The organism is Klebsiella sp. CN_Kp097 (genome assembly GCF_040064495.1).
GTDB classification, from domain to species: domain Bacteria; phylum Pseudomonadota; class Gammaproteobacteria; order Enterobacterales; family Enterobacteriaceae; genus Klebsiella; species Klebsiella aerogenes.
Map to the genome: position 1 here is coordinate 169443 of NZ_JBEAIL010000002.1, position 111682 is coordinate 281124.

Here is a 111682-nt window from a genome sequence, read left to right on the forward strand (position 1 = left end):
GATCACAAAATGAACCGCTTTGTGTCGGGTAGCGGCTTCGCCTTACCCGACCTACAGAATGGCGTTCCGGGCAGGACCGGTAGCCCGGCCAGGCGCAGCGCCGCCGGGGAACTGGATGCGGGTAGCGGCTTCGCCTTACCCGACCTACGGAATGGCGTTCCGGCCAGGACCGGTAGCCCGGCCAAGCGTAGCGCCGCCGGGATGGGGTTGGATCAACGGGTGGTGCCGCGCAGCTTCAACACGCTGGGAACAAAAACGTTAAGCGGCAGGGCGCGGCCATCGCGGGCCTTCTCGATTAGCAGGTTCACCCCCTGGCTGCCCATCATTTCGGAGTGGATCCGCACCGTCGACAGCGGCGGGAAGGTAAAGCGCGCGGTGGGGATATCGTTGACGCTAATCAGCGAAATATCTTCCGGGATCGCCAGCCCGTGTTCGTGGATGGCGCGCAGCACGCCGATGGCGATGGAGTCCGAGGCGACAAACAGCGCCCGCGGAAACTCCGCTTGCACCAGCATCTGCTTCGCCAGCTCATAACCGGACGAGCTGGAAAAACCGCCGCGCCAGATATCATCGGCTGAAACCACGCCCTTCAACTGACCGTACTCCACAAACGCCACTTCGCGAATATCGGCCTTGCCGGGCTGATCCTGGCCGCCGATAAATCCAATGCGCGACGCGCCCTGCTGGATAAAGAAGTCGACCACCTCTTTAGCGATTCGTACCAGGTCGATATCCACCGCATCGTACGGGCTGCCGGCTTCGTGAAAATCAATAAAGCAGATATTGTCGGTCAGCGCGCTGGCGGTCTCGCGCAGCTCGCGCGTCGGCTGGCCGATAATCAATACGCCGGTGACCTTTTTCAGCTCGGGCAGGGTGTTATTGAGATAGCAGTTGGTGAGCTCGATGGCGAGCTTTTCGCACTGGGTTTCAATACCGTGGCGAATGGCGAGATAGTAAGGGTCGTTAATTTCCAGCTCTTGCTGGTAGCTATACAGCGCCAGGATATGATGGTGGCCGACGGGTAGGACCTGCGTTTTACGCGCGCTGCTGCTTTTATACTCCAGCTTCTCCGCAATCTCGAGAATGCGATGCTTGGTCTCTTCTTTCACGTTCAGGGTGGGATCGTCGTTTAACACCCGGGAAACCGTCGCCAGCGAAACACCCGCTTCGGTCGCAATGTCTTTTAGCGTTGCCATCTTTTTCCTTTATCGGACGTTGCCCATGTTTGCTCATCCATTGTAAAGCAAGCGTCGCGTCCTGCACCTTATTTCAGTAAAAAACGCCTGCGCGCGAGGGCTGTTTTCCCCGGCGATAGCGTGACAGAAGTAGCATTATTATCAGCATTATGCAGACGAACGGCAAAAACTTGCTATCTTTTAGTAAAAATTTACTGGAGATGAGAGATGGATACCGTAGCTTACGCTGATTTTGCCAAACTGGAGATGCGCGTCGGCAAGATTGTCGAGGTGAAGCGCCATGACAATGCTGACAAACTGTACATCGCGCGAATTGATGTCGGCGACCGTACGCTGCAGACGGTCACTAGCCTGGTGCCCTACTACAGCGAAGAGGAGCTGCTGGGGAAAACGGTGGTGGTGCTGTGTAATCTGGCGAAAGCCAAAATGCGTGGCGAAACTTCTGAGTGCATGCTGTTATGCGCGGAAACCGAGGATGAAAGCGAAAGCGTGCTGTTGACGCCGGAACGCGTTATGCCGGCGGGCGTGCGGATTGTATAACGTGAAAAGACCCTCTCCCGACGGGAGAGGGTCGGGTGTGAATTATGTCTCTTCGACCGAAATGCGCAGTGCCGCCAGCGCTTTGCGCGCCGCCTTCAGCACCTGTTCGCACTGTTCGAGGGTGAGCGTCAGCGGCGGTTCAACGCGGATCGTCTTGGCGTTGTTTAACGTCCCGGCGACCAGCACCCGCTGTCTGAACATCTCGCTGGCAAAGTTGTAGCCAATCTCGTTATCGACAAACTCAATAGCCATCAACATGCCTTTCCCGCGGACTTCATTCACCAGATCCGGATATTCGCGCGCCAGTTGACGGAAGCCGTCCAGCAACAGATCGCCTTTCTGCTCAGCCTGCGCCGGCAGGTTCTGTGAGAGCAAGACGTTGATCGTCGCCAGCGCCGCCGCGCAGGCCAGCGGGTTGCCGCCGAAGGTGGTGGTGTGCAGGAATGGGTTATCGAACAGCACCGAGAAGACCTCTTCCGTCGCTACCGTTGCACCGATCGGCATTACGCCGCCGCCGAGCGCTTTAGCCAGACACAGAATATCCGGCTGCACGTTTTCATGCTCGCAGGCGAACATCTTGCCGGTGCGGCCCATGCCGGTCTGTACTTCGTCGAGGATCAGCAACGCGCCAAACTCGTCGCACAGTTTACGGACCGCCGGTAAGTAACCCGCCGGCGGCAGGATCACGCCGCCTTCGCCCTGGATAGGCTCAAGGATCACCGCCGCGACGTCATCGCCGGTTTTTTTGCACTCGCTCAGTATGGAACGCATGGCGTTGATATCACCGAACGGCACGTGGCGGAAGCCCGGCAGTAGCGGCATAAACGGTTTGCGGAAGGTCGATTTCGCGGTGGCCGACAGCGCGCCCAGCGATTTACCGTGAAACGCGCCGCTGGTGGCGACGAAGGTAAATTTGCCGCGCGGAGACTGATAGGCTTTTGCCAGCTTCAGCGCCGCTTCCACCGATTCCGTGCCGCTGTTGCAGAAGAAACTGTATTTGAGCTTGCCGGGCGTTAAGGCCGCCAGCGTTTTCGCCAGCATCGCCCGCAGCGGGTCCAGCAGCTCCTGGCTGTGAAGCGGTTGTTTCGCGAGTTGATTTTCGACGGCGGATACCACAACTGGATTACGGTGCCCTACATTGAAGATGCCAAACCCACCAAGGCAGTCGATAAACTCCTGTCCCTGGGTGTCGACAAGCGTATTTAACCCTCCCGCTTGCCACTCTACGGCTCCGTAATCCCCGCCGGCTGTGACCGATTTTCTATACTCCAGAAACCCCGGGTTCACATGTTCTTTAAAGTATTCTCTCACCTCCTGGTTCAGTGCTTTCATTTCGTCATGGGAGAGCGATTGCTTCTCAATGAGATTCAGTGCGTGCGCGCTGCAGGCCAGAGCCGATGCGCTGGAAGGTAACCTGTTCAAAATGTGCTCCTGGGGGGGCGTATCACATGATACTGAATTAAGTATTGCAGGGATTACGCCAGCCTGGCAGCGACGATGAAAATCGGGATAAACGCAAAGTTAAGGCGCAATTGTGCGAAATTTAATCTCATAACTTAAATATTGGCACGTTTTATTCCTGAGGCTGCAAGATAAACTGCCGTTGGGGTGTGAAGCGGTATGACGTGGCGTGGTGCAGGCCGCTGCGTGATGGAGCAGCCTGGGAACCATTGTGGTGCGAGAGGTTAATCGAGTTGGGAGATTTCCATCGCCGCGCGGTCAATCACGCCGATGATCTGTTTCAACTGCGCGTCGCTGATGCTCTGCTGGTTGACCTTCAGGTCCAGGACCGCTTTAAAGTTTTCCAGCGCGCGTTTCATCTGCGGATTTTTGCGCAATTCGCAGCCGATCATGCGTTCCTGCAGGCGCGTCTGAATTTGGCTTAACTGCTCGCCGCTTTCGGCGCACAGGCGGCGTCCCTCTTCAGTGATAGCGATTTTTTTACGCCCATTTTCCTCTTCTACGCTAATCAATCCCTGATCCTGCAGCAGGTCGAGCGTCGGGTAGATAACGCCTGGGCTGGGGCTGTAATTGCCTTGCGTCAGCGCCTCAATCTCTTTAATCAGCTCATAGCCGTGGCTGGCGTTGCGCGAAAGGATATCGAGGATCACCAGGCGCAATTCGCCGTGGCCAAAGAAACGCTGGCGGCGTCCGCCGCCGCGACGGCCCTGTTCGCCGTGGCCTTCTTCATGATGATGTCGCATCAGTTCTCCTGCATATTTTTTGATATATCTAATTTATATCTAAATAGTAAAAAAAGACAATGTGTAATTTATAATTGATTGATATTAATTGTTTTATTGTTGTTTTTAGCTTTGATGAAGCTTTCCTGTAATTTATATCAAAAAAAACTTGCCATTTTCATTAATGGCAATCATTATCATTTGCACTGAGTTTAGATATATCTATTTACCCTTCACCAAGGCGATGACGGATGACAATAATCAATCAAACTAAATACCCGCAGCGCGTGCGTAACGAACTACGTTTTCGCGAATTAACCGTGCTGCGCGTTGAGCGTATCGGCCAGGCGTTCCAGCGGATCGTGCTGGGGGGCGAGGCGCTGGATGGCTTTGTTTCACAAGGTTTTGACGACCACACCAAACTGTTTTTCCCGCAGGCGGGCAGCGTATTTACACCGCCGGAAGTGACCGACGAAGGCATTAACTGGGGCGAGGGCGTGCGCCCGGCGACCCGCGACTACACGCCGCTGTACGATGCCGAACGCCACGAGCTGGCTTACGATTTCTATATCCACGATGGCGGTATTGCCAGCCGCTGGGCGCTGGAAGCCAACGTCGGCGATAAGCTGGTGATCGGCGGGCCGCGCGGCTCGCTGGTGGTGCCGGAAGATTACGCCTGGCAGCTTTATGTCTGTGACGAGTCGGGAATGCCGGCGCTGCGCCGTCGCCTGCTGGGATTACGCCAGCTGCCGGTGACGCCGCAGGTGACGGCCATCGTCACCATCGCGGATGCTTCGTATAAAGATTATCTGGCGGATCTCGACGGCTTTAATATCGAATGGGTGGTAGGCCACAACCCGGCGTTCGTCGCCGAGCGGCTGGCGCAGGTTAAGGTACCGTCAGAAGATTATTTTATCTGGCTGACCGGAGAAGGCGGCGTGGTGAAATCGCTGCTGGCGCGCTTTGAGGAGCCGAGTATCGATCAGCAACTGGTGCGTTCGCAGGCGTACTGGCATAGCAAATAATCGGCAGTGTGGTAAACCCGGATGGCGGCGCGTTGCGCCTTCTCCGGGCTACCTTTCAATGGTGTTATGTCGCCCCGGTAAGCGCAGCGCCACCGGGTGAGGCTTAGCGTTCCGCCAGCGCCTTAAACACCATCGCCACCGCGTGGGCGCCGGGGTCCATATTGCCGAGCAGGCTCTCGCTATTGAGATAGGAGGCGCGTCCGGCGCCGGCTTTGCTCGACTGGCAGGTGCGATCCGCGCCGGCCTGCGCCGCGGCGAAAGCGGCCTGCAGATTATCCGGTTCGGCCAACAGCGCCGCCAGCGCCGGCTGTAGAGCATCAATCATCGTCCGGTCTCCCTCATCGGCGCCGCCGTAAAATTTCATCTGCCCCAGACCGGCGTTCAGCGCTTCCGCCATGCTGGCGCCTTGCTCCAGCTTCTGCCCGGCGGCGGTGAAGAAAATCGACATCAATACGCCGCTTGAGCCGCCCATCACCACCGTCAGGCGTTCGCCAATTAGCGCGAACAGCGTGGGTAAATCATTGAGCGGCAGTTGCTGGCGTTGCAATAGAGCGGCAATCTCACGCGCGCCGGCGGCGAAAGTGGAGCCGGTATCGCCGTCGCCCACTTTGGCGTCAAGCGCGTTGAGATGGGTTTCGAGGCCGGAGAGGGTGCTGGTCACCTGCGCCACGTAATCGCCCACCTGCGGGTTGGCCGATGGCGTAAAGGAGACGCGTGCGCTGGCGAGCGCGGACGGCATAATATTAACAGCCCGCGGCTGCACCGGCTTCTGCCAACTGGCGGTTTCGACATCCGACAGCAGCGCCTTTTCGATGCTCTCTTCCAGCACGATAGTGGTCAGCGAGAAGCCTTTCATATCCAGCGCCGTTACCAGCGAAGCCGGGCCAATCAACCAGTCAACGCGCGCATGGAGTGGGGTATTGGCCAGTTCGCGGGTCAGAATCGCCATCTCGGCCACCGACACGCCGCCGAGATTATTGAGCATCACCGCCAGGCGGCCGGTTTCGGGTAGGACGGCGGTCAGCTTCTCTACCATAATCTGCATGATTTCCGCGCTGTTATGGGTCGCGATCGTCGAAGCTCCCGGCTCGCCGTGGATGCCCATTCCCAGCTCGGCGTGGCCGGGCTGATGGCGCGGCGCGCTTTCCGCTTCCTGCGGCAGGTGACAGCTGGCCAGCGCCACCCCGATGCTGGCGGTATGGTTGGCGGCGTATTGCGCTTCACGCAGGACGGTGGCGAGGTTGAAGCCGCGCTCGGCGAAATAGCCCGCCACCTTATGCACCAGAATGGTCCCGGCGATGCCGCGCGGCTGTTTGTTATCCGGCAGCGAAATATCGTCGCCGACGATCAGCATCTCCACGTTGTAGCCAAGACGGCGCGCTTTCTCCGCCGCGAGGCCGAAGTTAAGCCGATCGCCGGTGTAGTTTTTAACGATCAGCAGACAGCCCGCCTCGCCGGTCACCGCCTGAATCGCGGTGAGTACCGCATCGACGCTCGGCGAGGCGAACAGATCGCCGCAGACCGCGGCGGTCAGCATGCCTTTACCAATAAAGCCGACGTGCGCCGGTTCATGGCCGGAGCCGCCGCCGGAAATCACCGCCACGTTGTTTTTATTCAGATCGCGGCGCACCACTACACGGATCGCCGGGTCGCTCTCCAGGCGGGCGAGGTTGTTCCACGGGCTGGCAATAATGGTACCCTCGATCACGTCGTTAACGAGGCTGGCGCGCTGGTTAAAAAAGAATTGAGACATAGTGGTTCCTGATCAGTAAGCGAAAACTCACCCTCCGGAGGCGGGCCTCCGGAGTGGTAACGGTCAAAGTGGATTTAGCGACGAATAAGGCGTTGCTGACGCATATCGAGCGTGATGGCTTCGCCAGGCTGAATATCATTCAGCGCTTCGCCCTGCTGGCATAGCCAGGCGATCCCCGCCGCACGGGCGATAATCGCGCCGTGGGCCTGTTCGCTGCCGTCGCGCAGGCACAGGCCGGTGACCTGGCTGGCATCCAGTTGGAGTACGGTCGAGGGATAAATATTGTCGGCGATAATAATCGTCGGCTCACTGGCGAATGGCAGCGTCTCCTTTATACCCTGCAGATGGCGCAGCGTGCGCTGCAGAATATCGTCGACATCGATATAACGGGCCTGCAGATAGGCGTCATCCAGCTGACGATACTGCTGGCTGAGCTCCATCAGCACCTGATGCCACGCCCATTCCGCCGAGCACTGTTCGGTGAGCAGGCGATCGTTGGCGGCATCAAACAGATCTTCATCGTCGAGCAAGGTGTGATGACCGGCGAAGATCGCCGCGATATCGGCGTTAAATTTGTTTTCCGCCAGCTCGGTGAGCGCATTGAGATCGGCCAGCGTCTGGTCGATCGCCTGGCGCAGGCGCTGCTGCTCGCGAGCAACGTCGGCGGCGGCGGGGAGCGCCGGTTGGATCGGCGCCAGCGGATAAAGCAGCGCCGCGCCTTCAACACGCGCAGGTATGGCGGGTTCCGCTGTCGGCTGCGCCTCCGGCGACTCGCCGAAGTTATCGGCGGCTAGCGCCTGAAACGCCGCCAGCGCGGCATCGGCGTCCGGACCGCGGGCCAGCAGGCGCAGCTTATCGTGGCGGCGCACCTGCAGCAGAGCGATTTGATTCAGACTGTCCGGGGTGACGCATTTGCCGTTTTTCTCCAGCACCAGGTCGGCGTTAAAACCCGCCAGCGCGGCGACCAGCTTTGATGCCGGACGCACGTGCAGGCCGTTGTGATTGTTAATAATGACTGAAACCGATTTAGCATCGCCGTCGTCAGCAAGCGTTGGGGCGGCGGCGTCAGGCGTGTGCGAAGGTAAACCCAGCTGAACCCGCTTGGCTTCCAGGGCGTTCATGGCATCGGCGATAACTTTGTCGATTCCGGCGCCGGAGGCGGCGCTGACGGTGGCCGCCAGCGTCCCTTCGACCAGCGGCGCGGCGCACAGCCGCACTTTTGCCGCCATCGCCGGATCGAGCAGATCGAGTGCGGTTTCGGCGCTGAGCAGGGCGCTGCCGATATCCATCATCACCAGTACATGGTCGGTATCGGCGACGGATTCGATCGCCTCCATGACTTTAATCGGATCGGTGCCGATCGGGTTGTCGGGATCGTCGATCCCGGCGGCGATCGCCAGCTTACAGCCATCGTTCATTAACATCTGCCGGGCCAGTTCTCCGACACCTTCGCCCAGCCGGGCGCTATGAGAAACAATAACCAGGTTTACCATCGCGATTTCCTTACTCTTTGGCGGCGGCAGCCAGCATCTGAACCATAAACAGCACCGAGGTCGCGCCGGGATCCTGATGCCCGATGCTGCGCTCGCCGAGATAGCTGGCGCGGCCTTTACGGGCCTGCATGGTGATGGTGGCGTGGGCGGCGCGCTCGGCCACTTCGCAGGCGGCATCCAGCGCGGCAGGGATAGACAGATGTTGCTCGCTGGAATGACGCAGGGATTCCACCACCGGCAGCCAGACGTCGCACATCGTCTTATCGCCCGGCTCCGCTTTACCACGGTTGACGACGCCGTCCGCGCCTTCGCGGATCATCTGATAAAGCTCGTCGAGGGTCAGGCTCTGATGCGCCTGGGTGACCTGGGCGGCGCGGATAAAGAAGGTGCCGAACAGCGGGCCGCTGGCGCCGCCGACGTTGGAAAGCAGCGTCATCCCGGTATTCTTGAGAATAAAACCGATGTCTTTATCGGCGATCGACGGCAGCTTTTCGACCACTTTGCTGAAGCCGCGATGCATATTGAGGCCGTGGTCGGCGTCACCGATCTCTTTATCAAGGCCGGTGAGAAAATCGCTCTGTTTGGTGAAAATATCGCCGCAGCGGTACAGCCAGTCGACGATTTGCGTTCTGTTCAGTGACATGTCGTGCTCCTTATTTTCCCCAGTTCAGCGCCGGGGTGTGGACCGGGGCGTCCCATAACGCCAGCGTGTCATCATCCGCTTTCAGCAGGGTGATGGAGAAACCCGCCATATCCAGCGAGGTGCAGTAGCTGCCGATGAGGTTGCGTTCAATCACAATGCCGGAGGCTTCGCAGCGCTGGGCGAGGCGGTTGTAAACGCCGTACAGTTCAGAAAGCGGCGTGGCGCCGAGGTTATTGACCAGCGCGATAACCCGATCGCCGTTTTGCAGCGCGGTTTTGCTCTGTTTCACTTCCTGCCACGCTCCCTTGACGTTATCCCACTGGCGCAGCGTGCGGCTGTATGCGCCGTTTTCCAGCAGGGTATCGAACATCTCATCGACGGTTTGGTCGAGCGAGCTGAAGCGGCGGCGGTCGATACCCGGCTCGCCATGGATGCCGACGCCGAACTCCATCTCATCATCTTTCAGGGTAAAGGAGGGCTGTCCGGCGGCCGGTACGGTGCAGGCGCCCAGCGCGATGCCAATCGAGTGACCAAGGTTATTTAAACGGCGGCCCAGTTCAGCGCAGGCTTCCAGCGAGTCGCCGCGTTCGGCGGCGGCGCCGACCAGTTTTTCAATCAGCACGGTATTGGCGACGCCGCGGCGTCCGGCGGTATAGAGGCTGTCTTTTACCGCCACGTCGTCATCCACCACGACGGTGGCGACCTTAACGCCGCTTTCGTGCAGCAGCTCGGTGGCGGTCTCAAAATTCAGGATGTCGCCGGTATAGTTTTTGATAATCAGCAGGACGCCTTCGCCGCCGTCAATCTGCATCGCGCATTCGAACATTTTGTCCGGCGTCGGCGAGGTGAAAATTTCCCCCGGACAGGCGCCGGAGAGCATGCCCTGGCCGATGTAGCCGCAGTGCATCGGTTCGTGTCCGCTGCCGCCGCCGGAGAGCAGCGCCACTTTGCCGGCGACCGGCGCATCAGCGCGGGTGACATAGACCGGGTCCTGGTGCAGCGTCAGTTCAGGATGCGCCTTCGCCAGGCCGATAAGCTGTTCACTCAGTACATCTTCCACACGGTTAATCAGTTTTTTCATTGTTTATGCTCCGTAGGGTAGGGGGAGGTCGCCTGTCTATAAGGGTAGCCCGGCGATGTAGTGATTCTGGCTGAGCGGGCGCAAAATAAAATGCCGTCAAAATTGGTTCCATAACGGAACGTAGAAAAGAGTTTTTGTTCCTTTATGGAACATTAATTGCCGATAAACAGGAGAAATGCGAGCCAGCGCTAATAATTTGTCCGTTTTTTTCTGCTATCAGAAATGGGGCAAGGATGATTTTTTTCGCCATTGTGCCGCATTGAGGCGATTTTCTGCGTTAAAGAGGGGAGACGATAGCGGCTTTTTTGCCAAAATGAGCCGATCGCGATCGCAATCCCATCGCTTTCTCAGTCACATTGTTTCAATGTGAAACGCATTATTTTTTTATCTGTTTCAGAACAGAACAAAAAAGGGAAAAATTTTTTTCGTCGCTGCTCGCCCTACAGTGGATGCATCGCTCCGGCAGCGTGGCTGTAAGCGCCATTGATATCAGGCGCCGCGGCATGACGGCCTGGGCTCACGTGTCAACATACGCACTTATTTGAGGGTGAAAGGAATGCTAAAAGTTATTCAATCTCCAGCCAAATATCTCCAGGGACCTGATGCCGCCATGCTGTTTGGCGAATACGCTAAAAACCTGGCCGACAGCTTTTTTGTTATCGCCGATGACTTCGTGATGAAGCTGGCGGGCGACAAAGTATTGAACGGCCTGCATAGCCACAATATTAGCTGCCATGCGGAACGGTTTAACGGCGAGTGCAGCCATGCGGAAATCAACCGCCTGATCGCCATTCTTAAGCAGCACGGCTGCCGCGGCGTGGTGGGTATCGGCGGCGGGAAAACCCTCGATACCGCGAAGGCGATCGGCTATTACCAGAAGCTGCCGGTGGTGGTGATCCCGACAATTGCTTCAACCGATGCGCCGACCAGCGCGCTGTCGGTTATCTACACCGAGGCAGGTGAGTTTGAAGAGTATCTGATCTACCCGAAAAACCCGGATATGGTGGTGATGGACACGGCGATTATCGCCAAAGCGCCGGTACGCTTGCTGGTGGCCGGGATGGGCGATGCGCTCTCCACCTGGTTTGAAGCCAAGGCCTGCTTCGATGCGCGAGCCACCAGCATGGCGGGCGGGCAGTCCACGGCGGCGGCCTTGAGCCTGGCGCGCCTGTGCTATGATACGCTGCTGGCGGAAGGCGAAAAAGCACGCCTGGCGGCTCAGGCTGGAGTGGTGACCGATGCGCTGGAGCGTATTGTCGAAGCCAACACCTATCTGAGCGGTATCGGTTTTGAGAGCAGCGGCCTGGCCGGCGCGCACGCGATTCACAACGGTTTCACCATCCTTGAAGAGTGCCACCATCTATATCACGGCGAAAAAGTCGCTTTCGGCACCCTGGCGCAGCTGGTACTGCAAAATAGCCCGCTGGAAGAGATCGAAACCGTGATGGGCTTCTGTGAAAAAGTCGGCCTGCCGATCACCCTTGCCCAGATGGGCGTGAAAGAGGGTATCGAAAGCAAAATCCACGCGGTGGCGAAAGCCACCTGCGCGGAAGGCGAAACCATCCACAATATGCCGTTCCCGGTCACCGCGGATAGCGTCTACGCCGCCATCCTTACCGCGGACCTGCTTGGGCAGCAGTGGCTGGCGCGTTAAGTCTTTCACAAGGTCCTATGCCGCGGCGCATTGCGGCATCAACTCCTCCCTCCGGCAGCCGCTGCCGGAGGGTTTTGTCGTTTTAACTGTGTTAACTCCAGCGGAAAAGGGATATGACAGCTCAGACTCAGGGTGCGGAAAATGAAGTTTCAGCCGTTATCAGCCAGTCGTGGCATCGCTGCAGCAAATTTATGCAGCGTGAAACCTGGCAGGCGCCGCATCAGGCGCAGGGGCTGACCTTTGAATCGATCTGCCGTCGCAAAACCGCGCTGCTGACCATCGGCCAGGCGGCGCTGGAAGATGCGTGGGAGTTTATGGCCAACCGTTCCTGCGCGCTGTTCATCCTTGATGAGTCGGCCTGTATTCTGAGCCGCTGTGGTAATCCGCAGACCCTGGAACAGCTGGCGGAACTGGGATTTCGCGACGGCAGCTACTGCGCGGAGAGCATTATCGGCACCTGCGCGCTGTCGCTGGCCTCGATGCTCGGGCAGCCGGTCAACACCGCGGGCGGCGAGCACTTTAAGCAGGCGCTGCGGCGCTGGTCGTTCAGTTCGACGCCGGTGTTCGATAACCATGGCCGCCTGTTTGGATCGATTTCGCTATGCTGCCTGCGCGAAGAGTGGGCTCCGGCGGATCTGTCGCTGACCTTGGCCATCGCCCGCGAAGTGGGTAACTCGCTGCTTACCGACAGCCTGCTGGCGGAATCTAACCGCCACCTTAATCAAATGTACGGCCTGCTGGAAAGTATGGATGACGGGGTGATGGCGTGGAACGAGCAGGGAGTGCTGCAGTTTCTCAACGTGCAGGCAGCCACGCTGCTGCATCTCGATACCCAGGCCAGCCAGGGGCGAAATATCAATGAGTTGCTGACCCTGCCGGCGTTGCTGCGCCGCGCGATTAAACAGGCCCGCGGCCTTAATCATGTGGAAGTGACCTTCGAGAGCCAGCATCAGTTTATCGACGCGGTGATCACCCTGAAGCCTATCGTGGAGGAGCAGGGCAATAGCTTTATTTTACTGCTCCACCCGGTGGAGCAGATGCGTCAATTAATGACCAGCCAATTGGGCAAAGTGAGCCATACCTTCGAACAGATGTCGGCGGATGACCCGGAAACCCGCAGGCTGATCCACTTTGGCCGCCAGGCGGCGCGCGGCGCTTTCCCGGTGCTGCTGTGCGGCGAGGAAGGGGTGGGTAAAGAATTACTGAGCCAGGCTATCCATAACGAAAGCGAGCGGGCGCCGGGCCCGTATATTTCGGTTAACTGCCAGCTGTACGCCGACAGCGTACTGGGACAGGATTTTATGGGCAGCGCGCCAACCGACGATGAAAATGGCCGCCTCAGCCGACTCGAACTGGCTAACGGCGGCACGCTGTTCCTGGAAAAAATAGAGTATCTTGCCCCCGAACTGCAGTCGGCGCTGCTGCAGGTGATAAAACAGGGCGTGCTGACGCGTCTTGATGCCCGACGGCTGATTCCGGTAGATGTGAAAGTGATCGCCACAACCACCGTCGACCTCGCCAACCTGGTGGAGCAGAACCGCTTTAGCCGCCAGCTGTACTATGCGCTGCATTCGTTTGAGATAGTCATTCCGCCGCTGCGGGCGCGGCGCGGCAGCATTCCTTCGCTGGTGCATAGCCGTCTGCGTCGGCTGGAGAAACGCTTTTCATCGCGGCTGAAGGTCGATGACGACGCGCTGGCCCAACTGACCGCCTACCCGTGGCCGGGCAACGATTTTGAGCTTAATAGCATTATTGAGAATATCGCGATGAGCAGCGATAACGGGCATATCCGCTTAAGCAATCTCCCCGAACATCTCTTCTCTACCCGGCCTGGTAGCGAAACGGCCTCATCGCTACTGCCGTCGAGCCTGTCTTTCAGCGCCATCGAGAAAGAGGCGATTATCCAGGCGGCGCGAGTGACCAACGGCCGGGTACAGGAGATGTCGCAGTTGCTGAATATTGGCCGTACCACGCTGTGGCGCAAGATGAAGCAGTACGATATCGACGCCGGGCAGTTTAAGCGCCGGGGGCAGGATAAGAGTTAAGCCAACGGCGTTAATATTTTTCCGGCAGCTCGTTGACAATATCGACGAGCTCGCCGTTTTTCATCGTGATATAGCCGCCGTTTTTCAGATCGGAAAGTACCTGAAACAGATAGCTACGCGACATTTTTGTGCGTCGCAGGATAAAGTTCGCCAGGCTCGGGTCGTGTAATACACCCTCATTTTTCTGCTTGAGATAGCGATAAATCATGGAGCGAATGACAAAATAGCGGGTGCCAATAGCTCTTTCGTCATGCGCATCGAGCAAAAACGCCAGCGTGATGGCCATCATGTTCATCAGGAAGGTGAATTTATCGGGCTGAGTAAAATGTTTCTCAAAGTATTCGAGATTACAGCTGAACACTTTGACATTTTTTTTGGCGGTATAGTGCAGCTGAATACCCGGGCCATAACTTTCGACAATACCAAAAAACATTCCTTTGATGCCTTTGCCGACCTGAAACAACTTTTTCGCCTGGGTTTTCGCTTTTCCTGGGGCGAGAATAAAGTTGTGCTCCTGCATCTCAACGGCAATAACGCCCTCAAGAACAATAATAATCTCGCCTGTACTCAGGGTGAAAGACGTATCATCGGCAATCTGGCGTATATTACTGCTATGACTTAATGAGTCTATCGCCTTTATATTCTTTGAAATCATCTTATTATATTCATCGATGATGTGGGAATAGGGCGTTTGAATACGACTCATCTTCTCTCCGGGCTTAACTCTACCGCTTTATTACTCTTTGCTATTTTGCAGTGGCGATACTTTATATTTTGATGGCGCGAAATTACGCCTGATACAAAATATCTAAATTTAAATGCTGGCGCCAGATAGCAGGCGACACTTTTAGAGTCCGTTAACGGACTGATCTATCGCTCTTTTTAAAACACTCACTTAGACTGTTTTAGTGGGTAGTTGGGCTTCTTTTTTTAGTAACTAAGAATCCACTTAAATATTGAATGATAATATTGCTTTTGCGGCGGGTTTCTTTAGCGAAACGGTGATAGTGATTCGCTTTGCATTAATTAAAAAATAAAACCAGAACCTGTGGATTTTTATTGCTTTCTCTACTTCACTTAAGCGGAATCGCCTCAGTAGCGACAACAACATTTGCCGATGTCGCTCATCTCATATTGAGACTTATCTAATCTGACAATGCCTGCCTGATATTAGCCAAATCGTAAGTTAAATCAGGCGCATGCTGAGCAATGAGGTTTGAAGATGAATAAAAAATACAAGGGTATCGGCGTGCTGGCTTTTGCCGCCGGTTCGTTATTACCCGGCGCGACGGCCAATGCCGCCGATCAAAATGCGGCTGGCCCCAGCGATGGTGCGGCAAAGAAGCCCAATATTATCCTGATCGTCTCTGACGATACCGGCTATGGCGACCTCGGCGTCTACGGCGGCGGCGAAGGCCGCGGTATGCCGACGCCAAACCTCGACAGAATGGCCGATGAGGGGATGACCTTTTTCGACTTCTACGGCCAGCCGAGCAGTACGCCGGGCCGCGCGGCGATGCAGACCGGGCGCATTCCCAACCGCAGCGGTATGACCACCGTGGCTTTCCAGGGGCAGGGCGGCGGTTTACCGAAAGAAGAGTGGACGCTGGCCTCGGTACTGAAAACCGGCGGCTATAAAACCTTCTTTACCGGTAAGTGGCACCTCGGCGAAGCCGATTACGCGTTACCTAATGCTCAGGGCTACGACGAAATGAAATACGTCGGCCTCTACCACCTGAACGCCTATACCTATGCCGACCCGACCTGGTTCCCGGATATGGATCCGCAACTGCGTGAAATGTTTACCCGTGTCACCCGCGGCGCGCTCTCCGGCAAGGCGGGCGAAGCGCCGAAGGAAGAGTTCAAAATTAACGGCCAGTATGTGAATACCCCGGTCGTTGATGGCAAAGAGGGCGTGGTCGGGATCCCATTCTTCGACCGCTACGTCGAGAAGGCCTCGCTGGACTATCTCGAAGCAAACGCAAAATCTTCCGAACCGTTCTTCATGAGCATCAACTTTATGAAGAACCACCAGCCGAACATGCCGGATCCGGATTACGTCGGCAAGTCGATGTCGAAGAGCAAATACGCCGACTCGATGGTGGAAATGGATGCCCGCGTTGGCCATATCATGGATAAGCTGCGCGAGTTGGGGATCGATAAAAACACCCTTGTGGTATGGACCACCGATAACGGCGCCTGGCAGGACGTCTATCCGGATGCCGGCTATACGCCATTCCGCGGCACCAAAGGCACCGACCGCGAGGGCGGCAGCCGCGTTCCGGCTATCGCCTGGTGGCCGGGCAAGATTAAAGAGCATAGCCGTAACCACGATATCGTTGGCGGCCTCGATCTAATGGCGACCTTTGCTTCGGTGGCCGGGATTAAATTACCCACCAAAGATCGTGCCGGGCAGCCGATTATCTTCGATAGCTACGATATTTCACCGGTACTGTTTGGCACCGGTAAAGATCCGCGTACCTCCTGGTTCTACTTCACTGAAAATGAGCTGACCCCGGGGGCGGCGCGCGTCGGTCACTATAAGGCGGTGTTTAACCTGCGCGGCGATAACGGCGCGAAAACCGGCGGCCTGGCGGTGGATTCCAACCTCGGCTGGAAAGGGCCGGAGTCGTATGTCGCAACGGTGCCGCAGATTTTCGACCTCTGGCAGGATCCGCAGGAACGCTACGATATCTTTATGAACAACTATACCGAGCATACCTGGACGCTGGTGACCTTCAATGAAGCCATCACTAAGTTGATGAAAACCTACGTCGAGTATCCGCCGCGTAAGCCGCAGAGCGAAGCCTACAGTGGGCCGATTACCCTGTCGCAGTATCAACGCTTTAGTAATATCCGCGAGCAGTTACAAAAAGAAGGGTTCCAGTTGGCGATGCCGACCGGTAATTAAAATGACGTTGGCCCGGGCGAGATGTCCGGGCCTTTTGCTGTTTTGAGCATTCTAGATATAGGTTCTGGTCGATGAAAAAAAGCACCACCATTCCATTAACGCCATTACAGAATCAGGGGCGCTATCTGCCCGCCTATAAACGCCGCTATCACATGATGGCGAAACCCAGCGGCTCCACCTGCAACCTGGACTGTCAATACTGTTTTTATCTGCATAAAGAGCAGCTTTTACATCAGCCGCACGACAAAGGAATGAGCGACGAGGTACTGGAGAATTTCATTCGTCAGTACATCCAAAGCCAGGACGGCGAAGAGATTATTTTCTCCTGGCAGGGCGGCGAGCCAACCCTGATGGGACTGGAGTTTTTCGAAAAGGTCGTTGAGCTGCAAAAGAAATATCAGCCGAAGCACCAGCGCATTGAGAACGATCTGCAGACCAATGGCGTGCTGATTAACGATAAGTGGGCCGCCTTCTTGAAGGCGCATAACTTCCTGGTCGGGGTATCGATCGATGGCCCGCGCGAGATCCACGATCGCTTCCGCGTGACGCGCAGCGGCAAGCCGACCTTCGATAAGGTTATGGAAGGGATCGCGGCGCTGAAGCGCCACGGCGTGCCGTTCAACGCGCTGGCAGTCGTTAACCGGGTGAATGCCCGTTTCCCGCGCGAGGTATATCGTTTTCTTACCCGTGAACTCGGTGCCACCTATATCCAGTTTACGCCCTGCGTAGAGGCCGCCGAGTTTAAAACCACCGCGCCGCAGTTCTGGCGCGAAGAGACGATCCCCATCACCGGCAGCCGCCGGGCGAAACCGGGCGATCTGGATTCTATCGTCACCGACTGGTCGGTGGATCCGGACGATTGGGGACATTTTCTGACCGAAGCTTTTGATGAGTGGGTGACCTGTGATCTGGGCCGCGTGCAGGTGAATTTGTTCGAAACCGCCGTGGTACAGACTATGGGGCTTCCATCCCAGTTATGCATCACCGCGCCGTTTTGCGGTAAGGCGCTGGCGATTGAGAAAAACGGCGACGTCTACTCCTGCGATCACTACGTCTACCCGGAATATAAGCTTGGCAATATTAAGGCGCATAAGCTGGCGCATATGGTCTTTTCCGAGCGGCAGAAAGTGTTTGGGATAGGCAAGAAAGAGACGCTGCCCGCCTACTGCAAAAGCTGCCCGCATCTGAATTTATGCTGGGGCGAATGCCCGAAAAACCGCATCGTGCGCGCCCCGGACGGCGAAGAAGGGCTCAATTATTTGTGTCCTGGCTTTCGCCATTTTTACGCGACGGTTAAACCGACGCTTGAGAAGATTGCCGCCATGCTGAAGTAGGTCTGGTTTTTGGCGGTGGAATAAGAAGGAAAAACAATGAAAAAAACAGTACTGCTCAGCATGCTGCTATTGAGCTTCACCAGCGCGGCAGCCACCGATATGCTGCCGGCATGGAAAGATACCCCTGCTAAACAGGCGATTGAGCAATGGGTGCAGGGGGCGACGCGTGAAGGCGGGGCGGACTTTATTCCGCTGGATAAGCGCTACGTGGTTTTTGATAATGACGGCACCCTGTGGCCGGAAGCGCCGCTGACTTTCCAACTACAGTTCGCGGTGGATGAAGTGAAACGGCTGGCGCCCGAACATCCGGAGTGGAAAAAGGATCCGCTGGTGGCGGCGGTACTGAACAACGATTTGAAAACGGTAGCGGCGGGCGGCGAAAAAGGGTTGCTCAAGCTGCTGGCGTTAACCCATAGCGGCATGACCACCGAAGAGTTTAGTCAGCGGGTCAGCGCATGGTTTGACAGCCATCAGGATAAACGTACCGGCTGCCGCTATGACCAGTTAGGATATCAGCCGATGCGCCAACTGCTGGATTATCTGCGCGCCAATGGCTTTAAAACGTGGATCGTTTCAGGCGGCGGGATTGATTTTATGCGGGTGGTATCGGAAAAAATGTACGGTATCCCGCCGGAGCAGGTTATCGGTTCGTTCGCGCTCAGTGAGTTTAGTCTGACGGACGATGGCACCGAGCTTCGCAAGACGATGAAAGGCGCATTTAATGATGATGCCGCGGCCAAGCCGGTGGCGATCCACCTGTTTATGGGGCAGCGCCCGGTTGCGGCTTTCGGCAACAGCGATGGCGATCTGGCGATGCTGCAGTACACCGCCGCCAACCCAAACTATAAAACCTTCGAGCTGCTGGTGCACCATACCGATGCGGCGCGGGAGTATGCCTACGACAGCCATCCTTCCGCCAGCGGCAAGCTGGTGAAAGGATTGACCGAGGCGAAACAGAAGGGCTGGACGGTTGTCGATATGCAGCAGGACTGGAAGACGGTATACGACCCGGCGCAGTGTCAGGCGAAATAAAAAACGCCGCCGGGCAATGGCGGTGAGTTCGGAACCGTATTTTTGCCGGATGGCGGCTGCGCCTTATCCGGCCTACGAATCGTATCCGGTCAACCGCCGGGAAGTGCTTTGTCTAAGGGGCCAGCGGTGGTAACGGCTGCGGCTGCCAGAAACGCCGCCAGCGTCGACTAATGCCGAGAAGCGTTCGATAACACCAGCGGCGGCCAAACCATCCGCCTCCGACCGCGGCAGCGGCAATCACTATCCACATCAGGCTCTGCCAGGTGACCATCCCCGTGGTACCGCGCAGCGCTTGCTCCGCGCCGCCCTGTCGCGCCGCGGCGACGTTCAACGTTTCTCCCGCCAGCTTCGCCGTTCGCCATTGATGATTAACGGTATCCCACCAGCGCAAGCTAATCGGTGGTAGCGTCAGCGTGCCGCTATGGCTGGGCAGATAACGCAGCCGCTCCACCCGATGAGCGCCTATGATATCGCCGCGCTCGCTTTTTAATGCCTCACTGACCGGCGCCAGACGCTGGCTTTCGCTACCGTTAATGGCGTACAGCAGCGGTGGAATTTGCCCCGGTAGCGCATCCCGCGCCTCGACGGTCACGATACGGTCAACGACATCACCAACCCGCAGCGTGGCGTCTTTCCCCGCGTGGTACTGTTGAATTTGCTGGCTGAGCGTCAGCTGGCTGGCCGGTAAAAAATGGTCCGCCTGAGTGGTATTGGCCGGCCAGTTTACCGGGCGTTCCAGCGCCGGAAGATGTACCGTGACCGGCGCCTGATTGGCGGAGGTCGCGGTAATGTCGATCGCCGGCAGGCGCAGCACGCCCTGCTGCCAGGCGCTGACCTGACGTTCAAGGCGAATGCCGCTCCAGACGATCCCGTTCTTTTTGCGCGTCACCAGCTGTGAAGGCAACGCGGTATTCAGAAGTTCGCCGTTTTTGACGGCAAACTCGGGCCACTGCGGCGGCGGGTTAAACCAGCTATCGGTCCACCAGGTGATCGCCACCCGAACCGGCTGGCCGGGGACGATCTGCGCCGGCGCTTCCAGTTCACGGGTGATATCCATCGCCGCATGCGCCGGAAGCGTGGCAACCAGCAGAAAAAGTAGCGCTTTGTTCATGGTGCGGTATCTCCTGAGCCGTTGCGATACAGGCTTTTCAGTAGCCCGGTAGGCGAAACATCCAGCGCATCAAACCATTGATTAACCTGCGGACTCTCCCCGGCAATAGCGCCGATTTGCTGCTGATCGATGCCCTGGTTTTTCTGCAGGTCGTGGACCAGCTTATCCGGGCCGTCGTCCATCGCATCGCCCTGCGCCTGTTGGCGCTCGCGCTCTTGCTGGCGAATGCCCATCACAATCTGCGAGATTTTATCGCGATTTTGCAGCGCCATGGACCAGTCAGGATGTAGGTAGAGGGCGCGATCGTAGCTGTCGAGCGCCTGCTGCCACTGCTTTTGCTGAGCATAGCTGTTGCCCAGCCACAGCAAGGTTTCCGCGGTTGGCGGCGCGGCGCGAAACGCGCTGGCGGCGGCAGGATAGTCGCCCGCCCGATACCAGGCGATACCTTGCCATAACGGATCGCGATAATGCCCGGCGGCAGCGGCGTAGTCGCCGCGGCGAAAGGCGTGCTGCCCCTGAATATCGGGGCGAACCCAGGCATCGAGCCAGGCGGCATCGCTGTGCGGCGACCACAGCAGCGCGGGAAATAGTAGCGCTACCATCAGTAACTGGCGTCGCCAGAACAGCAGCAGGAACAGCATCGGCGCGATCAGCAGGTAGCCGCTGTTTTTCCAGTGCAGATCCTCGCGGGCGTTATTTTGCTGAGTCACCGATTGTTGAATGTGGCTGGCGATGATCGGCAGATCGTCGCCATCATCGCTGGCCAGCGTCACCGGGATCCCGGCGTCGCGCAACTGGCGGAAACGATCGACGTTCAGCCGGGTATCGATGCCGAGGCTGGCATACTTATCCGGCAGCGTTCCACCCGCGGCGGTGCCGGGTACCCAAATTTGCAGCGGTAGATGTTGCCCTTTCAGCCAGGTGACATCGGCAGGCGACAGGGTATCGGCAACGAGGATTAGGCTACGCGGGCTGTCTTTGTCTGTAGGCAGATTTTTTAACGCCAGTGCGACGGCCTGCGGCAGGGCGGAACCGCTACCTTCCGGCAGCAAAGAGGGCGACTGGGCGTTGAGAAATAGCTGATAAAACTGCGGATCCTGGGTTAACGGCGTGGTGAGAAAGGCCTGGCTACTGTAGACCACCAGACCGAAATGCGAACCGGGCTGCTGTTGCATCAGCGCGGCGATTTTATGCTGCATGCGCTGATGACGCGAGGGGGGAAGATCCTGGGCATACATCGCCAGATCCTGCTGCAGAATCACCATCACGTTGCTTTGCGGCGTCAGCGCCGCCGGGAGTTCGCGCTGCCAGCTTGGGCCCGCCAGTGCGATGACACCGAGTGTGAGTAGCCACGGCAGCAGCCGGGTTAACCTGCGACGGCGTTGAATAATCAACGCGCGAAAAGGTTTATCCATTAGCGTTGACCAGGCGGAAGCGCCATAGCCAGGAAGCCAGGCCACCAGCACACACAGCAGCAGCGCAGTTAAGCGCCACGGATAGAGGAAATGAAAATCGCTCATGCCATTTTCTCCCTGAGGACACGGCCGCAGGCGGCCAGCAGTAGCAATAGCAGCGCGACGGCGAGCGGCCACGGATAGAGCGCCTGATGCCAGGACCAGCCGAGGCTTTTGACCTGCGCCGGAGTGAGGGCGTCGATTTGTTGCCAGACGCTATCCAGCGCGCTGCCGGAATGCGCGGCGGTCCAGCTCTGGCCGCCGGTGGTTTTCGCGATGCGCTGCAGTAGCGGCAAATCGACTTTGTCTTTGCTGGTATCGCTGCGGTCGCCGAAGGCGATGGTATGAACCCGGACATGGTGGTCGGCAGCAAGCTTTGCCGCCAGTTCAGGCGACAGCTGCGAAGCGGTATCATTGCCGTCGGTGAGTAAAATCGCCAGCTTATCGGCCTGCTTATCGGGGCCATTATCCAGCACCTTAACCGCCACGCCCAGCGCATCGCCGATAGCGGTTTGCTGGCCAATCATGCCCGGCGCCAGCTGATTGATGCGCGTTTGCAGCGCCTGTTTATCTTCGCTTATCGGGGCGAAGGGCCAGGCTTTGCTGGCGAAGATGACCATGCCGATGCGGTCGGATTGGCGGGCGGCGACAAACTTGCGCACCGATTGCTGTACCGCCTGCAGGCGTGTATTACCGCCCTGGACGTCATTTTTCGCCATTGACCCGGAGACATCGAGGATCAGCACGATATCGCGCATCGGCTTGCTGACGTACTGCGGCGGCGTCAGGTATTCCGGCTGCGCCAGCGCGCAGACCAGCAGCGACCAGATAAGCCAGAACAGCACGGCGCTGGCCCCACTTCCGCGTTTTGGCCGGGTATCGAGCTGTAGCGCGTCAATGAGCGAGGGTAAAAACGGTACCCGCACGCGCTCGTCGGTGGTTTTTGCCGGTAGCGGGAGAAAACGAGTGAGCAGCGGCAGCGCCAGCAGTAGCGCGGCCCAGGGCCAGGCGAAATCAATGTGGGCGAGCCATTCAGACATGTGGAAGCTCCTTTAGCCACTGCGCCAGCTGAGCGCGAAGCCGCGCCGTCTGCTGGTCGTTCAGGGCGTTGTCGGCCCGGCAGTAGCGGGCGATGAGCTGGTCGCGCAGGTCAGCATCCAGCGTCAACGACGCCAGCACGGCTTCCGGCGCCAGCGTTTGGCTAACCGTCTGGCGCGGCTGGTGGACCAGCTGCACCCGTTTAATCAACTGCATCCAGCTATCGACGGTATGCGGATGATTGAGCGCCAGCAGCGCTTCTCGTCGCCAGCGGTTGCGCCGCCAGCGGGCGTAGCGGATAAGCAGGAACAGCGCCGCCAGGCCTACGGCAATCGCGAGCAGAATCAGCCAGCCGATTGGTAGCGGAAACCAGCTGGGGGCGGGGGGCAGCGCGGGCGTTAGTAGCTCCGGCACCGCATAGCCTTTCTCAAACATTTAAAGCCCTTTTTGTAACTGGCGCAGCAGGTCCTGAGTTACCGTCAGATGATTAACCCGAATACCCAACTGGTTGAGTTGCTGCTGCTGACGCGCCAGCCGACCGATGATGTGTTGACGAATATCGGCGCTGAGCGCGGAGGTGAGGGTGACGCTGGCGCTGCGCCCGCCGTAGCAGGCGGCCAGCGTGCCGGAGCGCGGCAGGCGAAGGTGTAAGTCGTCGAACAGCACAAATGCGCTGACCTCGCAGCGACGGCGCAGATGCGCCAGCATGGCCTTCGCTTGGGCGTCGAGATCGTGAAAATCGCTGAGGATAGCGACCCAGGCGCCGCGTGGAATCGCGCTGGCGGCGCGTTGTAACGCCTGCGCTAGCGTCTGCGTGCGCTCAGGTTCGTGAGGATATTGCTGCGCCAGTAGCTGGTTGTAATGCGTCAGATTATCCAGCAGCGCTGGCAGCGTGCGCCGTGGCGCGCTGCATGGTTGCAGCGCCAGCGTGGTATCGTTAAACACCAGGCTGCCGAGACGATCGCCATCATGATGGCTACGCCAGGCCAGTAGCGCGGCGGTTTTGGCCGCGGCGCTCGCTTTAGTTTGCCCGCGGGTGGCGAAATGCATATCTAATCGTTGGTCGACCAGCAAAAAGACCGGGCGTTCGCGCTCTTCATTGTACTGGCGCACCCACGGCGTACGCAGACGGGCGGTCGTCTGCCAGTCGATCATGCGTACGTCGTCGCCGGGTTGATAACGACGCAGGCTGTCGAAGTTGAGCCCACGGCCCTGCTGGCGGGAGGCGCGTTCGCCGGACAGCGCGCCCGGCGGGATCTGCCCCGGCGGGTTAGCCATCAACCGCGCCTGCGGCCCGAGGTCGAGCAGCATCTGGCGATTCACGCAGAGTTCGTTCATTAGATCACCACGGCGTTCAGCAGCATGGTAATCACATCGTCGGCGCTGCAACCATCGGCGCTGGCCTGATAGCTCAGCATCAAGCGGTGGCGCATCACCGCCGGGGCGATAAAACGCACGTCTTCCGGGCGAACCGCGTCACGTCCCGCGAGCCAGGCCTGCGCGCGGGCGCAGCGCTCCAGCGCTAAGGTGCCTCGCGGGCTCAGGCCGTAAGCCAGATAGCTGGCTAACTGCTCGCTGATGTGCTGCGGCTGGCGGGTGGCGTTGACCAGTTCGACTATCCAGGTTTCGATAATCGGCGCGACGTGGATGGCGCTTATCTCCTGCCAGCAGGAGGCGATCTCCTGTTGGCTGAACCGCAGTGATTCCGCTTCCGGCGCGGGGGCGGTTTTTGCCGCTACGCCATATTTCGCCTGTTGCTCGGCGCGAACCAGCTGCATCACCTGCTGCTCATGCTCTTTTGATGGATAGTCGACCTGTACTTTCATCAGAAAGCGGTCGAGCTGGGCTTCCGGTAGCGGCCAGGTGCCTTCCTGGTCGACGGGGTTCTGCGTCGCCAGCACCATAAACACGCCCGGCAGCGGCCAGCTTTTGCCCGCCACGGTGACGTGGCGCTCTTCCATCGCCTCCAGCAGCGCCGACTGCACGCGGGCCGAGGCGCGGTTGATTTCGTCCGCCAGAATCATGTTGCCGAAAACCGGTCCCGGGCGAAAACGAAACTGCTCCTCTTCGCGGCTGGCATTTTGCTGATAAATCTCGCTGCCGGTGATATCTGATGGCAGCAGATCCGGAGTGAACTGGATACGGCGAAACTCGCCGGCGATATGTCGCGCCAGCTCGCGGACGGCGCGGGTCTTCGCCAGCCCCGGCAGCCCTTCGAGCAGGATATGCCCATCACAGAGCAGGGCGATAAGCAGCATGCGAACGACGTTTTCCTGGCCGAGCACCTGCGCATTCATGCGCTGCTCCAGCTGTAGCATTTTCTCGCGAAGATTCATCGGCTAACTCCTTTAAAATCGCGTTTCACCAGGGTGACGATGCCCGCCAGAATCGGCTCGGCATAGTTGAAAAAGGCTTTAATGCCCGGGCAGAGATAGTTCAAACCGGCTTCGCCGTCGGTGGTGAGCACCAGACGGTTTTTCGGGCACTCGCCGTGGCAAAGCTTCAGGTAAGGGCACTGCTTGCACTGCTGGGGCAGCGTGTCGCATTTACCCATACCGAAAGCCTGCTGACGTTCGGAGAAAGCCATTCGCGCCAGGCTGTTATCGGCGATATTGCCGATTTGATACTCCGGATAGACGTAGTGGTCGCAGGAGAAAACATCGCCGTTTTTCTCAACCGCGAGCCCTTTGCCGCAAAACTCCGCGGTGGTGCAAATTTGCGCCGGCATGCCCATCATCTGGGCGACGGCGGTTTCGAACAGATTGACCTGGACGCGGCCAAGGTCGTTGTTCACCCACTCTTCGAAGGTGGCGATCAGGAAGCGTCCCCAATCGTCCGGGTCGACCGACCAGTCGGTGACGATGGAGTCTAAATCGCCGGGGCGTGCGCGGCGGCTGCCGACGGTGGGGATACTGTCATCACGCCAGAAATGAGGCGCGGTCTGGGTAAAGTCCACTGGTTCGACGCAGGGGTTAAACTGCACGTAGGTCGCCCCCAGTTCGCGGGTAACAAAGCGGTAAACCTCTAACGGGAAACGGGCGTTGGTGCGGTTGACGGTGACCAGCGCATTGAATGGAACGCCGTGGCGCTTCAGGGCGTCGACGCCGGCCATCACTCTATCAAACGTTGGTTTGCCGCTGCGGGTGATGCGATAGCGGTCGTGCAACTCTCGCGGGCCGTCAATCGACAGGCCGACAAGGAATTGATTCGCTTTGAGGAATTCAGCCCAGGCATCGTTAATCAGGATACCGTTGGTTTGCAGATCGTTTTCGATCCGCTGGCCGGGCTTTTTATATTGCTGCTGGAATTTCACCACTTTGTGGAAAAACTCCAGTCCCATCAGGGTCGGTTCGCCGCCCTGCCAGGAGAAGACCACCTGTTCGCCATCCTGACCATCGATGTACTGGCGGATAAAGTTTTCCAGCGTTTCATCGCTCATATAGCTGCGCTTTTCCTGCTGGAGTAAGTGTTCTTTGTGCAGGTAAAAGCAGTAGCTACAATCGAGATTACAGGCGGAGCCGGTGGGTTTCGCCATCACATGAAAGCGACGTTGGTAGGCGGGGCCGTTACCCGCGTACTTTTCTGCCGAAGGTAATGCGTTAACAGGCACGGTGGTGCTGTGTTTCATAAATAACTCCCGGATTAGTCAGGTCGAGGGTAAGGCGAGAAGAAAACAGGGCGGCGAACCGCCCTGGAGTTGATAACAGGGTTATTTGTGCGCGCCCTGGTCAAGCATCGCGCTGACATCGGAGACGGTGAAGGAGCCCGGTTTCTGACGCGGCGGGAATTCTTTAAACGTCGCCAGCATTTCTTTTGCCGACTTCTGCGCGCCGCCCATCAGGAACATGCGATCGTAGAACCAGGATTGGTAGCCCATCCCCTGGTCGCCTTTCTCCAGTGGATCGACGGCAAGGTCAAAGATCATGGGCGCACGCAGTTTGGTGAACGGATAGCGCCACAGATCGAGACCGGTGTGTTCCTGGATCATAAAGTGGATCTTCCAGCGGCCCTGACGCATTGCCAGCAGATCGCCGTCATCGCTCCAGTAGAAGAATTCGTTACGCTGGTCTTTTCCTTTGCCCTGCAGGAAGTCGAGCTGGTTATAGCCATCAAGGTGAACCTTGTAGGTGATGGACGGCGTTTTATAACCTTTCAGCATTTCCTGTTTGATGTTGCTGTCGCCGGCAGCGGCAACCAGCGTCGGGAACCAGTCGTAGCTGGCGAACATGTCGCTCACCACGGTGCCCGGTTTGATGTGGCCCGGCCATTTGATCATTGCCGGAACTCGGAAGCCGCCCTCCCAGCCGGTGTTTTTCTCACCGCGGAACGGAGTTTCGCCTGCGTCCGGCCAGGTGGCGGTCATCGGGCCGTTATCGGTGGTGTAGATAACGATGGTGTTATCTTCGATGCCGAGATCTTTAATTTTCTGCAGCACCTGGCCGACGATTTTATCGTGCTCAACCATGCCATCGGCATAGGTTCCCAGCCCGGTGACGCCAACGCTGTCGTCTTTGAGGTGGGTTTTATTGTGCATACGGGTGGTGTTGAACCAGGTAAAGAATGGTTTACCGGCTTTCACCTGGCGCGCCATAAAGTCGTTGTTGGCGGCCAGTGTCTCTTCATCCACGGTGCCCATACGCTTCACGGTCAGCGGACCGGTATCTTCGATCTTGCCGTCAGCGGTACTCTTAATTACCCCGCGCGGGCCAAACTGTTTACGGAAGTTCGGATCTTTCGGGTAATCCGGGTTTTCCGGCTCTTCTTCAGCATTCAGGTGATACAGGTTGCCAAGGAATTCATCGAAACCGTGCGCGGTCGGCAGGAATTCATCACGATCGCCCAGGTGGTTTTTACCGAACTGGCCGGTGGCGTAACCCAACTGCTTGAGGACGTTGGCGATGGTCGGATCTTCTTTCTGCAGACCCTGCGGCGCCCCCGGCATACCGACTTTACTCATCCCGGTACGGAATGGCATCTGGCCGGTAATGAATGCGGAACGGCCGGCGGTGGAGCTCTGCTCGGCGTAGTAGGAGGTAAACTTCGCGCCCTGCGCGGCGATGCTGTCGATATTTGGCGTCTGGTAGCCCATCAGACCCTGATTGTAGGTGCTGAGGTTCAGGTAGCCGATATCATCGCCAAAGATAACTACGATGTTAGGCTTTTTAGCATCCTGCTTCGGCGCTGCGGCGTCGGCTGCGTGAGCAACGGTCACCGCGCCGGAAGCTAATGTCAGCATACTGGCCAACATTGTTCTCTTAAAGGGAATGTTTTTAAACATAGTTCGCTATCCTTTTATTTTTCCGGGTTTTTAAATGATCTGGAAAAATAGGTTGTTAACGAAGCGTCTAATTTATTTTTAAATTAGCAAGGGTGTTTTTTATTAAAAATAAATTAGACGCTTCAGTGGGCAAGAAAACGTTAAACGGTTCTCGTCGGTGTCGGCATTCTATTAAGCTGAAACTATCGATACGAGGGGGGAGTCTCTAAACGGACTGAAATAAATGGCAGGATGAACTAAAAATGCTACCTTTAATTGACAGGCTTAACTTTGGCAGACTATTTTTCGAGAGGCTTAAATAAATGATAATTAATGAGGCAACATGAAAACAACCTATTCCGACGTTATTGATCAATATAACCATGTTGTCGCCAGCGACCTTGAGTTGATTCAACCGCTGATCTCGGCAAATCAGCCACGAATCATCAAAGACAATGGCGTTTTCAGAATTGAGCCTGGCGAAGTCGTCATTGTAGTTGAAGGCATTATTGCGATAGAAGTGGAATACAATGTGGGTTTTGGCTCCGCGGGTAAACGCGGTGTCCTGAGCAAAACGCGAGATATGCTGCAGGTCGGCAAAGGGATCCGCGGTATGATTTTAGGTATTATTGAAAACTATGGCCCGGCGCTATCGCTAAAATATACGGCAAAGAAAAATGTCAAAATAGTGACCTGCGGTAAGGAAGCGTTTGAACACTATTTTATTCAACGCGATCGGTTTGCTTATCTGATGGAAATCATGGCATTTCAGCTATCGTTGATTATTGATGCACATCACGAAAAGAATTTACCTTCACGCTACGATACGATTAAATCAATGATTTACCGTTACAAAAAACAGCAGGATGCGGGAGTATTACATGATAGAAGCCTGGCTAGCTTTATTCTGAAAAGAACCAAAATGTCGCGCAGCTACCTTTTCAAAATTCTTGCTGAGCTTAAAGAAGGGGGATATATCAAAATGGAGAACGGTGAACTGATCGATATTGCGCACGAACTGCCGGAGAAATTTTAACCTCCTGTGACTGGGCGCGAACGTCATTTCAGTGGCGCAGAGGTCGTCTAACAGATCCTGGGATTACTTTACTCTTTATTACGCTTGCCCGCTGGGCGACGAATCATGTATGCCGAAGCCAGTTGCCGTGCGGAATCTAGCCCGTCGTGTTTCTCTTACCGCGATGAGAATGGGGAGATAGTTGCTCTACAATGACCGTTTGTAGGTTTGCTTTTATTTGTGGTTATATCTAGAATGCAGTTAATTATTCTGTCATAAATTCATCCTGCTAGTGAAATAAACCATTGTTTTTTCGTTTTAAGGGATACGATTTTGCTGAGAAGGGAGGCTTCTTTGTGTTCAATGGTGCAGTGCGCTCTGACGTAAACAATTTCGTTAATATAGAAAAGGGAAGGCGCGGTAGAAAGAGTCAGCCGTTTATCTCTTTCTCCAAAAATGGGGGGCATGTCAGGATCGCGGCTTTCATTGCTCGTCACGGAGAACATGTTGATATTCAAATAGATTATTCCACCAGAACCATCCGGGTTAAGAAGGTGGAACATCACGGCGTGCGTATTAACGTCGGCGGCGTCTTTACCCGTAAGGTACTGGTGAAGCAGTTTCTGTTTGGCGAGAAGAAGACCATCCGCGTCGATCTCACCCAACAGGACGATGGCTGGTTTTATGGCGACTTGCCGGTAGAGTTCACGGCCAATTGCGCATAGTGCGTTATTGCCTGAATTAGCCATTATCCAACTATGTTGATACGGAGATAGCGGATAATGGCTTTTTTATATCAATGAGATATAAATACGAGTCATTATAGTTTCGTATTAAAAATTTATTTTTAAGTAAATAAGTACCATTAAATCCTATTAAATAATAGTTATTTCCAATGATATCTTTGCAATAATTAAGGGAAAATAGAGACTCAAAAAAGGAAACGATAATTAATGGAACATTTACTCAGACATTGTGAACAGGTTGCCGTTGGCCCCTATAGCCGCGATGCCCGGGCGCTGGCGCATGAAGTGATCGATACCATTTCGGCGGGCGTTCCGCCGGAGCAGTTGATTCTCCCCTGGATGTCGGTTAAAGAGGGGCTGCCCGACGCCAATAGCGGGCGCTACGTGTGCGCTTATACACCCGCGAAATCTCAGGACCGCCGCTATCAGCTGGTCTCCGCTGCCATGTTCCGCACCGTTTGTCGGGACGCCACCCACTGGTTTTATATGTGGGAAGCGCTGTGATGGTGGGGGGGGGATTTGTAGTGGTTTATGCTTCAATGCATAGATTATTTTGCTAGTACAGTGAATCAAACTTTAACAACGTCAATATAAAAATATTTGGTAGTTAAATCATTCGCACCGCTAAATCCTTATATAATAAATATACTATTGAGATAGTCGTTAGGGAGCAGGATTGGACTGTGGTTTTTTTTATACAAGTTGTTGAGGGGAAGCATGATCGAAATAATAAGTGATAAGAAAATATTAAGAATCTCCGCATTTGAAAGAGAAAATACACCTAATGCACCTGCTTATGATTGGATAAAAACCTACGTCGAATATCACCTCCCTGAATTGAATGTACAATATCAAGCTTCTTTCAACGTTGGTGAACTTTCCGAACTGAAAGATAAACTTATCGCGTTACATACCCACTTAATAAATGAAAATGCCCATACCGATGTTATTTTTGAAAGCACCGAAAATCAGCTAAATCTGGTATTTACACCATCATCTTTTGGCCATGGAGCACTTATGTCGTTAACGTTGAGGCCAGAAAACCCGGCTGAAAGCGTAGTGATCAGTGATTGTTTGGGGCTTGATGAAAGCTATTTTCCCGCGCTCATTGCTGGTCTGGAAGAGATCATCAATTTACAAAGATGATGCATTAGAGTATTGATAAGTCAGATATTTAATTAGAAGCCGCCAGGATGCTACTCTATGAAATCTGCTCTTGCTAATCTATGCCAATCCATCGGGATTCAGTCCGCGAGTCTGCTGGAAGCTATCACAACCTGCCTTTGTTCTATCGCCGCGCTGGGTAGCCTTTTTGTGCTTGAAGGCTGGGGCATGAAGATGGCTGGTTTTGTCGGGTTTTTGGCGCTGGCTTACGTGGTTGCCTGGATAGTGGATATAGTAAAAGGCGAAAAGTAGAGCCAAACATTTTGATTCATTACTCAGATTCTTGAGATTTGGACGGATTGGACTTATCACTATCAGAGGATCTTTTTTGCCGGAGGGTGTGAGCACATGTAAGAGGGGCTGCCAGATAAAAAATCAGCCATTTGTGCATAGCTCACATTTGAACAATTAAATGGATAAACCTTTTGATACTTAAGCAAAATATAGTCCATATTATAGCCTTGTACCGAACGTGGATATTTTAAGGATAAAAATATGTCAGCAGTAATTGATAAAGCACTGGATTTTATTAATGGCATGAACACGTCATCTTCAGCACCGCACACCATGGATGAAAGTACGGCTAAAGGCATTTTCAAGTATCTTAACGAGTTAGGAGCTCCGGCCAGCGCAGCTGATGTATATGCCCGGGGCACTCAAGAGGGCTGGGATCCTGAATTTACTAAAACGTTAGCGGGATGGGCGGAACGAATTGAGTCCGGCGAGCGTATAGTTATTAAGAATCCTGAGTACTTTTCTTCATACATGCGCGAGGAGCTGCGGGCGCTGGTATAAGGCAGTTCTGCTCAATTTGAGCATCAGCTTTACAGGCGCGTTTGTACTCCGCAGTACTTGCATGCCGTTTCCTGTCGGTATCCTGGAAAAGACTAAGGGCTTACGAGTAATCGTAAGCCCTTGATATTTGGTGGCCCCTGTTGGGTTTGAACCAACGACCAAGCGATTATGAGTTCCTACTAGAACAACCGAAAATCAATATTTTGTGTTATTTATCATTGACATAGATTGCCACTGCTTGCCAATGATTACCCTTTATTCGCCATTTCTACCGCCACTTTATCGCCACTTTGCTGAGCGAATTCGTTTACTAATTCATTTTGTTCGACGAGATTCTTAAGTAATGTTGGAACTCGACTAAAACTTCCCCATGAAGGAATTAAGGGCTCTAACTCTTGTGATTTAAAACGATGCATATAGCATTCAAGCCAGAATCGTTCATCATTAGGTATGATTCCATAAAAAATGCTTTTTGCACGTTCTTTTAATTCTAATGTTTCACTTGAGTTGATTCTTAGTAAAATCTCCTCCATGATTTTTGATTCATTTTCGAAAAAGGGTAGTTCATCATTATTAAATTTTCTAATGCTTTCTTTCCAGATATCATACTCTTTTAATGAGTCATCATCTGCAATTCTTCTACGTATAATATCATTCAAAAAAACAAACTGATAATTTCTATTTTGAATAAGTGGGTTTTTATCTATTCTTTTATCTAAAATCTCACATAATGTAACTATTCCATTGATATGATTGCTATTTTTCGATTCTGTGATATTTATCTTATTTGACTGGTTGATTTCTACCACAGTTATTACTAGAACGATTACGCTGATGATTGTTACTAGCGGGCCGTATACACCGCCGATGTAAGAACCAAATCCGGCCCAAACATTTGGGTCCGTTGAGAGGGCGTAATGGAATGTTTTGAAATACAAGTGAAGAGGTATTAAAAAAATCACTGTCATGAAAATGATTATGATCGATGACACAAACTTATGTGATCTTATTGCTTCTATTATTCTTTCAAGTGAAGTCATATTCTATTCCAAGGTTAAACTGTAATTTATTCTATGGGTATAAAACGGTTACTTTGGGAAAGCTTAATGTGATTCTGATATTTCAAACTAAAAAGTTTGCTATAGGATTGAATCTTACCGCGTCATCAAGATGATCAGGTGAAAAGTGAGCATAACGCATTGTCATTTTGATATCTGTATGGCCTAAAATTCTCTGTAAAACAAGAATGTTACCTCCATTCATCATGAAATGGCTGGCGAAGGTGTGACGCAAAACGTGAGTAAGTTGTCCTGCCGGTAGTTCGATGCCTGTTCTTTCTAGAGCTGACCGGAACGCCCCATAGCAATCACTAAACAACCGGCCTTTTTTATCATCAGGCAAAGACTCATAGAGCTCTTTGCTGATTGGGACGGTGCGGTTTTTTCTGCCTTTCGTGTTGGTGTAAGTGATTTTGTATTTCGCGAGCTGGCTTTTTCTCAGACCCTCGGCCTCCGACCACCGTGCGCCAGTGGCGAGACAGATTCTTACCACGGTTTCTAAATCAGAGTGGTCATGCCGTTTACACTCTCCGAGCAGTTGCGCAATCTGGTCGTGAGTTAGCCAGGCCATTTCCATTTCTTCTGTGCGGAATGGACGCATATTTTTCAGTGGGTTTTCACCCTTCCATTCTCCGAGGCGGTTTAGCTCATTGAACACTGCCCGGAAGTAGGCCAGCTCAAGATTAAGCGTGCGAGGCGATACCTCTTTCACTCTGTTTGAACGGGCATACTCACCTTTTAACCGTTTTTCTCGGTAGCGGGAAAACATCTGCGCATCGAAATCGCGTGCGAGTGGTTCGCCCATACAATCAAAAGCATGGTACATAGCTAACTGGCGTTTCAAGCCGTCTTTCAGTGTAATGCCATGAGCGCTATACCATGAATCAACCAGCTCTTTTAACGTGCGCCTGTCTTCCTTTTCTTCCTGCCACGGGTTTTGAACGGTGTACTGCTCAAACGCCAGAGCCTCGCCCTTAGTAGCGAATTTCTTTCTGATACGTTTGCCTTTTGCACCGTTTGGGTAGAGCTCACAAATCCAACCGCCAGCCGGATTTTTACGGACAGTCATCAGTTAACCTCGCTGTATACACCCACTACACGGCCAATCGTTTTTATCTCATCTATCCCGCATTCAAACGGTACTTTGCCGCCCGCAACGTGTAACTTTTTACCGGGTAGGAGCGTCAATTCTCTGATGCTGGTAGCTCCCTCAATATCAACCAACCAAAGGCCATCAGAAAGTGAGGCATCTTGTTCTATGAAGTGCAGCTTTCCATCGGCGCGAACAGCAATACCTTTTGACATTTGCTTGCTAAAAAAACCGGCATCAATACTCAATGGTGAATTTTCTTCGAGCTTTCCATCACTCAGAGTGAAGGAGTCTATCGATTTCGGATCCGTTGGAGACGGTTTGCCGTCATATTGAGAGCCTTGCCCCGTAAGAAGCCATAGTAGGCTTGCTCCGGTTTCTAGTGCGCACTGTACGGCGAAATCATAAGAAACAGTGCCTCGCGTGTAGCGGTTTTGTAGGGAACTGGCGGCAATATTGAAGTGCCGGGCTAGCTGGATTTTTTGAGTAAAACCATACACTTGACAAATTCTATCCAGTAGCTCGTCGTTATTCACCTGAGTATCAAGTATCAAAATATACTCCTTTGGGTATTTACTAATATTCAAACGAGTATTAGTATCGTTGCTAATTCGGGCAATCAGTGGCAGGAGTTGGCAAACAGAGGCCATTGATTGCAAACATTTTCAAAATGGGAATCATGCAACATGGCTTCTGAAATCGCAATCATCAAAGTGCCCGCACCTATCGTTACTCTGCAACAGTTCGCTGAACTTGAGGGCGTTTCTGAACGTACCGCTTACCGCTGGACAACCGGCGACAACCCATGTGTACCAATCGAACCCCGCATTATCCGTAAAGGCTGCAAGAAAGCAGGTGGCCCGATTCGTATCTACTACGCGCGCTGGAAAGAAGAGCAGTTGCGTAAGGCGTTGGGTCATTCCCGTTTTCAACTCGTCATCGGTGCTTGATTCACTTTATGTGAATCATAAGGATGCAACATGTTTGATTTTCAGATTTCCAAACATCCCCACTATGACGAAGCATGCCGGGCTTTTGCGCAGCGTCACAACATGGCGAAGCTGGCCGAGCGTGCGGGTATGAATGTTCAGACATTACGCAACAAGCTCAACCCGGAACAGCCTCACCAGTTCACGCCGCCTGAATTGTGGCTGCTGACTGACCTGACCGAAGACTCAACTCTCGTTGATGGTTTTCTGGCGCAGATTCATTGCCTGCCATGCGTGCCGGTTAATGAGCTGGCTAAAGACAAATTACAGTCTTACGTCATGCGCGCAATGCGTGAACTCGGCGAGCTTGCGAACGGTGCGGTATCTGATGAACGCCTGACCTCTGCCCGTAAGCACAACATGATTGAAAGCGTTAACGCTGGCATTCGCATGTTGTCGTTGTCGGCGCTGGCGCTGCATGCGCGTCTACAGACTAATCCCGCTATGTCGAGCGTTGTCGATACCATGAGCGGTATTGGCGCATCCTTCGGGCTGATTTGAGGTGCGTATGCTGAAAAGTGAACCTTCATTCGCGTCTCTGCTCGTTAAGCAAAGCCCCGGCATGCACTACGGCCACGGCTGGATCGCAGGTAAGGACGGCAATCGCTGGCACCCGAGCCGCTCACAGGCTGATTTGCTGGCTGGCCTCTCTACTCAAAAGCAGGGGGAATCATGGCTATCGAAGCTGTTTCTGCGACTGTTCCGCTAAAAGCGGGTGAACGTCTGGCCGGTCTCAATCATGTGGCTGAACTGCGCGCGAGATATTGGGGCGATAGCTGGAAAGAGGTTGAGCGTTTTGTCGATGATATGCGCGATAAACGTGACCCACAATTTGAAGAAAATAATCGGGCGCTGGCCGCTATTTTCTTTCTGGCAAAAATACCGGCGGCTCGTCATGAGCTCGAATTAAGTGAGCTGACTACTGACGAGAAAAAGGCGCTTATTACAGCGATGAATCATTTTCGTGCAGTGGTGAGTTTATTTCCCAAGCGGCTAACCATGCCGAATTAATACAAACAGAAATTTAATGGCGTAAACCCGCCGGGCTTCTTATTGCCCGAAATCAGGAGAATTAATTATGCGTAATACCGAAATCCGTAGTTTTAACACTGATAGTGATGCGATGGCCGTATTGCTGACCGATGCAAAAAAAGAAGAGCGCAAAGACCGTGCGCTCGCAGTTTCAATCCGCCTTGAGGCGCTGGCGATACATATCACCAAAGAGGGGATGAGCGGTACCGAAGCCGCCGAACTGCTGCGCCGTGAAGCCACTCGTTATGAGAATGAATCACAGGAGCTGCACTAATGGCCGACGCAATGGATTTAGCACAACTGCGCGAGCAGGAAGACCGCGAACGCCACATCAGCAACGCGCGCAGCCGTATCGCTGCACCTTCCTGTTTTCTCTGCGAAGAATGTGACGCACCAATCCCGGAAGCTCGCCGCATTGCGATTCCGGGTGTGGCCTTTTGCGTGACCTGTCAGGAGGTCACCGAATTGAAATCTAAACATTATCGGGGGGTATGACTTGGCGGTTCAATTCGCTTACCCGTGGAATGCTCCACGGTCGGCAATAGCCAGCCCATATCTTACCTATGACCAACAGCAAAGCCGTGACCGTTTGTTCGCGGCTTTGCTGCATGCGAGAAAAGTGCTTTCTCTCCAGCCTGAGTGTGTGCGTTTTGATATTTATCGAACCGTTACGGTGCTGGAGCAAAATCAGGGCAGTCAACGAGCTAATGCCTTTTTAATCAGCTTTTGTAAAAAGGCATTGCCGCGTCTTGAACTGGTCGCAAAAAAATACGAGTGCGTTGGCATCAATAGCAATGTATCAACCGCTGTTTTTGGCGATCATTTTGATACCCAGCTTATGCAATATCTGGCGTCACGCATGGTCAATATGGTTGCCAGATATAACCGCCTCCCTGATATGTCGCGCGCCGATGTTGACCTGCTGGCCAGTGACATTGCTAATTTCATTCGTTCTGAACTGGCAAATATTGATGACTCAGGTTTTGGTGAACTCAAAACGCTGTACACCTGGTACATGCACGCTGGTTTTATTTCTCTGCAATTTAATGTCACCCCTCCCCATTGGGAGCGCGTGGCAAATAAATACTTCAACAAGGATGATATCGCCCCCGCAGTAATCCGTATGTTTACTGAGTCATGGTGGCGTAATCGTCTGCGTCGTGTCGCGTCGGCATGGCGCGAACATCTTCAAATTTCAGTCGGCAACGTCAGCAAGAAAAAGCACGCCTACGCGAGTAAAAACTGTGTGACCGACTGGCGCGAGCAAAAGCGCCGCACGCGTGAGTTTCTCAAAGGGCTAGATCTCGAAGACGAAGACGGCAACCGCATCAGCCTGATTGAAAAATACGACGGCTCAGTCGCTAATCCAGCTATACGCCGGTGCGAGCTGATGACCCGCATCCGTGGGTTTGAGAATATCTGTAATGAGCTCGGTTATGTCGGGGAGTTTTACACCCTGACTGCGCCGTCTAAATATCACGCCACCACCAAAGCTGGTTACCGTAACAGCAAATGGAATGGTGCTAGCCCGTCGGACACGCAAAGCTATCTAACTGGCCTTTGGGCGCGCATACGCGCCAAGCTGCACCGGGAAGACATCCGCATTTTCGGTATACGTGTTGCCGAGCCTCATCACGACGGAACGCCGCATTGGCACATGCTTATGTTCATGTTGCCGGAAGACGTCGAGCGCGTGCGCCTCATCATCCGTGATTATGCGTGGGAGGAAGACCGCCACGAACTGAGAAGCGATAAAGCCAAAAAAGCGCGCTTTCATGCCGAGGCCATTGACCCGGAAAAAGGCAGTGCTACCGGCTATGTCGCTAAATACATTTCAAAAAATATCGACGGCTATGCTCTTGATGGCGAAACCGATGACGAAAGCGGTGAGCTGCTGAAAGAGACAGCCCCCGCCGTTTCAGCATGGGCGGCACGCTGGCACATCCGTCAGTTTCAGTTTATTGGTGGTGCGCCGGTGACGGTCTACCGTGAGTTGCGTCGTCTCGCTGATACAGAGACTGCGCACGGTCTGAGCGTTGAGTTTGCCGCCGTCCATGATGCAGCCGATGCCGGTGACTGGGCTGGCTACGTTAATGCGCAGGGCGGTCCGTTTGTTCGTCGCGATGATTTGCAGGTGCGCACGCTGTATGAACCGCGCGCCGAGTTTAACCAGTACGGTGAGGAAACCGTCTGCATCTGTGGTGTGTACGATTCCGCTGTCGGTGCTGGCACCCCGATTTTAACCCGGCTAACGCAGTGGAAAATTGTGCCGAAGCGTGCCGTTGATTTGGCCGTTGACGTTAAGGGCGCTTCTGCGCCCTCTCGGAGTTCTGTCAATAACTGTACGGGGAGCGAAAGCGAACCACCGGTACTGGATTTAACAAAACCATTGAGTCGGCGTGAAAAACGAGATCTAACCAACCGACTCAGGAAGAAAAAGCCAGCAACACGGCGAAAATTCATCCACGGAACGGATGAGCAAAACGCAGCAATAGCGAAAACCATAGACGAGATACATCTGACAACCGGCAACACAATCAGCCGGGGCGAAGCCCTGCACCTGATGGCGGGTGGTAAAAGCTGTTTTGAGGGCAAATGGCTACGCGGGACAGCAAGAGGAGAAATATTTTCCGCAGCGCCCTCACATGAGGCCAAAGCCAGGAAAATCCTTAATCGTGTTGCGGCTATAGCTGAACTGGCAACGAAATGTAATCATTAATATTCATCCATATCATGTACATACAGTGTATTTCCCGTCATTTTTTTCTTCACACCTTTTATCGACACGTGGTACTGTATGTTTATACAGTATCTCGTATTGGAGGTTATGTGGATAGAGAGTTAAACGAGCACGTTATGATTGAGCGGGTCGAAATGATTGCGCGTCTGACGGCAGAGGGTACTTGTAAGGAAAGAGACCGCGAAATCGCATTGAATTTAATTGCGGAGATAGCTAGAGGAAACTTAATGAAAAACAACTCCTTTTCGGTTGTTTTCTCCGCAACGCCTGTTGAAGAACGATTAAAAAGAGGGGGCGAAGTGAGGGTAAACATCACGTTGGATAAAGACCAAAAAATAGGCCAGCCAGTAATTGATGCTTTTCAATGCGAATTGACAAGGCGAATACAGTCTGTTTTTCCGTCAACACGCGTTACAGTTAGAAAGGGATCCATGACAGGTGTTGAGCTGATGGGGTTCGATAAAGACTCAGACCGCGAAGCGCTGGATAGTATCCTTCAGGAAGTATGGGAAGATGAAAGCTGGCGTTAATCCCTGAAAAATGTGCAACTTTCAACCCTATGTTTGATAGCATGGGGTTGTTTTATATGGGGATTACATACAAAGGAAAATCATGGATACCGTAATAGCATTTTTATCTCTGGCTCTCTTTATTGCTTTTATCGTGGGTTTAATCAAGCCATCGCTTGTTCGGATGCCGAACCGTAAGCGCTCCAGCGCGGTTTACCTCGGGGGATGCCTAGTGCTGGCCGTTATTGGCTCAATCTTATGGCCGACTGAAAGGAGTCAGCCTGTGGCAAAAACTGACGTACCGGAGATTAAAGCAGAACCTACTACGCCAGCATTCAAGTATGCAGATAAAACTCTTAAAGAATATCGTAACGAGCCAAAAGATACACGGCATGATATTGTTAAAAGCTACGTTGGCTTCAAAGATGTACCAGCAAACGCTACTAATGCTTTCTATGCTTGTATGAGCGAATATACTTTCACTAAAGATGATAATTTAAAGCTTGGTGATGTTTTGGGGTGGTGTTTTAACGACTTTGAAAGAGATCCACAATCGCTAAACAGTAAAATTAACCTTGATACATTTAAGAGTAATTTTAGCGGATGGGACGGTTCCTATCGTCCGTTAGAGAAAATGATTAAAGACAGTATGAACGATGACTCCTCTTATAAACATGTTTCAACTGTTTATCATCTGATTTTGAATAAAGACCCACATGCCATTGTAAAAACAACATTTCGTGGTACTAACGCTTATGGTGGCGTGGTTAAACAAACAGTTGCAGCGCGCGTAAACGTGCGAACGGGTGAAGTCGAGTCGATACTCGATAACTAAACAATATTGTGACAAACGTCGCCGGTGCTGAAACTCGCTTTCAGTGTTGGCGGGGTTGAACAACGAGTAAGGCGAGGCGTTAGTTTTTTTATAAGGATACGATGTGGCTAATAATAAAATTTTACCTCAATCACTAATTAATAGCGGTATTTCTTTAGATACTCATATATTTCGATATCGGTCTGATCGTGACTTTGTCGTTCAAAATGACGGCGTCAATGTAAGTAAAAATATAATTACCGAAGAGATTGAAGCGTATTCTATATGGCATTCTGCTGTTGGTGCATTAAATGATCCGTTTGAAATATACGCCAAAAAAAACATTCGTGAATTTGAACGGATGACCAAAAATCAAAAGATAAACCTTTGGTTAAAAGTGGTAACCAGACTTGGGAATGAAGGGCTCATGGCGTTGAGTTCGGAAGAAATCCTCAATGCCTACGAACATGATAAAGAACGACTTGAGAAAACAGTAAAGGATGTGAATGCTAATGACACATCCTTCTCTAACTTCATTAATGACATTAGAGAAACAATTGGTATCGCTTGTTTTACATCTGTTTGTGATAGTCGCCTAATGTGGGGTTATTATTGCAATGGATTATCGGGTGTTTGTCTTATATACAACATTAAGTCTCTTTTGCAACAAAAAGTGGAACTGAATACAGTGTCATATCTTGATGGCGCGGTAGAATTAAATGTTCTTGATTTTGTCTACAATTACATGGATGAGGAACGGGCGACAAAATTATCACAAATTGTAAAAACTAAACATATCGAGTGGGCTCATGAATTAGAGTCAAGAAGTGTCGTTGATTTACGTGGGGACGAAATTGGTAAGGGTAGGCTAATTAAGATGAATCGTTCGTGTATTGATGGTGTTATCGTTGGGCGTAACACGCGACCAGAAATTAAAACTGCGATAGAAAATTTATCTGAAAAGATTGGATTCAGAATGTTTGATGCAGATGTTGATTATCAGCTTTTTGGTGTAAAAATCGTTTAAATCAGTCATGCATGCATTGGGTGCATGATTTTGTATTCGTCAGATTTACACGTTCTGGCCTTGTGCCGCCAGAGCTGGCGAGGATCCAGAGTGGTCATGCAACTGCATTAAAACCGACACATAAAGCGGGCAGGCGTGGTGGGGAAAGCATTGCGCGCCAGAGGAGGTGCGTAATATTAAAAATTATCGTCTAAGCGCATCGTGATGGCGCGGTCATGGGCGCTGTTGGTTCGTTGGTGGTCGGGCGTGGTAGTGTGCGTGTGGCGCGTCTGAGGCGTGATGGTGGGTGTGTATGGAAAAGCCGCTTAGAGACAGCGGCTTAACAATAGTGGTGGGACTCAAACTGCTAATAATGTTTCTACAAACATTAACCTAATTTACATGTATGTAGAGTTCACTGTCACTAGACCAGTCGGGGCACTCTAAAGCAAGTCCAAACTGCTTGTATATTTCATCAATGACTAATGTTATCTCACGATAATCATCAAAACCTGTAATGCGTTGGTCATTGAATTTTTCATAAAGTCTTTGAAAAGCAGCTCCTAACTCTGATAATTGATTTCTTATTTTTGAGTCGGATAGTGTAAGGGCTAGTTTTGGGGCGTATTCATTAATATTGATGTTTAGAGAATGGACGTAACCTATCGCATAAGCATAGGAATTGATAATTAGCTTGAAGCGTTTTTTTGCTTCGGGATACATTTCATTCAGAGAAATATTGTCTCTTTTATAGTTCAGAATGAGATTTTCAATCTCGTCAGATACTTCATTTACAACAGTATCAAGATTCTCTAGAAATAAATCGATAGTCTCTTGAGGGGCTGACCACGAAGACATGTAGTTAGCAAGGTATTCAGACCATGCTCGCGTGGCTGAGATAAGCAGCGCGTCGCCATACTCGTTGACCGTAAAGTTTTGGGCTAAGCATGTTAGTAGGTTTTTTTCATGTACGTGCACTAACTCATGATGAATGCGATGGATGACTGCGCGGAATCCTTCTTTATTCAACTTCAGGAAGCCACCATCATTAAAAAGCTCAACAAAAAAATCAATAGATAGCACAAGGGTATATTCTACACATAGCCCATCGCTGCCAATTTTTGTTACTAACTGCCCGACGGCTGCGCCCTGTTTGCTATTGGTGAATGAACTAGGGGATTTGTGTTGGTAAATGGAGGTCACATTTTGAAGGGCTTCGCTGAAATTATAGGAAATAACCACGCATTTTAATTTTGAGGTATCAAGATTGATGTTTTTTGTTAAGAATCGAATAGCTTCTAGCGTGAAATTACCGATATTATTTGCTTCTTGCTCAGTAGTGAAACCTTCGAGGGTTATTTTAAAATCAGTTTCCAAAGTATTAATCTCCGCGCCCATTGTTTTGATATCCGATGCACTATAGCTTTCGCAGATCGCATCTTCAATGATGAGCGCAGAGATTGAGGTGGCCTAAGCTATTCCGGGTTGTCGAGGGTGTACTCTTTGAACCTGATGACCTCCATGCCGAGCCAGTCGTTTACCTCCCTGAACCTGTCCTGCAGGGGTGACAGCTCGTTACGCACGAATACCTTTGCCACCTTTTCAATGTCGCCGAGTGAGCCGATATTCTCGGGCTTGCCGCCCATGAGCTGGAATGGAACACGGTGCGCGTCCATCAGGTCAGCGGCGCTGGCTTTCTTGATGTTAAAAAAATCATCCTTTGTGGCGACTTCGCTCAGTGGCACGATTTTGATGCCGTCCGGTTTACCGCCGGGAGCGTAGAAAAACAGGTTTTTAAAGTTGCCGAGCCCCTTCGAGTTACGCATCGCCTCGCGCAGCGATTCGACGTCGGTCGCGCTCTGCGCCGGGTCGGTCACATACATGATGTAACCCGCGTGCGCGCCGTTCTGGTAATACTTGCGGCGAAATAGTGTCGCGGATTCATTCAGCCAGGCGGAATTAAGCGCGCTGAGATATTCCGGCAGACCGTAAATCTCCTGATTGATGTCGGGCTCCAGCAGGTGAAAAACCGTATCAGGGGCGAATTCGTGAGGCTGAGTGAAGTTTTCCACAAACCAGAAAATCGAGTCGTCGACCCCGCGTCGGGTGTATTTGGCCGGTGAGGCCAGCAGTTTGATTAACTGGCCGGTGACGCTGTGGCGTTGCTCAAGAAATGCATTGCCGAAAACCAGATAATCGAGAGCAAAGCGGCTGAAATCCTGACGAGACAGCAACGGGTGCGGGATATAGGTACTTGCGAGCACATTGCGCTTAACGTAAATCGGTGAGCTGTGATGTACGGCAGAGCGCAGGCTCTTTGCCAGCCCGGAGAAACTGACCGGCGGCTCGTACCATTTGCCGTTACTGATGCACTCGACGTAATCCAGAATATCGCGCTTATCGAGTACCGGCACCGGCTCACCGAAGGTGAACGCTGTTGTTTTTGGCGGTGCGCTGGCGGTCAGTTGCTGTGACTTGCTGGCCTTCTGCGCAGCGGCTTTACGGGATTTTTGCTTACCCATTTTTAATTGAACTCCAGAATAGATTTAGGCTGCATGCCGCTACCGGCAGAAAGCGGTTCGTTTAACAGGGCGTGCATGGTTGCCCATGCGATATCGGCGTGACTGGCTTCCTCGGTGCGGCTGGCCTCATAGGTGGCGCTGCGGCCGCTGCTGGTCATGGTTTTGCGGATGGACATAAACGACTGCGTGACGTCGGTTGCCCCGGCATCGTATTCCAGACAGCCGCGGCGAATGGTGTCTTTTGCCTTGAGCACCATTGCGGTTTTCATTTCAGGTGTGTAACGGATACCGCGCGCTGCCGGGAAGAATGAGCGCACCAACTGATAAACGCCGAGGCCGAGGCCGGTCGCGTCAATGCCGATGTATTCAACGTTATATTTCTCGGTCAGCTTGCGGATCCCCTCTGCCTGTGCGGCAAAGTCCATGCCTTTCCACTGATGGCGCTCCAGCATGCGGAACTTGCCACCCGAGACCACCGGAGGCGCGAGTACGACGCACCCGGCGCTGTCGCCAGTGTGTGACGGGTCGTAGCCAATCCAGACCGGGCGGGATCCGAATGGATGATCGGCGAACGGGGCAAAGTCTTCCCATGATTCCATCACGTCGACCATGCAGCGCTGCAGCTCCTCGAACGGGAACACCGACGCTTTGTCGTCGACAAATTCGCACATAAACAGGTTTTTAAAGTCTTCTGCGCTGTTTTCGCGTTTGAGCTGGTCAAGGTCAAACAGGGTGCAGCCACCGGCAAGCGCGTCCTCAATGGTGACAATCTGCCGCCACTGTCCGTCGTCGCAGAGCTGACCACCGGCAAGCGCGGTGTGGCTGATATCGATATCGATACGCTCGGCGATACTGCTGCGCCCCTTGTTGAACAGTTCGCCAGACCAGAAGGGGTAAGCGCCATGCGCCAGCGTGGAGGGCGTCGAAAAATAGGTTGAGCGCAGGTGTTTTTGCGAGGCCATGCCCGAGGCGACTTTGCGCAGACGCTGAAAGTTCGGGATCCAGAAAATTTCGTCGACATACAGGTCGCCGTTATGGCTCTGCGCCGTGTTGGAATTGGTACCGAGAAAAATCAGTTTTGCGCCGTTGTTGCCGATGACAATCGGGTCGCCGGTCAGGTCGACGTCGACCAGTCGCGCAAACTGGATGATGTACTCGCGGAACACGTAAGCCTGCGTTTTACTGGCCGACAGGAAAATCTGGTTATGGCCGGTTTTGAGCGCGCGCAGCAGCGCCTCGCGGGAGAAATAGAACGTCGCGCCAATCTGGCGGGATTTGAGAATATCGCGAATACGGTGCGCCAGCCCTGCGCGGTACCACTGCAGCTGATACTCGAAAGACTGGTCGAAGAATATTTCTTCCAGCTTTGCGATAGCCTCGTCGCTGAAAAAGTTCTTTTTCGGTTTCTTACGCTCGCCTTTGTTGCGGTTGGCAACGTTGGGGTTAAGGTCGACCTCGTTGCCGGTCTGGCTGTAGCGGTTAACGCGCGCCAGTCGCTCAATCTGCCGCCCGAGCAGGTCAATCTCTTTGAAGTCGCCGCCTGACTTTTGTGGCTTAACGATGAGCTGAATCAGCCTAGCCTCAAGGCTGCTTTCGACGCGGGAAATCGGTGCAATACCGTCCCAGCCGTCGCGCTGCTTCCAGCTCTGCACGGTCGGGCGTTTGACCTGCAGCATTTCGGCAATCTGTGGCACGGAAAAGCCCTGCCAGTAAAGCAGCGATGCCTGTCGTCGCGGGTCATGCAACAAGGTTGTATCGGTGGAAATGGTCATTGATGCCTCGCCGTAATGGATTCAGGGCAAGGCTACTTAATGGCCGTCAGTGATTCGCTAAGGTGCTGTTGTGTGGGCGGTTGTCCAGTCGTGACAGGTGGCTGAGGGTGGTCTGAGTCTGGAAACTGGCGGTGACCCGTAACCACAACCTCAGGACTCCTGACAATGGCAAAAAAAGTCTCAAAGTTCTTTCGTATCGGCGTCGAGGGTGACACCTGCGACGGGCGAATTCTCAGCGGTAATGATATTCAGGAAATGGCCGAAACCTATGACCCGCGAGTCTATGGTAGCCGCATCAATCTCGAACACATTCGCGGTCTGCTGCCTGATGGCGTATTTAAACGTTATGGCGATGTTGTTGAGCTGAAAGCCGAGAAGATTGACGACGATTCCGCGCTGAACGGCAAATGGGCATTGTTCGCCAAAATTACCCCGACCGATGACCTTGTCGCGCTGAATAAAGCTGCGCAGAAGGTCTACACCTCTATGGAAATTCAGCCGAATTTTGCCAATACCGGCAAGTGCTATCTTGTCGGTCTTGCGGTCACCGATGACCCGGCAAGCCTCGGTACTGAATACCTCGAATTCTGCCGCACCGCGAAATACAACCCGCTGCAGCGCTTTAAGGCCAATCCTGAAAACGTCTTTTCCGTCGCCACTCTGGCGGAACTGGAATTTGAAGACGTCCCCGGCACGGTGCTTAACAGTCTGGTCGATAAGGTGAGCGCCATTTTCAGCCGCAAACAGGTCAGCGACGATGCGCGCCTGAATGATGTGCATGAAGCGGTGACCACCGTCAGCGAGCATGTGCAGACCAACCTGACCGCACAGGATAAGCGTATTTCCGATATAGAAACCGCATTTGCGACCTTCAAACAGGAACTGACCGGCAAGGTTGAAGAAACCAGCCAGGCATTTTCCGTCCTGAAAACCACCCTCGATAAAACCGAAAGTTTCAGCCAGCCGCGACGCGCAAAAGCCAGCGGCGGCGGTGGCGATGAGCTGCTGACCGACTGCTGATAACCCGCAGGTCTGAAACCGGGCGGCGACCCCGCCCGATGCTGTGACTAACCAATTAATTCAAACAGGAAATACTATGCGTCAGGAAACCCGTTTTAAATTCAATGCCTATCTGAGCCAGCTCGCCAAACTGAACGGCATCAGCGTTGAAGACGTCAGCAAAAAATTCACCGTCGAACCGTCCGTTACGCAAACCCTGATGAACACCGTGCAGGCGTCATCCGCGTTTCTGAAGATGATTAACATTTTTCCGGTTGATGAACTGAAAGGTGAAAAAATCGGTGTGGGAGTAGATGGCACTATTGCCAGTACGACCGACACCTCTGGCGACGATGAGCGCGAAACATCTGACTTTGTCGCGCTTGAGTCCAATAAGTATGAGTGCGATCAGGTCAACTTTGACTTCCACCTGCGCTATAAAACGCTCGACCTGTGGGCGCGTTTTCAGGACTTCCAGCGCCGCATTCGCGACGCCATTATCCAGCGTCAGGCACTGGATTTCATCATGGCCGGTTTTAACGGCACTCATCGTGCACCGACCTCGAATCGCAAAACCAACCCAATGCTGCAGGATGTGGCGGTCGGCTGGCTGCAGAAGTACCGTAATGAAGCCCCGGCACGCGTGATGAGCAAAATCACCGATGCTGACGGCAAGGTCGTTTCCGATGTGATTCGTGTTGGCAAAAACGGCGACTATGAGAACCTCGACGCGCTGGTAATGGATGCGACAGGTACCCTGATTGATGAGGTTTATCAGGACTCAACCAAACTGGTTGCTATTGTTGGTCGCAAGCTACTGGCCGATAAATATTTCCCGCTGGTTAATAAACAGCAGGAAAACAGCGAATCGCTTGCGGCAGACGTCATTATCAGCCAGAAGCGCATTGGCAACCTGCCAGCCGTGCGCGTGCCCTACTTCCCGGCGAATGCGGTGTTAGTGACCACGCTGGAAAACCTCTCTATCTACTTCATGGATGATAGTCATCGCCGTTCAGTCATCGAAAACCCCAAACGCGACCGCGTGGAAAACTACGAGTCGATGAACATCGATTATGTGGTCGAGGCGTATGCCGCCGGGTGCCTGCTGGAAAATATCACTCTGGGCGAATTCACCGCTCCTGCAGCACCGGAAAGCGGAGAGTAAACCCATGATGAGCCCCGCACAGCGTCACATTATGCGGGTCTCGGCCTCAGAAGCCGCGCAGCGGGAAAAAGCCCCGCTGCGCCATGCAACCGCCTACGAGCAGATGCTGGTAAAGCTGGCCGAAGACCGCCGCACGTTAAAAAACATCCGTTCAAATGAGCGCAAAGCCGAGAAAAAGCGCGAGCTGTTGCCGTTCTATACGCCGTGGGTTGCCGGTGTGCTGGCTGATGGCCGTGGTGCACAGGATGACATTGTGATGACCGTCATGCTGTGGCGTCTCGACGCCGGTGATATCGCTGGCGCGCTGGAAATAGCCCCTTATGTGCTGAAATACGGCCTCACCTCTGACCATCGCCGCACGACGCCTTACATGCTGGTTGAAGAGGTGGCACTTGCCGCACAGCGCCTGCGCGATGCAGGTGAGCCTGTCGACCTCGCATTACTGCTGACCACCATCGACCTGACCGACGGTGCCGACGTTCCCGATATGGTGCGCGCCCGTCTGCATAAAGTGACCGGCCTGACCCTGCGCGATGCCGGTCAGAGCGCGGAGGCGCTGGCACAGTTTCAGCGCGCTATGCAGCTCGACCGCAACGGCGGTGTACGCAAAGCGATTGAGCAACTGGAACGCGCATTGAAGCCAAAACCAGAAACGGCACCCCGTAAAACAACTAAACCGCGCACGCGCAAACCCGCCACCAAACCGGCGGCAAAGCGCGGGCGCCCACCAAAGGCGGTTAAAACCGCCGGTTAACTGAACGCTCCCCGAGCCGGGCGGCACGCCGGTCAAAGCGGGTATTGACCCTGACGGCGACCGGCGTCCACCGCCCAACCTAACGAGGTTGTCATGACGACAGTGATACTGAATCAGCCCGATGAACTGCAGGACATTCCGGGCGTGGTGATTCCCGCCCCCGAGACGGGCGACGCAGTGATTAAAAACACGTTCTTTTTTCCTGATGTGGATCCGAAGCGGGTGCGCGAGCTGATGCGCCTTGAGCAGACGGTGTCCGATGCGCGCCTGCGTAACGCTATCAAGACCGGCATGGCGGAAACCAATGCGGAGCTTTACGACTACCGGCTACGCCAGCTTGCCGCAGGGGTTAAGCAACTGGCCGATGTGCCTGACGCCGAGGAAATCGACGGCGAGAATGTGCGCGTTTTCCACTACCTCAGCGCCGTGACGGCGATGACAACCGCCACCCTCTATGAGCGTTATCGCGGCGTTGAGGCTACCGGCAAGGGTGACAAAAAAGCCGACAGCGTCGAAACCACCATTGATGACCTGTGGCGGGATATGCGCTGGTCAATCGCGCGCCTGCAGGATAAGCCTCGCTGCATCGTGGGTCAGCTCTGATGAAAGCCTATGCGATGCAGGGCGATAGCCTCGACGCGATTTGCGCCCGGTATTACGGGCGTACTGAGGGCGTTGTCGAGACGGTGCTGCAGGCTAATCCGGGTCTGTCTGAGCTGGGCGTTATTCTGCCGCATGGCACGGCGATTGACCTGCCCGACGTGGCATCGTCACCCGTAACTGAAACTATCAATCTTTGGGAGTAACCATGACAGAAGGGGAAAAAGGCGTCCTGTCGTTATTTTTGATTGGCGCGATGATTGTTGTCGGAAAAGTGCTGGCCGGTGGTGAGCCCATCACCCCGCGCCTGTTTATCGGTCGCATGTTGCTCGGTGGTTTTGTCTCGATGGTCGCCGGTGTGGTTCTGGTGCAATTTCCTGACATGTCCCTGCCTGCTATCTGTGGAATTGGATCCATGCTTGGCATCGCCGGTTATCAGGTCGTGGAAATCGCCATTCAGCGCCGCTTTAAATCGCAAAAGGGGGAGAGTGATGCCGGTCATTAATACTCATCAGAATATCGCCGCGTTTCTGGACATGCTGGCGTATTCAGAAGGAACGGCGACGCATCCACTGACAAAAAATCGTGGTTACGACGTCATTGTCACTGGCCTTGATGGCAAGCCGGAGATTTTCAGCGATTACAGCGACCACCCTTTCGCGCATGGCCGACCCGCGAAAGTGTTTAACCGTCTGGGCGAAAAATCCACGGCATCCGGGCGTTATCAACAGCTTTATCGATACTGGCCGCACTATCAGAAACAGCTCGCATTACCGGATTTCAGCCCACTGTCGCAGGACAAGCTTGCGATTCAGTTAATCATGGAGCGTGGCGCGATTGGTGATATTAAGGCGGGGCGTATTGAACGTGCAATTTCCCGCTGCCGCAATATCTGGGCGTCATTACCGGGTGCCGGTTATGGCCAGCGTGAGCACAGTCTCGAAAAACTGGTGACCGTCTGGCGCACAGCTGGCGGGGTGATGGCATGAAAATCCTGATAACGCTCCTTGTACTGGCCGTGCTTGGTCTGCTGTGGTTGCGCCATGAGAACGGCAATTTATCCCGCTCTTTTGAGACGGCAAACCGCGTAGCGAGCGAGCAAAAGACGACGATTGGCATGCTGAAAAATCAGCTCAGTGTCGCCGGTCAGCTCGCCAGACGCAATGAATCCGCGCAGGTAGCACTGCGCGAACAGCTCGCAGAGGCCAGTGCAGAAGCCAGTCGCCGTGAGCAGACAATTACGAGGTTACTCAATGAAAATGAAGCCTTTCGCCGCTGGTATAACGCTGCTCTGCCTGATGCTGTGCGTCGGCTGCACACCCGCATCGCCTGCGCCAGCGCCGGTGATTGTGGTCAACGGATGCCCGAGGGTGAGCCTTTGCCCGATGCCGGGAAGTGACCCGAAAACAAATGGCGACCTGAGCGCGGATATACGCCGCCTTGAGGGGGCGCTGACCGCCTGCGCGCTGCAGGTCAAAACCGTCAAACACTGTCAGGATGAACTCGATGCAGAAGCACAAAAGCCTGCGCAAAGCGCTGATTAACGCCGTGCCGCAGCTCCGAAATAACCCCGATATGCTGCGCCTTTTCGCCGATAACGGGCATACCGATTCCCGACTGGCGAGCTCGCTGTCGTTTGAAAAGGTGTATGTGCTTAACGTAGTGGTGACCGACTTCACCGGCGACCTCGATTTGATTTTCGTCCCGGTGCAGGCATGGCTGCGCGAACATCAGCCAGACATCATGACCACCGACGAGGGGCGGGAAAAGGGATTCACCTGGATTATTGATATCAATAACGACGATTCGCTCGATATTAGTATCAGCCTGAGGCTCACCGAGCGTACGCTCGTCAAAGAGGTCGACGGCGCGCTGCATGTCAGTTATGCCCCTGAGCCGCCGCTGCCTGAGCCAGTGACGCGCCCGGTAGAGCTGTACGTTAACGGCGAACTGGTGAGTAAGTGGGATGAGTGAGTTAACCGCACTGCAGGAACGTCTTGCCGGTCTGATTGCCAGCCTGTCCCCGGCGGCGCGTCGGCAAATGGCGGCTGACATTGCGAAAAAGCTGCGTGCCAGTCAGCAACAACGCATTAAGCGACAGCAGGCACCCGACGGCACCCCGTATGCCGTGAGAAAGCGCCAGCCGGTGCGGAGCAAGAAAGGGCGTATTAAGCGCGAAATGTTCGCCAAACTGCGCACTAACCGCTTTATGAAAGCCAAAGGCAGTGACAGTGCAGCGGTGGTGGAATTTACCGGCAAAGTGCAGCGCATGGCGCGTGTGCATCACTACGGCCTCAAAGACCGGCCAAACCCTCACAGTCGCGATGTGCAGTACGAGGCACGCCCTCTGCTCGGATTCAGTCAAAATGAAGTTACGCTGATGGAGGGAGTGATCTTGCAGTATTTTTCCTAAGATCATTTATTAATTATCTGCTGCTGATGAAATATTAGCAGCAGATAAAAATATTTTCACATACTTAAATGTACGCCTTATAGATGTTAAAGGCCACTCTATTTTTTCTATCAAAAAGAACAAGATCTAAACCTTCTATACTCCATTCAAGCTTATACCTTTCTGGAGATGGAAATGGGCTTTGAGCATAAATTTCATTTATAAAAGTTCTTTGTTCCGCCTTCTGATCATATTCTCGGATGATTGCAGCATAACGATCGGCAAGCATGATAAGGCTTACAGGATGTCCGGAGGTTGTTATCGGATTATTCATATAAACTGTTCCGGGTTTCATTCCGAATGTGGTGTACTTTTCATGTAGGGCCCACATTCTTTCACGTTCCTCAGTCATGCCATTAAAAATATCTGGCTTATCAAATACGCTATGATCAAATATCCCAACTGCATGAAATTGGTCGCGAGAAACGAAGGCGAAAAGAACACTATTCGTCCTTACGCCCAAACCAGTGCTTTGGATATCCATGCTTAAATGAAAATGATGAAAACCTTTTGTATTTAATAATTGATCCTTGTCTTCCCATGAATCAACTTCTCCATTGCGAATTCTTTCAACAGAAGTGTAGCCATACTTATGTGCTCTCAATGAAAGGTGAGGATACAAGTCTTCACCTTTTCTCACCTTATCTAATAAGCCATGAATACCAGACTTTAATGTTTTCCATCTTTTATCACTCGTTACCTCTGGGGATATATGAACTTTCCTTCGACGGGTAGGTACAATTCTTGTTTTCCAATGGAGGTAAGCGATTAAAACTCCATTTAAGCTTTGATTTTCTAGCTCGGTGCGTATTGATTTTTCATTTGGAAAAAAAGGTAGTTCGTTTATGAGCTTTTCTTTTAATTGACGTATTCTTTTAGATTCTTCCATTTTTAATCCTGAATTATAATCTGGTTTTTAGAATTCCATCTCTGACGAGATTAAATCAAGTGTAAATGGACTGAAGATCTTGAACAAGCCTGTTTTTTAAGGTCTAGCACCCTGATGATTGTTGTTCCATTGCTGAGCAATTCCCCCCTGATAGCCGCATAGTTTTAACTGCGTCATTATCGCTACATGAACACACTAAACAACATTCAAGAACTGGCTCGAGCTATCCGGAATTTAATCCGCTCAGGTGTGGTGACCGAGGTCGACACCGCGCAGGGGCTTTGCCGGGTGCAGAGTGGCGGGATCCAGACTACATGGCTGAACTGGCTGACCACCCGCGCCGGTCGTTCGCGCACGTGGTGGGCTCCCTCGGTGGGTGAGCAGGTGCTGCTGCTGGCCATTGGCGGCGAGCTCGATACCGCTTTCGTGCTGCCGGGTATTTTCTCCGATGATAACCCCGCCCCGTCTGCCTCGGCGGATGCGTGGCACGTGACTTTCCCTGATGGCGCGGTGATTGAATATGAGCCAGAGACCGGCGCGCTGACGGTTAGCGGCATCAAAACGGCTGACGTGACGGCATCGGATTCCATCACTGCGACCGTGCCGGTCGTGCTGGTGAAAGCGAAGACCCGCATCACCCTCGATACTCCCGAGGTTGTGTGTACCAACAAGCTGACCACCGGCACGATTGAGGTGCAGAAAGGCGGCACCATGCGCGGCAACATTGAGCACACCGACGGGACATTTAAATCAAATGGCGTGCAGGTGGATGACCACGGTCACGGCGGCGTGCAAGAAGGCGGTAGCTGGACGGAGGGTACCAAATGACGGCGCGTTATCAGGGTATGAACCGCAATACCGGCCTCGGCATCAGCGACACCGAGCATATCAGCCAGAGCATGCGCGACATTCTGCTGACGCCGGTCGGCTCGCGGGTGATGCGCCGTGAATATGGCTCGCTCCTGTCAGCGCTGATTGATATGCCGCAAAACCCCGCGCTCAGGCTGCAAATCATGGTGGCGTGCTATTCGGCGATCCAGAAGTGGGAGCCACGCATACGCCTGACCGCCATCAGCTTTGAGACCGGCGAGGCTGGCGAAATGTATGTCGACATTACCGGGGCGCGAACCGATACCGGCGCGTCAGTTTCAACAACCCTTTCACTGAGTTAAATCACTATGGCGACTGTTGACCTGAGTCAGTTACCCGTTCCCGGTGTGGTTGAGGTGCTGGATTATGAAACCATCCTTGCGGAACGCATTGCGACGCTGATTTCACTTTATCCCGAAAACCAGCAGGAGGCCATCGCCCGGACGCTGACGCTTGAGTCAGAGCCGATTGTTAAGCTGCTGCAGGAAAACGCCTACCGTGAGGTTATCTGGCGTCAGCGGGTGAACGAAGCCGCGCAGGCGGTGACGCTGGCGTATTCAACCGGTAACGACCTCGACGTCGTGGCCGGAAACAATAATACCGAGCGCCTCACCATCACACCGGCAGATGACACCACTATCCCGCCAACGCCTGCCGTTATGGAATCCGACACCGACCTGCGCCTGCGCACGCAACAGGCATTTGAGGGATTGAGCGTGGCGGGGCCGGTCGGTGCCTATGAATATCACGGCCGCAGTGCCGACGGGCGGGTCGCTGACGTCTCGGTCGAAAGCCCGTCGCCAGCCTGTGTGACGATTACCGTGTTATCACGTGAGGGTGACGGTACCGCCAGCGCTGACTTACTGGCGATTGTTGATAAAGCGCTGAATGCCGAAGATGTGCGCCCGGTGGCCGACCGGGTGACCGTCCAGTCAGCCGAGATTGTGCCGTACCAGATTGACGCGACGCTCTACGTTTACCCCGGTCCCGAATCTGAGCCGATCAGGCAGGCATCAGAGCAGAAGCTGCAGAGCTACATCAGCGCGCAGCACCGTCTCGGGCGCGATATCCGGCTGTCAGCCATTTATGCCGCGCTGCATGTCGAAGGGGTGCAGCGTGTCGAACTGGCATCACCGCAGGCCGATATCGTGCTGAGTAAGTCGCAGGCGTCGAACTGTACCGAGCACCGGATAACTATCGGGGGCTCAGATGAGTGACCGGCTGTTACCCGTCGGCTCGTCGCCGCTGGAAGTCGCCGCCGCTGCCGCGCTCGCTGAGATTCAGCGCGTGCCGGTACCGTTGCGCACGTTATGGAACTGGCGCACCTGCCCGGTCAATCTGCTGCCTTATCTGGCGTGGGCGCTGTCGGTTGACCGGTGGGATGAGACGTGGCCGGAGGCGACAAAGCGCAGTGTTTGTGCCTCCTCGTTTTTTGTCCATCAGCACAAAGGCACCATCAGCGCATTGCGCCGGGTGGTTGAGCCGCTCGGCTATCTGATTGAGGTGCGCGAGTGGTGGAAGCTCAACGAGGAGCCAGGCACATTCCGCCTCGTTGTTGGTGTACTCGATAGCGGTATCACTGAGGAAATGTATCAGGAGCTTGAGCGCCTGATTGAAGACGCCAAACCGGCAAGCCGCCACCTGACCGGGCTGGCTATCAGTCTGAGCTCAACCGGCGAGCTGTATGTCGGCGCGGCCTGCTATCACGGTGATGCGCTGACGGTTTACCCCTATTTGCCCGAAGAAATTATTGTCGGTGGCGGTGTTTATCCGGCCTCGGCTATTCATTTGATTGATAACCTGAGAGTGAACGCATGACAGCAAAATATTATGCCATTCTGACCAATCAGGGCGCGGCACGGCTGGCGAACGCGACCGCACTCGGCACTAAGCTGAACCTGACGCAAATGGCCGTGGGCGATGCCAACGGCAAATTACCCACGCCAGACCCGGCACAAACAGTGCTTATTAACCAGCAGCGCATCGCGCCGCTGAATATGCTGACCGTTGACCCGGCCAATGCCAGCCAGATTATCGCGGAACAAATCATTCCCGAAAATGAGGGCGGTTTCTGGATCCGCGAGATTGGTCTCTATGATGATGATGGCGTGTTGATTGCCGTGGCGAACTGCCCCGAAACCTACAAGCCGAAACTGGCGGAGGGGAGCGGCCGCACGCAGACCATTCGCATGATTCTGATTGTCTCCAGTACGACGGCCATCACGCTAAAAATCGACCCGTCGGTCGTGCTGGCAACCCGTCAGTATGTCGACGATAAAGCCATCGAGGTTAAGGGTTATGCCGATGAGCTGATGAAAAATCACATTGCGGCGGCTAACCCGCATGCTCAGTATTTGCAGGCAAAAAATAACCTGTCAGAACTGACCGACAAATCAAAAGCGCGTGGCTCGCTGGAGCTGGGAAGCGCAGCGACAAAAGATGTCGGAACAGAGGCAGGTAACGTGATTGGTGTCGGCGGTTTTGGGTTGGGTGCGGATAAAATTAATACCGTTGCGATTGATTTTAAAACCCGCGTTTTCCGCGCAGGTCAGTCTCTGCTTCTGAAAATGGAGAGCTGCACCAACGTCCCTGATGGTCTGCCGAAAGGTGCAGGCGAATATGTTTACGCGCATTGTTTGGGTGTCAGGGACAACAGCTACGGTTGCACCGTTATTTTTATCGCTCACAACTCGGCAAATATTACTTTTATCGGTACCCGATATAACAATACGAGCAGTGGATGGGTATTGATGCGGGTAGGTAATCAGGCAGAGTTGTCGAAATACCTCTCTTTAGCCGGTGGCGATATTAACGGGCGTCTCGGTGTTTCGGGGGCGCTGCAGGTCGGTAAATCGGGTACTGAATCTCTGATTACGCTCGGTGCAGCGACGGTGCTCAGGGATAATGCGAATGGTGCACTGGTTATCAGCAGCGAGTCGGGAGCAGGAACGAAAGCGGGTGTATTTTTACGCCCTATCGCCAGCACTGACAGCACCATGCAAATGCAGGGCAACGCCGACGGGTGGGCGACTGACAACTTTTCCGCGAAAAATCTCAAGGTGCCCGGTAAGGATGCCATCATCAAAAGTGGTGCATATTCCTACACCGAAGGGGGGCAGACATTTAATCAGACTGATGGTCTGTTTATGCAGAGTGTCGGCGGTCAGTACGGCAACATCAGATTCACCGAAATGGTGGGTAAAAGGTCATATATCGGCTTTGAAATCAAAGGCGGCGATAAAACGGCATGGCTGGAGTTCCGGCATAACGGGAGCTTTGTCATAAACGGGACTGACATTGCACCTGTCGGTATTCCTCAGCCGTGGCCTCTGTCAACTGCACCTTTAGGGTGGCTTATCTGTAATGGTGCCACTTTTGACAAGGCAATGTATCCATTTTTGGCAGCGGCTTATCCCTCCGGGAGATTACCCGATTTACGCGGTGAATTTATTCGAGGATGGGACGCCGGGCGCGGAGTGGATGCAGGGCGCGCGCTTCTCTCGGCGCAGTCCGATTTATTTAAAGCGCATCACCACGCATTTACATTTTTTACAGGCTATGCCGCAGGGGGAGGGACTGGCGCTGTATACGAATATTCCGGTAATGCAGGCAGAGATACCGGCGACACCGGCGGAAATGAAACGCGCCCCCGCAACATTGCATTTAACTACATCGTGAGAGCAGCATAATGAACAAATACAACACTGATTTACCTACGGCAAAACTGAATAAAAGCGGCATTGCCACCGTTGCTGGCTGGCTCACGGTGTACAATGTGGAACCTCATCAACGCGAATTCCAGGCGGTGACGATGGAATATTTAGCCGCGGGTGTGGGCTTGCCTGCTTTCAGTTATGCCGATAAGCCAGTATTACCGGGTGACGGCTTTGCACTGGTGCGCAGCGCCGATGAAAAACAATGGGAAACTATTGCGGATTATCGCGGTTTAACGGCTTACAGCACTGAGACCGGGCAACCGGAAATTATCGCTTTTCTCGGCGAGTTGCCGGATACGCTGACGTTACTGGCTCCTGTCACGGCGTATGATAAATGGGACGGTAGCCAGTGGGTGACCGACACGGCGGCGCAACATGCTGATGAAATTGCCGTCGCAGAACAGCAAAAGCAGGCTCTGCTTTCTGAGGCGCAGCAGCAAATCACCGGTTGGCAAACAGAGCTGCAGCTCGGCATCATCAGTGATGATGACAAGGCCAGCCTGATTCTCTGGATGAATTACATTAAGGACATTCAGGCGGTAGGCACCGAGGATGCGCCGGATATCGAGTGGCCGGTCAGGCCGGAATAATGGAAGGCGGGCTGATGCCCGTCTTTTTTATGCTCTTCTTTTGTACCATCAGCCAGCCATCGCCATTACATAGCCCGTCCCCACCACACAACAGAAAATATTACTCACCCACTAACCACGGAGTTACCCGGATGAGTGATTTTCACCACGGCGTGCAGGTGCTTGAAATTAACGACGGCACCCGCGTCATTTCCACCGTTGCGACCGCTGTCGTTGGTATGGTCTGCACGGCCAGCGATGCGGACAGCGCAACATTCCCCCTCAACGAGCCGGTGCTGATTACCAATGTGCAGAGCACTATTGCGAAAGCCGGTAAACAAGGCACGCTGGCAACCTCACTGCAGGCCATCGCCGACCAGTCAAAACCCGTCACCGTCGTCGTGCGCGTTGCCGAAGGTACCGGAGAGGACGCCGAAGCGCAGACCATTTCGAACATCATCGGCGGCACGGATGAGAACGGTAAATACACCGGTATCAAGGCGCTGTTAACCGCCGAGGCGGTCACCGGCGTCAAGCCACGCATTCTCGGCGTGCCGGGTCTCGATACGCAGGAAGTCGTAACTGCGCTCGCCTCGGTGTGTATCAGCCTGCGTGCATTTGGTTACGTCAGTGCATGGGGCTGTAAAACCCTTTCTGATGCCATCAAATACCGCGAAAATTTCAGTCAGCGCGAGCTGATGGTTATCTGGCCTGACTTCCTTGCGTGGGACACCACCACGAACGCCACCGCAACAGCCTACGCCACCGCGCGCGCACTCGGCCTGCGCGCCTATATCGACCAGACAATCGGCTGGCACAAAACCCTGTCTAACGTGGGCGTGCAGGGCGTCACCGGCATCAGCGCGTCTGTCTTCTGGGATTTGCAGGCATCCGGCACCGATGCTGACCTGCTCAACGAGGCCGGGGTCACGACACTGGTGCGCAAAGATGGTTTCCGCTTCTGGGGTAACCGCACCTGCTCTGATGACCCGCTTTTCCTGTTTGAGAACTACACCCGCACCGCGCAGGTACTGGCCGACACGATGGCCGCGGCGCACATGTGGGCGGTCGATAAACCCATCACCGCATCGCTTATCCGCGACATTGTCGACGGCATTAACGCCAAGTTCCGCGAGCTGAAATCGAATGGCTACATCGTGGATGGTGAATGCTGGTTCGATGAGGAATCGAACGATAAAGAGAGCCTGAAAGGCGGGAAACTGTATATCGATTATGACTATACGCCGGTTCCCCCGCTGGAAAGCCTGACCCTGCGCCAGCGTATTACCGATAAATATCTGGTCAATCTGGCCGAATCGGTCAACAGCTAAGGAGCCTGAAACGACATGGCACTACCCCGCAAACTTAAATATCTGAACATGTTCAATGACGGCCTGAGCTACATGGGCGTTGTTGAATCCGTGACGCTGCCGAAGCTGACCCGCAAGCTCGAAAACTATCGCGGCGGCGGTATGAACGGCGCGGCGGCGATTGACCTCGGTCTCGATGACGATGCGCTCACCGTCGAGTGGTCTGTCGGTGGCTTGCCTGATGTGGCGCTCTTTGCGCAGTATGCCGCACCGGGTGCCGATGCTGTGCCGCTGCGTTTTGCTGGCTCTTACCAGCGTGACGACACCGGCGAAATCGTGGCCGTTGAGGTGGTCATGCGTGGCCGTCATAAAGAAATCGACGGCGGCGAGAATAAACAGGGTGAAAACACCTCGACCAAACTGTCGACCGTCTGCACCTACTACCGCCTCACAATTGATGGTAGCGACGTTATCGAAATCGACACCGTCAACATGGTCGAGAAGGTGAACGGCGTCGACCGTCTGGAGCAGCACCGCCGCGCAATCGGGCTGTAATTTCCTGACCGGTCAGCACTGCTGGCCGGTTATTAATCCCTTTCTGAGCAGAGAAAAACATCATGGCAAAAGCACCACGTAAAAAACCTGAATTTGTTGATACGGCTGGCAATGAAATTGACACCGATAACCCGAATGTTGTGACTCTTGATGAGCCAATCAAACGCGCCGGTCAGACAATCCATAAGGTCACTCTGATTAAACCAACTGCCGGAACCCTGCGCGGTGTCAGTCTGGCGGCGCTGGCACAATCTGAGGTTGACGCACTGATTAAAGTGCTACCCCGCATGACCTATCCATCCCTGACGACTCAGGAACTTACCGCAATAAACGCACCAGATTTGATGCAGCTCGCTGGCAAGGTGATTGGTTTTTTGTCACCGGCTTCGGTGGGATAGATTTTCCACCCGACCTGTCGACCGATGACCTGATGGCGGATATCGCAGTGATTTTCCACTGGCCGCCATCAGAACTCTATTCCCTGAGCCTGACCGAGCTCATCACATGGCGCGAAAAGGCGCTACTGCGTAGCGGAAACCACAATGAGTAATAACCTGAGAATTGAGGTATTGCTGAAAGCGGTGGATCAGGCGACCCGACCGCTAAAATCTATCCAGACGGCAAGTAAAACCCTGTCGGGCGATATTCGCGATACACAAAAAGACCTGCGCACCCTGAACGCGCAGGCGTCGAAAATCGACGGCTTTCGCAAGGCCAGTGCGCAACTGGCCGTGACCAGTCAGTCACTTGAAAAAGCCAAGCGCGAAGCCGGTGAGCTGGCCGTGCAGTTTAAAAACACGACTAATCCGACCCGCGCGCAGGCGCAGGCGCTCGAAGCGGCGAAACGCGCCGCCTCTGAGCTGCAGACGAAATACAACAGCCTGAGAACATCGGTTCAGCGACAGCGCTCAGAGCTGATGCAGGCCGGTATCAATACCCGCACCCTGTCTGCCGATGAGCGTCGGCTCAAAACCTCCATTAGCGAAACGACGGCGCAGCTTAACCGCCAGCGTGAGGCACTGGCGCGCGTCAGTGCGCAGCAGGCAAAACTAAACCGGGTAAAGGAGCGATATAAATCTGGTAAGGAGCTTGCCGGTAACATGGCCGCTGCAGGTGCTGCCGGGGTAGGTGTTGCCACGGCGGGAACGATGGCCGGGGTTAAATTGCTGATGCCGGGTTATGACTTTGCGCAGAAAAATTCCGAGCTGCAGGCCGTACTCGGGTTCGACAAGCAGTCGCCAGAAATGCAGGCGCTACGCAAACAGGCGCGCCAGCTCGGCGACAACACTGCCGCCTCTGCCGATGATGCCGCCAGCGCGCAGATTATTATCGCAAAAGGTGGCGGTGATGCCGCAGCGATTCAGGCAACAACGCCAGTCACTCTGAATATGGCGCTTGCTAACCGTCGCACAATGGAAGAAAACGCCGCGCTGTTGATGGGGATGCGCTCTGCGTTTCAGCTTTCCAATGACAAGGTTGCGCATATTGGTGACGTACTGTCTACGGTCATGAATAAAACCGCCGCCGACTTTGACGGTCTTAGCGACGCGCTGACATATGCCGCGCCGGTCGCCAAAAACGCCGGTGTCAGTATTGAAGAAACCGCCGCGATGGTAGGTGCTTTGCATGATGCCAAAATTACTGGCTCGATGGCCGGTACCGGAAGCCGGGCAGTATTAAGTCGCCTGCAGGCTCCCACTGGCAAGGCGTGGGATGCGCTCAAGGAGTTGGGCGTTAAAACATCGGACAACAAAGGCAATACGCGCCCGATATTTACCATCCTGAAAGAAATGCAGACCAGTTTTAAGCGCAACAATCTCGGAACCGCGCAGCAAGCCGAATACATGAAAACGATATTCGGTGAGGAAGCCAGCTCATCGGCTAATGTGTTGATGGCGGCAGCGGCAAGCGGCAAACTTGACCAGCTAACCGCCACGCTGAAAGCATCAGACGGAAAAACCGAGGAACTGGTCAAGGTGATGCAGGATAACCTCGGCGGCGACTTTAAAGAATTTCAGTCTGCTTATGAGGCTGTCGGTACCGACCTTTTTGACCAGCAAGAGGGGGCACTGCGCAAACTCACTCAGACCGCCACAAAATACGTGTTAAAGCTCGACGGCTGGATCCAGAAAAACAAAGGGCTGGCGGAAACCATCGGCATTGTTGCCGGTGGCGCGCTGGCTCTTATTGGTGTCATCGGCGGCATTGGTCTCGTTGCGTGGCCGGTTGTCATGGGGATTAACGCCATCATTGCCGCCGCTGGCGTGATGGGTACTGCCTTGACTGTTGCCGGTAGTGCCATTGTGACCGCGCTCGGTGCAATCACTTGGCCGATTGTGGCCGTCGGCGCGGCGATTGTGGCCGGGGCGCTACTTATCCGTAAATATTGGGAGCCTATCAGTGCATTTTTCTCAGGAGTGATAGAGGGCATCATGAGTGCCTTTGCGCCGGTCGGGGAAATGTTCGCTCCACTGGCACCCATTTTTGACGGTCTCGGTGAGAAACTGCGCGGCGTGTGGCAATGGTTTAAAGACCTGATTGCACCGGTCAAAGCTACGCAGGAGACGCTCGATAGTTGTAAAAATGCTGGCGTTATTTTCGGTCAGGCGCTGGCCTCAGCGCTGATGGCACCGCTAAACGTTTTCAACAAGCTACGCAGCGGTGTCGACTGGCTTCTCGAAAAGCTCGGCATCATCAACAAAGAATCGGACAGCCTCGACCAGACCGCCGCCAAAACCAACGCCGCCACGCAGGGGAATTCTTACATACCGGCGACCAGCACCTATGGCGGGTATCAGGCTTATCAGCCCGTTACCGCACCGGCGGGACGCTCTTACATCGACCAGAGCAAAAGCGAATACAACATTACGCTACCGGGCGGTGTTGCGCCGGGGCATCAACTCGACCGCCAGCTACGCGACACGCTCGAACAAATTGAGCGCGAAAAGCGTGCGCGTCAGCGCGCCAGCATGAGCCACGACTAAGGGAGAATTAAACGATGATGCTTGCTCTCGGCATGTTTGTATTTGAACGCCGCACCCTGCCTTATCAGTCGATGCAGCACTCGAAGGATTATCGCTGGGCGTCGAACGACCGGGTAGGCAAACCGCCTGCGTATCAGTTTCTCGGTGAGGGTGAAACCTCGATCCAACTTGCCGGTACGCTTTACCCCGCCATTACCGGCGGTTGTATTTCTCTGCAGGCCGTCGAGTTGATGGCCGACGAGGGCAGAGCGTGGCCGCTGATTGAGGGAACCGGCAATATCCTCGGAATGTATATTGTCGACAAGGTATCAACCACACATACCGAGTTTTTCAGCGATGGTGCGGCCAGAAAGATTGATTTCACGCTTTCACTGAAGCGGGTCGATGAGTCACTGACGGCAATGTTTGGCGACCTGAATAAACAGGCCGGTGAGCTTCTCGGCTCTGCCGGTAATCTGGCCGATAAGCTGCAGGGTACACTCGGAGGGCTGGCCGTATGATGACGGGCATGGCCATTGATGCCGGTACCAGTCTCGCACCGGCATTTATGCTGACGCTGAATAGTCAGGACATTACCAGCAATTTTAGCGATCGACTGATATATCTCACCATGACAGACAATCGGGGATTCGAGGCCGACCAGCTCGACATCGAGCTCGACGATACTGACGGCAAAGTCGAGTTACCCCTGCGCGGGGCGGTGCTGACGCTGTGGCTTGGCTGGGAGGGTTCGGCATTGCTGAATAAAGGCGATTTCACGGTCGATGAGATTGAGCACCGAGGGGCGCCAGATACCCTGACCATCCGGGCGCGTAGCGCAGACTTTCGCGGAACGCTTAATTCACGGCGTGAGGAATCCTGGCACGATACCACCCTCGGCGAACTGGTCAGCACCATCGCAAAGCGTAACAAACTGACGGCCAGTGTCGCGGAGCAGCTGAAAAAAATCCCGGTACCGCATATCGACCAGTCGCAGGAATCCGACGCAGTATTCCTGACCAGACTGGCCGACCGCAACGGGGCGGCAGTGTCAGTGAAAGCGGGGAAATTGCTGTTTCTGAAAGCCGGTAGCGCGGTGACGGCCAGTGGTAAGCCCGTCCCACAAATGACGCTGACCCGCAGCGATGGTGACCGTCATCAGTTTGCCATTGCCGACCGAGGGGCATATACCGGCGTAACCGCGAAATGGTTGCACACCAAAGGCCCGAAGCCGCAAAAGCAAAAAGTGACATTGAAGCGCAAGCCAAAAGAGAAGCACCTGCGCGCGCTGGAGCACCCGAAAGCAAAGCCGGTCAGTAAAAAGACAAAGGCCCAAAAAGAGCAGGAAGCCCGCGAGGGTGAGTATATGGCCGGTGAGGCCGATAACGTGCTGGCGCTGACGACGGTCTACGCATCAAAAGCGCAGGCGATGCGAGCCGCTCAGGCTAAGTGGGATAAGCTGCAGCGAGGCGTTGCTGAGTTTTCAATTACGCTGGCGCTCGGTCGGGCTGATTTATTCCCTGAGACACCGGTGCGCGTGTCAGGCTTTAAGCGTGTCATAGACGAGCAGTCATGGCTAATCAGTAAGGTAACTCACAACCTGAATAATAGTGGCTACACGACGGGCTTAGAGCTTGAGGTTAAGCTCTCTGATGTGGAGTACAGCTCCGAGTCGGATGATGAATAAAATATATTCACAAAAAGTGAATTTATGGTTATTATTGATTCACTATTTGAGAGTTTAATAGGGTGGGTTATGTTTCATTGTCCGAAGTGCCATCATGCCGCACATGCGCGTACAAGTCGCTATCTAACCGAAAATACGAAAGAGCGCTACCACCAATGCCAAAACATCAACTGTAGTTGTACGTTTATGACGATGGAAACGATAGAGCGCTTTATTGTGACTCCGGGAGCTATCGACCCTGCTCCACCGCACCCAACTTCCGGTGGTCAGCGGCCATTGTGGCTCTGATAAATTTTCACCAAAAACCCGCCGCGTGCGGGTTTTTTTATGTGCTCAGGAAAATGGCGGGATAAAAATCTACCGCCATTTCATCGCCACATAAAAAACAGAAAACAAAAAAGCCACTCTTTCGAGTGGCTTAATTATATGATTTTAAAGCTAAAATTTGGTGGCCCCTGTTGGGTTTGAACCAACGACCAAGCGATTATGAGTCGCCTGCTCTAACCACTGAGCTAAGGGGCCGTGGCGAGGGATTATAATGTAACTGCACGCTGCAATCCAGCGTAAAGCGCTCGGCTGCTGTTTTTATAAACAATGCATTTTCAATCCTTTATAATCAGCTTTTTAGTCATTCAGCCGGAGAAATTATGATTAGTGATATCCTGGCGCCGGGGCTGCGGGTGGTCTTTTGCGGGATCAATCCGGGGAAGTCCTCCGCGCATACGGGGTTCCATTTTGCCCATCCCGGCAATCGTTTCTGGAAGGTCATTCACCAGGCGGGGTTCACTGAGCGGCAGCTGAAGCCGGAAGAGGAGCAGCATCTACTGGATACCGGCTGCGGTATCACCATGCTGGTTGAGCGGCCGACGGTACAGGCCAGCGAGGTTGCCCTGCTGGAGCTGCGTAATGGCGCGCAGGAGCTAATAAGCAAAATCCAGGACTATCAGCCGCAGGTGCTGGCGGTACTCGGCAAGCAGGCCTATGAGCAGGCGTTCAGGGTGCGTGGCGCAAAGTGGGGAAAGCAGGAAGCGACCATCGGTGAAACCGAAATCTGGGTGCTGCCCAATCCCAGCGGTTTGAACCGGGCGACGCTGGACAAGCTGGTTGAAGCCTATCGCGAACTGGATGAGGCGCTGGCGGGGCGAGGGCGGTGATGGCGCCCGATAGCAGGCATAAAAAAAGCTCCCCGCGGGGAGCTTTTTACTCTCTTTGCAGCGCGACGATTAATCGTCGAGGAAGCTACGCAGCACTTCAGAACGGCTTGGGTGGCGCAGTTTACGCAGCGCCTTCGCTTCGATCTGACGAATACGTTCGCGGGTAACGTCGAACTGTTTACCTACTTCTTCCAGCGTGTGGTCGGTGTTCATGTCGATACCGAAACGCATACGCAGCACTTTCGCTTCACGAGCGGTGAGGCCCGCCAGCACGTCGTGCGTTGCCGCACGCAGGCTCTCGGTGGTCGCAGAATCCAGCGGCAGCTCGAGGGTGGTATCCTCGATGAAGTCACCCAGATGCGAATCTTCATCGTCGCCGATCGGCGTTTCCATGGAGATAGGCTCTTTGGCGATTTTCAGCACCTTACGGATTTTGTCTTCCGGCATCAGCATGCGCTCAGCCAGCTCTTCCGGCGTCGGCTCGCGGCCCATTTCCTGTAGCATCTGGCGGGAGATACGGTTGAGCTTGTTGATAGTCTCAATCATATGCACCGGAATACGGATGGTGCGCGCCTGATCCGCGATGGAACGGGTGATCGCCTGACGGATCCACCAGGTGGCGTAGGTGGAGAACTTGTAACCACGACGGTATTCAAACTTATCTACCGCTTTCATCAGGCCGATGTTGCCTTCCTGAATCAGGTCGAGGAACTGCAGACCGCGGTTGGTGTATTTCTTGGCGATAGAAATAACCAGACGTAAGTTCGCTTCAACCATCTCTTTCTTCGCACGACGGGCTTTCGCTTCGCCGATGGACATGCGACGGTTGATATCTTTAACCTGCTCGATGGTCAGGCCGGTTTCTTCTTCAATCTGCTGCAGTTTCTGCAGGCCGCGCTGAACGTCTTCTTTAACGTCATGCAGCTTCTCGGACCACGGCTTGTTCATCGCCACGGCGGCGTTGAACCAGGTTTCGCTGGTTTCGTTGCCGGTGAACAGGGTGATGAAGTTTTTCTTCGGCATTTTGCACTGTTCAACGCACAGCTTCATGATGATACGTTCTTGAGTACGAACGCGATCCATCATGCTGCGCATGCTGTTGACCAGGTAATCGAACTGTTTCGGCACCAGGCGGAACTGTTTGAAGACCTCGGACAGCTTGAGGATCTCTTCCTGCGCGGCGGCGTGGCTGCGACCTTTCGCTTTGATGGTGTCGCGAGTCAGCTCGTACTGGGTGCGCAGCTCGGCGAATTTCTCGCGGGCCAGCTCCGGGTCGATGCTGTTATCGTCATCGCTGTTGTCGTCGTCATCATCTTCTTCTTCATCTTCGTCGTCGTCCATCTCTTCCTGAGACAGCTCGGAACCGACGTGAGTGGCGGTCGGCGCCATATCTTCTTCAGCGTTCGGATCGACGAAGCCGGTGATCAGGTCAGACAGGCGAGCTTCTTCAGCTTCGACGCGATCGTACTGTTCCAGCAGATAGGTGATGGCTTCCGGATATTCTGCAACGGAGCACTGGACCTGGTTGATCCCGTCTTCGATGCGTTTAGCGATGTCGATTTCGCCTTCGCGGGTCAGCAGTTCAACGGTACCCATTTCGCGCATGTACATGCGCACCGGGTCGGTCGTACGGCCAATTTCAGATTCAACGCTCGACAGCACCTGGGCCGCCGCTTCTTCTGCGTCTTCATCGGTATTATTGGAGGTTTCAGCAAGCAGCAGATCATCGGCATCCGGTGCTTCTTCCATCACCTGAATACCCATGTCGTTGATCATTTGGATGATGTCTTCGATCTGATCGGAGTCGACGATATCTTCCGGCAGATGGTCATTGACCTCGGCATAGGTCAGATAGCCTTGCTCCTTACCACGTTGGACAAGAAGCTTCAGCTGTGACTGCGGGTTTTGCTCCATAAGACGGTATCCACACTTAATTCGTTTGATTGGTGCAGGCAGACGAACTGCCAACATTTAAAGCGAGGGCGTACTTATATTATTGCCGCTGCGCCTCAGCGCGGCTGTCGGGGGCTTCCCGATCGATATTCGGCACTTAAGCCGTTAAATTCATTTTTTGGCCAGTTCCTGGCTGATAGTCCAGAGTTCCCGGCGCTCCTCACTGCTTAAACCGTGTGTGCGATCGCGAGCTATCAACTCTTCTTGTCGCAGTTCCAGCAGTGAGTCAAACATATGGTTGAGCGAGTCGGTGAAGGTTTGTTCAGCGATATCCTTATCTGCTATATCGTCCCACATCGACAGTTTTTCAAGGGTTGCTGCTTCATTTGTCCCGCGATACTGCTCTAAAAGTTGCCCGGTGGTCAGACCTGGCTGCGCCAGACACGTATTGACCAGTTCGCTGAATAAACCAAGCCCTGGCATCTTCTGCTGATCCAGACCCGTTAAGGGCGGAACCAGCGGCGCCAGATCGGGGTTCTGCACCAGTAACCCTATAAGTATACGCATGGTCGTGCGTTTTAGCTGCGGCGCCGGGCGTTGAGCGCTATTTTCCGCCTGTTTCGGCATTAAACGTTCAAGCTGGGCGTCATCCAGAATACCCAGCTTGTTACCCAGCTCCTGACGCAAATAGATGCGCAGCGTTTCACCCGGCACCTGGGTTATCAGCGGCAGCGCCAGCGTACTCAGCTGCGCGCGCCCATCCGGAGTGCTCAGGTCGACCTGCGGCATCAGGCTATTGAATAAAAACGTGGAGAGCGGCTGTGCCTGCTCCATCCGCGCTTCAAACGCCTCTTTGCCCTCTTTACGCACCAGCGTATCCGGGTCTTCGCCATCAGGTAAAAACATAAAACGCAGCTGGCGGCCATCGGTCATATACGGCAGCGCCGTTTCCAGCGCGCGCCATGCCGCATCGCGGCCAGCCCGGTCGCCGTCGTAACAGCAGATGACCTGATTGGTCGCCCGGAACAACAGCTGAATGTGGTCGGCGGTCGTCGAGGTGCCCAGCGAGGCCACGGCATAATTAATGCCGTACTGCGCCAGCGCGACGACATCCATATAGCCTTCGACCACCAGCAGACGCTGAGGTTCGGCGTTATCCTGCTGCGCTTCATACAGGCCGTACAGCTGGCGGCCTTTATGGAAAATATCGGTCTCCGGGGAGTTCAGGTATTTTGGCAGCGCATCGCCCAGCACGCGCCCGCCAAAACCAATCACCCGGCCTCGCTTATCGCGGATCGGGAACATTACCCGTTCGCGGAAGCGGTCGTAACTGCGCCCCTGATCGTTGGTGACCAGCATGCCTGCATCAATAAGCGACTGGCGGTTTTCCTGATTGCCGCCAAAACGTTTTAAAACGTTATCCCAGCCAGGGGGAGCGAAGCCTATTGCGAAGCGGGTAATCACCTCGCTGCTTAAGCCGCGTTTTGCCAGATACTGGCGCGCGGGTTCGGCGGCGGGTTGATTCAGAGACTGTTGGTAAAACGTGTTCAGACCGTCCAGCAACTGATAGAGATTTTGCCGCTGATGCCGTTCTATCTGGCTCGGTCCATTACCTGCTTCATAGGGCACTTCAAGGTTGTGCATGGCGGCCAGCTCTTCGACGGTTTCGACGAACTCGAGCTTGTCGTAGTTCATCAGAAAGTCGATGGCGTTGCCGTGCGCACCGCAGCCGAAGCAATGGTAAAACTGTTTTTCACCGTTGACGGTGAAGGAGGGGGTTTTTTCGTTATGGAATGGACAACACGCGTGATAATTCTTGCCCTGCTTTTTCAGCTTCACCCGAGCATCGATCAGATCGATGATGTCGGTGCGCGCCAGCAGGTCATTGATAAATACGCGTGGGATTCGTCCAGCCATATGCCCCGTAATCTATACACTGCATCCTGCAAACGGCCTCGATGTATTGCCTGAAGACAGTTTGAACGATCTCGTGTATCTGCTAATGCATAAACGAAAATAAGCCGCGCATTCCTTTCGGAAGCACGGCCTTACAACTACAACTCGGTCTGAATTGAGAGCTTCGCTCTCAACAGATTAGTACAGACGAGTGCGGCGTGCGTTTTCGCGAGCCAGTTTCTTCGCGTGACGTTTCACTGCAGAAGCTTTAGCGCGCTTACGTTCGGTAGTCGGTTTTTCATAGAACTCACGACGACGAACTTCCGCCAGAACACCTGCTTTTTCGCAGGAACGCTTGAAGCGACGCAGAGCTACGTCGAACGGCTCGTTTTCACGTACTTTAATTACCGGCATGTGCCTCTCACCTTTGATTAATTCGGTTTGCCGCTGGCCGCAATGCCAGCTTATTTCAAAATGGTGCGGAATTTTACTGCAACTACTGCTGCTTTGTAAAGCACCGGCGCCTTTTTTGAAAGGGGACTTTTATAAGGGTGAGGAGTATACACGAAGAGAACACCAGGGGTGAGCAAAGTTTTACATCGCCGGTCATTGGTCCTACACTGCGCGGTATTGAAACGAGGTAAAACAACTCATGCGTGTACTGGGAATTGAAACATCCTGCGATGAAACCGGCATCGCTATTTACGACGATAAACAAGGTCTGTTAGCCAACCAACTGTATAGTCAGGTGAAATTACATGCTGACTACGGCGGCGTGGTGCCTGAGCTGGCGTCGCGCGACCACGTACGTAAAACCGTTCCGCTGATTCAGGCGGCGCTCAAAGAAGCGGGCCTGACGGCGAAAGATATTGATGCCGTTGCCTATACGGCAGGCCCTGGCCTGGTGGGCGCGCTGCTGGTCGGCGCGACCGTTGGCCGCTCCCTGGCGTTCGCCTGGAACGTGCCGGCGATCCCGGTACACCATATGGAAGGGCATCTGCTGGCGCCGATGCTGGAAGATAACCCGCCGGCGTTCCCGTTCGTCGCTCTGCTGGTTTCCGGCGGCCACACCCAGCTGATTAGCGTCACCGGCATTGGTCAGTATGAGCTGTTGGGCGAGTCAATCGACGATGCCGCTGGCGAAGCCTTTGATAAGACGGCGAAACTGCTGGGGCTGGATTATCCCGGCGGGCCGATGCTGTCGAAAATGGCGTCCCAGGGCACGGAAGGTCGCTTCGTCTTCCCGCGGCCGATGACCGATCGTCCAGGGCTTGATTTCAGCTTCTCCGGCCTGAAGACCTTCGCCGCCAATACCATTCGTAACAACGGCGACGATGAGCAAACCCGTGCCGATATCGCCCGCGCATTTGAAGACGCGGTTGTCGATACGCTGATGATTAAATGCCGCCGCGCGCTGGAGCAAACCGGCTTTAAGCGTCTGGTGATGGCGGGAGGCGTGAGCGCTAACCGTACGCTGCGCGCGAAGCTGGCGGAAATGATGAGCAAACGCGGCGGCGAAGTATTTTATGCCCGCCCTGAGTTCTGTACCGATAACGGCGCGATGATCGCTTACGCCGGGATGGTCCGCCTGCAGGGCGGCGGCAATGCCGGTCTCGGCGTGACCGTGCGGCCGCGCTGGCCGTTGGCAGAACTGCCGGCCGCCTGATAAGCCTGTTACAAACAAAAGCCGCCCATCGAGGCGGCTTTTTTACGCGTGGATTAAGGCTGCTGATAATCCTCGGCGTCGATGTCGTAGCCCGACGGCTCCCAGCGGATAGCCAACAGCGACAATAGCCCAATCAGCGGCGCCGCGGCGATGCTCCAGAAGACGCGGGTATCCAGCGCGGCGACCAGCAGCGGGAAGAGGAATAAAGAAAGCGTTGAGCTGCCGCGCATGAGCGTCTGGTTGAGCCCGACGCCAACGCCGCGCAGCGATGTCGGATAGCTTAACGAGGCGAAGGTCATGGTGTGCGCGCCGGGGCCGAATCCCTGGCCGAAAAGGAACAGCGCCAGCATCGCCACGGCAGCGACGCCTTCACCTGCGCCATCAGGGCGGCCAATCAGCGCCAGGCCGAGCAGCGCCGTCAGCTGGCAGCCATAACCCGCCAGCGACATCCGCCACGCCCCGAAGCGCGGTACCAGGCGTACCGCCAGTATCCCTCCCACGAAAGCGAACAGCAGATTCAGCGCCAGCGAAATCAAAATCGTCGTCAGCATCGATTGCACGAAGAAGCTGGAGATGATCACCGGCAGACCGAACGCGACGGCGTTATAGGCAAACGAGGAAACCACTGACAGCAGGGTAGAGAGCGTCGTGCGGCGCAGGTAGACGCCGCGGAACAGGCGCAGATAGTTACTCCATTGGGCGCTACGAACTTTGGGCGCCGGTTTTTCCAGCGCGTCCTGGGCAACGTGCGCATTGATGTTGTACGCCTGGCGTAGAATAGAAGCAGCTTCACGCAGGTTACCCTGGTTGGCGGCCCACACCGGCGATTCGCTCATGTAGCGGCTGCGGATGGCGATAATCACCAGCGCCGGGATGGCGCCAAAACCAAGGATAATCCGCCATAGCCAGTCACTATGGCTTTCCGGCAGGACGGCATAAAAAAAGAGTACCAGCAGATATGAAATGCTGATCGCCGCGTACCACGTTGGGCACCACATCGCCACGCTGGCCGCCTTGTTGCCGGGACCTTTGAGCCTCGCGAATTCGCTGAGAAACGCCATCGCCACCGGCAGGTCGATCCCGACGCCCAGCCCCATCACGAAGCGCGCGCCGGTAAGGACGTATTCATTCGGCGCCAGCGCGCAGGCGATGGCCGCTACCACGAAGAACAGCATATCCGCCATAAACACGCGGTAGAGGCCAATTTTGTCGGTCAGATAACCGCCGAGCAGCGCGCCAACGATAGCGCCGAAGGTGATGGCCGAGGCGACCATCCCGGTACCGGCAGGGGTCAGGTTGAATTCCCGGGTGATATCTTTCAGGCCGAAGGCCAGCGAGCCAAGATCGTAGGCATCAAGGAAAATACCGCCGAGGGCGATTCCCATGACGATACGCGCGTTATTGCGCCCGCTGCTGCCTTCGTTGATGAGGCGCGAGACGTCCGCCGCGCTGCCGATCCATTTTACTTCCCCGCCGGGCGACGCAGAGGTTGCCGCAGGCGTCGCGTTAATTACATCAGTCATGGTGTTGTGCTTTTTTCTCTTATAAAGAGCTTCAGAGTAAACAGCGATGCGGGGACGAAAAAATCATTTTTGGTTATAACTCATAACTAAGTTATTGTAGTGAAAGGATTATCTTTGGTTTTCTCATTTGCCGCTATGATTGGCTAAAAAAGTGGGAAATAGAATGCGTTTGTGGCGGCAAAACGGCCCGGCACAGGTGGCCGGGCGCGGGGATTATTTCTGCTCTGGCGTTTTTTTCTTCTTCTTAAAGCGTGACCAGATTTTCGTTTCCTGACGGCGCCACAGACGCTGGATATTGTCGTGATGGCGTAGCAGGATCAGGCAGGAGAGCATGGAGACCGGGAAGGTGTACTGCGGTTTGAACCACCAGACGTAGAAAGGGGCTACCAGCGCGCTGACGATAGCGCCCAGCGAGGAATACCCGCTGAGCAGAATAGTCAGCAGCCAGGTGCCGGCCATTACGCCGGTGAGATCCCAGCCGATGGGCGCGATAGCGCCAAATGCGGTCGCCACGCCTTTACCGCCGCGGAAATTAAAGAACACCGGCCAGATATGGCCTACGCAGGCGGCGATCGCCACCAGCCCGAGCCAGAACGGCGTCAGACCGAGCGCCCAGGCGCCCCAAACCGGCAGCATCCCTTTCAGGACATCAAAAATTAATACCGTTACGGCTGCTCCCTTGCCGCCAATTCGGAGTACGTTCGTCGCCCCGGGGTTGCCGGAACCGCTATCGCGAGGGTCGGGCAAACCAGCAAGACGGCACACCAGAATGGCGCTGGAAATTGAGCCGCAGAGGTAGGCGAGGATAACTAGTCCAGGCGCGATTGCACTCATCAGCTGTTCCATTTTGAAAACGTCGTTAGAACCCCACCCATTTTCGTGTTAACAGCTTGTTGGCTTTCTCTGCGCGATAGGTTACATAGTGATGCTGCTATGTTCCCGTAATCTTGCTGCGTCGCCGCTGTCAGGGCACGTGAATTCTTTAGGGGATGTCTTTGCATCTGTGGATAATACGCATAATTCGCCGGAAGTGGTATCCGGTTTAGCCAAAAAGCAGGCAGGTCGTGATGGATATTGTATTTATAGAGCAACTTTCGGTAATCACCACTATCGGTGTTTACGACTGGGAACAGACCATCGAACAGAAATTAGTGTTCGATATCGAAATGGCGTGGGATAACCGCAAAGCGGCCGCCAGCGACGATGTGAGCGATTGCCTGAGCTATGCTGATATCAGCGAACTGGTTATCAACCACGTTGAGGGCGGGCGTTTTGCTCTGGTCGAACGGGTGGCGGAAGAGATAGCCGATCTACTGTTGCAAAAATTCAATTCTCCGTGGGTGCGGATTAAAGTCAGCAAGCCTGGCGCGGTGGCCCGTGCGGCCAACGTTGGCGTGATCATTGAACGTGGCAGTAATCTGAAACAAAACGTTTCTCGTCATAATGTTTAAACAAATTTGTTTTATACCGGTCTTAGTGCCTGGATTTTAATTTTACTTTTTATTTTAAGGGTTTATTGAATGGGCGATTTACACTCGCTGCTGATAGCGGCAATTTTGGGTGTGGTTGAAGGGTTGACGGAGTTTTTACCGGTTTCCAGTACAGGTCATATGATTATCGTTGGCCATCTCCTTGGTTTTGAAGGGGATACCGCCAATACTTTTGAAGTTGTAATTCAATTAGGATCTATTCTCGCCGTCGTCGTGGTGTTCTGGCGTCGACTGTTTGGCCTGATCGGCATTCATTTTGGCCGTCCTCTGCAGCATGAGGGCGTAAGCCAGGGGCGCTTGTCGCTGATTCATATCCTGTTAGGCATGATCCCGGCGGTGGTGCTGGGGCTGGTGTTTCATGACCTGATTAAATCGCTGTTTAACCCGGTTAACGTGATGTACGCGCTGATTGTCGGCGGCTTCCTGCTGATCGCGGCGGAGCTATTCAAACCGAAAGAGCCGCGCGCGTTGGGTCTTGACGATATGACCTATGGTCAGGCGTTTGCCATCGGCTGCTTCCAGTGTCTGGCGCTGTGGCCGGGCTTCTCTCGCTCCGGAGCGACCATTTCCGGGGGCATGCTGATGGGCGTTAGCCGCTATGCGGCATCCGAGTTCTCATTCCTGCTGGCGGTACCGATGATGATGGGCGCCACCGTGCTGGACGTCTACAAGAGCATCGGCTTCCTTAATACCGGGGATATTCCGATGTTTGCCGTCGGTTTTATCATGGCGTTCATCGTGGCGCTGATTGCGATTAAAACCTTCCTGCAGCTGATTAAACGTATTTCGTTTATTCCGTTCGCAATCTACCGCTTTATCGTCGCGGCAGCAGTTTACGTGGTCTTCTTCTAAGGCCCAGGCCCTCAGCCTTGCGGCTGGGGGCAACGTTGTTCTTTCCACTGCCCCACGGCCGCAATTCTGCGCCGCGTCAGCTCTTCGCGAATCTCCGGTCCTTTGAAACCTTCCGCTACCACCTCTTTAGTGGAGACCGACTGCGCCACTTCCCAGGCCTCAAGCAGCAGGCGCCCCTGCGGATAATCGCAGGATTCAAAACCGGTACGCCCGCGCACGTCAGCCTCGCTGGTGAGGGCGATTTGCTGTACACGCTGCGGCTTGCGCCAGGCATCGATGCTATCAAACAGCTTCACGATGGTTTTTGGCTGCAGAATCGGCAGGGTGTGGATCAGATCGTGGAATTCGGCGACCAGTCTGGCCAGATCGCGAATATCGTTCGGCACCCGCAGGCGCTGGCAAATCTGTTCCACCAGCTTCACCCCCGCCGGGCCGTGGCCATGGTGGCGCGGCCAGAACTCTTTGGGCGTTAAGCCCTTGCCAAGATCGTGGCACAGGGTGGCGAAACGGACGTCGATGGCCGGCGATAGCATCGCCGCCATGGTGAGCGTCATCAGGGTGTGAACGCCGGTGTCGATTTCCGGATGCCATTTGGCCGGCGCGGGGACACCGTACAGGGCGTCGATTTCCGGGAACAGAACCTTCAGCGCGTGACAGTCGCGCAGGGTCTGGAAAAAGACCTGCGGATTACGCGTGCCAAGCGCGTTTTCCGTCTCTTTCCATACCCGCTCCGCCGTCAAATGCGCCAGTTCGCCGGCGTCCGCCATCGCGCGCATCAGCGCCATGGTTTCATCGGCAATGCGAAAACCGAGATGGGCATAACGTGCGGCAAAACGCGCGACGCGCAGTACACGTAGCGGATCTTCGCTAAAGGCCGGGGAGACGTGGCGCAGCAGGCGCTGGCGTAAATCGGCCTGGCCGCCATAGGGATCGTAAATCTGACCGTCAGTGTCCTGAGCCAGCGCGTTAATGGTGAGATCGCGGCGCAGTAGATCTTGCTCAAGGGTGACGTCAGCGGCGGCATAACAGGTGAAACCGGTATAGCCGGAGCCGGATTTACGTTCGGTACGCGCGAGGGCGTACTCTTCACGGCTTTGCGGGTGAAGAAACACGGGAAAATCGCGGCCTACCTGTTGGTAGCCCGCGTCGAGCAACTGCTGTGGCGTGGCGCCAACCACCACCCAGTCTCTGTCTTTGACCGGTAGTCCTAATAACGCATCTCGTACCGCACCACCGACCAAATAAATCTTCACGCCTGTTTCTCCCGCATCGACTTTTCGCAAGATGATACGTAAGTCTGGCAGAGAAGACGAATTAGTTCATCCACCGGTCTTTACGCTTGCGGCTCGGTACCAGATGCGGCAGCACCAGACCAAGGATCAGACCGACGCCAAGCACGCCGCCGCCGTACATAAACCACTGCATGATAATGGTGCGCTGTTTATCATCAAGCTGCAGATTCGCCGCGTTCACCTTTTTTTGAGCGACAACCAGCTCGTTTTTCAGCTTTTGGTTCTCTTCTTTCAGGGCATTGATCGCGCCATCGCTACCGGCGACTTTTTTCTGCATGTCGGCGGTACGCTGGTTCCAGGTGGCGTCAATATTGTTCAGTTTGTCGGTCAGCGTTTTGACCTGATTTTCCAGATCCGGCACGCGAATGCGCAGGCTGGGCTCGTTGCTCAGCTCTTTCAGCGGGATCCAGGCGGTACGGCCGTTGCTATCGCGTACCTGCGCGTAATTCGTGCTGTCGTTGGTTTGCAGAACGTCGACGGCTTCGCCGGCGTTAATGGTGCCGACCAGACGATAGTTATCGCCAGGACCGCTGCGAACCCAGGTGCTCAGCTCATCGGAAACGTAGCGCTTTTCTTCTGCGTGAACCGCCGTAGCGGCGCTAAGCGCTAGCAATGTAAAGGTAATAAGGCGTAATTTTGGCATCAGGTCATCGTTTGGTCATAAAAAGTTGAACGATAGTAGTGGCATCGCCAGAGCGACGCAAAGTTTTCCGCCACAATCGGAATCATCCAAATGCAGCTGGCAAATGCGCATTGCATGGCGATTCGCCGCAAAATACTATTTACTGACAAAAAATATCGTCATTAGTTCGCCGCATTTTCCCGGCGACGCTTATCAGGTGGAAGAATTCAGCCATGGCTCAAGAAATCGAACTGAAGTTTATCGTTGCCCACGACGGCGTTGAGGCGCTGCGCCAGCATCTCAATTCGCTGGATGCGCAGCACACGCCGGCAGGCCAACTGCTGAATATTTACTACGAAACCGCCGATAACTGGCTGCGTCGGCACGACATGGGGCTGCGGATCCGCGGCGATCGGGAGCGTTATGAAATGACGCTGAAAATTGCCGGTCGGGTGGTGGGCGGCCTGCATCAGCGTCCGGAATACAATATTCCGCTGGAAAAAGCAGAGCTGGCGCTGGATAAACTGCCGGCAGAAGTCTGGCCGCAGGGGCAGTTGCCGGCAGAACTGGCGCAAAATGTGCAGCCGCTGTTTAGCACTGATTTCCTCCGCGAGAAATGGGTGATGAAAGAGGGCAGCAGCCAGATTGAGATAGCTCTTGACCTTGGCGAAGTGAAAGCCGGTGAGCATCAGGAAGCCATTTGCGAACTGGAGCTTGAGCTGTTGAGCGGCGATACCGCCGACATTCTGGCGCTGGCGCGACGTTTACTGGCAACCGGCGTATTGCGCCAGGGCAGCCTGAGTAAAGCGGCGCGCGGCTATCAGCTGGCGCAGGGCAATGAAGCGCGTCCGGTTAAACCGTTAACGGTAGTGGGCGTGGCGGCGAAAGCCAGCGTCGAGCAGGGGCTGGAAGCGGCGCTGGAAAGCGCGCTGGCGCACTGGCTCTATCATGATGAAGTCTGGAACCGGGGCAACGCGGCAGCTAAACGTGAAATCCAGCAGGCGATGGCTCGCGTTCGCCATGCGCTGGTGCTATTTGGCGGCATTGTGCCGCGAAAAGCCACCGTACAGTTGCGTGAATCGCTCACTGAGGCCGAAGCGGCGCTGGACGGCGCGGAGAAAGCCGAAGCGGCGTTGTTCAACCGCGCCACGGTTGGCGCCAAACTGCTGCTGACCGAATGGCTGGTTACCCGCGGTTGGCGTTCGTTCCTCAACGAGGCGGGGCAAAAGAAAATCGCCGGTTCGTTCAAACGCTTTGCCGATATCCAGCTGTCGCGAGCGGCGGCGGAGCTGAAAAGCAACTTCCAGCAAACGCAGGACGACTACAGCGATCGGCTCACGCGTCTGGCGCGCGAGATCGACAGCATTCAATTGCTTTCCAGCGCCTATGCCGGGGTAGCCGAGGCCTGGCTGGAAAACTGGCAAGAGGTGCGCCGCGCTATCGAGAACAATGACCGCAGCGTCATCGAATATTTCCGTCGTCAGGCGCTGGCCGCGGAACCATTCTGGCTGCATAGTGGAAAACGATAATTTCAGGCCAGGGAGACCCCTATAATGGCGCTTTCTTCGCAGTTACAGCAGCACTGGCAGACGGTTGTTAACCGGCTTCCGGCAGATTTTCCCCTGCAAACGTTAAGTTCGCAGGCGCAGTCGGTGATGACGTTCAGCGAGTTCGTTGAACAGAATCTGGTCGCTCAGCCGCAGTGGCTGGCTGAACTGGAAAGCGCGCCGCCGCATGCCGACGAATGGCGCCATTACGGCGACTGGCTGGCGGAACAGCTACAAGACGTGACTGACGAGGCCGCGCTGATGCGCGAGCTACGCCAGTTCCGCCGCCGGATGATGGTGCGTATCGCCTGGGCTCAGGCGCTGCTGCTGGTGAGCGAAGAGAGCAGTTTGCAGCAGCTCAGCGCCCTGGCGGAGACCTTAATCGTCGCCGCCCGCGACTGGCTGTACGCCGCCTGCTGCCGGGAGTGGGGGACGCCATGCAATGCGCAGGGCGAAGCGCAGCCGCTAATGATCCTGGGCATGGGGAAACTGGGCGGCGGAGAGCTTAACTTCTCTTCCGATATCGACCTGATTTTTGCCTGGCCGGAACACGGCGCCACCCAGGGCGGACGCCGTGAGCTGGATAACGGCCAGTTCTTTACCCGTCTGGGCCAGCGGTTAATTAAAGTACTCGATCAGCCGACGCAGGATGGCTTCGTCTACCGCGTGGATATGCGTCTGCGACCATTTGGCGACAGCGGCCCGCTGGTGTTGAGCTTTGCGGCGCTGGAAGATTATTACCAGGAGCAGGGGCGCGACTGGGAGCGCTACGCGATGGTAAAGGCGCGGATCATGGGCGATAACGACGGCGTGTACGCCAACGAACTGCGCGCCATGCTGCGCCCGTTTGTCTTCCGCCGCTACATTGATTTCAGCGTCATTCAGTCTCTGCGTAACATGAAAGGGATGATCGCCCGTGAAGTGCGCCGCCGCGGCCTGACAGACAATATCAAGCTCGGCGCGGGGGGCATCCGCGAAATCGAATTTATCGTCCAGGTTTTCCAGCTGATCCGCGGCGGTCGCGAACCGGCCTTGCAGCAGCGCGCGCTGTTGCCGACGCTGACGGCGATTGACGAGCTGCATTTGCTGCCGGAAGGCGATGCCGCCCAGCTGCGCGAAGCCTATCTGTTCCTGCGCCGTCTCGAAAACCTGCTGCAGAGCATTAACGACGAACAAACCCAAACCCTGCCGCAGGATGAGCTCAACCGCGCGCGCCTGGCGTGGGGGATGCGCGTCGCCGACTGGCAGACACTCAGCGCACAGCTTGAAGAGCAGATGCGCCGCGTGCGTCGCGTCTTTAACGAACTGATTGGCGACGATGAAGCGCAATCGCCGGATGAACAGCTGGAAGAGTACTGGCGCGAACTGTGGCAGGACGCGCTGGAAGAAGACGACACTACGCCGGCGCTGGCGCACCTTGATGACAACGATCGGCGCAGCGTGCTGGCGCTGATCGCCGATTTTCGCAAAGAGCTCGACCGGCGCACCATTGGCCCGCGCGGGCGGCAGGTGCTCGACCAGCTGATGCCGCATCTGCTCAGCGAGGTCTGCTCACGGGCGGATGCGCCGCTGCCGCTGGCGCGAATCACCCCATTACTGACCGGAATCGTCACCCGTACCACCTATCTGGAGCTGCTCAGCGAATTCCCCGGCGCGTTAAAACACCTGATTAGCCTGTGCGCCGCTTCGCCGATGGTTGCCAGCCAGCTGGCGCGCCACCCGCTGCTGCTGGACGAACTGCTGGATCCGAACACGCTTTATCAACCGACGGCGACCGATGCGTACCGCGATGAACTGCGCCAGTATTTGCTGCGCGTGCCGGAAGAAGATGAAGAACAGCAGCTGGAAGCGCTGCGTCAGTTTAAACAAGCGCAATTGCTGCATATCGCCGCCGCCGATATTGCCGGCACGCTACCGGTGATGAAAGTGAGCGATCACTTAACCTGGCTTGCCGAGGCGATGATCGACGCGGTGGTGCAGCAGGCGTGGCTTCAGATGGTCGCCCGCTACGGTCAGCCGACCCATCTTCGCGACCGCCAGGGGCGCGGTTTTGCGGTAGTAGGTTACGGTAAACTCGGCGGTTGGGAACTGGGTTATAGTTCCGATCTCGATCTGGTCTTCCTCCACGACTGTCCGATGGAGGTGATGACCGACGGCGAGCGGGAAATCGATGGTCGCCAGTTCTATCTGCGCCTTGCCCAGCGAATCATGCATCTTTTCAGCACCCGCACCTCGTCGGGCATCCTGTATGAAGTGGACGCTCGCTTACGTCCATCCGGCGCGGCGGGCATGCTGGTGACCACCGCCGATGCCTTCGCCGATTATCAGCGCAATGAAGCCTGGACCTGGGAGCATCAGGCGCTGGTTCGCGCCCGGGTGGTGTATGGCGACCCGGCGCTGCAGGCGCGCTTCGATGCGATCCGCCGCGATATCCTGACCACGCCGCGTGAAGGCGCAACGCTGCAGACCGAAGTACGTGAGATGCGGGAAAAGATGCGCGCTCATCTCGGCAAAAAGCAGCGCGATCGCTTTGATATCAAAGCCGATGCCGGAGGGATCACCGATATTGAATTTATTACCCAATATCTGGTGCTGCGCTACGCGCATGAAAAGCCAAAGCTGACGCGCTGGTCCGATAATGTGCGTATTCTGGAACTGCTGGCGCAGAACGACATCATGGATGAGGACGAGGCGCGGGCGCTTACCCATGCCTACACTACGTTACGCGATGCGTTGCACCATCTGGCGCTGCAGGAGCTGCCGGGCAACGTTGCGCCGGATGCTTTCGACGGCGAACGTCAGCAGGTGAGCGCTAGCTGGCAGAAGTGGTTGATGGCTTAACTAACAAATCGGGTGTGCTATTATCGCGCGCAAAGTTTGCATCTCGCAGGAGAGAGTAATGAAAGTAACGCTGCCAGAGTTTGAACGTGCAGGAGTGTTGGTGGTAGGCGATGTGATGCTGGACCGCTACTGGTACGGCCCCACCAGCCGTATTTCCCCGGAAGCCCCGGTGCCGGTGGTGAAGGTGGAAAATATCGAAGAACGCCCTGGCGGCGCGGCTAACGTGGCGATGAACATTGCGTCGCTCGGCGCGACTTCTCGTCTGGTCGGCCTGACCGGTATCGACGATGCCGCGCGCGCGCTTAGCAAAGCGCTGGCTGACGTAAAAGTGAAGTGTGATTTCGTGTCGGTACCGACGCATCCGACCATCACCAAGTTGCGCGTGCTGTCGCGCAACCAGCAGCTGATCCGCCTCGATTTTGAAGAGGGTTTCTCCGGGGTTGATCCACAGCCGATGCATGAACGTATTCAGCAGGCGCTGGGTTCGATCGGCGCGCTGGTGCTGTCAGACTACGCGAAAGGCGCGCTGGCCAGCGTGCAGACCATGATTAAGCTGGCGCGGGATGCCGGCGTTCCGGTGCTGATTGATCCGAAAGGCACTGAATTTGAACGCTACCGCGGGGCAACGCTGCTGACGCCGAACCTGTCTGAATTCGAAGCGGTCGCCGGAAAGTGTAAAGATGAAGCGGAAATCGTCGAACGCGGGATGAAAATCATCGCCGACTTCGAGCTTTCCGCACTGCTGGTAACGCGCTCCGAGCAGGGTATGACGCTGCTGCAGCCGGGTCGTCCGCCGCTGCATATGCCGACCCAGGCGCAGGAAGTGTATGACGTCACCGGGGCAGGCGACACGGTTATCGGTGTGCTGGCGGCGACGCTGGCGGCGGGTAACACCCTGGAAGAGGCCTGCTATTTCGCTAACGCCGCGGCCGGTGTGGTGGTCGGCAAGCTGGGGACTTCCACCGTTTCGCCAATCGAGCTGGAAAACGCGGTGCGCGGGCGTGCCGATACCGGTTTTGGCGTGATGAGCGAAGAAGAGCTGAAACAGGCGGTCGCCGCGGCGCGTAAGCGTGGCGAAAAAGTGGTGATGACCAATGGCGTGTTCGACATTCTGCACGCGGGTCACGTTTCGTATCTGGCCAATGCGCGCAAGCTGGGCGATCGTCTGATCGTCGCCGTCAACAGCGATGCCTCAACCAAACGTCTGAAAGGCGAAACCCGCCCGGTGAATCCGCTTGAACAGCGGATGATCGTGCTGGGAGCGCTGGAAGCCGTCGATTGGGTCGTGTCGTTTGAAGAAGATACGCCGCAGCGGCTGATTGCCGGGATCCTGCCGGATCTGCTGGTGAAAGGCGGTGATTACAAGCCGGAGCAGATCGCCGGCAGCGAAGAGGTATGGGCCAACGGCGGCGAAGTGCTGGTGCTCAACTTTGAAGATGGCTGCTCGACTACCAATATTATCAAGAAGATTCAGAAAGATAGCGACAAATAATCAATACGCTTTACCGCTCTGAACGGAGCGGTCTACAACGGCCTGCGGGGATACCTTCGCGGGCCGTTTTTATTTAATCATGCGGAAAATGATTTAGCGCAATAAATAACCCGGTTAAGCGCATTTTTCGTACAAAATACGTTAAGGTAAGCGTAAATACTGAAGTGAGTAAAAGGCATATGACCAATCAGAACGCCAACGGCTGAAGGAGTATGCGGATGAACCATAACGATATGTATTCTATGAAGAACTTCGATTTTCTGGCACGTAGTTTCGCCAGGATGCACGCGCAAGGCCATTCGGTTGATCTTCAGGCTATTGTCGGCAATATGGATGAGGAACATCGTGAATGGTTTTGCCAACGCTATGAGCTTTATTGTCGTCAGGTGAATAGCCCGGCCGAGTTAGAGCACTAAGCCAAATGAAAACGGGCCATTCAGGCCCGTCAGACTACTGACAAAGAAGGAAAAAGCGTGGTTTTTCCTTCTTTGTGGTTATCAGCCGAAAATCAATAAATTGATTTTCCATATTTTTTATCGGTGCAATCTGTAAGTGCAAAGATTGCATGAGGTTTATCATCAATCTCAAACGGGCCATTCAGGCCCGTTTTTTTATTGCTGTTCTTCGCTCTTCGGCGCAGCTGAACGGCTTTCCAGATCGCTAATGCGCTGCTCCAGTAAAGCCAGCTTTTCGCGGGTGCGCAGCAGAACCTGAGTTTGCACATCGAACTCTTCGCGGCTGACCAAATCCAGACGAGTTAACTGCGATTGCAGTACCTGGCGGATTTTCTTTTCTACGTCATCTCCAAGATCGCGAAGGCCTTTCGGCATCGATTCATGGACCTGGCGAGCGATTTGTTCAATTTTTTTCGGGTCAATCATGGCGGATTCCTGCACTGGTCTAGTTAGCGTTCATTGTAGTGCGAACGGGAGCGCCTATAAACCACAAATGTAAGATGTCGAGTGAGTAGCCATTGATGAAGATAGTTAATGGCGTTATAGTTATCTCGCTTATTCTCAGGGCGGGGCGAAATTCCCCACCGGCGGTAAATCAACCTGCGCGTTGAAAGCCCGCGAGCGCTTCCAGTGAAAACGGGAAGGTCAGCAGATCCGGTGTAATTCCGGGGCCGACGGTTAAAGTCCGGATGGGAGAGAGTAACGGCTCAGTCGGGTTACGATCCGCTTGCGTTGACTTTTGCCGCTAAACCGGCACTCCTAAGACTGCCCTGATTCTGGTAACCATAATTTTAATGAGGTTTTTTTACCATGAATCAGACGCTCCTTTCTTCTTTTGGTACCGCTTTTGAACGTGTGGAACACGCTTTAGACGCACTGCGCGAAGGCCGCGGTGTGATGGTGCTTGATGATGAAGACCGTGAAAACGAAGGCGATATGATTTTCGCCGCCGAAACCATGACCGTTGAGCAAATGGCGCTGACCATTCGTCACGGCAGCGGCATTGTCTGCCTGTGCCTGACCGAAGATCGCCGCAAGCAGCTTGACCTGCCGATGATGGTGGAGAACAACACCAGCGCCTACGGCACCGGCTTTACCGTGACCATTGAAGCGGCAGAAGGCGTAACCACCGGCGTATCCGCCGCTGATCGCATCACGACCGTGCGCGCCGCCATTGCCGATGGCGCGAAACCCTCCGATCTCAACCGTCCGGGCCACGTCTTCCCGCTGCGCGCGCAGCCAGGCGGCGTAATGACCCGCGGCGGCCACACTGAAGCGACCATCGACCTGGTGACCCTTGCGGGCTTTAAACCGGCAGGCGTTCTCTGTGAACTGACTAACGACGATGGCACCATGGCGCGCGCGCCGGAGTGCATCAAGTTCGCTCAGCAGCACAACATGGCCGTTGTCACCATTGAAGACCTGGTGGCTTACCGCCGCGAGCACGATCGCAAAGCCAGCTAAGTTACCGCTGTTCTGATGACAAGCCCACTTTACGGTGGGCTTTGTTGTTTCTGGGTCGAGCTAATATGCTTTCTCTGCGGGTACATGGGAGAGATTTTTCACCTTCAAATTTTCTGATGATGATCATCACGCTTATCTGAGTTTATCTGCGGCTAAAAGGGCGTAATGTGAAGGAATCAAATACTCCCTACTGAAGGATACCATCATGTCCCGTACCCGTATGCCAGCGTTGTTTTTAGGCCATGGTAGCCCGATGAACGTGCTGGAAGATAATATCTATACCCGCGCCTGGCGTCATCTCGGCGAAACGCTGCCGCGGCCGAAAGCTATCGTGGTTATTTCCGCGCACTGGTTTACTCGCGGGACGGGCGTGACGGCGATGGAAGCGCCGAAAACCATTCATGATTTTGGCGGTTTCCCGCAGGCCTTATACGATACGCACTACCCTGCGCCGGGATCGCCGGAGCTGGCGCAGCATCTGGTTGACCTGCTGGCGCCGGTGCCCGTCGCCCTCGATAAAGAGGCGTGGGGTTTTGACCACGGTTCGTGGGGAGTGCTGATAAAAATGTACCCTGATGCCGATATTCCCATGGTTCAGTTAAGTATCGATAGCACTAAGCCCGCGGCATGGCATCTGGAGATGGGGCGTAAGCTGGCGTCGCTGCGTGATGAAGGCATTATGCTGGTGGCGAGCGGCAACGTGGTGCATAACCTGCGTACCGCGCGCTGGCATGGCGAAAGCACGCCGTATCCGTGGGCCCAGTCGTTTAACGACTATGTCAAAGCGAATCTGAACTGGAAAGGGCCGGTCGAAGCGCATCCGCTGGTGAATTATTTAAGCCATGAAGGTGGTTCGCTCTCTAACCCAACGGCTGAGCACTTCCTGCCGCTGCTCTATATTCTGGGAGCGTGGGATGGTGAAGAGCCGATAACGATCCCGGTCGAAGGGATGGAAATGGGGTCGCTGAGCATGCTGTCGGTGGTCGTGGGAGCCGCGTAACGGCAGCTATCGCACATGAAAAAACCCCGGCTACTCAGGTTGCCGGGGTTTGCCGTTATTCGACGAAAATGTGCGGATAGAAACGCGAAAGATCCTGGGTGATCAGCGCCCGATCTTCACGGATGCCGATCCCGGCAGGCTGGTCGTTAATAAGCCAGCTGCCAATCAGCGTATAGCTATCGCCAAATTTCGGCAGCGGATAAAACTCCTGCACGATGGTGCCTTCTTCCCCGTACGGACCTTCCACCGCCTCCACCACTTTGCCATTTTCAACGATCGACACGTTGGCGCCTTCGCGGGAAAAGATCGGCTTAATGACGTACTTCTCAAGCTGCGGATGGTTATCTTCGCTGAAGTAAGCCGCCAACAGGTTAGGGTGGTTGGGGAACATTTCCCACAGCATCGGCAGCAGCGCCTTGTTGGAGATAATGCTCTTCCATGCAGGCTCCAGCCAGCGTACGCCGGCGTCTTCCAGCTTGGTGGAGAACATCTCGCGCAGCATAAATTCCCACGGATAGAGCTTGAACAGATTACCGATGACCTGATCCTGTAAATCGGTAAACTGACCTTTTTCGCCAAGACCGATATCTTCGATATACAGGAACTCGGTGGCGACGCCCGCTTCTGCCGCGCAGTCCTGCAGATACTGTACGGTGCCGCGGTCTTCAACGGTATCGCGGCAGCAGGCCATATGCAGCAGCTGGAAGCCAAATTGTTCACGCAGCTCGCCGAAGCGTTCAATCAGTTTTTCCTGCAGGCTGTTGAACTGATCGCTGTCGGCAGGCAGATTACCGGCGTTAAGCTGATCTTCCAGCCAGATCCATTGAAAGAACGCTGCTTCATATAGCGAGGTTGGCGTATCCGCGTTGTTTTCCAGCAGCTTCGGTTCGCCCACGCCATCCCAGGCCAGATCCAGACGCGAGTACAGCGACGGCTGGTTGGTTTTCCACGACTGACGCACAAAGCCCCAGGTGTGCTTAGGGATGCGGAATTTGGTCATCAGCTCGTCGCTGGCGATCACTTTCTCAACGACCTGTAGACACATTTGATGCAGCTCGGCGGTGACCGCTTCGAGCTTTTCAACCTGCGCCAGCGTCAGCTTGTAGTAGGCCTCTTCGCTCCAGTATGGCTCGCCGTACATGGTGTGAAAGTTGAAGCCATACTCGGTCGCTTTCTCGCGCCAGTCCGGGCGCTCGGTAATGCTGATTCTTTCCATGCCGCTTAACCGCCCATCGAGCGTGAAGAGGAGCTGGAGCCCGCGGCGCTACGCTGCATCGTCGATTGCTTAGCGACGGATTCGCCGAAACCACCACGGGTGACGGTCGTGGTGGTGGCCGGTTTCGGCGCCATCGCGGTTTTCGGCACGTTCATGGTACGGCCCGGTTGCGCCGCGCCATAGCTCTTACCGCTGGCATCGGTGTACTGGCCGTAGGCCGGGCTGGCCGGGTTCTTCGAGCTAAACAGCGGCTGCTGCGCGGCCATGCCGCCGCCCATCAGACGACCCATCATGTAGCCGGCCATCAGTGGCATCCAGAAGCTGCCGCTGCTTTGCGCCTGCGCCTGGTTTTCCGGGGCGACGCCCGCCTGAGCCGGCGCCTGCTGGCATTGGCCTTCGCCGAACTCGGCGACGCAGTCTTCACGGCTGGCGTATTTCGGCGCGGTGCGCGCGGCTTCTTTCACCGCGTTATTGTAGGCGGTGGTGCACTCTGCGGCTTTGCTTGGGTTAGCCGCGGAGCAGTCATCGGCGTTCTGATACAGAGAAACCGTCTCGTCAGTTTTTTCGCAACCGGCGAGCATAAAGACGGCGGTGACGGCAAGGGCGACCGGCGTCAGGTGGCGAGCGCTCCAGCTTTTGCGGAACGACGCATGATTAATATTTTTTGTCCGTTTCATATTTGTCTTCCAGGACCCAGTGGTAGTGCGTTTGTCAACGCTCAGGATAGAGTATGAGTGGTGGAAAATGAAGCGAAAGAGGGGAAAAGCGGAGGTCTTTACGTTGCCTTACGTTTAACGCCCCGCCTGACCCGAAGGCCAGACGAGGCGTCATCGCGTTCAACGATTAGTGACTAAACGGATTGGAACCGCTGGTCTTCGTCGTACGGGCGGCAGCCGGCTGTGCGGAGGCGGTGTTCGCATAACCGTCAGCGGCGGCGTCCTGCTGCGGATTTTCCGGCGCGACGCTGTCCGGTGAAGTCGGAATCGCTTTACCCAGCGTGTTGTTCAGCGCGATCAGATCCTGCTCGTTCAGCGTGCCGAGAGCGGACTTGATGTTCAGCTCGTTGATCAGGTAGTTATAACGGGCGTTGGAGAGCTGCTGCTTGGCGTTGTACAGCGTGGTGGTCGCATCCAACACGTCAACGATGGTACGCGTACCCACCGAATAACCCGCTTCCATCGCATCCAGGGAGCTCTGCGCAGAGACAACGGCCTGTTTGTAGGCATTGATGCTGCTGATGGAGGCATTCACGTTGTTAAACGACGAACGCACGGTCTGCACCACGCTGCGGTGCGCGCTTTCCAGCTGCTCGCTGGCGCCGACAAAGTTGTACTGCGCCTGTTTCACCTGTGAGTTAACCATCCCGCCCTGATACAGCGGCAGGGAGAAGCTCAGGCCGACTTTGTTTTGCCCGACATCGGCGTCCTGGGAGATGTTTTTGGAACCGCTGTAACGGTTATTAGAGACGCCGGTAGAAGCGTTCAAATCAAGAGTAGGTAAATGACCATCCTGCGCCTGGCGAATCTGCTCACGAGCCAGATCCTGGTTCAGACGCGCCTGCAGCAGCGACAGGTTGCGGTTTTCCGCTTCCTTCAGCAGCGCGTTCACCGCCTGCGGTTTGCTGGTTTTGAAGCCGTTAACGTTCAGCGACGCCAGCTCCGGATAGTAGTTGCCGGTGACCTGACGCAGCTCTTCAACGGCGTTGTCGAGGTCGTTACGCGCGGTCACTTCATTTGCCAGCACGGCGTCGTATTGCGAGCGGGCGTTTTGTACGTCGGTGATGGCAACCAGGCCCACGTTAAAGCGCTGGGTGGTTTGGTCCAACTGACGATAGATAGCCTGTTTCTGTGCTTCGGTATAGGAGAGCGTATCGATAGCGGCCAGGACTTTAAAGTAAGCTGTCGCGGTATTCAGAATCAGCGTTTGCTGGTCAGTCTGATAGGTGACATCCTGAATGCCCGCCGCTTTTTCCTGCAGGGTCAGCGCGCGCCATTTCGACATATCGAACAGGGTTTGCGTTAACTGCAATGAACCGCTGGTGACGTTGGAGTTCTGGTTTTTGTAATCACGGAACCCGCTGGTATAGGTATAATCCGCGCCCAGACCGAGTTGCGGCAGTAATGGGCTTCGCGCTTCGTTGATCTTTTCGAATGCAGCATCGCGATCGGCTGCCGATTTACGCAGGTCAGGGTTGCTAATACGCGCCTGCTGATAAACCTGCAACAGGTTCTCTGCCTGGCTCATGGCGCTGAAGCCAGTCAGGCCCAGGCCGATAAGGATGGGAAAAAGTTTCTTCATTTGCATTCCTTGTTGTGAAGCATTTAGCGCTACTCAAATTCTAAAAATAATCGCTGATTGTATCGACTCTGTCGCCGTAAAAAGTTGGCGTTACGTGCCATAGGGCGGTAATTTGCACCAATCTAACATACAGGCTGTAAAACGGTAGCCAAACGGCCTATAAATCCCTACTTTCGGATGAGCAGGACACAGACAATGAGCAAACCTAATCAGCAGGGAATTACCTTCTCTAAAAACGATGTAGAAATTATTGCACGGGAAACGCTCTATCGCGGTTTTTTTTCGCTCGATTTGTATCGTTTTCGCCATCGCCTGTTTAACGGCGGGATGAGCGGCGAGGTTACCCGCGAAATTTTTGAGCGCGGGCACGCCGCCGTCTTGCTACCCTTTGACCCGGTGCGTGATGAAGTTGTGCTGGTCGAGCAGATCCGCATTGCCGCCTATGATACCAGCGAGAGCCCGTGGCTGCTGGAAATGGTCGCCGGGATGATAGAAGAAGGCGAAACGGTAGAAGATGTCGCCCGCCGGGAAGCGCTGGAAGAGGCCGGGCTTGAAGTTGGGCGCACCAAACCAATATTAAGCTATCTGGCAAGCCCAGGCGGCACCAGCGAGCGGTTATCGATCCTGGTGGGCGAAGTTGATGCATCGACGGCAAAAGGCATTCACGGCCTGGCCGAAGAAAACGAGGATATTCGGGTGCATGTGGTGAGCCGGGAACAGGCTTACCAGTGGGTAGAAGAGGGGAAAATCGACAACGCGGCTTCTGTCATCGCCCTGCAATGGCTGCAGCTGCATTATCACAGCTTACGAAACGAGTGGAAATAATATGAAGCGTTATACACCTGACTTCCCGGAAATGATGCGCCTGTGCGAAACCAATTTCGCCCAGCTGCGCCGCCTGTTGCCTCGCACTGAGGCGGTCGGCGATATGGCGAACTATCAGGTGGGGGCGGCGCAATACCGATTAACGGTGGTCGAATCGACCCGCTACACTACATTAGTGACAATAGAACAGACTATGCCTGCGGTGAGCTACTGGAGCCTGCCGTCAATGACGGTGCGCCTGTATCACGACGCCATGGTGGCTGAAGTGTGTTCAAGTCAGCAGATTTTTCGCTTCAAAGCGAGATATGATTACCCTAATAAAAAGTTGCATCAACGCGACGAAAAGCATCAAATTAATCAGTTTCTGGCCGACTGGCTGCGTTACTGTTTAGCACATGGAGCGATGGCGATTCCGGTTTGTTAGCGTCGTGAAACCTAAGGACACCATTTGGAAAGCCTGTTAAACCTACCTCTGGCTGGTGAGACCAGAGTCAGGATATTACAAATTACTGATACTCACCTGTTTGCTGAAAAACATGAAACGCTGTTGGGTATCAATACCTGGGAAAGTTATCAGGCTGTATTGGATGCGATACATGCCTCACAGCGTGAATGCGACCTGATTGTAGCAACAGGCGATCTGGCGCAAGACCACTCTGCCGCGGCCTATCAGCATTTCGCTGAAGGCATCGCGAGCTTTGCCGCACCCTGCGTCTGGCTGCCGGGAAACCATGATTTCCAACCGGCGATGTACAGCACGCTGCACGATGCCGGCATCTCCCCCGCAAAACGCGTCCTGTTGGGCGATCATTGGCAAATCCTGCTGCTGGACAGCCAGGTCTTTGGCGTGCCTCACGGCGAGCTGAGCGATTTCCAACTGGAGTGGCTTGAGCATCAATTGAATGCGGAACCTGAGCGCTACACGCTGCTGTTACTGCATCATCATCCGCTGCCGGCGGGCTGCAGCTGGCTCGATCAGCATAGCCTGCGCAACGCCGGGGCGTTAGACCACATCCTGAGCAACTATCCGCGGGTTAAGCACCTGCTATGCGGCCATATTCACCAGGAGCTGGATCTCGACTGGAACGGGCGGCGGATGATGGCGACGCCATCGACCTGCGTGCAGTTTAAGCCGCACTGCGCTAATTTCACCCTCGATACCGTCTCTCCTGGCTGGCGCTGGCTTGAACTGCATCCTGATGGCGTGTTGACGACTGAAGTCTGTCGTCTCAGCGGCGCCGAGTTTCACCCGGATATCGCTTCAGAAGGATACTGATGTCTACTCTTCTTTATCTGCACGGATTTAACAGCTCGCCGCGCTCGGCAAAAGCGACGGCGCTGAAAACGTGGCTGGCGCAGTACCACCCGGAAATTAACATGGTGGTGCCGGAACTGCCTGCTTTCCCGGCGCAGGCGGCAGAGATGCTGGAAGCCATCGTGCTGGAGCACGGCGGCGAGCCGTTAGGCGTGGTGGGGTCGTCGTTGGGCGGCTACTACGCCACCTGGCTGTCGCAATGTTTTATGTTGCCGGCGGTGGTGATTAACCCGGCGGTGCGGCCATTTGAACTGCTGAACAATTTTCTTGGCCCCAATGAGAATCCGTACACCGGGCAGCAATATGTGCTAGAGTCTCGCCATATTTACGATCTTAAAGTCATGCATATCGACCCGCTGGAAGCGCCTGACCTTATCTGGTTATTGCAGCAAACGGGCGATGAAGTGCTTGATTACCGCCAGGCTGTTGACTACTTCGCCTCCTGCCGTCAAACGGTCGAGGAGGGCGGTAATCACGCATTTGTTGGCTTTGAAGATCATTTCACCCAGATTATCGATTTTCTGGGCCTGCGCTAAGCGGTTCAGAACGACCTACGAATACACACCATGACGCAATCTTCATATAACGCTGATGCCATTGAGGTACTCACCGGGCTTGAGCCGGTTCGCCGCCGCCCGGGAATGTACACCGACACAACCCGTCCTAACCATCTTGGTCAGGAAGTTATTGATAACAGTGTGGATGAAGCACTGGCCGGCCACGCCAAACGCGTGGAGGTCATCCTCCATGCCGATCAATCGTTGGAGGTTATCGACGACGGGCGCGGGATGCCGGTTGATATCCACCCGGAAGAAGGGGTTCCGGCGGTTGAGCTGATTCTTTGTCGGCTGCACGCGGGCGGGAAGTTTTCTAATAAAAACTACCAGTTCTCCGGCGGCCTGCATGGGGTGGGGATTTCTGTCGTCAACGCCTTGTCTAAGCGCGTGGAAGTCAACGTGCGCCGCGATGGTCAGGTCTACAGCATCGCCTTTGAAAATGGGGAAAAAGTTGAAGACCTGCGCGTCACCGGCACCTGCGGTAAACGCAACACCGGGACCAGCGTCCATTTCTGGCCGGATGAAAGCTTCTTCGATAGCCCGCGTTTCTCCGTCTCGCGGCTAACTCACCTGTTAAAAGCGAAAGCGGTGCTGTGCCCGGGCGTGGAAATTGTTTTCCGCGACCAGGTGAACAACAGCGAGCAGCGCTGGTGCTATGCGGACGGCCTAAATGATTATCTGTGCGAGGCGGTCAACGGCCTGCCGCTGCTGCCGGAAAAACCGTTTGTCGGCAACTTCTCCGGCGAAACGGAAGCGGTGGATTGGGCGCTGCTGTGGCTGCCGGAAGGCGGTGAACTGCTGACCGAAAGCTACGTCAACCTGATCCCGACTATGCAGGGCGGTACGCACGTTAACGGTCTGCGTCAGGGGTTGCTCGACGCGATGCGCGAGTTTTGCGAATACCGCAATATTCTGCCGCGTGGCGTGAAGCTGTCGGCGGAAGATATCTGGGATCGCTGCGCGTACGTACTGTCGGTGAAGATGCAGGATCCGCAGTTCGCCGGGCAGACGAAAGAACGTCTGTCGTCGCGCCAGTGCGCGGCATTCGTCTCCGGGGTGGTTAAAGACGCCTTCAGCCTGTGGCTGAATCAGAACGTACAGGCGGCGGAGCTGCTGGCGGAAATGGCCATTTCCAGCGCCCAGCGTCGCCTGCGCGCCGCCAAGAAAGTGGTGCGCAAAAAGCTCACCAGCGGCCCGGCGCTGCCGGGTAAGCTGGCGGACTGCACCGCGCAGGACCTGAACCGCACCGAACTGTTCCTCGTCGAAGGGGACTCGGCGGGCGGTTCGGCGAAACAGGCGCGCGACCGTGAATATCAGGCGATTATGCCGCTGAAAGGCAAGATCCTGAACACCTGGGAAGTCTCTTCCGATGAAGTGCTCGCTTCGCAAGAAGTGCACGACATTTCGGTGGCGATTGGTATCGACCCGGATAGCGATGACTTAAGCCAGCTGCGTTACGGTAAAATCTGTATTCTCGCCGATGCCGACTCGGATGGTCTGCACATCGCTACCCTGCTGTGCGCGCTGTTCGTGAAGCATTTCCGTACCCTGGTGAAAGAGGGTCACGTGTACGTCGCGCTGCCGCCGCTGTATCGTATCGACCTCGGTAAAGAGGTTTACTACGCGCTGACGGAAGAAGAAAAAGCCGGCGTGCTGGAGCAGTTGAAACGTAAGAAGGGCAAGCCGAACGTACAGCGCTTTAAAGGGCTGGGTGAGATGAACCCGATGCAGCTACGTGAAACCACGCTCGACCCGAACACCCGCCGCCTGGTGCAGCTCATCATCACCGATGAAGACGAGCAGCAAACGACCGCGGTGATGGATATGCTGTTGGCCAAGAAGCGTTCTGAAGACCGCCGCAACTGGCTGCAGGAAAAAGGCGATATGGCGGATCTCGAAGCCTAAGCCGACGTCAGCCGCCAGATGCGAAAAAGGGAGCCTCAGGCTCCCTTTTTACTTCTTACTTCTGTCGGGCTTATACGCCAGCCTGCAAAATGCGGATACTGGTTTCCAGCACGTCGCCTTTTACCGCTTCGGCGTAAGCCTTCATGTGCGGCGTTTGCAGATGCGCTTCGAGATGCGCGACGCTTTCCCACTGCTCGACCATTACGATCGAATCCGGGGCGGAGGTCTGGAAACTCACGCCGGCGGCGTGGTCAACCAGCGGCGCGTAGCCGTGGCAGCCTTCTTCCTGCAGTACCACAGGGACAATTTTAGCGAACTGATCCAGTACCGCCTGACGGTGGTGTTGGCCCGGACGAGTACGAATTTCGGCAATCACTGTTAACATGGTTAACTCAACTCCTTCTGTGTGTAGGCTTCTAGTTAACCAAAAATCTCGGCCAGATGCTTGCGATATTCTGCGATGACGTGTGGAACGTCAGGCATTTTAATTACGTCGTTGGCGATAAAGGTCGGCATCGCGCTCATGCCAAGGAACTGATTGGCTTTGTGAAACGGCAGGTAAACGCCATCAACGCCGACGCCGTGGAAGAACTGATCTTTATCGGTGAAGGCTTCCATTGGCGCGTTCCAGGTCAGCGACAGCATGTACTGTTTGCCCTGAATCAATCCGCCGGAGCCATATTTTTTGCTGTCATCGGAGCGGGTACGGCCATCGCTGGCGTACAGAGCGCCATGGCCTTCGGTGAAGACGTCATCCATGTACTTTTTCACGGTCCAGGGCGCGCCCATCCACCAGCCCGGCATCTGCCAGATAACCACATCGGCCCACAGGAAATTCTGCACTTCTTCTTTTACATCGTACTCGCTCTCCGCGCGGACGATTTTAACATCATGCCCGACGTCGCGCAGATAACCATCCGCGACCTCGGTCAGGGTGTCGTTCAATTGGCCATTAGAGTGAGCGAATTTTTTCGCCCCGTTGATAATCAGGATGTTGCTCATTTTTTGCCCTCAACCTATTAAATTTGTCAGCAATTTTACCCCGCGAAGCGGGGCAGTAAAATGAGCAAAATGTGCAAAGTCTTTTGCATTTTTGGCAATAATGTGGCTACCAGTAAACGCGCGCCTCGAAGCCGCCGTCGCGCGCGTTAGCAAAATCAACCCGCATGCCGTGCAGTGCGGCGATGCGGCGAACGATCGATAAGCCTAATCCGCTGCCGGGGGCATCCTGGCCCGGCGGGCGATAAAAACGCTCGCCAATGCGCGCCAGCGCTTGCGGGCTAATGCCTGGACCATTGTCGCGAACCCGGAATTCGCGGGCGGAAAGGGTGATATCCACCCGGCTACCGCGCGGGCTATAGCGCACGGCATTATCCAGCAGATTGCGTACCAGCAGGCTGAGCAGCAGCGGCTGGCCGGTGCGGACGATATTGCTGGCGTTCAGATGCAGGCGTAACTCAATGGCGGACTGCTGCGCGTGGTGATACATCTCCATTACAGCCGACTGCAACAGGTCGTCGATGGCGACCGGCTGCACGTCATCCAGTTGCGCAAGGGAATCCAGCCGCGACAGCGTAAGTAATTGATCGACCAGCCGAGTGGCGCGGTCGATGCCCTGATGTAATTGCGCCAACGCTTTATCCCGACCTTCGGGATCGTCCATTGAAAGCTGGGCGACTTCGGTTTGCACCTTCAGCGCCGCCAGCGGGCTGCGCAACTCATGGGCGGCATCAGAGGTAAAGCGACGCTCGCGTAGCATGGTTTCGTGGGTACGGCTGAATAGCTGATTCAGGGCATCGACCAGCGGGCGAACTTCTGAAGGGATTTTGTCGTCCGACAGACGTTCCGCCGAATCCGGCGCGCGCTGGCGCAGGGTTCGAGCCAGTTTCTTCAATGGCGCCAGCTCGCGGCTTAATAGCACGATGAGCAGCACGAACATCAGCGGTAGCGCGACCAGCCACGGCGTGAGCTGCGAGGTGACGATATCCATCGCCATTTCCCGGCGATAATCCCACTCCTGGCCGACGGCGATACGATGACGGTCGTCAGCGGTGGTCAGCCACAAAAAACGCCATTCGTCGTCATCGCCACGCAGGTAGCCATCGCTGAAGCCTTCGCGCTGCGAACCCCATTGAATATCTTCGCCGTTTTCACCATCGTTAAGCACCATTTTTCCGTCGCGGGTGAAAATAGCGAAGGCCAGCGCGTCATCATCAAGATGGCCGTGTTTAACTTTTTTCTTTTCGCGGATCTGCGCCGGTCGCGCCTGCAGCTCATCGACATTCATCGCGCTCAGGCGGCGGGCAAAGAGCAGTTGTTGGGTATCAAACAGCTTATCCAGCTTTTCGCTGGTCTGCTGCCAGGCGATAACGCTGGCTATCCCCCAGGCGGCGCTGGTTAGCAGGACAAACAGCAGCGTCAGGCGCAGGCGTAGGCTCATATGGGCGAGTCGTTTCATGCGTCACCCAGGGTATAGCCGATGCCGTGCACGGTACGGATAAAACCACTGCCAAGTTTGCGCCGTAGATGGTGGACGTGAACTTCCACAGCGTTGCTGGAGACCTCGTCGTCCCAGTTATAGAGCTTTTCCTCGATAAGCTTACGCGGCAACACGCGCCCGGCGTTGCGCATAAGCAGTTCCAGCAGGGCGAACTCCTTCGGCTTTAGCGCCAGGCTTTCGCCGTCGAGGCTGGCGGTTAAGCGGTTCGGGTCGAGGGTCACCTTACCGTGGCGTAGCTCGCTGCTGCTCTGGCCGTGAGCGCGGCGGATCAGCGCCTCGAGACGCGCCGCTACCTCAATCAGGGCGAAGGGTTTACACAGATAGTCATCGGCGCCGAGCTGTAGCCCTTCAACCCGCTGGCTCAGCGCGTCGCGGGCGGTGAGGATCAGCACGGGTTCATTACGGCCTTTATCGCGCCATTCGCGCAGAATATCGAGGCCGTCAATGCCGGGGAGAGTCAGGTCAAGTATCGCGGCGTCGTAAGGGGCGCTATATAAGGCGTTTTTGCCCTCCTGGCCTGCGGTGAACCAGTCGATGCTGAAGCCCATTTTGCTCAGCCCGGCTTTGATGCCGTCGCCGATCAGTTTGTCATCTTCCACTAATAATATGCGCATGTTTCCCTCCGACGATCCCGTTTCTTTGCGCAGTAAACCGCGTTGATGCAGGGGATGTACAGCATTAAAATTTCTTTTTGCCGCTTAAGAAGTCGTTAAGTTTTGTCAGGCGTAATAGGAGCCATACCAACACATAAGGGAGATTATAAAATGAAAAAAATTGCTGCGATGACCGCGATTATTGCTTTGGTATCCATGCCGGTACTGGCCGCCGGGCAGGGTGGATTCACCGGACCGTCTACTACCACTACTTCGCAGGCCGGCGGCTTCACCGGGCCGAGCGGCGCGGTGACCACCGTGGCGAACGCCAAGTCGCTGCGCGATGACACCTGGGTGACCCTGCGCGGTAAAATCGTCGAGCGCATCTCCGATGACCTGTATAAATTCCAGGATGCCTCCGGCGTGGTGAACGTCGATATCGACCACAAGCGCTGGAACGGCGTGACCGTCGGCCCGCAGGATACGGTAGAAATTCAGGGTGAAGTCGATAAAGACTGGAACTCGGTAGAGATTGACGTGAAGCAGATCCGTAAAATCGCGCCATAACGCCCGCGCCGGAGAGTGCGCAAGATCGGTCAGGAATCGCTATCCTCGCTCTGGCAGAGTGTGTCGCGTGGAGGAGACGATGAACGATATTAAGGCCAGCCCGGCGTACGTCGGGCGTTTTCAGCGAGTCTGTTTGTACATTGAGAACCATCTTGATGAGCCGCTAACGCTGGAGGCGCTGAGCGCGATTGCGTATAGCTCGCCTTACCATTTTCACCGGCAATTTAGTGCGTATACCGGCGTTCCGCTGTACCGGTATATTCAGTGGTTACGCCTGCGGCGCGCCTGTTGGCGCCTGGCCTTCAACCCGCAGGATAAAATCATCGATATTGCTCTTGATGCCGGATTTCAAAATTCGGAGTCGTTCAGTCGCGCCTTCCGTACCGCGTTTGATCAAAGCCCGACTCAGTTCCGTCAGCAGCCGGATTGGGGCGAGTGGCATCGGCGCGTACCGAAACATACGCTACAGGAGCAAACTTCGATGGACGTAAACATTATTCAATTTCCAGCCACAAGGATCGCCGTATTGCAACATCGCGGGAGCCCGGACCTGGTCAACGCCACCGCCGCGCGTTTTATCGCATGGCGCAAAACGAGCGGGCTGTCGCCAGTCGCCACCAGCGAAACTTGGGGCATTGCCTGGGACGATCCGCAAACAACGCCAGGCGACGCGTTTCGTTTTGATATCTGCGGCACCGTTGAGCAACCGATTAGCGAAAATGCGTTTGGCGTGATTAACGGCGAGATCCCGGCAGGCCGTTGCGCAGTGGCCCGCCATCACGGTTCGCTGGATGCGCTGGCGCAAAGCGTCTGGTTTCTCTATCGCGACTGGCTGCCCGCCTCCGGGGAGACGCTAAGGGATTTTCCGGTGTACTTCCGCTACCTCAATTTTGTGCATGAAGTTGGCGAGCATGAACTCCGCACCGATATTTATTTACCGTTAGCCTGATTGATATCCTCATCCTCTTTAACCGATCTCACTTCCTGTGACTCAGGGCGTGAGATCGGGTATTATCGCGGGTAGTTTTGCCGCCGCAATGGCCGCGTCCCAGATTGAGGATCCACGATTAATGAGCGATATGGCAGAGCGCCTCGCGCTACATGAATTCACGGAAAATGCCTACCTGAACTACTCCATGTACGTCATCATGGACAGGGCATTACCGTTTATTGGCGATGGCTTAAAGCCGGTTCAGCGCCGCATTGTCTATGCAATGTCCGAGTTGGGCCTGAACGCCAGCGCCAAGTTCAAAAAATCCGCCCGCACCGTCGGCGACGTGTTGGGTAAATATCACCCGCACGGCGACAGCGCCTGTTATGAAGCGATGGTGCTGATGGCGCAGCCGTTCTCTTACCGCTACCCGCTGGTAGACGGGCAGGGGAACTGGGGCGCGCCGGACGATCCGAAATCCTTCGCGGCGATGCGTTACACCGAATCCCGCCTGTCGAAATACGCCGAATTGCTGCTCAGCGAACTGGGTCAGGGCACCGTCGATTGGGTACCGAACTTTGACGGTACGCTGCAGGAGCCAAAAATGCTGCCGGCGCGTCTGCCGAACATCCTGCTGAACGGCACCACCGGCATTGCGGTCGGTATGGCTACCGATATTCCGCCGCACAACCTGCGTGAAGTGGCGCAGGCGGCGATTACGCTGCTGGAAAAACCGAAAACCACGCTCGATGAGCTGCTGGATATCGTGCAGGGGCCGGACTACCCGACCGAAGCGGAAATCATTACCCCGCGCGCGGAAATTCGCAAAATCTACCAGAATGGCCGCGGTTCGGTGCGCATGCGCGCCGTGTGGACGAAAGAAGACGGCGCGGTGGTGATTAGCGCGCTGCCGCATCAGGTGTCCGGCGCGCGCGTGCTGGAACAGATCGCCGCGCAGATGCGTAACAAAAAGCTGCCGATGGTTGATGATCTACGTGATGAATCGGATCATGAAAACCCGACCCGTCTGGTGATCGTGCCGCGTTCCAACCGCGTGGATATGGAGCAGGTGATGAACCACCTGTTCGCCACTACCGATCTGGAAAAGAGCTACCGCATCAACCTCAACATGATCGGCCTGGACAATCGTCCGGCGGTGAAAAACTTGCTTGAAATCCTGACGGAGTGGTTGACCTTCCGTCGTGATACCGTGCGTAACCGCCTGAACTACCGTCTGGAAAAAGTCCTCAAGCGCCTGCACATCCTCGAAGGTTTGCTGGTCGCGTTCCTCAACATTGATGAAGTGATTGAGATAATCCGCCACGAAGATGAACCGAAGCCGGCGCTGATTGCCCGTTTCGGCATCAGCGAAACTCAGGCGGAAGCGATTCTGGAATTAAAACTGCGTCATCTCGCCAGGCTGGAAGAGATGAAGATCCGCGGCGAGCAGAGCGAGCTGGAAAAAGAGCGCGATCAGCTGCAGGCGATTCTGGCCTCCGAACGCAAGATGAATAACCTGCTGAAGAAAGAGCTGCAGGCCGATGCCGATACCTTTGGCGACGATCGCCGTTCGCCGCTGCGCGAGCGCGAAGAAGCGAAGGCCATGAGCGAGCACGATATGCTGCCGTCCGAGCCGGTCACTATCGTTCTGTCGCAGATGGGTTGGGTGCGTAGCGCCAAAGGCCACGATATCGATGCGCAGGGACTGAGCTACAAAGCCGGCGATAGCTGGAAAGCGTCGGTGAAAGGCAAGAGCAACCAGCCGGTGGTGTTTATTGATACCACCGGGCGCAGCTACGCCATCGACCCGATTACGCTGCCTTCCGCCCGCGGCCAGGGCGAGCCGGTCACCGGTAAAGTGACGCTGCCGCCGGGCGCCAGCGTAGAACATATGCTGATGGAGTCAGACGATCAGAGGCTGCTGATGGCCTCCGATGCCGGCTACGGTTTCGTCTGTACCTTCAACGACCTGGTGGCGCGCAACCGCGCCGGTAAGGCGCTGATTACGTTGCCGGAGAACGCGCATGTGATGCCGCCGCTGGTCATTGAAGACGATGCCGATATGCTGTTGGCGATTACCCATGCCGGGCGCATGCTGATGTTCCCGGTGAGCGATCTGCCGCAGCTGTCGAAAGGCAAAGGCAACAAGATTATCAACATTCCGTCGGCGGAAGCTGCCTCCGGCCAGGATGGTCTGGCGCACCTGTTTGTCCTGCCGCCGCAGAGCACGTTAACTATCCATGTCGGCAAGCGTAAGATCAAACTGCGTCCGGAAGAGCTGCAAAAAGTCACCGGCGAGCGCGGCCGTCGCGGTTCGCTGATGCGCGGCCTGCAGAAAATCGACCGCGTGGAGATCGACTCCCCGCGCCGCGCCTCAGCTGGCGACAGCGAAGAGTAAGATCCGCATCCTTCACCCGGCTGGAGGATGCGAAAATTTGCCGCAAAATCGTTGTTTATTCAGGCATTGCGATTAACATGTCCTCCAGGGGCGGAGATTTTCCGCCCCGCGTTGAGAGGGCAGCGGTGTCCTGAGCCTGTGATTCAACGGGTATAACGCTAAGCGGTTTGGGTTTCAGAGGAAGCTATGTTATTTATTTTTCGACTAATTTTTGTTGTCATTTATTGCATCGTCGTGTGCATATTTGGCAGTCTTTACTGCTTGTTCAGCCCGCGCAACCCTAAGCACGTCGCGACGTTTGGTCATCTGTTTGGCCGCCTGTCCCCGGTATTTGGCCTGAAAGTCGAACTGCGTAAGCCTGCGGACGCGGAAAGCTACGGCAATGCGATCTACATCGCTAACCACCAGAACAACTATGATATGGTGACAGCGTCGAACATCGTGCAGCCGCCGACGGTTACCGTGGGTAAAAAAAGCCTGTTATGGATACCGTTCTTTGGCCAGCTTTACTGGCTGACGGGCAACCTGCTGATTGACCGCAATAACCGAACCAAAGCGCACGGCACTATTGCCGAAGTGGTGAATGCGTTTAAAAAGCGTAAAATTTCGTTCTGGATGTTCCCGGAAGGGACCCGCAGCCGCGGCCGCGGTCTGCTGCCCTTTAAAACCGGCGCGTTCCACGCGGCCATCGCCGCTGGCGTACCGATTATTCCAGTATGCGTGTCGAATACATCGAACAAAATTAAACTCAATCGCTGGAACAATGGTCTGGTGATTGTCGAGATGCTGCCGCCGGTCGATACCAGCCAGTTTGGTAAAGATAACGTGCGCGCGCTGGCGACACACTGCCGCGAGATGATGTCCGCTAAAATCGCCGAGCTGGATAAAGAAGTGGCCGAGCGCGAAGCGGCTGGAAAGAAATAATACAGGAAACGCCGCGAACGCGAGCGTATTGCTGGCGGGAAACGAATTCCCTTTTTGCATTGTCAGTATTTCATGGAGTTAATATGTCACTCAGTCGGCGTCAGTTTATTAAGGCTTCAGGTGTAGCGCTGTGCGCGGGCGCCGCGCCGCTGAAGGCTCATGCCGCCGGCCAGCAGCCGGTGCTCCCCATTCCGCCTCTGCTGGAATCCCGTCGCGGTCAACCGCTGTTTATGACCCTGCAACGTTCTCACTGGTCATTCACCCAGGGAACGCGCGCGCCGGTATGGGGCATCAATGGCCGCTACCTGGGGCCGACCATCCGCGTCTGGAATGGTGATGACGTCAAACTTATCTACAGTAACCGCCTGACCGAAAATGTCGCCATGACGATTCGCGGCCTGCAGGTGCCGGGGCCGCTGATTGGCGGCGCGGCGCGCATGATGTCGCCGAATGCGGATTGGGCGCCGGTATTGCCGATTCGCCAGAGTGCGGCCACTTTGTGGTATCAGGCGAATACCCCGAACCGGATGGCGAAACAGGTTTACAACGGCCTGGCGGGAATGTGGCTGGTAGAAGACGAGGTCAGCAAAAACCTGCCGATCCCGAACCACTACGGCGTTGATGATTTCCCGGTGATTATTCAGGATAAGCGGCTGGATAACTTCGGCACTCCGGAATATAGCGAACCGGGCAGCGGTGGTTTCGTGGGTGATACCCTGTTGGTCAACGGCGCGCAGGGGCCCTATGTCGAAGTCTCTCGCGGCTGGGTACGACTGCGTCTGCTGAACGCATCTAACTCGCGCCGCTATCAGTTGCAGATGAGCGATGGTCGTCTGCTGCACGTTATCTCAGGCGATCAGGGCTTCCTGCCGGCGCCGGTCTCACTTAAGCAATTGTCGCTGGCCCCCGGCGAGCGGCGTGAAATTCTGGTCGATATGACCAACGGCGATGAAGTGTCGATTACCTGCGGTGAAGCGGCGAGCATTGTCGACCGTATCCGCGGTTTCTTCGAGCCGTCGAGCATTTTGATCTCCACGCTGGTGCTGACGCTGCGTCCGACCGGGCTGCTGCCGCTGGTTACCGATAGCCTGCCGGTGCGCCTGCTGCCGACCGAGCTGCTCTCCGGTACGCCGCTGCGCAGCCGTGATATTACTCTTGGCGACGACCCAGGCATCAATGGCCAACTGTGGGATCCGCAGCGCATTGATATCACCGCTCAGCAGGGAACGTGGGAGCGCTGGACCGTGCGCGCCGACCGCCCGCAGTCGTTCCATATTGAAGGCGTGATGTTCCAGATCCGTAACGTCAACGGGACCATGCCGTTCCCGGAAGATCGGGGCTGGAAAGATACGGTGTGGATTGATGGGCAGGTGGAACTGCTGGTGTATTATAACCAGCCTTCCTGGCCGCACTTCCCGTTCCAGTACCTGAGCCAGACGCTGGAGCTCGCCGACCGCGGCTCGATTGGCCAGATCCTGGTGAATCCGGCGCCGTAATATCCGCAACCCTGGCCGCAACCCGGTCAGGGTTTGAGAAAATCCTCCTTCATTTCCACTATCATTCCGGCTTATAATCCACGCCCTTTTGGTTATTTTTTTATCATTTTCCCCGGAAGCAATATGAGCGCAATATCCCTGATCCAGCCGGATCGTGACCTATTTTCCTGGCCGCAATACTGGGCTGCCTGTTTTGGCCCTGCGCCATTTTTACCGATGTCGCGTGAAGAGATGGATCAACTTGGCTGGGATAGCTGCGATATTATTCTGGTGACCGGCGACGCCTACGTCGACCATCCAAGTTTCGGCATGGCTATCTGCGGCCGTATGCTGGAAGCGCAGGGATTCCGCGTAGGGATCATCTCCCAGCCGGACTGGAACAGCAAAGAAGACTTCATGCGCCTGGGTAAGCCGAATCTGTTCTTCGGCGTCACTGCGGGCAATATGGACTCAATGATCAACCGCTATACCGCCGACCGTAAGCTGCGCCATGACGACGCCTATACCGCCGGCAACGTCGCGGGTAAGCGCCCGGACCGCGCGACGCTGGTCTATACCCAGCGCTGTAAAGAGGCGTGGAAAGACGTGCCGGTGATCCTCGGCGGTATTGAAGCCAGCCTGCGCCGTACCGCGCACTACGATTATTGGTCCGATACCGTACGCCGCTCAGTGCTGGTGGATTCGAAAGCCGATATGCTGATGTTCGGCAATGGCGAGCGCCCGCTGGTAGAAGTGGCGCATCGTCTGGCGATGGGCGAGGCCATCGGTGATATTCGCGATGTGCGTAATACCGCGATCATGGTAAAAGAAGCGTTGCCGGGCTGGAGCGGCGTTGACTCCACGCGTCTGGATACGCCGGGCAAAATCGACCCGATTCCGCATCCGTACGGTGAAGACCTACCGTGCGCCGATAACAAACCCGTGCCTCCGAAAAAAGCCGAGGCCAAAGCCGTTGTCGTGCAGCCGCCGCGGCCAAAACCGTGGGAAAAAACCTACGTGTTGCTGCCATCCTTCGAGAAGGTCAAAGGCGACAAAGTGCTCTATGCCCACGCGTCGCGCATTCTGCACCATGAAACCAACCCCGGCTGCGCCCGTGCGCTAATGCAAAAGCACGGTGAGCGTTATATCTGGGTTAACCCGCCGGCGATCCCGCTGTCGACTGAAGAGATGGACAGCGTCTTTGCGTTACCGTACAAGCGTGTGCCGCATCCTTCTTATGGCGATGCGCGTATTCCGGCCTACGAGATGATTCGCTTCTCCATAAACATTATGCGCGGCTGTTTCGGCGGCTGTTCTTTCTGCTCGATCACCGAACACGAAGGGCGCATCATCCAGAGCCGCTCCGAAGATTCGATCATTAATGAAATCGAAGCGATTCGCGACACGGTCCCCGGCTTTACCGGCATTATTTCCGATCTTGGCGGCCCAACCGCCAATATGTATATGCTGCGCTGTAAATCGCCGCGCGCTGAGCAGACCTGCCGTCGTCTCTCCTGCGTCTACCCGGATATCTGCCCGCACATGGACACCAACCATGAGCCGACGATTAATCTGTACCGCCGCGCTCGTGACCTGAAAGGCATTAAGAAAATCCTTATCGCATCGGGTGTGCGTTACGACATCGCCGTAGAGGATCCACGCTATATCAAAGAACTGGCGACCCACCACGTCGGTGGCTATCTGAAGATCGCGCCTGAGCATACCGAAGAGGGGCCGCTGTCGAAGATGATGAAGCCGGGCATGGGCAGCTATGACCGCTTTAAAGAATTGTTTGATACCTATTCGAAGCAGGCGGGTAAAGAACAGTACCTGATCCCGTACTTTATTTCCGCTCACCCAGGGACGCGCGATGAAGATATGGTGAACCTGGCACTGTGGCTGAAGCGTCATCGCTTCCGTCTAGACCAGGTACAGAATTTCTACCCGTCGCCGCTGGCGAACTCAACCACTATGTATTACACCGGCAAGAACCCGCTGGGTAAAATCGGCTATAAGAGTGAAGATGTGGTGGTGCCGAAGGGCGACAAACAGCGCCGTCTGCATAAAGCGCTGCTGCGCTATCACGATCCGGCAAACTGGCCGCTGATCCGTCAGGCGCTGGAAGCGATGGGTAAAAAGCATCTGATTGGTTCACGCCGTGACTGCCTGGTGCCGGCGCCGACGCTGGACGAGATGCGTGAAGCGCGTCGCCAGAACCGTCATACCCGTCCGGCGCTGACGAAGCATACGCCGGTTGCGCATCAGCGCCAGACGCCAGCCGCCTCGGGGGCGAAAAAGCGTATCAAGCCGAAGACGGCGTCCCGCTAAGCCGCTTCCCCGGCGGTTCCGATCGCCGGGGGAAAGCCTGTCACATAAGGAGAGAGAACGATAATGACGCCGGTAATCCTGTCACGACAGCAGCTGGATAGGTTGTGGGAGATAGACCGCAGCGAAATTATCGACACCCTTTATAAGCTCGATGATGGCCAACTCCAGGCGTATCCGCAGTACTATGACGTCCGTGGCTGGGATCCTCACGATCGACAGATTTATACGCCTATTCACGAGGCCTGCTACGATCGCGGCGGTATATTTTTCGCCTTTTTCGAGCAGAATAAAATCATTGCCGCGGCGGCGATGGATACCTTGCCAAGGGGGGAAAAGGGCGATCTGCGCCAACTGTTATTCTTTTATGTGGGCGCGGCGCAGCGCGGCCAGGGATGGGGGCGACGTCTGTTTGACTATGCGCTGCAGCAGCTTCCTGCTCTGGGCGCATCCGGCCTGTATATTTCGTCCATCCCCAACAAAAGCACCGTTGATTTTTATCTCTCACAGGGCTGTCGTTTAATTGATGAGCCCGACCCGGAGCTGTTTGCTCTGGAGCCTGAGGATATTCATTTAATCTATTCGGGCGTTCCGCAGAAATAAAGTCGGGGTCATTTTCGTTGATAAGAGCGAAGCAGTGCTTCGTTTCGCCGATTGCTGGTATCAATTTCCTGATAAATGCTTCTTCCTTCATTGATAACGTCGTCAACCAACCAACGATTATTTTCAGCCACCATATCCAGAGTTAGCGTAGTGCTGTCATTATTCTCTTTAAAAGGACGAAAACGCACTTCAGCTCTGGCATGGCGTGTACTTTCATCAATGATGCGAATGCTTTCAATCCGGAGGTCTTGATAGTCCTGGCAGGCGCAGATAGGGTCGAAATCCAGTATGCCGATGTCCCCGGGAAGTATGAACTGGTCGCTTTTTCGTAGCGCTTTTTTCATCCGTGAAGAGATAATTGATTTCTCACTCATGTCGCTGAAGGCGACAGGGGTCTGGCTATCTTCGGCATAGCCCTGATAGATCTGGCGGATGGTTTGTTCTACTGACCGTTGCGGAATTTGCGCATAAGTAACACAGCTCAACAACAGCAATAATAACGGCCAACACTTTAACATTTTCTGCGAACCTTCTGGCGACGGTAGAACCTGAAAAAATAGTATCAACAGCAGGTTAATATAGGTATGAATGAATTCTGAATATTAATACTGCCGGCTTGCGGCGGCGTAACTAACGCGAGATTATCTAACCATCAGGCATTGCTATTGGCATTGAGAGGAAAGGATGCAAAAGCCGTATTTACTCACATTACTGATCTCGCTTTGCTTATTACAAGGCTGCGTGACCCGCTATCAGTCTCAGCCTGAAGTTAACGGGCAACTGCTGGATAACGCCGGCAACCCGATCGCCGGGGCGCAAATTACGCTAACCGGCAGCGGCGACAGCGCGGATACGCTGTCTGATAGCGATGGGCGATTCAGTTTTAATAAAGCGCATAAATGGGCGTTCTATCTGCCGATTGGCCCTATCGACTGGATGCATCGCGCGGAATTGCATTTTACAACCCTGCATGGGGAATATGCCTATCTGCTTACCTCGCGAATGGGTAATGCCCACGAGTTAGACGGCGCGCAATATCATGTGCGATGCAAAATTCCGGCCGCAGCAATGACGCCGCCGCCGGAAATATGTTATCGGGTGGGAGATTAACCGCCGAACTGATCCGGGTCGGGGCCGAGACGTTTGCCCTGGTCCAGCTTAGCGATTTCACTGAGTTCGTCTTTGTCGAGACGGAAGTCCCAGACGTCAAAGTTTTCCGCAATACGCGATGGCGTGACGGATTTCGGGATCACCACCAGTCCGCTGTCGAGATGCCAGCGAATGACGATTTGCGCTGGCGTTTTGCCGTATTTATCCGCCAGATGGTGAATAATTTTCTGATCGAAGACCCCTTTGCCGCCCTGCGCTAATGGGCTCCAGGATTCGGTCTGGATTTTGTGGGTGGCGTTCCATGCATGCAGTTGACGCTGCTGCATTAACGGGTGCAGCTCAATCTGGTTAATCACCGGAGCGACGCCGGTTTCATCAATCAGCTTTTGCAGATGCGGCACCTGGAAATTACATACCCCAATGCTTTTTGCCAGCCCTTGCTGCTGCAATTCGATCAGCGCCTGCCAGGCTTCGACGTAATGGCCTATCGCTGGCACCGGCCAGTGAATTAAATAGAGATCCACATAGTCCAGTTTCAGCTTGCTCAGGCTCTCTTTTAGCGCTTCATGCGGCCGTTTTTGATCGTCGTTCCACAGTTTGGTAGTGATGAAGAGCTCATCGCGATTGACGCCCGCGCTGCTTAACGCGTTGCCGACGCCAGCCTCATTTTGGTACGCGGCGGCGGTGTCAAAAGAACGATAACCGACTTCCAGCGCCTTATGAATGGCGGAGACGACTTCCTCGTTGCCTGCTTTCCACACGCCGAGACCCAACTGCGGCATCAGGTTGCCGTCGTGTAGTTTTATAACGGTTGGATGTGTCATGCCTTCCTCCTGTTAATGAACTCAGCGTGAAAAATCCGCCGAGGGGTAGCATTAAGTCTGGACGAAATAGCTAAAAACGGTAGTAAAAACACCTCTCCCCGGCGTTTGTTTAACGTAAGGAGAGGTGAATCAGGTGGGGAGAACTTAGCGGGCAGCCTCGTAAATACGGCGGCTGACGTCCAGAGTGATATCCTGATTTTCGCCAAGTTTAGTCATGCCGTGCTCTTCCAGTTTCGCCAGCAGCGCCGGGATGGAGCTACCGTCGAGACCGTAATCGGAAAGGCGAGTCGGCACGCCCATCTGCTCGAAGAAACTCCGGGTTGCGGCGATAGCGGCATCGATACGTTGCTCTTCGGAACCTTCGGTAATATTCCACACGCGCTCGGCGTACTGCAGCAGCTTAGCGCGCTTGGTATCGCGTTTCTCATTCCACAGCGCCGGCAGCACGATAGCCAGCGTCTGCGCGTGATCCAGGCCGTGCATCGCCGTCAGTTCGTGGCCGAGCATATGCGTCGCCCAGTCCTGAGGGACGCCTGCGCCAATGAGGCCGTTCAATGCCTGCGTCGCCGCCCACATAATGTTGGCGCGCACGTTGTAGTTCTCCGGCTCCTGCAGCGCTTTCGGGCCATCTTCCACCAGCGTTAGCAGAATGCCCTCCGCGAAACGGTCCTGAATTTTACCATCAACCGGGTAGGTCACGTACTGCTCAACGGTATGGACGAAAGCGTCAACGACGCCGTTAGCGACCTGGCGTGGCGGCAGGGTGTAGGTATAAACAGGATCGAGGATCGCAAAGACCGGCTGAACGTGTTCGGACATAAACGCGCGTTTATCGCCGGTGGTTTTACGCGAGATAACCGCGCCTTTATTTGATTCGGAACCGGTCGCCGGCAGGGTCAATACTGAGCCCATCGGAATAGCGCGGGTAATCTTGCTGCCGTAGGTTTCCAGAATTTCCCACGGGTCGATATTCGCGTCATAGTGCGCGGCCGCGGCGATAAACTTGGTGCCGTCGAGCACCGAACCGCCGCCAACCGCCAGCAGGAAAGTCACGTTCTCTTCACGAGCGATTTTCACCGCGTTCATCAGCGTTTCGTAAGACGGGTTTGGCTCAATTCCGCCGAACTCCAGCACGTCAAAGCCAGCCAGCGCGCTCAGTACCTGGTCCAGTACGCCGGTTTTCTTCACGCTACCGCCGCCGTAAGTCACCAGCACGCGAGCGCCGGCTGGGATTTGTTCGCGCAGCTCGGCGATGGCGCCTTTGCCGAACAGAATGCGGGTTGGGGTATGTAAATTGAAGTTATTCATGGCTGGTGCCCTCATAAAGATGAAACTCCCGGCAGAAAGGACGACTCTCTACCCGATGGCGGCTATTGTGTTCCTGCGACCGTTTCCTCTCAATGCACATTCCTGCCATTGTCTTGCCCATTTCTCCATTGGGCTGGAGAAAAAGAAGGAAACTACGCACAATAAGCTTGTAGAAAAGTCGTCGGAGAAGCAGCGAAAATGAACCGTGCCGAGATATGCCAGCTATTAACAGATAAAGTTAACAATCTGAAAGATAAGCAAGAAATGCTAAGTGAACTGCTGCCGGATATCCGTCTGCTTTACGGGACGCAGCCGGGCACCCGTACGCCGGTGATGTACCAGCCGGGGATCGTTTTTCTCTTTTCCGGCCATAAAATTGGCTATATCAATGAACGAACTTTCCGTTATGACACCAACGAATATTTATTGTTAACCGTCCCGCTGCCGTTCGAATGCGAAACCTTCGCGACCCCGGAAGTGCCGCTGGCGGGAATGCGGTTGAATGTCGATATTTTGCAGTTGCAGGAGCTGCTGATGGATATCGGCGAAGATGAGCTTTTTCAGCCGTCGGTCGCCTCCAGCGGGATCAACTCGGCGGTGTTATCAGAAGAGATCCTCTGCGCGGCGGAGCGCCTGTTAGACGTGATGGAGCGGCCGCTGGACGCGCGCATTCTCGGCAAACAGATTATCCGCGAGATCCTTTATCACGTCCTGATTGGCCCCTGCGGCGGCGCGCTGCTGGCGCTGGTCAGCCGACAGACGCACTTTAGTCTGATTAGCCGTGTTTTGAAGCGTATTGAAAGCCAGTACACCGAAAACCTTAGCGTTGACCAACTGGCAGCGGAAGCGAATATGAGCGTCTCGGCGTTTCACCATAATTTTAAATCGGTCACCAGCACCTCGCCGCTGCAGTATTTGAAGACCTATCGTCTGCATAAGGCCAGAATGCTGATGATCCATGACGGCATGAAAGCCAGCGCGGCGGCGATGCGCGTCGGCTACGAAAGCGCCTCGCAGTTTAGCCGCGAGTTTAAACGCTATTTCGGTATTACGCCGGGTGAAGATGCCGCGCGTATTCGCACGATGCAGGGGATTTGATAAGGATGCGGCGCCTGTAGCCCCGGTAAACGGTAGCGCTACCGGGGATTTTGAGGCCATCCGGGGCGAGTGAATCAGGCGCTGCAGTATTTCTTCTTGATAACCACAATAACCGTACCAACGAGGCCGGTTACCAGCAGGGCGATCGGCAGCACCATCAGGCAGGTCATGACCTGGTCTTCGTGGTTTTTCACGAACGGGATCATGCTCAGCGCATAGCCAAGACCGGTGACGACACCAACCCACAGCAGGCCGCTCAGCCAGTTAAAGAACTGGAAACGACGATTCGGCAGGCCGGAAATGCCCGCCATGGTTGGCAGCAGAGTGCGGACAAACGCCAAAAAGCGCCCGGCCAGCAGCGCCAGCAGGCCGTGTTTATCAAACATGTTGGTGGCGCGCTGGTGATATTTGTGCGGCAGATGCGACAGCCAGCCTTTCACCATATTGGTATTACCCAGCCAGCGCCCCTGTAAATAGCTCAGCCAGCAGCCGAGGCTGGCGGCGGCGGTTAGGATGGCGAGAGTGGGGACAAAATCCATGACGCCTTTAGCGATTAGCGCGCCGGCGAGCAGCAACAGGCTATCGCCCGGTAAAAACGAAGCCGGCAGCAGCCCGTTTTCCAGAAACAGGGTCGCGAACATGACCAGATATACAAAACCCACAACGTGAGGGTTTGCCAATGCGGCAAAATCATGTTGCCACAGCGCGGCGACAATCTCTTGAATGACAACCATGGACTTTCCTAAGTGGTACCGTTTTTCGACTAGTGTACTCCTGAAGCGGCCCGAGCACCTTGATCTCGGGCGCAACAAAAGCGGCCGCTTTTTTGAAAGCGTCCGCTTTTGTTGCCACTTCCTGTCACTTTACACGATACGCGCGAAGCCTGCCGCTAAATCCGCCAGCAGATCGTCAACATTTTCTAAACCTATGTGCAGTCGAATAAGGGTACCGCTGAAATCCACTTCCGCCTCGGGGCGGATGGCCGCGATATGTTCCGGCTGGTTGGCGAGGATCAGCGATTCGAACCCGCCCCATGAGTAGGCCATGCTGAACAGACTGAAGTTGTCCAGATAGGCTGCCAGCTCGGCGTCGGTGAGGCGCTTATTGAGAACGAAAGAGAACAGGCCGCTGCTGCCGCTGAAGTCGCGCTTCCAGAATTCGTGGCCCTTGCTGCCCGGCAGCGCCGGATGATTGACCCGCGCCACCTGTGGGTGCTGCGCCAGCCATTCGGCGACGCGCAGACTGCTTTCGTGATGTTGGCGCAGGCGGACGCCAAGCGTGCGTAAACCGCGGCTGGTCATATAGGCGGTGTCGGCATCGACCATCTGGCCCATTAGATAGGCGTTTTCACACAGTTGCTCCCAACAGCGGGCGTTGGCCACTGCGGTGCCGATCATTCCGTCGGAGTGGCCAATTAAATATTTCGTTGCCGCCTGGATAGAGATATCGATACCAAAATCGAGCGCTTTAAACAGCACCCCTGCCGCCCAGGTGTTATCGATCATGATAATAGCTTCCGGCGCGACGCGGCGCACGGCGGCGACGATGGCCGGCACATCATGCACTTCCATGGTGATCGAGCCGGGGGATTCGAGGAACACCACTTTGGTATTGGGTTGAATCAGATTGGCGATATCCGCGCCGATGAGCGGATCGAACCAGCCGGTGGTCACCCCGAGCTTTGCGAGGATCTTAGTGCAGAAGTCCTGGCTGGGTTCATAGGCGGTGTTGGTCATTAACACGTGGTCGCCCTGTTCGACGAAGGCCAGAATCGTGTTAGCGACCGCGGCCGCGCCGCAGGGGAAGAGGGCGCAGCCGGCGCCGCCTTCCAGTTCGCACATGGCTTCCTGCAGCGAAAAGTGGGTCAGCGTGCCGCGGCGGCCATAAAACAGCTCGCCTTTGGCGCGGTTACGGGTGGCGTGTTTTTTAGCCTCGACGGTATCGAATACCAGCGATGAGGCGCGCTGGATGACGCTATTCACCGAACCCTGAGTATATTTTTTGCGGCGCCCGGCGTTGACCAGCGCGGTATCAAGATGTTTATCAGCCATGTTCTGCAAACCTGTTTTTATACGTCTGGACGTCTAAACTACCATGAATCCCGGTTTGTGTACCGGGTCGTAAACGATACAGGCAAAAATTTTCCCGAAACCGGCGTCAGCCGCTTTTTTACTGCGTAAGCGCAAAGAAAA

Annotated in this window: 116 protein-coding genes, 1 tRNA gene, 2 pseudogenes and 1 riboswitch; of the genes and pseudogenes, 73 read left to right on the forward strand and 46 right to left on the reverse strand. The window is 55.0% G+C overall.

The window, feature by feature from the left end:
- Nucleotides 1-212: 212 nt before the first annotated feature.
- On the reverse strand, nucleotides 213-1196 hold the full coding sequence (gene ebgR, locus ABLV07_RS02990) for a transcriptional regulator EbgR (protein WP_335073857.1): 984 nt from the start codon (nucleotides 1194-1196) through the stop codon (nucleotides 213-215).
- Between the two features lie 207 nt (nucleotides 1197-1403).
- Between ebgR and ABLV07_RS02995 the strand changes: the two genes are divergently transcribed.
- Nucleotides 1404-1736, forward strand: coding sequence for a tRNA-binding protein (locus ABLV07_RS02995; RefSeq protein WP_042897872.1), 333 nt, complete (start codon nucleotides 1404-1406; stop codon nucleotides 1734-1736).
- A 42-nt stretch (nucleotides 1737-1778) separates the two neighbouring features.
- Here the strand turns inward: ABLV07_RS02995 and ygjG are convergent, their stop codons facing one another.
- Entirely contained in the window at nucleotides 1779-3158 is a 1380-nt protein-coding gene (ygjG, locus tag ABLV07_RS03000) for a putrescine aminotransferase (RefSeq protein WP_020077886.1), read from the reverse strand.
- Between the two features lie 263 nt (nucleotides 3159-3421).
- On the reverse strand, nucleotides 3422-3940 hold the full coding sequence (locus ABLV07_RS03005; RefSeq protein ID WP_020077887.1) for a PadR family transcriptional regulator: 519 nt from the start codon (nucleotides 3938-3940) through the stop codon (nucleotides 3422-3424).
- 230 nt (nucleotides 3941-4170) lie between these two features.
- On the opposite strand from ABLV07_RS03005, the gene ABLV07_RS03010 reads away from it, so the two are divergent.
- Nucleotides 4171-4944: a siderophore-interacting protein gene (locus tag ABLV07_RS03010; protein ID WP_020077888.1), complete on the forward strand. Its 774-nt coding sequence runs from the start codon at nucleotides 4171-4173 to the stop codon at nucleotides 4942-4944.
- Between the two features lie 103 nt (nucleotides 4945-5047).
- Here ABLV07_RS03010 and ABLV07_RS03015 read toward each other — a convergent pair whose 3' ends face one another.
- The 4 genes from ABLV07_RS03015 to dhaK all read right to left on the reverse strand — a co-directional run bounded on the left by ABLV07_RS03015 (nucleotide 5048) and on the right by dhaK (nucleotide 9914).
- Nucleotides 5048-6697 carry a glycerone kinase gene (locus ABLV07_RS03015; protein ID WP_015369601.1) on the reverse strand — a complete coding sequence of 550 codons (1650 nt, stop codon included), beginning with the start codon at nucleotides 6695-6697 and terminating at the stop codon, nucleotides 5048-5050.
- Nucleotides 6698-6771: 74 nt separating this feature from the next.
- On the reverse strand, nucleotides 6772-8190 hold the full coding sequence (gene dhaM / locus ABLV07_RS03020; protein ID WP_015369602.1) for a dihydroxyacetone kinase phosphoryl donor subunit DhaM: 1419 nt from the start codon (nucleotides 8188-8190) through the stop codon (nucleotides 6772-6774).
- Nucleotides 8191-8200: 10 nt separating this feature from the next.
- Nucleotides 8201-8833, reverse strand: a complete 633-nt coding sequence (dhaL, locus tag ABLV07_RS03025) for a dihydroxyacetone kinase subunit DhaL (protein WP_007372179.1) — start codon at nucleotides 8831-8833, stop codon at nucleotides 8201-8203.
- Between the two features lie 10 nt (nucleotides 8834-8843).
- Entirely contained in the window at nucleotides 8844-9914 is a 1071-nt protein-coding gene (gene dhaK, locus ABLV07_RS03030) for a dihydroxyacetone kinase subunit DhaK (RefSeq protein ID WP_032709201.1), read from the reverse strand.
- A gap of 556 nt (nucleotides 9915-10470) precedes the next feature.
- Here dhaK and ABLV07_RS03035 point away from each other — a divergent pair.
- Both ABLV07_RS03035 and dhaR read left to right on the forward strand, forming a co-directional pair.
- Nucleotides 10471-11568 (forward strand): glycerol dehydrogenase, encoded by a 1098-nt coding sequence (locus ABLV07_RS03035; RefSeq protein WP_007372182.1) that lies wholly within the window; start codon nucleotides 10471-10473, stop codon nucleotides 11566-11568.
- A gap of 113 nt (nucleotides 11569-11681) precedes the next feature.
- Complete coding sequence (gene dhaR / locus ABLV07_RS03040; protein ID WP_058675850.1) at nucleotides 11682-13613, forward strand: dihydroxyacetone kinase operon transcriptional regulator DhaR; 1932 nt, start codon at nucleotides 11682-11684, stop codon at nucleotides 13611-13613.
- Nucleotides 13614-13623: 10 nt separating this feature from the next.
- Here the strand turns inward: dhaR and ABLV07_RS03045 are convergent, their stop codons facing one another.
- Nucleotides 13624-14319 (reverse strand): helix-turn-helix domain-containing protein, encoded by a 696-nt coding sequence (locus ABLV07_RS03045; RefSeq protein WP_015369605.1) that lies wholly within the window; start codon nucleotides 14317-14319, stop codon nucleotides 13624-13626.
- Nucleotides 14320-14835: 516 nt separating this feature from the next.
- Between ABLV07_RS03045 and ABLV07_RS03050 the strand changes: the two genes are divergently transcribed.
- The 3 genes from ABLV07_RS03050 (at nucleotide 14836) to ABLV07_RS03060 (ending at nucleotide 18890) form a co-directional block, all read left to right on the forward strand.
- Entirely contained in the window at nucleotides 14836-16524 is a 1689-nt protein-coding gene (locus ABLV07_RS03050; protein WP_015369607.1) for an arylsulfatase, read from the forward strand.
- Between the two features lie 71 nt (nucleotides 16525-16595).
- Nucleotides 16596-17858 carry an anaerobic sulfatase maturase gene (locus ABLV07_RS03055; RefSeq protein ID WP_058675851.1) on the forward strand — a complete coding sequence of 421 codons (1263 nt, stop codon included), beginning with the start codon at nucleotides 16596-16598 and terminating at the stop codon, nucleotides 17856-17858.
- A gap of 36 nt (nucleotides 17859-17894) precedes the next feature.
- The gene (locus ABLV07_RS03060; protein ID WP_058675852.1) at nucleotides 17895-18890 is read left to right on the forward strand and encodes an HAD family hydrolase; all 996 of its coding nucleotides are present in this window, start codon (nucleotides 17895-17897) and stop codon (nucleotides 18888-18890) included.
- A gap of 112 nt (nucleotides 18891-19002) precedes the next feature.
- On the opposite strand, the gene ABLV07_RS03065 is transcribed toward ABLV07_RS03060, so the two are convergent.
- The 8 genes from ABLV07_RS03065 to ABLV07_RS03100 all read right to left on the reverse strand — a co-directional run bounded on the left by ABLV07_RS03065 (nucleotide 19003) and on the right by ABLV07_RS03100 (nucleotide 27771).
- On the reverse strand, nucleotides 19003-20001 hold the full coding sequence (locus ABLV07_RS03065) for a BatD family protein (protein WP_058675853.1): 999 nt from the start codon (nucleotides 19999-20001) through the stop codon (nucleotides 19003-19005).
- Nucleotides 19998-21521 (reverse strand): VWA domain-containing protein, encoded by a 1524-nt coding sequence (locus ABLV07_RS03070; RefSeq protein ID WP_058675854.1) that lies wholly within the window; start codon nucleotides 21519-21521, stop codon nucleotides 19998-20000. Before ABLV07_RS03070 ends, ABLV07_RS03065 begins: the two co-directional genes overlap by 4 nt.
- Complete coding sequence (locus ABLV07_RS03075; protein ID WP_058675855.1) at nucleotides 21518-22495, reverse strand: VWA domain-containing protein; 978 nt, start codon at nucleotides 22493-22495, stop codon at nucleotides 21518-21520. The genes ABLV07_RS03070 and ABLV07_RS03075 overlap by 4 nt, the downstream gene beginning before the upstream one ends.
- Nucleotides 22488-22928, reverse strand: coding sequence for a DUF4381 family protein (locus ABLV07_RS03080; RefSeq protein ID WP_045359795.1), 441 nt, complete (start codon nucleotides 22926-22928; stop codon nucleotides 22488-22490). Before ABLV07_RS03080 ends, ABLV07_RS03075 begins: the two co-directional genes overlap by 8 nt.
- The gene (locus ABLV07_RS03085; RefSeq protein ID WP_015703540.1) at nucleotides 22929-23831 is read right to left on the reverse strand and encodes a DUF58 domain-containing protein; all 903 of its coding nucleotides are present in this window, start codon (nucleotides 23829-23831) and stop codon (nucleotides 22929-22931) included. It abuts the gene before it with no gap.
- Complete coding sequence (locus tag ABLV07_RS03090; RefSeq protein ID WP_151584285.1) at nucleotides 23831-24829, reverse strand: MoxR family ATPase; 999 nt, start codon at nucleotides 24827-24829, stop codon at nucleotides 23831-23833. The genes ABLV07_RS03085 and ABLV07_RS03090 overlap by 1 nt, the downstream gene beginning before the upstream one ends.
- On the reverse strand, nucleotides 24826-26121 hold the full coding sequence (locus ABLV07_RS03095; RefSeq protein WP_151584287.1) for an anaerobic sulfatase maturase: 1296 nt from the start codon (nucleotides 26119-26121) through the stop codon (nucleotides 24826-24828). Before ABLV07_RS03095 ends, ABLV07_RS03090 begins: the two co-directional genes overlap by 4 nt.
- 81 nt (nucleotides 26122-26202) lie before the next feature.
- Entirely contained in the window at nucleotides 26203-27771 is a 1569-nt protein-coding gene (locus tag ABLV07_RS03100) for an arylsulfatase (RefSeq protein ID WP_020077900.1), read from the reverse strand.
- A 322-nt stretch (nucleotides 27772-28093) separates the two neighbouring features.
- Between ABLV07_RS03100 and ABLV07_RS03105 the strand changes: the two genes are divergently transcribed.
- Complete coding sequence (locus tag ABLV07_RS03105) at nucleotides 28094-28786, forward strand: helix-turn-helix domain-containing protein (RefSeq protein ID WP_048229503.1); 693 nt, start codon at nucleotides 28094-28096, stop codon at nucleotides 28784-28786.
- 260 nt (nucleotides 28787-29046) lie between these two features.
- Here the strand turns inward: ABLV07_RS03105 and ABLV07_RS03110 are convergent, their stop codons facing one another.
- Nucleotides 29047-29283, reverse strand: coding sequence for a hypothetical protein (locus tag ABLV07_RS03110; RefSeq protein ID WP_223575780.1), 237 nt, complete (start codon nucleotides 29281-29283; stop codon nucleotides 29047-29049).
- 36 nt (nucleotides 29284-29319) lie between these two features.
- Here ABLV07_RS03110 and ABLV07_RS03115 point away from each other — a divergent pair, with 36 nt between their 5' ends.
- The 5 genes from ABLV07_RS03115 (at nucleotide 29320) to ABLV07_RS03135 (ending at nucleotide 31470) form a co-directional block, all read left to right on the forward strand.
- Entirely contained in the window at nucleotides 29320-29490 is a 171-nt protein-coding gene (locus ABLV07_RS03115; protein ID WP_015369621.1) for a hypothetical protein, read from the forward strand.
- A 228-nt stretch (nucleotides 29491-29718) separates the two neighbouring features.
- A complete protein-coding gene (locus tag ABLV07_RS03120; RefSeq protein WP_015703534.1) occupies nucleotides 29719-30015 on the forward strand; it encodes a hypothetical protein in 297 nt (98 codons plus the stop codon).
- Nucleotides 30016-30228: 213 nt separating this feature from the next.
- Nucleotides 30229-30657, forward strand: a complete 429-nt coding sequence (locus ABLV07_RS03125) for a hypothetical protein (protein ID WP_015703533.1) — start codon at nucleotides 30229-30231, stop codon at nucleotides 30655-30657.
- A 57-nt stretch (nucleotides 30658-30714) separates the two neighbouring features.
- On the forward strand, nucleotides 30715-30927 hold the full coding sequence (locus ABLV07_RS03130) for a hypothetical protein (protein ID WP_015369625.1): 213 nt from the start codon (nucleotides 30715-30717) through the stop codon (nucleotides 30925-30927).
- A 243-nt stretch (nucleotides 30928-31170) separates the two neighbouring features.
- Nucleotides 31171-31470, forward strand: coding sequence for a DUF1889 family protein (locus tag ABLV07_RS03135; protein WP_015369626.1), 300 nt, complete (start codon nucleotides 31171-31173; stop codon nucleotides 31468-31470).
- Between the two features lie 248 nt (nucleotides 31471-31718).
- On the opposite strand, the gene ABLV07_RS03140 is transcribed toward ABLV07_RS03135, so the two are convergent.
- The 3 genes from ABLV07_RS03140 to ABLV07_RS03150 all read right to left on the reverse strand — a co-directional run bounded on the left by ABLV07_RS03140 (nucleotide 31719) and on the right by ABLV07_RS03150 (nucleotide 34172).
- A complete protein-coding gene (locus tag ABLV07_RS03140; protein WP_267987802.1) occupies nucleotides 31719-32510 on the reverse strand; it encodes a hypothetical protein in 792 nt (263 codons plus the stop codon).
- 82 nt (nucleotides 32511-32592) lie between these two features.
- Entirely contained in the window at nucleotides 32593-33597 is a 1005-nt protein-coding gene (locus ABLV07_RS03145) for a tyrosine-type recombinase/integrase (RefSeq protein WP_348853306.1), read from the reverse strand.
- Nucleotides 33597-34172, reverse strand: a complete 576-nt coding sequence (locus ABLV07_RS03150) for a phage repressor protein CI (protein ID WP_201510609.1) — start codon at nucleotides 34170-34172, stop codon at nucleotides 33597-33599. Before ABLV07_RS03150 ends, ABLV07_RS03145 begins: the two co-directional genes overlap by 1 nt.
- 132 nt (nucleotides 34173-34304) lie before the next feature.
- On the opposite strand from ABLV07_RS03150, the gene ABLV07_RS03155 reads away from it, so the two are divergent.
- From ABLV07_RS03155 to ABLV07_RS03200, 10 genes are all read left to right on the forward strand, one after another.
- Complete coding sequence (locus ABLV07_RS03155) at nucleotides 34305-34568, forward strand: hypothetical protein (RefSeq protein ID WP_064149077.1); 264 nt, start codon at nucleotides 34305-34307, stop codon at nucleotides 34566-34568.
- 30 nt (nucleotides 34569-34598) lie between these two features.
- On the forward strand, nucleotides 34599-35108 hold the full coding sequence (locus tag ABLV07_RS03160; protein WP_267987796.1) for a phage regulatory CII family protein: 510 nt from the start codon (nucleotides 34599-34601) through the stop codon (nucleotides 35106-35108).
- Nucleotides 35109-35115: 7 nt separating this feature from the next.
- Nucleotides 35116-35316, forward strand: coding sequence for a phage filamentation protein Fil family protein (locus tag ABLV07_RS03165; protein ID WP_267987794.1), 201 nt, complete (start codon nucleotides 35116-35118; stop codon nucleotides 35314-35316).
- The gene (locus ABLV07_RS03170; RefSeq protein ID WP_000963463.1) at nucleotides 35280-35618 is read left to right on the forward strand and encodes a DUF5347 domain-containing protein; all 339 of its coding nucleotides are present in this window, start codon (nucleotides 35280-35282) and stop codon (nucleotides 35616-35618) included. Before ABLV07_RS03165 ends, ABLV07_RS03170 begins: the two co-directional genes overlap by 37 nt.
- A gap of 67 nt (nucleotides 35619-35685) precedes the next feature.
- The gene (locus ABLV07_RS03175) at nucleotides 35686-35913 is read left to right on the forward strand and encodes a DUF2732 domain-containing protein (protein WP_201510610.1); all 228 of its coding nucleotides are present in this window, start codon (nucleotides 35686-35688) and stop codon (nucleotides 35911-35913) included.
- Nucleotides 35913-36134 carry a TraR/DksA family transcriptional regulator gene (locus tag ABLV07_RS03180; RefSeq protein ID WP_201510611.1) on the forward strand — a complete coding sequence of 74 codons (222 nt, stop codon included), beginning with the start codon at nucleotides 35913-35915 and terminating at the stop codon, nucleotides 36132-36134. The genes ABLV07_RS03175 and ABLV07_RS03180 overlap by 1 nt, the downstream gene beginning before the upstream one ends.
- Nucleotides 36135-36282: 148 nt before the next feature.
- Nucleotides 36283-38358 (forward strand): replication endonuclease, encoded by a 2076-nt coding sequence (locus tag ABLV07_RS03185; RefSeq protein WP_348853344.1) that lies wholly within the window; start codon nucleotides 36283-36285, stop codon nucleotides 38356-38358.
- A gap of 110 nt (nucleotides 38359-38468) precedes the next feature.
- Nucleotides 38469-38909, forward strand: a complete 441-nt coding sequence (locus tag ABLV07_RS03190) for a DinI family protein (protein ID WP_348853307.1) — start codon at nucleotides 38469-38471, stop codon at nucleotides 38907-38909.
- 82 nt (nucleotides 38910-38991) lie between these two features.
- Entirely contained in the window at nucleotides 38992-39723 is a 732-nt protein-coding gene (locus tag ABLV07_RS03195; protein ID WP_348853308.1) for a hypothetical protein, read from the forward strand.
- Between the two features lie 103 nt (nucleotides 39724-39826).
- Nucleotides 39827-40729: a DUF2971 domain-containing protein gene (locus tag ABLV07_RS03200; RefSeq protein WP_348853309.1), complete on the forward strand. Its 903-nt coding sequence runs from the start codon at nucleotides 39827-39829 to the stop codon at nucleotides 40727-40729.
- Nucleotides 40730-41101: 372 nt separating this feature from the next.
- On the opposite strand, the gene ABLV07_RS03205 is transcribed toward ABLV07_RS03200, so the two are convergent.
- The 3 genes from ABLV07_RS03205 to ABLV07_RS03215 all read right to left on the reverse strand — a co-directional run bounded on the left by ABLV07_RS03205 (nucleotide 41102) and on the right by ABLV07_RS03215 (nucleotide 45002).
- The gene (locus tag ABLV07_RS03205; RefSeq protein ID WP_348853310.1) at nucleotides 41102-42085 is read right to left on the reverse strand and encodes a hypothetical protein; all 984 of its coding nucleotides are present in this window, start codon (nucleotides 42083-42085) and stop codon (nucleotides 41102-41104) included.
- Nucleotides 42086-42183: 98 nt separating this feature from the next.
- Nucleotides 42184-43230, reverse strand: coding sequence for a phage portal protein (locus tag ABLV07_RS03210; RefSeq protein ID WP_348853311.1), 1047 nt, complete (start codon nucleotides 43228-43230; stop codon nucleotides 42184-42186).
- A gap of 2 nt (nucleotides 43231-43232) precedes the next feature.
- Nucleotides 43233-45002: a terminase ATPase subunit family protein gene (locus ABLV07_RS03215; protein ID WP_348853312.1), complete on the reverse strand. Its 1770-nt coding sequence runs from the start codon at nucleotides 45000-45002 to the stop codon at nucleotides 43233-43235.
- A gap of 165 nt (nucleotides 45003-45167) precedes the next feature.
- On the opposite strand from ABLV07_RS03215, the gene ABLV07_RS03220 reads away from it, so the two are divergent.
- From ABLV07_RS03220 to ABLV07_RS03270, 11 genes are all read left to right on the forward strand, one after another.
- Nucleotides 45168-46022 carry a GPO family capsid scaffolding protein gene (locus ABLV07_RS03220; protein WP_348853313.1) on the forward strand — a complete coding sequence of 285 codons (855 nt, stop codon included), beginning with the start codon at nucleotides 45168-45170 and terminating at the stop codon, nucleotides 46020-46022.
- Nucleotides 46023-46098: 76 nt separating this feature from the next.
- Nucleotides 46099-47166 carry a phage major capsid protein, P2 family gene (locus tag ABLV07_RS03225; protein WP_101705473.1) on the forward strand — a complete coding sequence of 356 codons (1068 nt, stop codon included), beginning with the start codon at nucleotides 46099-46101 and terminating at the stop codon, nucleotides 47164-47166.
- 4 nt (nucleotides 47167-47170) lie between these two features.
- The gene (locus ABLV07_RS03230; protein WP_348853314.1) at nucleotides 47171-47920 is read left to right on the forward strand and encodes a terminase endonuclease subunit; all 750 of its coding nucleotides are present in this window, start codon (nucleotides 47171-47173) and stop codon (nucleotides 47918-47920) included.
- A gap of 93 nt (nucleotides 47921-48013) precedes the next feature.
- Nucleotides 48014-48523 (forward strand): head completion/stabilization protein, encoded by a 510-nt coding sequence (locus tag ABLV07_RS03235; protein ID WP_348853315.1) that lies wholly within the window; start codon nucleotides 48014-48016, stop codon nucleotides 48521-48523.
- Nucleotides 48523-48726, forward strand: a complete 204-nt coding sequence (locus ABLV07_RS03240) for a tail protein X (protein WP_348853316.1) — start codon at nucleotides 48523-48525, stop codon at nucleotides 48724-48726. The genes ABLV07_RS03235 and ABLV07_RS03240 overlap by 1 nt, the downstream gene beginning before the upstream one ends.
- Nucleotides 48727-48728: 2 nt before the next feature.
- Nucleotides 48729-49025, forward strand: coding sequence for a phage holin family protein (locus tag ABLV07_RS03245; RefSeq protein ID WP_032413163.1), 297 nt, complete (start codon nucleotides 48729-48731; stop codon nucleotides 49023-49025).
- Nucleotides 49012-49509, forward strand: a complete 498-nt coding sequence (locus ABLV07_RS03250) for a glycoside hydrolase family 104 protein (RefSeq protein WP_316553294.1) — start codon at nucleotides 49012-49014, stop codon at nucleotides 49507-49509. Before ABLV07_RS03245 ends, ABLV07_RS03250 begins: the two co-directional genes overlap by 14 nt.
- Nucleotides 49506-49919, forward strand: coding sequence for an Rz-like lysis system protein LysB (gene lysB / locus ABLV07_RS03255; protein WP_348853317.1), 414 nt, complete (start codon nucleotides 49506-49508; stop codon nucleotides 49917-49919). Before ABLV07_RS03250 ends, lysB begins: the two co-directional genes overlap by 4 nt.
- Nucleotides 49819-50064, forward strand: a complete 246-nt coding sequence (gene lysC / locus ABLV07_RS03260; RefSeq protein WP_348853318.1) for an Rz1-like lysis system protein LysC — start codon at nucleotides 49819-49821, stop codon at nucleotides 50062-50064. The genes lysB and lysC overlap by 101 nt, the downstream gene beginning before the upstream one ends.
- Nucleotides 50027-50494 (forward strand): phage tail protein, encoded by a 468-nt coding sequence (locus tag ABLV07_RS03265; protein WP_047045389.1) that lies wholly within the window; start codon nucleotides 50027-50029, stop codon nucleotides 50492-50494. Before lysC ends, ABLV07_RS03265 begins: the two co-directional genes overlap by 38 nt.
- Nucleotides 50487-50933 carry a phage virion morphogenesis protein gene (locus ABLV07_RS03270; RefSeq protein WP_348853319.1) on the forward strand — a complete coding sequence of 149 codons (447 nt, stop codon included), beginning with the start codon at nucleotides 50487-50489 and terminating at the stop codon, nucleotides 50931-50933. Before ABLV07_RS03265 ends, ABLV07_RS03270 begins: the two co-directional genes overlap by 8 nt.
- A gap of 64 nt (nucleotides 50934-50997) precedes the next feature.
- Here ABLV07_RS03270 and ABLV07_RS03275 read toward each other — a convergent pair whose 3' ends face one another.
- On the reverse strand, nucleotides 50998-51861 hold the full coding sequence (locus ABLV07_RS03275) for a hypothetical protein (protein ID WP_348853320.1): 864 nt from the start codon (nucleotides 51859-51861) through the stop codon (nucleotides 50998-51000).
- A gap of 186 nt (nucleotides 51862-52047) precedes the next feature.
- On the opposite strand from ABLV07_RS03275, the gene ABLV07_RS03280 reads away from it, so the two are divergent.
- The 15 genes and pseudogenes from ABLV07_RS03280 (at nucleotide 52048) to ABLV07_RS03350 (ending at nucleotide 63819) form a co-directional block, all read left to right on the forward strand.
- Nucleotides 52048-52689 carry a phage baseplate assembly protein V gene (locus ABLV07_RS03280; RefSeq protein WP_348853321.1) on the forward strand — a complete coding sequence of 214 codons (642 nt, stop codon included), beginning with the start codon at nucleotides 52048-52050 and terminating at the stop codon, nucleotides 52687-52689.
- Nucleotides 52686-53033, forward strand: coding sequence for a GPW/gp25 family protein (locus ABLV07_RS03285; RefSeq protein ID WP_348853322.1), 348 nt, complete (start codon nucleotides 52686-52688; stop codon nucleotides 53031-53033). Before ABLV07_RS03280 ends, ABLV07_RS03285 begins: the two co-directional genes overlap by 4 nt.
- A 6-nt stretch (nucleotides 53034-53039) precedes the next feature.
- Nucleotides 53040-53948, forward strand: coding sequence for a baseplate assembly protein (locus ABLV07_RS03290; RefSeq protein ID WP_348853323.1), 909 nt, complete (start codon nucleotides 53040-53042; stop codon nucleotides 53946-53948).
- A complete protein-coding gene (locus ABLV07_RS03295) occupies nucleotides 53941-54549 on the forward strand; it encodes a phage tail protein I (RefSeq protein WP_032723329.1) in 609 nt (202 codons plus the stop codon). The genes ABLV07_RS03290 and ABLV07_RS03295 overlap by 8 nt, the downstream gene beginning before the upstream one ends.
- Nucleotides 54546-55091 (forward strand): annotated as a pseudogene (locus tag ABLV07_RS03300) (phage tail protein); the annotation flags it as partial. The gene ABLV07_RS03295 and the pseudogene ABLV07_RS03300, both read left to right, overlap by 4 nt.
- 831 nt (nucleotides 55092-55922) lie before the next feature.
- Nucleotides 55923-56420, forward strand: a complete 498-nt coding sequence (locus tag ABLV07_RS03305; RefSeq protein ID WP_228279844.1) for a phage tail protein — start codon at nucleotides 55923-55925, stop codon at nucleotides 56418-56420.
- Nucleotides 56420-57037, forward strand: coding sequence for a tail fiber assembly protein (locus ABLV07_RS03310; protein WP_348853324.1), 618 nt, complete (start codon nucleotides 56420-56422; stop codon nucleotides 57035-57037). Before ABLV07_RS03305 ends, ABLV07_RS03310 begins: the two co-directional genes overlap by 1 nt.
- Before the next feature lie 131 nt (nucleotides 57038-57168).
- The gene (locus tag ABLV07_RS03315; RefSeq protein ID WP_348853325.1) at nucleotides 57169-58347 is read left to right on the forward strand and encodes a phage tail sheath protein; all 1179 of its coding nucleotides are present in this window, start codon (nucleotides 57169-57171) and stop codon (nucleotides 58345-58347) included.
- A gap of 15 nt (nucleotides 58348-58362) precedes the next feature.
- Entirely contained in the window at nucleotides 58363-58881 is a 519-nt protein-coding gene (locus ABLV07_RS03320; protein WP_015370162.1) for a phage major tail tube protein, read from the forward strand.
- Between the two features lie 62 nt (nucleotides 58882-58943).
- Nucleotides 58944-59279 (forward strand): phage tail assembly protein, encoded by a 336-nt coding sequence (locus ABLV07_RS03325; RefSeq protein WP_348853326.1) that lies wholly within the window; start codon nucleotides 58944-58946, stop codon nucleotides 59277-59279.
- A gap of 32 nt (nucleotides 59280-59311) precedes the next feature.
- On the forward strand, nucleotides 59312-59431 hold the full coding sequence (locus ABLV07_RS03330) for a GpE family phage tail protein (protein ID WP_015370160.1): 120 nt from the start codon (nucleotides 59312-59314) through the stop codon (nucleotides 59429-59431).
- Nucleotides 59424-61865 carry a phage tail tape measure protein gene (locus ABLV07_RS03335; RefSeq protein ID WP_348853327.1) on the forward strand — a complete coding sequence of 814 codons (2442 nt, stop codon included), beginning with the start codon at nucleotides 59424-59426 and terminating at the stop codon, nucleotides 61863-61865. The genes ABLV07_RS03330 and ABLV07_RS03335 overlap by 8 nt, the downstream gene beginning before the upstream one ends.
- 14 nt (nucleotides 61866-61879) lie before the next feature.
- Complete coding sequence (locus ABLV07_RS03340) at nucleotides 61880-62365, forward strand: phage tail protein (RefSeq protein WP_348853328.1); 486 nt, start codon at nucleotides 61880-61882, stop codon at nucleotides 62363-62365.
- The gene (locus ABLV07_RS03345) at nucleotides 62362-63531 is read left to right on the forward strand and encodes a phage late control D family protein (RefSeq protein WP_348853329.1); all 1170 of its coding nucleotides are present in this window, start codon (nucleotides 62362-62364) and stop codon (nucleotides 63529-63531) included. The genes ABLV07_RS03340 and ABLV07_RS03345 overlap by 4 nt, the downstream gene beginning before the upstream one ends.
- Before the next feature lie 69 nt (nucleotides 63532-63600).
- Entirely contained in the window at nucleotides 63601-63819 is a 219-nt protein-coding gene (locus ABLV07_RS03350) for a DNA-binding transcriptional regulator (protein ID WP_072059347.1), read from the forward strand.
- Between the two features lie 158 nt (nucleotides 63820-63977).
- Here ABLV07_RS03350 and ABLV07_RS03355 read toward each other — a convergent pair.
- A tRNA-Ile gene (locus ABLV07_RS03355) sits at nucleotides 63978-64053 on the reverse strand.
- A gap of 125 nt (nucleotides 64054-64178) precedes the next feature.
- Here ABLV07_RS03355 and mug point away from each other — a divergent pair.
- Nucleotides 64179-64685: a G/U mismatch-specific DNA glycosylase gene (gene mug, locus ABLV07_RS03360; RefSeq protein WP_045359807.1), complete on the forward strand. Its 507-nt coding sequence runs from the start codon at nucleotides 64179-64181 to the stop codon at nucleotides 64683-64685.
- Nucleotides 64686-64754: 69 nt separating this feature from the next.
- Here mug and rpoD read toward each other — a convergent pair whose 3' ends face one another.
- The 3 genes from rpoD to rpsU form a co-directional block, all read right to left on the reverse strand.
- Nucleotides 64755-66599 carry an RNA polymerase sigma factor RpoD gene (gene rpoD, locus ABLV07_RS03365; RefSeq protein ID WP_015369628.1) on the reverse strand — a complete coding sequence of 615 codons (1845 nt, stop codon included), beginning with the start codon at nucleotides 66597-66599 and terminating at the stop codon, nucleotides 64755-64757.
- A 150-nt stretch (nucleotides 66600-66749) separates the two neighbouring features.
- Nucleotides 66750-68495 carry a DNA primase gene (gene dnaG, locus ABLV07_RS03370; RefSeq protein ID WP_015369629.1) on the reverse strand — a complete coding sequence of 582 codons (1746 nt, stop codon included), beginning with the start codon at nucleotides 68493-68495 and terminating at the stop codon, nucleotides 66750-66752.
- A 177-nt stretch (nucleotides 68496-68672) separates the two neighbouring features.
- The gene (gene rpsU, locus ABLV07_RS03375; protein WP_001144069.1) at nucleotides 68673-68888 is read right to left on the reverse strand and encodes a 30S ribosomal protein S21; all 216 of its coding nucleotides are present in this window, start codon (nucleotides 68886-68888) and stop codon (nucleotides 68673-68675) included.
- Between the two features lie 238 nt (nucleotides 68889-69126).
- On the opposite strand from rpsU, the gene tsaD reads away from it, so the two are divergent.
- Complete coding sequence (gene tsaD / locus ABLV07_RS03380; protein WP_015369630.1) at nucleotides 69127-70140, forward strand: tRNA (adenosine(37)-N6)-threonylcarbamoyltransferase complex transferase subunit TsaD; 1014 nt, start codon at nucleotides 69127-69129, stop codon at nucleotides 70138-70140.
- A gap of 53 nt (nucleotides 70141-70193) precedes the next feature.
- Here tsaD and ABLV07_RS03385 read toward each other — a convergent pair whose 3' ends face one another.
- Both ABLV07_RS03385 and plsY read right to left on the reverse strand, forming a co-directional pair.
- Complete coding sequence (locus ABLV07_RS03385) at nucleotides 70194-71663, reverse strand: MFS transporter (RefSeq protein WP_348853330.1); 1470 nt, start codon at nucleotides 71661-71663, stop codon at nucleotides 70194-70196.
- 213 nt (nucleotides 71664-71876) lie between these two features.
- The gene (gene plsY / locus ABLV07_RS03390; protein WP_015703522.1) at nucleotides 71877-72497 is read right to left on the reverse strand and encodes a glycerol-3-phosphate 1-O-acyltransferase PlsY; all 621 of its coding nucleotides are present in this window, start codon (nucleotides 72495-72497) and stop codon (nucleotides 71877-71879) included.
- A gap of 233 nt (nucleotides 72498-72730) precedes the next feature.
- On the opposite strand from plsY, the gene folB reads away from it, so the two are divergent.
- Nucleotides 72731-73114: a bifunctional dihydroneopterin aldolase/7,8-dihydroneopterin epimerase gene (folB, locus tag ABLV07_RS03395; protein WP_020077905.1), complete on the forward strand. Its 384-nt coding sequence runs from the start codon at nucleotides 72731-72733 to the stop codon at nucleotides 73112-73114.
- Nucleotides 73115-73183: 69 nt separating this feature from the next.
- Nucleotides 73184-74005, forward strand: a complete 822-nt coding sequence (gene bacA, locus ABLV07_RS03400) for an undecaprenyl-diphosphate phosphatase (protein WP_045364168.1) — start codon at nucleotides 73184-73186, stop codon at nucleotides 74003-74005.
- Nucleotides 74006-74016: 11 nt separating this feature from the next.
- Here the strand turns inward: bacA and ABLV07_RS03405 are convergent, their stop codons facing one another.
- Both ABLV07_RS03405 and ABLV07_RS03410 read right to left on the reverse strand, forming a co-directional pair.
- The gene (locus tag ABLV07_RS03405; protein WP_015703520.1) at nucleotides 74017-75258 is read right to left on the reverse strand and encodes a multifunctional CCA addition/repair protein; all 1242 of its coding nucleotides are present in this window, start codon (nucleotides 75256-75258) and stop codon (nucleotides 74017-74019) included.
- Nucleotides 75259-75319: 61 nt separating this feature from the next.
- Nucleotides 75320-75940 (reverse strand): TIGR04211 family SH3 domain-containing protein, encoded by a 621-nt coding sequence (locus ABLV07_RS03410; RefSeq protein ID WP_015369636.1) that lies wholly within the window; start codon nucleotides 75938-75940, stop codon nucleotides 75320-75322.
- A 212-nt stretch (nucleotides 75941-76152) separates the two neighbouring features.
- Between ABLV07_RS03410 and ABLV07_RS03415 the strand changes: the two genes are divergently transcribed.
- From ABLV07_RS03415 to hldE, 3 genes are read left to right on the forward strand one after another with little or no spacing between them, the layout of a single operon-like run.
- Complete coding sequence (locus tag ABLV07_RS03415) at nucleotides 76153-77448, forward strand: inorganic triphosphatase (protein WP_015369637.1); 1296 nt, start codon at nucleotides 76153-76155, stop codon at nucleotides 77446-77448.
- 21 nt (nucleotides 77449-77469) lie between these two features.
- On the forward strand, nucleotides 77470-80307 hold the full coding sequence (glnE, locus tag ABLV07_RS03420; RefSeq protein ID WP_162618994.1) for a bifunctional [glutamate--ammonia ligase]-adenylyl-L-tyrosine phosphorylase/[glutamate--ammonia-ligase] adenylyltransferase: 2838 nt from the start codon (nucleotides 77470-77472) through the stop codon (nucleotides 80305-80307).
- A 58-nt stretch (nucleotides 80308-80365) separates the two neighbouring features.
- Nucleotides 80366-81799 (forward strand): bifunctional D-glycero-beta-D-manno-heptose-7-phosphate kinase/D-glycero-beta-D-manno-heptose 1-phosphate adenylyltransferase HldE, encoded by a 1434-nt coding sequence (gene hldE / locus ABLV07_RS03425; RefSeq protein WP_015369639.1) that lies wholly within the window; start codon nucleotides 80366-80368, stop codon nucleotides 81797-81799.
- Between the two features lie 77 nt (nucleotides 81800-81876).
- On the opposite strand, the gene ABLV07_RS03430 is transcribed toward hldE, so the two are convergent.
- Entirely contained in the window at nucleotides 81877-82026 is a 150-nt protein-coding gene (locus tag ABLV07_RS03430; RefSeq protein ID WP_015369640.1) for a hypothetical protein, read from the reverse strand.
- Between ABLV07_RS03430 and glgS the strand changes: the two genes are divergently transcribed.
- The gene (glgS, locus tag ABLV07_RS03435; RefSeq protein ID WP_015369641.1) at nucleotides 82018-82215 is read left to right on the forward strand and encodes a cell surface composition regulator GlgS; all 198 of its coding nucleotides are present in this window, start codon (nucleotides 82018-82020) and stop codon (nucleotides 82213-82215) included. The genes ABLV07_RS03430 and glgS overlap by 9 nt on opposite strands.
- Nucleotides 82216-82410: 195 nt before the next feature.
- Here glgS and ABLV07_RS03440 read toward each other — a convergent pair whose 3' ends face one another.
- On the reverse strand, nucleotides 82411-82680 hold the full coding sequence (locus ABLV07_RS03440; RefSeq protein WP_015369643.1) for an accessory factor UbiK family protein: 270 nt from the start codon (nucleotides 82678-82680) through the stop codon (nucleotides 82411-82413).
- Between the two features lie 127 nt (nucleotides 82681-82807).
- Nucleotides 82808-82959, forward strand: a riboswitch (FMN riboswitch).
- Nucleotides 82960-83064: 105 nt separating this feature from the next.
- On the opposite strand from ABLV07_RS03440, the gene ribB reads away from it, so the two are divergent.
- Complete coding sequence (gene ribB, locus ABLV07_RS03445) at nucleotides 83065-83718, forward strand: 3,4-dihydroxy-2-butanone-4-phosphate synthase (RefSeq protein WP_015703517.1); 654 nt, start codon at nucleotides 83065-83067, stop codon at nucleotides 83716-83718.
- 205 nt (nucleotides 83719-83923) lie between these two features.
- On the forward strand, nucleotides 83924-84718 hold the full coding sequence (ygiD, locus tag ABLV07_RS03450) for a 4,5-DOPA dioxygenase extradiol (RefSeq protein WP_015703516.1): 795 nt from the start codon (nucleotides 83924-83926) through the stop codon (nucleotides 84716-84718).
- A 55-nt stretch (nucleotides 84719-84773) separates the two neighbouring features.
- Here the strand turns inward: ygiD and ABLV07_RS03455 are convergent, their stop codons facing one another.
- The 3 genes from ABLV07_RS03455 to tolC form a co-directional block, all read right to left on the reverse strand.
- Nucleotides 84774-85934, reverse strand: a complete 1161-nt coding sequence (locus tag ABLV07_RS03455; protein ID WP_015703515.1) for a glutathionylspermidine synthase family protein — start codon at nucleotides 85932-85934, stop codon at nucleotides 84774-84776.
- A 5-nt stretch (nucleotides 85935-85939) separates the two neighbouring features.
- Nucleotides 85940-86611, reverse strand: coding sequence for a DUF1190 family protein (locus ABLV07_RS03460; RefSeq protein WP_015369647.1), 672 nt, complete (start codon nucleotides 86609-86611; stop codon nucleotides 85940-85942).
- Between the two features lie 166 nt (nucleotides 86612-86777).
- Nucleotides 86778-88232, reverse strand: coding sequence for an outer membrane channel protein TolC (gene tolC / locus ABLV07_RS03465; protein ID WP_015703513.1), 1455 nt, complete (start codon nucleotides 88230-88232; stop codon nucleotides 86778-86780).
- Between the two features lie 195 nt (nucleotides 88233-88427).
- Here tolC and nudF point away from each other — a divergent pair, with 195 nt between their 5' ends.
- From nudF to parE, 5 genes are read left to right on the forward strand one after another with little or no spacing between them, the layout of a single operon-like run.
- Nucleotides 88428-89057, forward strand: a complete 630-nt coding sequence (gene nudF, locus ABLV07_RS03470) for an ADP-ribose diphosphatase (protein ID WP_015369649.1) — start codon at nucleotides 88428-88430, stop codon at nucleotides 89055-89057.
- Nucleotide 89058: 1 nt separating this feature from the next.
- Nucleotides 89059-89481, forward strand: coding sequence for a DUF1249 family protein (locus ABLV07_RS03475; RefSeq protein WP_015703512.1), 423 nt, complete (start codon nucleotides 89059-89061; stop codon nucleotides 89479-89481).
- A gap of 24 nt (nucleotides 89482-89505) precedes the next feature.
- Nucleotides 89506-90333, forward strand: a complete 828-nt coding sequence (cpdA, locus tag ABLV07_RS03480) for a 3',5'-cyclic-AMP phosphodiesterase (protein ID WP_015369651.1) — start codon at nucleotides 89506-89508, stop codon at nucleotides 90331-90333.
- Nucleotides 90333-90908 (forward strand): esterase YqiA, encoded by a 576-nt coding sequence (yqiA, locus tag ABLV07_RS03485; RefSeq protein ID WP_015369652.1) that lies wholly within the window; start codon nucleotides 90333-90335, stop codon nucleotides 90906-90908. Before cpdA ends, yqiA begins: the two co-directional genes overlap by 1 nt.
- Before the next feature lie 30 nt (nucleotides 90909-90938).
- Nucleotides 90939-92834, forward strand: coding sequence for a DNA topoisomerase IV subunit B (parE, locus tag ABLV07_RS03490; RefSeq protein WP_015369653.1), 1896 nt, complete (start codon nucleotides 90939-90941; stop codon nucleotides 92832-92834).
- 70 nt (nucleotides 92835-92904) lie between these two features.
- Here the strand turns inward: parE and ABLV07_RS03495 are convergent, their stop codons facing one another.
- The 4 genes from ABLV07_RS03495 to qseB all read right to left on the reverse strand — a co-directional run bounded on the left by ABLV07_RS03495 (nucleotide 92905) and on the right by qseB (nucleotide 95948).
- A complete protein-coding gene (locus tag ABLV07_RS03495) occupies nucleotides 92905-93219 on the reverse strand; it encodes a putative quinol monooxygenase (RefSeq protein ID WP_015369654.1) in 315 nt (104 codons plus the stop codon).
- Nucleotides 93220-93254: 35 nt separating this feature from the next.
- Complete coding sequence (locus ABLV07_RS03500) at nucleotides 93255-93836, reverse strand: NAD(P)H-dependent oxidoreductase (protein WP_015703509.1); 582 nt, start codon at nucleotides 93834-93836, stop codon at nucleotides 93255-93257.
- A 106-nt stretch (nucleotides 93837-93942) separates the two neighbouring features.
- Nucleotides 93943-95292 (reverse strand): quorum sensing histidine kinase QseC, encoded by a 1350-nt coding sequence (gene qseC, locus ABLV07_RS03505; protein ID WP_348853331.1) that lies wholly within the window; start codon nucleotides 95290-95292, stop codon nucleotides 93943-93945.
- Nucleotides 95289-95948: a quorum sensing response regulator transcription factor QseB gene (qseB, locus tag ABLV07_RS03510; RefSeq protein WP_015369657.1), complete on the reverse strand. Its 660-nt coding sequence runs from the start codon at nucleotides 95946-95948 to the stop codon at nucleotides 95289-95291. The genes qseC and qseB overlap by 4 nt, the downstream gene beginning before the upstream one ends.
- Nucleotides 95949-96098: 150 nt before the next feature.
- Between qseB and ABLV07_RS03515 the strand changes: the two genes are divergently transcribed.
- From ABLV07_RS03515 to ABLV07_RS03545, 7 genes and pseudogenes are all read left to right on the forward strand, one after another.
- On the forward strand, nucleotides 96099-96494 hold the full coding sequence (locus tag ABLV07_RS03515; protein WP_015703508.1) for a YgiW/YdeI family stress tolerance OB fold protein: 396 nt from the start codon (nucleotides 96099-96101) through the stop codon (nucleotides 96492-96494).
- 79 nt (nucleotides 96495-96573) lie between these two features.
- The gene (locus ABLV07_RS03520) at nucleotides 96574-97443 is read left to right on the forward strand and encodes an AraC family transcriptional regulator (protein WP_047039214.1); all 870 of its coding nucleotides are present in this window, start codon (nucleotides 96574-96576) and stop codon (nucleotides 97441-97443) included.
- A gap of 121 nt (nucleotides 97444-97564) precedes the next feature.
- A complete protein-coding gene (parC, locus tag ABLV07_RS03525) occupies nucleotides 97565-99823 on the forward strand; it encodes a DNA topoisomerase IV subunit A (protein ID WP_032712532.1) in 2259 nt (752 codons plus the stop codon).
- Between the two features lie 186 nt (nucleotides 99824-100009).
- Nucleotides 100010-100747 (forward strand): 1-acylglycerol-3-phosphate O-acyltransferase, encoded by a 738-nt coding sequence (gene plsC / locus ABLV07_RS03530; protein WP_015369660.1) that lies wholly within the window; start codon nucleotides 100010-100012, stop codon nucleotides 100745-100747.
- An 83-nt stretch (nucleotides 100748-100830) separates the two neighbouring features.
- Entirely contained in the window at nucleotides 100831-102243 is a 1413-nt protein-coding gene (ftsP, locus tag ABLV07_RS03535) for a cell division protein FtsP (protein ID WP_015369661.1), read from the forward strand.
- 33 nt (nucleotides 102244-102276) lie between these two features.
- Nucleotides 102277-104614: pseudogene (locus tag ABLV07_RS03540) on the forward strand (YgiQ family radical SAM protein).
- Nucleotides 104614-105150, forward strand: a complete 537-nt coding sequence (locus ABLV07_RS03545) for a GNAT family N-acetyltransferase (RefSeq protein WP_049034992.1) — start codon at nucleotides 104614-104616, stop codon at nucleotides 105148-105150. Before ABLV07_RS03540 ends, ABLV07_RS03545 begins: the two are co-directional and overlap by 1 nt.
- 8 nt (nucleotides 105151-105158) lie before the next feature.
- On the opposite strand, the gene ABLV07_RS03550 is transcribed toward ABLV07_RS03545, so the two are convergent.
- Nucleotides 105159-105668 carry a DUF3828 domain-containing protein gene (locus tag ABLV07_RS03550; RefSeq protein ID WP_045364227.1) on the reverse strand — a complete coding sequence of 170 codons (510 nt, stop codon included), beginning with the start codon at nucleotides 105666-105668 and terminating at the stop codon, nucleotides 105159-105161.
- 166 nt (nucleotides 105669-105834) lie between these two features.
- On the opposite strand from ABLV07_RS03550, the gene ABLV07_RS03555 reads away from it, so the two are divergent.
- Entirely contained in the window at nucleotides 105835-106260 is a 426-nt protein-coding gene (locus ABLV07_RS03555; protein ID WP_058675860.1) for a carboxypeptidase-like regulatory domain-containing protein, read from the forward strand.
- On the opposite strand, the gene dkgA is transcribed toward ABLV07_RS03555, so the two are convergent.
- Both dkgA and yqhD read right to left on the reverse strand, forming a co-directional pair.
- Nucleotides 106257-107084, reverse strand: coding sequence for a 2,5-didehydrogluconate reductase DkgA (dkgA, locus tag ABLV07_RS03560; protein ID WP_015369664.1), 828 nt, complete (start codon nucleotides 107082-107084; stop codon nucleotides 106257-106259). The two genes, ABLV07_RS03555 and dkgA, sit on opposite strands and share 4 nt — an antisense overlap.
- 144 nt (nucleotides 107085-107228) lie before the next feature.
- On the reverse strand, nucleotides 107229-108392 hold the full coding sequence (yqhD, locus tag ABLV07_RS03565; RefSeq protein ID WP_042897821.1) for an alcohol dehydrogenase: 1164 nt from the start codon (nucleotides 108390-108392) through the stop codon (nucleotides 107229-107231).
- A 198-nt stretch (nucleotides 108393-108590) separates the two neighbouring features.
- Here yqhD and ABLV07_RS03570 point away from each other — a divergent pair, with 198 nt between their 5' ends.
- A complete protein-coding gene (locus ABLV07_RS03570; protein WP_015369666.1) occupies nucleotides 108591-109490 on the forward strand; it encodes an AraC family transcriptional regulator in 900 nt (299 codons plus the stop codon).
- A 74-nt stretch (nucleotides 109491-109564) separates the two neighbouring features.
- Here the strand turns inward: ABLV07_RS03570 and yghB are convergent, their stop codons facing one another.
- Both yghB and metC read right to left on the reverse strand, forming a co-directional pair.
- A complete protein-coding gene (gene yghB, locus ABLV07_RS03575) occupies nucleotides 109565-110224 on the reverse strand; it encodes a DedA family general envelope maintenance protein YghB (RefSeq protein WP_015369667.1) in 660 nt (219 codons plus the stop codon).
- A 129-nt stretch (nucleotides 110225-110353) separates the two neighbouring features.
- The gene (metC, locus tag ABLV07_RS03580; RefSeq protein WP_015369668.1) at nucleotides 110354-111541 is read right to left on the reverse strand and encodes a cystathionine beta-lyase; all 1188 of its coding nucleotides are present in this window, start codon (nucleotides 111539-111541) and stop codon (nucleotides 110354-110356) included.
- Nucleotides 111542-111682 lie beyond the last annotated feature (141 nt).

Bases quoted from the DNA above. Each gene is read 5' to 3' on its own strand.
- ebgR (WP_335073857.1), bottom strand. From the start codon at position 1,196: ATGGCAACGCTAAAAGACATTGCGACCGAAGCGGGTGTTTCGCTGGCG.
- ABLV07_RS02995 (WP_042897872.1), top strand. From the start codon at position 1,404: ATGGATACCGTAGCTTACGCTGATTTTGCCAAACTGGAGATGCGCGTC.
- ABLV07_RS03005 (WP_020077887.1), bottom strand. From the start codon at position 3,940: ATGCGACATCATCATGAAGAAGGCCACGGCGAACAGGGCCGTCGCGGC.
- ABLV07_RS03010 (WP_020077888.1), top strand. From the start codon at position 4,171: ATGACAATAATCAATCAAACTAAATACCCGCAGCGCGTGCGTAACGAA.
- ABLV07_RS03015 (WP_015369601.1), bottom strand. From the start codon at position 6,697: ATGTCTCAATTCTTTTTTAACCAGCGCGCCAGCCTCGTTAACGACGTG.
- dhaM (WP_015369602.1), bottom strand. From the start codon at position 8,190: ATGGTAAACCTGGTTATTGTTTCTCATAGCGCCCGGCTGGGCGAAGGT.
- dhaL (WP_007372179.1), bottom strand. From the start codon at position 8,833: ATGTCACTGAACAGAACGCAAATCGTCGACTGGCTGTACCGCTGCGGC.
- dhaK (WP_032709201.1), bottom strand. From the start codon at position 9,914: ATGAAAAAACTGATTAACCGTGTGGAAGATGTACTGAGTGAACAGCTT.
- ABLV07_RS03035 (WP_007372182.1), top strand. From the start codon at position 10,471: ATGCTAAAAGTTATTCAATCTCCAGCCAAATATCTCCAGGGACCTGAT.
- dhaR (WP_058675850.1), top strand. From the start codon at position 11,682: ATGACAGCTCAGACTCAGGGTGCGGAAAATGAAGTTTCAGCCGTTATC.
- ABLV07_RS03045 (WP_015369605.1), bottom strand. From the start codon at position 14,319: ATGAGTCGTATTCAAACGCCCTATTCCCACATCATCGATGAATATAAT.
- ABLV07_RS03050 (WP_015369607.1), top strand. From the start codon at position 14,836: ATGAATAAAAAATACAAGGGTATCGGCGTGCTGGCTTTTGCCGCCGGT.
- ABLV07_RS03055 (WP_058675851.1), top strand. From the start codon at position 16,596: ATGAAAAAAAGCACCACCATTCCATTAACGCCATTACAGAATCAGGGG.
- ABLV07_RS03060 (WP_058675852.1), top strand. From the start codon at position 17,895: ATGAAAAAAACAGTACTGCTCAGCATGCTGCTATTGAGCTTCACCAGC.
- ABLV07_RS03065 (WP_058675853.1), bottom strand. From the start codon at position 20,001: ATGAACAAAGCGCTACTTTTTCTGCTGGTTGCCACGCTTCCGGCGCAT.
- ABLV07_RS03070 (WP_058675854.1), bottom strand. From the start codon at position 21,521: ATGAGCGATTTTCATTTCCTCTATCCGTGGCGCTTAACTGCGCTGCTG.
- ABLV07_RS03075 (WP_058675855.1), bottom strand. From the start codon at position 22,495: ATGTCTGAATGGCTCGCCCACATTGATTTCGCCTGGCCCTGGGCCGCG.
- ABLV07_RS03080 (WP_045359795.1), bottom strand. From the start codon at position 22,928: ATGTTTGAGAAAGGCTATGCGGTGCCGGAGCTACTAACGCCCGCGCTG.
- ABLV07_RS03085 (WP_015703540.1), bottom strand. From the start codon at position 23,831: ATGAACGAACTCTGCGTGAATCGCCAGATGCTGCTCGACCTCGGGCCG.
- ABLV07_RS03090 (WP_151584285.1), bottom strand. From the start codon at position 24,829: ATGAATCTTCGCGAGAAAATGCTACAGCTGGAGCAGCGCATGAATGCG.
- ABLV07_RS03095 (WP_151584287.1), bottom strand. From the start codon at position 26,121: ATGAAACACAGCACCACCGTGCCTGTTAACGCATTACCTTCGGCAGAA.
- ABLV07_RS03100 (WP_020077900.1), bottom strand. From the start codon at position 27,771: ATGTTTAAAAACATTCCCTTTAAGAGAACAATGTTGGCCAGTATGCTG.
- ABLV07_RS03105 (WP_048229503.1), top strand. From the start codon at position 28,094: ATGAAAACAACCTATTCCGACGTTATTGATCAATATAACCATGTTGTC.
- ABLV07_RS03120 (WP_015703534.1), top strand. From the start codon at position 29,719: ATGGAACATTTACTCAGACATTGTGAACAGGTTGCCGTTGGCCCCTAT.
- ABLV07_RS03125 (WP_015703533.1), top strand. From the start codon at position 30,229: ATGATCGAAATAATAAGTGATAAGAAAATATTAAGAATCTCCGCATTT.
- ABLV07_RS03130 (WP_015369625.1), top strand. From the start codon at position 30,715: ATGAAATCTGCTCTTGCTAATCTATGCCAATCCATCGGGATTCAGTCC.
- ABLV07_RS03135 (WP_015369626.1), top strand. From the start codon at position 31,171: ATGTCAGCAGTAATTGATAAAGCACTGGATTTTATTAATGGCATGAAC.
- ABLV07_RS03140 (WP_267987802.1), bottom strand. From the start codon at position 32,510: ATGACTTCACTTGAAAGAATAATAGAAGCAATAAGATCACATAAGTTT.
- ABLV07_RS03145 (WP_348853306.1), bottom strand. From the start codon at position 33,597: ATGACTGTCCGTAAAAATCCGGCTGGCGGTTGGATTTGTGAGCTCTAC.
- ABLV07_RS03155 (WP_064149077.1), top strand. From the start codon at position 34,305: ATGGCTTCTGAAATCGCAATCATCAAAGTGCCCGCACCTATCGTTACT.
- ABLV07_RS03160 (WP_267987796.1), top strand. From the start codon at position 34,599: ATGTTTGATTTTCAGATTTCCAAACATCCCCACTATGACGAAGCATGC.
- ABLV07_RS03165 (WP_267987794.1), top strand. From the start codon at position 35,116: ATGCTGAAAAGTGAACCTTCATTCGCGTCTCTGCTCGTTAAGCAAAGC.
- ABLV07_RS03170 (WP_000963463.1), top strand. From the start codon at position 35,280: ATGGCTATCGAAGCTGTTTCTGCGACTGTTCCGCTAAAAGCGGGTGAA.
- ABLV07_RS03175 (WP_201510610.1), top strand. From the start codon at position 35,686: ATGCGTAATACCGAAATCCGTAGTTTTAACACTGATAGTGATGCGATG.
- ABLV07_RS03180 (WP_201510611.1), top strand. From the start codon at position 35,913: ATGGCCGACGCAATGGATTTAGCACAACTGCGCGAGCAGGAAGACCGC.
- ABLV07_RS03195 (WP_348853308.1), top strand. From the start codon at position 38,992: ATGGATACCGTAATAGCATTTTTATCTCTGGCTCTCTTTATTGCTTTT.
- ABLV07_RS03210 (WP_348853311.1), bottom strand. From the start codon at position 43,230: ATGGGTAAGCAAAAATCCCGTAAAGCCGCTGCGCAGAAGGCCAGCAAG.
- ABLV07_RS03215 (WP_348853312.1), bottom strand. From the start codon at position 45,002: ATGACCATTTCCACCGATACAACCTTGTTGCATGACCCGCGACGACAG.
- ABLV07_RS03220 (WP_348853313.1), top strand. From the start codon at position 45,168: ATGGCAAAAAAAGTCTCAAAGTTCTTTCGTATCGGCGTCGAGGGTGAC.
- ABLV07_RS03225 (WP_101705473.1), top strand. From the start codon at position 46,099: ATGCGTCAGGAAACCCGTTTTAAATTCAATGCCTATCTGAGCCAGCTC.
- ABLV07_RS03230 (WP_348853314.1), top strand. From the start codon at position 47,171: ATGATGAGCCCCGCACAGCGTCACATTATGCGGGTCTCGGCCTCAGAA.
- ABLV07_RS03235 (WP_348853315.1), top strand. From the start codon at position 48,014: ATGACGACAGTGATACTGAATCAGCCCGATGAACTGCAGGACATTCCG.
- ABLV07_RS03240 (WP_348853316.1), top strand. From the start codon at position 48,523: ATGAAAGCCTATGCGATGCAGGGCGATAGCCTCGACGCGATTTGCGCC.
- ABLV07_RS03245 (WP_032413163.1), top strand. From the start codon at position 48,729: ATGACAGAAGGGGAAAAAGGCGTCCTGTCGTTATTTTTGATTGGCGCG.
- ABLV07_RS03250 (WP_316553294.1), top strand. From the start codon at position 49,012: ATGCCGGTCATTAATACTCATCAGAATATCGCCGCGTTTCTGGACATG.
- lysB (WP_348853317.1), top strand. From the start codon at position 49,506: ATGAAAATCCTGATAACGCTCCTTGTACTGGCCGTGCTTGGTCTGCTG.
- lysC (WP_348853318.1), top strand. From the start codon at position 49,819: ATGCTGTGCGTCGGCTGCACACCCGCATCGCCTGCGCCAGCGCCGGTG.
- ABLV07_RS03265 (WP_047045389.1), top strand. From the start codon at position 50,027: ATGCAGAAGCACAAAAGCCTGCGCAAAGCGCTGATTAACGCCGTGCCG.
- ABLV07_RS03270 (WP_348853319.1), top strand. From the start codon at position 50,487: ATGAGTGAGTTAACCGCACTGCAGGAACGTCTTGCCGGTCTGATTGCC.
- ABLV07_RS03275 (WP_348853320.1), bottom strand. From the start codon at position 51,861: ATGGAAGAATCTAAAAGAATACGTCAATTAAAAGAAAAGCTCATAAAC.
- ABLV07_RS03280 (WP_348853321.1), top strand. From the start codon at position 52,048: ATGAACACACTAAACAACATTCAAGAACTGGCTCGAGCTATCCGGAAT.
- ABLV07_RS03285 (WP_348853322.1), top strand. From the start codon at position 52,686: ATGACGGCGCGTTATCAGGGTATGAACCGCAATACCGGCCTCGGCATC.
- ABLV07_RS03290 (WP_348853323.1), top strand. From the start codon at position 53,040: ATGGCGACTGTTGACCTGAGTCAGTTACCCGTTCCCGGTGTGGTTGAG.
- ABLV07_RS03295 (WP_032723329.1), top strand. From the start codon at position 53,941: ATGAGTGACCGGCTGTTACCCGTCGGCTCGTCGCCGCTGGAAGTCGCC.
- ABLV07_RS03305 (WP_228279844.1), top strand. From the start codon at position 55,923: ATGGTGGGTAAAAGGTCATATATCGGCTTTGAAATCAAAGGCGGCGAT.
- ABLV07_RS03310 (WP_348853324.1), top strand. From the start codon at position 56,420: ATGAACAAATACAACACTGATTTACCTACGGCAAAACTGAATAAAAGC.
- ABLV07_RS03315 (WP_348853325.1), top strand. From the start codon at position 57,169: ATGAGTGATTTTCACCACGGCGTGCAGGTGCTTGAAATTAACGACGGC.
- ABLV07_RS03320 (WP_015370162.1), top strand. From the start codon at position 58,363: ATGGCACTACCCCGCAAACTTAAATATCTGAACATGTTCAATGACGGC.
- ABLV07_RS03325 (WP_348853326.1), top strand. From the start codon at position 58,944: ATGGCAAAAGCACCACGTAAAAAACCTGAATTTGTTGATACGGCTGGC.
- ABLV07_RS03330 (WP_015370160.1), top strand. From the start codon at position 59,312: ATGGCGGATATCGCAGTGATTTTCCACTGGCCGCCATCAGAACTCTAT.
- ABLV07_RS03335 (WP_348853327.1), top strand. From the start codon at position 59,424: ATGAGTAATAACCTGAGAATTGAGGTATTGCTGAAAGCGGTGGATCAG.
- ABLV07_RS03340 (WP_348853328.1), top strand. From the start codon at position 61,880: ATGATGCTTGCTCTCGGCATGTTTGTATTTGAACGCCGCACCCTGCCT.
- ABLV07_RS03345 (WP_348853329.1), top strand. From the start codon at position 62,362: ATGATGACGGGCATGGCCATTGATGCCGGTACCAGTCTCGCACCGGCA.
- ABLV07_RS03350 (WP_072059347.1), top strand. From the start codon at position 63,601: ATGTTTCATTGTCCGAAGTGCCATCATGCCGCACATGCGCGTACAAGT.
- mug (WP_045359807.1), top strand. From the start codon at position 64,179: ATGATTAGTGATATCCTGGCGCCGGGGCTGCGGGTGGTCTTTTGCGGG.
- rpoD (WP_015369628.1), bottom strand. From the start codon at position 66,599: ATGGAGCAAAACCCGCAGTCACAGCTGAAGCTTCTTGTCCAACGTGGT.
- dnaG (WP_015369629.1), bottom strand. From the start codon at position 68,495: ATGGCTGGACGAATCCCACGCGTATTTATCAATGACCTGCTGGCGCGC.
- rpsU (WP_001144069.1), bottom strand. From the start codon at position 68,888: ATGCCGGTAATTAAAGTACGTGAAAACGAGCCGTTCGACGTAGCTCTG.
- tsaD (WP_015369630.1), top strand. From the start codon at position 69,127: ATGCGTGTACTGGGAATTGAAACATCCTGCGATGAAACCGGCATCGCT.
- ABLV07_RS03385 (WP_348853330.1), bottom strand. From the start codon at position 71,663: ATGACTGATGTAATTAACGCGACGCCTGCGGCAACCTCTGCGTCGCCC.
- plsY (WP_015703522.1), bottom strand. From the start codon at position 72,497: ATGAGTGCAATCGCGCCTGGACTAGTTATCCTCGCCTACCTCTGCGGC.
- folB (WP_020077905.1), top strand. From the start codon at position 72,731: ATGGATATTGTATTTATAGAGCAACTTTCGGTAATCACCACTATCGGT.
- bacA (WP_045364168.1), top strand. From the start codon at position 73,184: ATGGGCGATTTACACTCGCTGCTGATAGCGGCAATTTTGGGTGTGGTT.
- ABLV07_RS03410 (WP_015369636.1), bottom strand. From the start codon at position 75,940: ATGCCAAAATTACGCCTTATTACCTTTACATTGCTAGCGCTTAGCGCC.
- ABLV07_RS03415 (WP_015369637.1), top strand. From the start codon at position 76,153: ATGGCTCAAGAAATCGAACTGAAGTTTATCGTTGCCCACGACGGCGTT.
- hldE (WP_015369639.1), top strand. From the start codon at position 80,366: ATGAAAGTAACGCTGCCAGAGTTTGAACGTGCAGGAGTGTTGGTGGTA.
- glgS (WP_015369641.1), top strand. From the start codon at position 82,018: ATGAACCATAACGATATGTATTCTATGAAGAACTTCGATTTTCTGGCA.
- ABLV07_RS03430 (WP_015369640.1), bottom strand. From the start codon at position 82,026: ATGGTTCATCCGCATACTCCTTCAGCCGTTGGCGTTCTGATTGGTCAT.
- ABLV07_RS03440 (WP_015369643.1), bottom strand. From the start codon at position 82,680: ATGATTGACCCGAAAAAAATTGAACAAATCGCTCGCCAGGTCCATGAA.
- ribB (WP_015703517.1), top strand. From the start codon at position 83,065: ATGAATCAGACGCTCCTTTCTTCTTTTGGTACCGCTTTTGAACGTGTG.
- ygiD (WP_015703516.1), top strand. From the start codon at position 83,924: ATGTCCCGTACCCGTATGCCAGCGTTGTTTTTAGGCCATGGTAGCCCG.
- ABLV07_RS03455 (WP_015703515.1), bottom strand. From the start codon at position 85,934: ATGGAAAGAATCAGCATTACCGAGCGCCCGGACTGGCGCGAGAAAGCG.
- ABLV07_RS03460 (WP_015369647.1), bottom strand. From the start codon at position 86,611: ATGAAACGGACAAAAAATATTAATCATGCGTCGTTCCGCAAAAGCTGG.
- tolC (WP_015703513.1), bottom strand. From the start codon at position 88,232: ATGAAGAAACTTTTTCCCATCCTTATCGGCCTGGGCCTGACTGGCTTC.
- nudF (WP_015369649.1), top strand. From the start codon at position 88,428: ATGAGCAAACCTAATCAGCAGGGAATTACCTTCTCTAAAAACGATGTA.
- ABLV07_RS03475 (WP_015703512.1), top strand. From the start codon at position 89,059: ATGAAGCGTTATACACCTGACTTCCCGGAAATGATGCGCCTGTGCGAA.
- yqiA (WP_015369652.1), top strand. From the start codon at position 90,333: ATGTCTACTCTTCTTTATCTGCACGGATTTAACAGCTCGCCGCGCTCG.
- parE (WP_015369653.1), top strand. From the start codon at position 90,939: ATGACGCAATCTTCATATAACGCTGATGCCATTGAGGTACTCACCGGG.
- ABLV07_RS03495 (WP_015369654.1), bottom strand. From the start codon at position 93,219: ATGTTAACAGTGATTGCCGAAATTCGTACTCGTCCGGGCCAACACCAC.
- ABLV07_RS03500 (WP_015703509.1), bottom strand. From the start codon at position 93,836: ATGAGCAACATCCTGATTATCAACGGGGCGAAAAAATTCGCTCACTCT.
- qseC (WP_348853331.1), bottom strand. From the start codon at position 95,292: ATGAAACGACTCGCCCATATGAGCCTACGCCTGCGCCTGACGCTGCTG.
- qseB (WP_015369657.1), bottom strand. From the start codon at position 95,948: ATGCGCATATTATTAGTGGAAGATGACAAACTGATCGGCGACGGCATC.
- ABLV07_RS03515 (WP_015703508.1), top strand. From the start codon at position 96,099: ATGAAAAAAATTGCTGCGATGACCGCGATTATTGCTTTGGTATCCATG.
- ABLV07_RS03520 (WP_047039214.1), top strand. From the start codon at position 96,574: ATGAACGATATTAAGGCCAGCCCGGCGTACGTCGGGCGTTTTCAGCGA.
- parC (WP_032712532.1), top strand. From the start codon at position 97,565: ATGAGCGATATGGCAGAGCGCCTCGCGCTACATGAATTCACGGAAAAT.
- plsC (WP_015369660.1), top strand. From the start codon at position 100,010: ATGTTATTTATTTTTCGACTAATTTTTGTTGTCATTTATTGCATCGTC.
- ftsP (WP_015369661.1), top strand. From the start codon at position 100,831: ATGTCACTCAGTCGGCGTCAGTTTATTAAGGCTTCAGGTGTAGCGCTG.
- ABLV07_RS03545 (WP_049034992.1), top strand. From the start codon at position 104,614: ATGACGCCGGTAATCCTGTCACGACAGCAGCTGGATAGGTTGTGGGAG.
- ABLV07_RS03550 (WP_045364227.1), bottom strand. From the start codon at position 105,668: ATGTTAAAGTGTTGGCCGTTATTATTGCTGTTGTTGAGCTGTGTTACT.
- ABLV07_RS03555 (WP_058675860.1), top strand. From the start codon at position 105,835: ATGCAAAAGCCGTATTTACTCACATTACTGATCTCGCTTTGCTTATTA.
- dkgA (WP_015369664.1), bottom strand. From the start codon at position 107,084: ATGACACATCCAACCGTTATAAAACTACACGACGGCAACCTGATGCCG.
- yqhD (WP_042897821.1), bottom strand. From the start codon at position 108,392: ATGAATAACTTCAATTTACATACCCCAACCCGCATTCTGTTCGGCAAA.
- ABLV07_RS03570 (WP_015369666.1), top strand. From the start codon at position 108,591: ATGAACCGTGCCGAGATATGCCAGCTATTAACAGATAAAGTTAACAAT.
- yghB (WP_015369667.1), bottom strand. From the start codon at position 110,224: ATGGTTGTCATTCAAGAGATTGTCGCCGCGCTGTGGCAACATGATTTT.
- metC (WP_015369668.1), bottom strand. From the start codon at position 111,541: ATGGCTGATAAACATCTTGATACCGCGCTGGTCAACGCCGGGCGCCGC.